Below are 115,343 nucleotides of genomic sequence, written 5' to 3'. Positions count from 1 at the left end.
AGCAAAACTAAAAATACTACTATTAGCCCAGCACTTAGGTGTGATGAATGTCCTAAAGAACCAAAGTGGCCTAATGTGCCGATAATACCGATCGCCAATAACAATAATACTAGACTCACCATACTAATGCCCATTGTATAGTGGAGCGATCGCACTCCCCCACGACTCACAGGGAATCCTGGAAAGCTAGGCAAAGTCTGGGAAGTTCGAGATTGCCACATCCATATACCAGTAAAAGCTAACATGACATACGCTAACAGCGATAATCCCATCGACCAAGCGGCGATTTTCCATAGCCAGATAAAAGAGGGTAGGTGCATAAAGTATGAAGTGTGAAATTTGAAATTAAATCCTTTTGACAAAGGACAAATGACTGATGACAACCCTCCATAACAATAGAAAAGGTTGCTGATATCAGCAACCTTAAATTTTTTTTGATCAAATTTTTTATTTTAATCAAGCAATGATTAACCAGCAATTGTTAAAGGTTTTGTGGTATCTCCCCTTTTGGTATTAATTGATTGGACTATGGGTTTTCTACTGATAGGGTCGAGAGTAACTGAGTCGGTATTAAAGTCACTACTGCTTGGTTCATGAATCGCCAGGCGATCGCACGGAATTGTATCCGATAAAATTGCACTGGCCATCATCCCCGTATGAATCTCCATATGAGCTTCTAGTGGGGCTTCAAAAACGAGGCGCTGCCCAGGAAATACAACCCTTTCAAAGTACCAGTTAGAGATGTTAGAAATGCGCGCTACCTGGATTTTGCTTGTGGCATTAATGTAGCAGCAGAGAATTTTCCCCGATTGCTCAGGTGGTAGAGAATCTAGTATTTGAGCCATAACTGCCGAGGAGCTTTACGCCAAACATTGTATATTACACCAGCCCAGACTAACATCGGCTGATCCCCAGTTGCTGTAACTCCGACTACCAACTGAAAATTTCTACGTTATTTCTATCTAAAGATATGTTCAAGTTATGAAAAATTTATAAAATAAATCCATTTTAAAAAAAATTATACACTATTAAGTAAAATTTTTAATTGTTTTCTTTGGTAACAAATTTGTCTCAGATGTTAATTAGCTATCAATAGAGGATGGGACATCTTCCTCTAGCGTGTATTTTTATTGTCATGAGTTTGTGTTCGCTTCTATGCCCTATGAGATAGCAAGGGATCATCGCTTAATGATTAAACTCAATGTTATGGTAAAGATATATGAACTATTTATTCATAAAACAATCTCTCCTGCTTGATGTCTAGCAAATTTAGCTATTTCCGTCATTCCCAACCGGAAAAAATTCAAATCACAAAATTGCTTAAATGTCAAACTGGATTTTCATAAATGATAAGACTAGCCAAAACCAGATTTCTCTGTTAACAGTATGTCTCGCTTTCTTTAAAGAATGGCAAGATGGAGGTTAAAACACCGATGATCGAAAATCGCATTCTCTACGTTCGCCTTCCTTGTAACCCCATCTTTCCCATTGGGGTAGTTTATCTTTGTGATCATGTCCACAAGCTCTTCCCGAATATCGAACAGCGGATTTTCGATTTGGGAACAGTCCCACCTTTAGACTATGCTGCGGCTTTAGATAGCTGTATCGATGAATTTAAACCCACACTACTAGTATTCTCTTGGCGGGATATTCAGATTTATGCGCCAGTCGGTGGACGTGGCGGAAACCCACTGCAAAACGCCTTTGAATTTTATTACGCCAAAAATCCGCTGATTAAACTACGTGGTGCATTGGGTGGTTTACGCATCTTTATTGCCTACTATGTAGAATTGTGGCGTAATTTGGGATTAATCAAACGCGGTTTAAAACGCGCCCAAAGATACAACACTGATGCGCGTGCAGTTGTTGGGGGTGGTGCAGTTAGCGTATTTTACGAACAGTTGGGTAAAAGCTTACCTTCAGGAACAGTTATTTCTGTAGGTGAAGGCGAAACTCTACTAGAAAAACTACTAAGTGGAAGAGAAATTAGTGATGAACGCTGCTATGTGGTGGGAGAAAGTAAACCACGCCAACGCCTGATTCACGAACAACCTACCCCACTGCAAAAAACCGCTTGTAACTACGACTATATTGAGAGTGTCTGGCCAGAGTTTAACTATTATCTGCAAGACCAAGACTTTTATATAGGCGTACAAACCAAGCGTGGTTGTCCCCATAATTGCTGCTACTGTGTTTACACCGTTGTTGAAGGTAAACAAGTACGGATAAATCCCGCCGAGGAAGTTGTAGCGGAAATTCGGCAATTATATAATCGCGGCGTGCGGAACTTTTGGTTTACCGATGCTCAATTTATTCCAGCCCGGAAATTTATTAATGATGCCATAGAACTATTACAGGCGATCGTTGATTCTGGGATGACAGATATTCATTGGGCAGCATACATCAGAGCCGACAATTTAACACCCGAATTGTGCGACTTGATGGCAAAAACCGGGATGAACTACTTTGAAATCGGTATTACCAGTGGTTCTCAAGAACTTGTACGCAAAATGCGGATGGGGTATAACTTGCGGACTGTTTTGCAAAACTGTCGTGATTTGAAAGCAGCCGGGTTTAATGATTTAGTTTCTGTCAATTACTCCTTTAATGTCATTGACGAACGTCCAGAAACTATTCGCCAAACCATCGCCTACCACCGCGAACTAGAAAAAATATTTGGTGCGGATAAAGTCGAACCCGCTATCTTCTTTATTGGACTGCAACCCCATACCCATTTAGAAGAATATGCCTTTCAAGAAGGTATTCTCAAACCAGGGTACAATCCTATGAGCTTGATGCCGTGGACAGCTAAAAAACTGCTGTGGAACCCCGAACCTCTGGGTTCTTTCTTTGGCGAAGTCTGCTTACAAGCTTGGCGACAAAATCCCAATGACTTCGGACGAGAAGTTATGAAGATTTTAGAAGAAAGGTTAGGTTGTGCCGATTTAGAAGCTGCACTCTCTGCACCAATCGATATCAAGGAAAAACAATTAACAGGCGTATCATAGAAGACACCGTAATAGAAGAGGTTAGGAACTGAGAAATTAACATTGCTGAATAATTCTTTACTCTTAAGTTCTAGTCCCTAGCCTCTAGCCTCTAGCCTCTTATAAAACTCCAAGCCCATGTTAGAAGGTTCAATTTTACAACAGCTGGAAACAGCCCATCGTCATAGCACCAGACCAATTCGGTTTGGGGTGTATTATAAAAACACTTTAGTTGCTTTGTGTCATGCTCTAGAAGACCACATTTTGTCCGATCAAGGTCAGCCTCTTGTAATTACAGCTTTCCAGCGTGGTAAATGGTATTTACAAGAAGCCGAAAGATATGCAGACATAGCTAAATGCAGCCGGGAAATTGCCATTATGGCATCACCAGATGCGGGCTTTGCGGAACATCCTACCAGCCAATTGCCTAATGTAGATTTAGTAGCATTAGATTCATCTGACCCAGTGGCGCAGGAATGGCATTTAATTATTCTGTCGCCTGATTACACAGCAATGGTACTTTGTCAAGAACTATCGGAAGCTGATTATGGTGTAGGTGGGCTACCAGATTCCGACTTAGAACGGAAATTCTATGGTTTGTGGACATTTGAACCGGAGTTAGTTAAAGAAACAGCCCAATTAGCGATCGCTCATATTCAACAATACAACCCAGAACTAGCGGCAAAACTCACAGATCATCAACAATCAATCCAGTCTCGTCTGGCTGCACCAGAAGACTTAAGTACAGTTGTCTCTCGTGTAGTCGATTACCTGCAAACAGGTCAAGAAAACTTATCTATTCCTACAGCACTGCGTCAACAAGCTTTAGATCGTAACTTGGTTTCTAACGAAATCCAAGCATTTTTGCGGATGGCGCAGTTGATAGATTTTGCCGATATCAAAAACCCAATGGCAGCTGCGGAAGTCGTCGCCCTTTCCGAAGCAATGGCACAGTTGGTAGAACTACCGGCTTGGCAAATAAAAAGATTGCGGCTGGCAGCTTTATTACACCGCATAGATCCGCTACAAAAAGCCGAAAGCGTTCTTACTCCGGGGACATCCGCCCGTTACACAGAACAAGCCCCTAGTTGTCCTTTAACTTGTCCTTTAGTACCAGGCGCACAGGTATTGCGAACTATGCCCAGGCTACGGGCAGTGGCTCAACTTATCACTCACCAAACCGAGTGGTGGGATGGGACAGGAGAACCAGCAGGTTTAGCTGGAGATGAAATTCCCTTAGAATCGAGAATCTTAGCCTTGGTTGCGGAATTTCAATGGCGAGTTAATCAAATTCAATCATCTAATCAAAGTCGAGAAGAAATATTTGCTCAAGCTTTAGAACAATGCCGGCAGCAACAATCAACCCGCTTTGACCCTAAACTAATAGATGCCTTAACTTTGTTAGTTATGGGTTTGCAACAAGGACTCGATTTGCCTGTGATGACAACCAAAGCCAGCAACGGTATGTGGTTACTAGATACTCGCTGGGATAGCCATAGCAAAAGTAGTGAGGAGATTGGTAGTTACCCCCAATGAATATAGAAGCCATTAAATCAGGAACCCTTAAACAACTACCAGGGGTAAATTTAGAAGACGAGGAACTTTGTAAACTCGATTTAAGCCGGATTAATTTTGCAGGTGCAACCCTTGTTGGTACTAATTTTAGTGGTTCCAAGCTGGAAGGTGGGCATTTAGAAGGAGCCAATTTAATGGGGGCGAACCTGCAAGAAACTGACTTGCGGGCGAACCTCATGGGAGCTAATTTGATGCAAGCCGACTTAACCAGTGCTGATTTGCGTGGTAGCAATCTACGTGGCGCAAATTTGATGGGCGCAACCCTAAGTGATGTATCTTTAGCCGGTGCTTTTTTGAGTGGTGCGAATTTGATGAACGTTAACTTACAAGGCGTTGACTTGCGTGGTGCTGACTTACGTGGTGCTAACTTGAGTGGCGCAAATCTCAAAGGCGCAGACTTAAGCCGTGCTGATTTGCAAGGAACGCTGTTGAGTGAGGCGAATCTTGAAGAAGCTGACTTACGGGGGGCGAATTTAGCGGGGTCAAATTTGACAGGCGCTAACTTACTGTGTGCCGAGTTAGAAGGAGCAAATTTAAGCGGAGTTAAATTAGATAAAGCTTGTTTGGTGGGTACTGTAATTGAGAAGGGTTTGTAATGGCTAAAAGTTCGATTCTGAAGTTCTAGAAGAATCCTTATACTTTCTGTCTTGATTGTTCCAGCAGCTTTAGAGGAACTATTCAGGTTCTGTGAATTTATGAGTAGGCTTCTATGGTAAACAACTACCAACAGGAGCATTCAATGCAACCTCTTATCTTCCAAATTGAACAACTTGCCGTAAGGGAGCAAATAGCTGTTAAATGTTTTATTCCTCTAAACGCGCATTTTATATTTAAAGCAGAAATAATAGAAGTAAACAGTCAAAAACAAGCTACAAAAATAAAAATAATTGAAGCATCAGCAGAAAAATTTGCAGATGATAGCTTCAATGTAAGCCAAATAGTTGATGTATTAAGGCTAAACAGGATGAGTACAGTAGAAATGTCTTACCTGACGCTTTCTTAAAAAATTAGAGTTTACTGAGAGAGGCTTCTTCTATATGTCTTCTGCAAAAGAAGCCTCTTTGTATGTTTATGTAAATTTTTAAAATTACTGTGCTTTTTTATACGAATTTTTCCGGTAACTAATCAGTAATCTTAATTTTTTACTGTTCGCATGCTCATCCATACCGCCAAAATACTCATCAAAAATAATCCCATCAAACCCATCAAAGGATTTTGATATACTCCCGTAATCCAATCAGGCACTACACCAGTATATTGAACCAATCCACCAACATTAATAATGTAGTAGCCGCCAACTAAACCACCATGTAAACCAATTGGTAAACCTAAACGTCCCCTACGCCAACGCTTTGCCCATACCTGCGTTAACCCTAAAACTACTAAAGCTGGGAACTGCGGCAGAGTTTGAATAATTGCCTCTAATGGTTTAATAAAATGTAAGGTAGCAAAGACAACAGCATCAGTCCATAGTGCAACATGCTTGTTATAGTCGCGTTCTAGTTCATCAAGCAACCAACCGCGAAATAATAACTCCTCGGCAAATCCTACAGCCAAGCCAACAACTAAACCTTCTATAACTATTTTTAATAAGAAAACTTTCGGCTGTTGCCATACCAACCAACCTAAAAGACTTTCTATGCCAAAAAGTATCCAAATATTAGTTAAGCCTATAGCCAAGCCCCGCAGCAAATCTATCCTGTTGTGTCGCGTGGTGTCTAAGCCATAATGCTGCAATATCTTTGGTTGCTGGTAGACATACTTACCCCACAACTTCAAAAGTAAAATAAATTCTGCATACAGCAAAACCATTGTCAAAATACTTACTAAGTTAGCATCACGTACTAGTAAGTAAATTGGGGCAGCAAAAGGCAACCATAGCAGCAACAGCATTAAAATAAAACAACTCAACCGAATAGGGGCAGGGCGTTGAGCTAAACGAACAAGGTTGTTTTTCATACTAATTAGTTAAAATACCAAGCTGGGCGATTAGAAATCGCGGCTATACAAACAAAATCCGCCTGCGCGGACTCATTTTAAATCTAATCTTTTTAACCTGCGGAGACGGGCTTTGTTTTTGTAGCCAGTTTTAGTGTTAGGCACAATACAAATGACCAATGACAAATGACAAATGACTATTCATCAGGTTCAATACTGCTGGATAAACCGTGAGTTTTCAATGTTTCACAGTAAAATTCAGCGTGTTCTAGAGCGCAGGTAATGACTAAAGCTAACCCGTTAGTATGGGCTTCCATCATGATGCTCACAGCTTGGGGCTGAGTAAGACTCGGCACGGTGGTTAATAGCGTCTGCACCACGTACTCCATCGAGTTGTAGTCGTCGTTGTGGAGCAAAACGCGATATCGAGGGGCGAGCTTGCGGGATGTGGAACTCTTCTCAATGGTTTCGACTGACACGGCTCTTTGCTCTTGTTTCGATAATTTACTACAACGGAATGCCTATTGGCGATCGCTTAACAGCTTAACAGTTATTCACTTATTTTATAACATTAAATTCTAAACTCTCTCTTCGCTAAAGGTTTGTTCTCAAGACAGCCCACATAGCGTCTATGTGAATGATAGAGTATTCTCGCAATTAAAATGAGAAAAGGTACACAATTATCTTCGCCACGGCTTTAGCTACATAATTATGGATACACGCCCAGAATTTCAACCAGGACAAATTGTGTCTTTAGAGTATGGGGACAAAAATTTGTATGCGGAAGTGATTGAAGTTGTCGTGTCTCGTCAGTTGTGTTGGGTACGTCCTTTACTGCTGGCAAACCATACTCAAGAACCACCATTAATTACAGACTTGCGAGACGCATCTGATTTGCTTTGGCCTATCCAATTATTTCGCCCTGCTTTAGACACAGAAGTAATTACTCTGTTGAGTCAGGTTTTAGTCAAAGAACCAAAAGGCGAACCAGACTTAATTGCTAAACAGCAACTCCATCAGTTTATTCAGCAGATGTGGCAAGGTAGAAAGTCCGAAGTCTGAAATTTGATAGTTCCGTGTTGAATAATTTTGAGATGATTTTACCTCACAGAGGAGGACACTTGCGTGGGCGGCTCTGCCGACTTGAGCAAAGTGTCCGTCGCGCAAAGGCGCAGAGAGGTTAATGAGTTAGTTTGAGATTTAAATTCATTTAGTCTCATCCTGGTTATTCAGCAACGCTGATATTTCATACTTCATAATTTTTTAGTAGCAAATACCAGCATCTTTCATTCGCTCAATAGCTTGTTGCATTCGTTCTTCTGGGATAGTTAAAGCAATGCGGAAGAAGCCTTCACCAGATGCACCGTAACCGCTACCGGGAGCTACCATAATGCCGCATTTGTCAAGCAGCAAATTTACAAATTCCGCAGAAGTATAACCGGAAGGAACAGGAACCCAAACGTAAAGGGTAGCTTTTGGCGGCTGAATCGGCCATCCTAAAGATTGCAATCCTTTAACAATGGTGTCGCGGCGATGTTGATAAACAGACATCAAAGTTTGCAGTTCGGCTTCTGTGGTATTGTAAGCTGCGATCGCAGCTTTTTGAATTGCCTTAAACACACCCGAATCAACGTTAGTTTTAACCTGTCTTAAACCTTGAATCCCCAGTGCATTCCCAGCTACAAAACCAACCCGCCAGCCTGTCATATTGTAAGATTTTGACAAACTGTGAAACTCAATGGCGATATCTTTTGCGCCAGGAACTTGTAACACACTCGGCGGTTTGTAGCTGTTGTATGCCATTTCTGAGTAAGCATTGTCATGACACAGCAAGATATTGTACTGCTTACAGAAATCTACCAATTCTGTAAAAAACTCTAGCGTTGCCACTCCCCCAGTCGGGTTATTTGGGTAGTTAATCCACAAAAGCTTGGCTTTTTGGGCAATTTCTTCGGGAATCGCGTTTAAATCTGGCAAAAACTGGTTTTCTGGCTTCAGTGGCATTGTAAAAGGCACACCATCAGCAAAAATTGTAGAAGTGCGATACACCGGATAACCTGGATCAGGGATAAGTGTATAGTCTCCCGCCTCCACAAAAGCTAAAAAAGTATTATGGATTGCCTCTTTAGAACCAATAGACGCTACAACCTCTGTATCTGGGTTTAAATCCGTTACCCCAAACCGACGTTCCATCCACTTAGCCGCCGCCTGCCGAAATTCTTGCATACCTTCGTAGGGCGGGTAGTTATGGGTAGCAGCGTCATCAATTGCTTCGTGCATTACCTGGAGAATGTGTGCAGGAGTCGGTTTATCGGGGTCGCCAACTGCCATATTAATGATGTCAACTCCCTCAGCGACGAGTTTTTCTCGTTTACGGTTAATTTCAGCAAAGAGGTAGGGAGGAATTTTTTCTAGGCGTTTAGCAAGGTGCATGGCGACTTAATATTAATGCAAACATTAATGCTGACTAGCACAGTTTACGCCACACCAAGTAACTAAACAGTAAATCTCACAGAAAAATATAGGTCATTATCAATTAACCATTGACCATTGACTAATGACAAAAATTAATATCCCCAGCTAGGAACCAACTTGACTCTACCAGCATCCATTTCTGCCATTAATAATTCCAAAGCTTCATAGTCCACATCCGAGATATAACCCATTTGAGTTAATTCAGAATTGATTTCATTTTCTATCTCTGGAGTTAATTTTTTAATATCAAGAGCTTTTTCTACCAGTTGGCGAATAGCGTACTTCCTCGTTTTCATATTTATTAACCCATTTTAGGTAATACTAAATTATCTGGGATAGAGCTAAGTATAAATTGTGATCTAAAAACTTAAATTTAGTGATTTAGATCACATATATTTTGCCAAATAATTTACCTTGAACTCTATCTTATTCTCTCCAAATGAGCATCTTTAATCTCATACTTAGCTATAACTGAAGAGGCTTAAGTATATATAAATTAAGCATTCCCAGCAAAGTTACGGATGAGCAATTTATCCTGTGGCTGTCTATGTTGATTGTTTTAGAACCGATATTAAAAAAAAGTATATATAAACACATTTTACCCTGTATTTATGACAATCTTTAAAGATATACCCTTTACCCATAAAGATTCAGCAAAGAGATGTAAGACGTATGGTCGATGTTTAAAAAAAGAGATTATGTTCAAATAAATCTCAGGTTAAAGATTTAATAACTCTAATTTAGGATGTCAATATGCAAGCAGTGCTGGAATGCCCAAAAATTACAGTTATTCGGCCACAGGGCAAACTCAATGCCGTTAACGCATTGGAATTTGAACGAGATCTGACAGCAGCATTAACACCAAATGATGTCTCAATCTTGCTTGTGGATTTGGCAGCAGTAGAATCATTAGACAGTGCAGGCTTAATGGCATTGGTGTCTGCACTAAAGCTGGCTCAAAACTTGGGGCAAAGTTTAAAGCTATGTTCTGTTTCTCCCGCCTTGAAAATTATCTTTGAATTAACCCAACTTGATGGGGTGTTTGAGTTTGAAGATACAATTGATTTAGCTATTGTTAACCCTTAACTATAACATAGATTTTATCTTTGTAGCAAAAATATTAAAGGATGTTTTCAGTTGCAAAGATAAACCTATGGTTATACTCAATCAATGCTAAGGTTGGAGGTGATTATCTGTAAATACTAAAAGTAGCTAGAAGATAGCGCAGTGGCTGTTGCAGTTGAAAAATTAATTACACCGGATATTTTAAAACCCGCGCGTTACCTTGGTAACGAACGCCTAGCAGTACATAAGCCTTGGGATAAGGCAGTAATCAGGTGGGTGTTAACCTACCCAGAAGTATATGAAGTTGGCTCGTCTAATTTAGGGCATATCATTCTCTATAACATTTTGAATGCCCAACCGCGCCAATTGTGCGATCGCGCTTACCTCCCAGGTACAGACTTAGCAGCCAAACTCAGGGAAACAAACACACCCTTGTTTGCTGTAGAGTCAAAGCGATCGCTAAAAGAATTTGACATCTTAGGTTTTAGTCTTAGTTATGAATTAGGTGCAACCAACATCTTAGAAATGTTGGATTTGGCAGAAATTCCTCTGACATGGCAAGAAAGAGCAACAGGGAATTATCCACTAATTTTTGCTGGTGGACAAACCGCTACCTCAAACCCTGAACCATACTCCGACTTTTTCGACTTCTTCGCGTTAGGTGATGGTGAAGAACTCTTACCAGAAATCGGTTTGGTATTAGAGGAAGGAAAAAACGCTGGCTTAAGTCGCCAAGATTTGCTCCTCGACTTAGCACAGGTACCAGGGGTATACGTCCCGCAGTTTTATGACATGGCTGCTGATGGTTCAGTCCATCCCAACCATCCAGATGTACCAAAACGTATTCTCAGGCGAGTCGCTACTCCCATACCCGCCTACTCCATTGGGTTGGTTCCCTACGTAGAAACAGTACACGATCGCCTAATAATTGAAATTCGCCGTGGCTGTACCCGTGGGTGTCGCTTTTGTCAACCAGGAATGCTCACCCGACCGGCTAGGGATGTAGAACCAGAAAAAGTTGTCGAAGCCATCGAACAGGGAATGCGGGCGACTGGTTACAATGAATTTTCCTTACTATCTCTGAGTTGTTCCGATTATTTAGCCCTACCAGCGGTAGGGATGGAAATCAAAAATCGGTTAAAAAATGAAAACATTTCCCTGACTTTACCCAGTCAGCGCGTAGATAGATTTGATGAGAACATTGCCAACATCCTTGGTGGTACACGGCAAGGTGGATTAACATTTGCACCAGAAGCCGGCACCCAACGGATGCGGGACATTGTTAACAAAGGTTTGACGAATGAAGAATTGCTGAGAGGTGTAAAAACAGCTTGGGAACAAGGCTGGGATAAAATCAAACTCTACTTTATGATTGGCTTGCCGGGTGAGACAGATGCAGATGTTGTCGGCATTGCTGAAACGGTACGTTGGTTACAGCGAGAATGTCGGGGTCAGGGCAGAAGACCGCTAAACTTTAACCTGACAATTTCTAACTTTACGCCCAAACCGCATACACCATTTCAATGGCATTCAGTTGCTACCGCTGAATTTAAACGCAAGCAAAGCCTACTACGGCAAGAATTCCGCCCGATTCGGGGAATCAAGGTGAATTTCACCGATGTCCGCATTTCGGCAATGGAAGACTTTGTGGGTAGAGGCGATCGCACTTTGGGCAAAGTTCTGCGTCGCGCCTGGGAACTAGGTGCAGGCATGGATTCTTGGTATGATGGTTTAGATAAAGCCTTCACGGCTTGGGGTCAGGCGATCGCCGAAGCCGGACTAGACTGGAAATACCGCCAAATCGAAAACGGCGAATGGAATTTGTTTCATCCACAAGAAAAAGATTCCTCTAGTCACCACTCCCTAGATCTTCCCCTCCCTTGGGATCATATTGATACTGGAATTGACAAAAAATGGCTGCAAGAAGACTTACAACGCGCCTTAGAAGCAGCAATTGTCCCCGATTGTTCTTTTGAAGGTTGTTCGCATTGTGGTGTCTGCGGCACAGATTTTGGCCATAATATTGTGATTGAGCCACCTACTATCCCAGAATTTGCAGGTGAGTTTGTTCCCAACACCACCAAAGCCCAAAGATTGCGTGTCTGGTTTGGGAAACAAGGTGATATGGCTTTATTAGGTCATCTGGATTTATTGCGCTTGTTTGACAGAGTTATCCGCCGAGCAAGTTTGCCAATTGCCTTTACAGGTGGATTTCACCCCAACCCACGCATTATGATTGCCAGTGCTTTACCTTTAGGTGCTACGAGCAATGGCGAAATCGTGGATTTTGAGTTAACGACCCCTGTAGATATCCAGGCTTTCCAAGCTAAGTTAGCCCAGGAACTGCCGACCGATATACCTATATATGGCGTAGCAGAGATAGATTTAAAATCTCCCGCCGCTACCCAAATCTTAGCCGCAGCCGAGTACCAGATTACAGTAGCCATGCTGGATGCAGGCACACCTGCACAATGGCAAGATTGGATTGATGCCATCTTAGCGAAGGACGAAATAAACGTAGAGCAAACAACCAAATCAGGCAAAACTCAAATAGTAAATCTGCGCGATCGCCTGTTTGAATTAGCATTAGTAAATGTTAACAACAGCACCGCTGAACCTACCTCGATTCTGCGTTATCTAGGTAGTTGTCGCAACGACGGTGTTTCCTTGCGTCCTGAGCAAATCCTATCTATGCTGGCAGTAGTGGCAAACCGAGAATTTCAACTTCTGCAAATTCACCGCAATCAGTTAGTTTTAGGAGTATAATCCCTAAAGGGCAACTTGCTAGTAGTTGCCCTGATGTAGCACATCGTGGGAATTGATTTTTAGCAAGGTTGCGTTAGAATGAGGTGAAGAGAAATTTTCTGACGCTGCATTGAATTCACTAGTTCACTACCCTTATACTCAGGGAGCGAAAGCAAAGATACTAGAGAGAAAATTCTAGGGTTTTATCCCAGATAAGCTGAAGCGGATTAAAAAGCAACCTCTCTTTATAGCTACCTTGCGAACTAGTAACTTAACAGCAGGCTCCGTCGGCAACTCTTACTCTATATTTTTTTAAACAACTGCTAAATGCCTAAACCCTAGGTGGTGCGGGTATCGCATCAAAAATCAACCACGGACGGTTGATTTATTTACTTAAAAAATATGCAGCCGTTCTGGAATAAACAGGCGTGTCAACGCAATTACTCAGACATTTGCTCTTTAACTTTGAAGCTCGGCTTCACAAATTTTATTATCAGCAGTACCCTTAGTAGCTGGTAGGGGCGAGGGACATAACAAACCTCCAGAACTACACTCGTGCTGCCAATTTTTGAGGAAATTGAATGCCAAAACAAATTATCATCGCAGAGCAGCATCAAATCGCTGCCGTATTTTCGGAAGATCAAATACAAGAACTCGTTGTAGCCACAGGCCATCACCAAATTGGTGATATCTACTTAGGTGTAGTAGAAAATGTATTACCCGGAATTGACGCAGCTTTTGTAAATATTGGTGATCCAGAACGTAATGGCTTTATTCATGTAACGGACTTAGGCCCATTAAGGTTAAAGCGAACAGCCGCCGCCATTACAGAACTATTAGCACCGCAACAAAAAGTGCTGGTGCAAGTCATGAAAGAGCCAACCGGTACGAAAGGGCCGCGGCTAACAGGTAACATTACTTTACCTGGACGCTATGTGGTACTCATGCCCTATGGTCGGGGTGTAAATTTATCTCGCCGGATTAAAAGTGAAAATGAACGTAATCGCCTCCGGGCGTTAGCAATTTTAATCAAACCGGCAGGGATGGGTTTGTTGGTGCGAACAGAAGCCGAAGGCAAACCCGAAGAAGCCATTATGGAAGATTTGGAATTGCTGCAAAAGCAATGGGAAGCCATTCAGCAAGAAGCACAATCGACCCGTGCGCCAGCACTACTGAACCGGGATGATGACTTTATCCAGCGGGTATTAAGGGATATGTACGGTGCAGATGTCAACCGAATTGTGGTTGATTCCAGTACTGGGCTAAAGCGGGTGAAACAGTACTTGCAGAACTGGAGTGGCGGACAGACACCACAAGGATTGTTAATTGATCATCACCGCGATCGCTCACCCATATTAGAATACTTCCGCATCAATGCCGCCATTAGGGAAGCTCTCAAACCAAGAGTAGATTTACCTTCTGGCGGCTACATCATTATTGAGCCAACAGAAGCCCTGACAGTAATTGATGTTAACTCTGGTTCGTTCACGCGATCGGCAACAGCCAGAGAAACAGTGTTGTGGACAAACTGCGAAGCCGCCACAGAAATTGCCCGCCAATTGCGACTGCGAAATATCGCCGGAGTCATTGTTGTAGACTTCATCGATATGGAATCACGGCGCGATCAACTGCATGTTCTGGAGCATTTCAACAAAGCACTCAAAGCAGACAAAGCTCGCCCCCAAATCGCTCAACTTACAGAACTTGGCTTAGTAGAACTGACTCGTAAACGCCAAGGTCAAAATATTTACGAATTATTTGGTGGAACTTGTCAAACCTGTGGTGGTTTAGGACACATAGTCCATTTACCCGGAGAAAACGAAAACCGCTTACCAACACCAGCAGAAGTGCCTGAGCGTTTCGTATCCTTGCCCCAAAGAGAACCTCGTTTGCCAGTAGCGCGGATCACAGAACCAAGAGAAAGCTTTGATAGCTTTGGTGACAATTTTGATGGTGACACCGATTTAAGCTCCTTGAATTTAGTCAATCATCCCAGCTATCACGAATTGGGTGATAACAATAAGCGTGGTGGTCGCACTAACCGTCGTAGACGCATTGGCATCAATGGCGCAAATGGTAAAGATGAAACAAGGCTGGCTCCTAATTCGTTAGGTTTTGAGAACGATACCGAGCTAGATCTGGATAATGACGTTGACTTAAGCCCAACACCAGAAATTCCAGCACCTAGCTTAGGTAAATCAGGTTGGACAGAAAGAGTCGAACGCAATAAAGTCATCAAAACAGAACCAGTCAAACCAGTGGTTGAACCACCGGAGATTAGAACCGTAGAAATGACTTTAGAAGAACAAGATGTTTTTGCTTTGATGGGAATATCTCCCTTAGTGAAATTGGATCGGGAAGTCAAAAATCCCAAGTCGGTGATTATTAACGTTGTTCAGCCTGGACAAGGAGCAAGTACAGCCCCAGAAACGCCCTCCGCTACAACTATTACCGAAACTCCCAATAAAGAAGTAAACATCTCACCGCCAGTAGAGTTAGAGCAACAATCTCCACCACCAGAAAAAGTTGAGTTAGATGGATTTGCTACTAATGCTGAAGAATCTGAAGCAAATCTAACTGCCACAGGTAGCCGTCGCCGCCGTCGTCGTTCCTCTGCTGTAGATTCTAATTCTGAGGACAGTTAATATCTCCTATGGAGATAGAAATTAAACAAACTGCTGTTGTACCAGCAGGCTTGGCTGAACTCCCTTGGTTGGAGTTCACACCTGATTTATTCGGTATCCCAGGATTAATTGCGGGTGTCGATGAAGTCGGGCGTGGTGCTTTATTTGGGCCTGTTGTTGCAGCAGCAGTCATCTTACCTGACAGCGCTTTTCCGGAACTCATCGCCTCTGGCATTAACGATAGTAAAAAGCTGTCTAGTTCTCGCAGAACTAAGTTAGCAGCACAAATTTATCAGCTGGCAACAGACTGGAGAATTGGTTTTGCTGCAACTGCTGAAATTGATCAAATAAATATTTTGCAGGCGACACTATTAGCTATGAAACGGGCTGTACTTAAATTGAAAGTGCAGCCTGTAATATGCTTGGTTGACGGTAATCAAGCAATTAAAGATTTGCAAATACCACAGCAAACAATAGTCAAAGGAGATGAGCGATCGCTTTCTATCGCAGCTGCTAGTATTGTGGCTAAAGTCTGGCGTGACGACTTGATACTGCGTTTAGCATCAAAGTATCCGCAGTATGACTTGGCAAAGAATAAAGGATACGGTAGCCCAAAACATTTACAGGCGCTACGAGAATACGGCGCTTCATCTCTACATCGTAAATCTTTCAGCCCTTGCCAAATTCAGCAGTAATTTGCATAATTTGGGGTATTGCTTGGTAGGTGCGATCAGGTTTTGGTGTGCTAATTTTTCTTTCACACAGATGTAGTGATAGCTATTTTTCCCAAACTTTAACCAATTAATGGCTACTTTAAAGTAGCCATTAATTCTTAATTTAATAATTAGATAAAACTAATCTAAATTCAAAATTGGTAAGTCACCACTATTATCTTCTATTGCTTTCTCTGTCATTTGAGATGTCACCCAATGACGATAATCTATTAATAGCTGATGTAATAATCTTTGCTTAACAGTTAATAGCACACTTTTCAGCAAACCATTACCAGTAGCTTCTAAAATTGACTTTGGCGTAAAAGAAAGTGGTGGCGGGAGTTCTACTTGTACTTCTAAATCGGCTTTTCCTTCCAGGCGAGTACCACTACTAGATTGATAGGGTGACAAATGACCTTGTAAATTAAGAGAAAAACGTTGGTTAATATATTCAAATCCGAGGATTTCACAACTTAGCGATCGCAAATAAATTACGCCATTTGATTCTGCCCAAACTCTCATGTCTACCGTCGGCTGAATGCTTAATGTCATAAATGATAGAGGACGCATTTTTAACCGAAATACTTCCTCAGAAAGCTGTTGAAAACGACTATTATCAACTAGAGCATTCACCAATCTTTGAGGCTGCCGCAAATAATGTTGAATAGGAATAGGCTGTTGCGGTACAGCAATTTTTACCGATTGAGAAGCAGTAAATCTGGTAGGCATGATTTGCAGACAGCAATTATTTAATACTTTTATATATTAATAAATTTAGTGTAGTTATTATTTTAATTAAATAAAAAAGTGAGGATAAGTCATACTTATGTTAAACCTCAAATCTGAATAATAGATTTACACAATAATACGAATTTTTTTAAAATTATTACTATTTATATAATTATAAATCAAATCACAGCTATTTTATGAAAATACTTTTTTTAAGTATAAATATCAAAAAAAGCAAAAATTATACCAGTGTTAAAACAGAAGATGATCATGAAGAGAAAAACGTTAATCTCTCGGCTCCGTTGTATCCATTCCCGCTATCGTTGGCATTGGTTCTCTAGCCTTTCGTTCTAAGTTAGTCAGACAAAAGCTGCAATCATGGCAGTTTTTCCCTAGGTTACTTTCCTTGCTGGTAGAGATTCAGATAATCAAAGGTACATCCAATCTATGCAAGTATTACAAGATAAAATCGCTACTATACTGATGTCTCTAAATTTATGGTTAGTTGGATTCCATACACCAGTAAATTCGGCACCCTAACATTGTTTTCGTACTACAAAACCCAGTAAATGTGCTGATGAATATAATTAAAAGCTGTATCATTCTTCAATAGAAAACAAGAGTATGAAGTCAAACAAAGCAATTTAAATCAATATTTTGTTTCTTTAAGAGTGGATTTGCCTGCGGTATAGTCTATGAATCTCACAGTAATTCCCATTTAAATGCTATGTCTTTATCTATTGCTCATCTAGGGCCACCAGGCACTTATGCAGAACAAGCAGCAGTTTTATATGTCAATTGGTTGAGCAAAACTACAGGAATTGCAGCTACTTTATGCCCATACCCCAGCATAGCTCAATCGCTCCAAGCGGTGGCAGATGGAGAAACTGAGTTAGCGGTTGTACCAGTAGAAAATTCCATTGAAGGTAGTGTCACTATGACAATGGATGCACTATGGCAATTGGATAGTTTGCGAATTCAATTGGCATTAGTTATGCCTATTGTCCATACTTTAATTTCTTGCGCTCCCAGTTTAGATCACATTCAGAAGGTGTATTCCCACCCCCAGGCTTTAGCACAATGTCAAAATTGGTTAGGTAAAATCCTGCCAACTGTACAAATCATACCGAACAATTCCACAACAGAAGCTCTACAATTACTACAACAAGATGTAACAGCAGCTGCGATCGCTTCTTCTAGAGCTGCCCAACTCTATAATTTGCCGATTCTTGCTCAAGGAATTAATGACTATCCAGAAAACTGTACTCGCTTTTGGGTAGTGAGTCAAAATCAGCTAACATCTGAATATCAGATAAATACATTAAATCCTACTCATAGCTCTCTAGCTTTTAGCGTCCCTGCAAACATTCCTGGTGCGTTAATCAAGCCTTTGCAAGTATTTGCTGAACTAGGCATTAATCTTAGCAGAATTGAATCTCGCCCTACCAAGCGATCGCTAGGAGAATATGTATTTTTTATCGACCTAGAGACAGATATTACAAAACCCAAAATGCAATCTGCTATAGCCGATTTAATGGCTTACATAGAAATTTTAAAAATCTTTGGTAGCTATGGGGTTTTATCTGTCAACGTTGTGGAAGCATAATCCCAGAACGAAAAACTTCATATCAAGTAAGTTTGTTTTTGCAGAGTTAGCGACTACTCTTGCAAGAACACATATATAGTGAACTCACAGGGTAGAACGCCAAGAAACTTTAGACTCTGCATAATTTTTCATCGATCTTCGCTTAAGATTTCTGATTAAAAGTATCTTTTAGTACAGAACGAGCAGCTAAATGATTACGAGTAGAAGTTAAAATTTCTGCTTCTCGTTCTAAGCGAGCAGCTGTATCTTGCATCTCTAGCAATGACTGTTGTTCAGCCGCCACACCGTAAAGATTACTGGCTACCCAATAAGATAGCTCTATTGGCAAGTCTGGTAATTCTTCTGGCAATTCAATGTTTTGTTCTGTTAATTTGGCAGAGAGACGCACTACATCTTTAAGCAGTTGTTCAACTTCTGCACCTAAAGGACGTAAGTCTTTGGCTGGTGGTTCATCTTCTATCCACTGTACCAAACCGACGCGATAAGGCTTTTCCCGTACATACTCTAAGACCCGAAACCTTTGTTGTCCCAAAGTCAGCATCTTCATCCGGTCATCTGGTAGGCGCTGGTAATGGATGATTTCTGCACAACAGCCAACATTTGCAATCGTGCCTTTTACTGGATCGACCATTAGTACTCCGAACCTGCGATCGCTTTCCAAAATCGTATTCATCATGATTCGGTAGCGGAATTCAAAGATATGTAATGGTAATGGTCTGGTCGGAAAAAGAACTACTTCGGGTAACGGGAACAGAGGTAGTTCACGAACAGCAATTCTAGAAGAAGATGTCATTGTTACCTTATAATAAATTTAATTTTAAAAATTTATTGTTCTCTGCTTTCCCGTACTTTATTTACATTCTATCACTAAATAAAAAGCCCTGAGATCAATTTTCTCAGGGCTAGTTCCGTGTTCGTACTATAGTCAATTGTCAATAATAATTTTTTTATAACTATTGACTCTTGACTGATTACAACTTGACTTCAATATCCACACCTGATGGCAAATCTAACTTCATTAACGCATCAATAGTTTTAGAGGAAGGCTGGTAGATATCAATAATGCGACGATGAGTACGGGTTTCAAAATGTTCGCGCGAATCTTTATCTACGTGAGGCGATCTCAACACGCAATAGATTTTCCGTTTTGTCGGTAAGGGAATTGGGCCTATAGCTGTAGCGTTAGTCCGATTAGCTGTGTCTACAATCTTCTCGCAAGATGTATCTAATAATCGACGGTCAAAAGCTTTTAAACGAATTCTAATCTTCTGCTGTTGTAGAGTTGCCATCTTTAATTTTCCAGGTTCTGATTTATTAGGAGAGTCGAGATTGAGGAATTGGGAGTAGTTAATTTTGTGTTTTTTTACTCTCTATTTTTGATTCCTCATTTTTGCCAGTAATTTCAGATAAAAGAGCAGAGAGGCATCTTAGCATCTCTGCTCTTTGTTATTCGGGTAAAAATGTACTACTTGACGATTTTAGCGACGACACCAGCACCGATAGTGCGGCCACCTTCACGAATCGCAAAGCGCATACCTGTTTCAATTGCGATCGCATTAATCAATTCCACAGTAACTTTGATGCGATCGCCAGGCATCACCATTTCTACGTCTGCCCCTTCATCAGAGGTAAAAGCTTTAATGGTGCCGGTTACATCAGTTGTCCGCACATAGAACTGAGGACGGTATCCAGCGAAGAATGGTGTTTTCCGACCACCTTCTTTTTCTGTTAAGACGTATACTTCACCTTCAAACTGGGTGTGAGGAGTGATAGAACCGGGTTTAGCAATTACCATACCCCGTTCAATATCTTCTTTTTTCAGACCACGGAGCAGTACACCAGCGTTGTCCCCTGCCAAGCCTTCATCAAGGCTCTTCTTGAACATTTCAATCCCGGTAACGGCGGTGCTACGAGTTTCTTTCAGACCCACTAGTTCTACGGTATCGCCCACTTTAACTTTGCCGCGTTCGATACGTCCGGTAGCAACTGTACCACGACCTGTGATTGTAAACACATCTTCTACAGCCATCAGGAAGGCTTTATCAATGTCACGCTCAGGATCGGGGATGTAGGAATCTACAGCGTCCATCAATTCGTAGATTTTGTCTACCCAAGGATTTTCTCCACGCTGAGTTTTGGGGTTTTTGGTCATTGCTTCTAGAGCTTGCAGACCAGAACCTCGAATAACAGGAATATTGTCCCCATCAAACTCATAGCTAGAAAGTAGTTCCCTAACTTCTAGTTCTACCAACTCTAGCAATTCTTCGTCGTCTACCATATCTTCTTTGTTCAAGAAGACCACTAGTTTAGGAACCCCTACCTGACGAGCTAACAAAATGTGTTCGCGGGTTTGAGGCATAGGGCCGTCAGTCGCAGCTACTACAAGAATAGCGCCGTCCATTTGTGCTGCACCAGTGATCATGTTTTTCACATAGTCAGCGTGTCCAGGACAGTCTACGTGAGCATAGTGGCGGTTTTTAGTTTCATACTCAACGTGAGCGGTGTTAATCGTAATACCCCGCGCTTTCTCTTCGGGTGCGTTATCGATTTGGTCATAGCCTTTAGCTTCCGCTTGACCGAGAGCAGCCAAAGTCATGGTGATAGCTGCTGTTAAAGTGGTCTTACCGTGGTCAACGTGGCCAACAGTACCGATGTTAACGTGGGGTTTATTTCTTTCAAACTTTGCGCGTGCCATGAATGCTCGTTTCCTTTTTTAATTAAGCGTTCCCTTTACTTTTTGCAATGATAGTTTCCGCTACGCTGCGAGGCACCTCTTCGTAGTGGCTGAACTCCATCGTAAAGATACCTCGACCTTGGGTCTTCGACCGGATATCGGTAGCGTAGCCAAACATGGTAGCCAGTGGAACTTTAGATGCCACTTTAGCCAGTCCCTGTTCAGTACTTTGGCTTTCAATCTGCCCTCGGCGGGAGATGAGGTCTCCAATGACGTTCCCAATATAATCTTCAGGAACTTCCACCTCAACTTTCATCATAGGCTCTAATAGTACTGGTGAAGCTTTTAGCACAGCTTCTTTCAGTGCCATCGATCCAGCGATTTTAAAAGCCATTTCCGAAGAGTCTACATCGTGGTAAGAGCCATGAACTAGCGTCGCTTTCACGTCAATCAATGGATATCCGGCTAAAATACCAGATTCACAGCTTTCTTTCATCCCTTGCTCTGCGGGGCCAATGTACTCTTTTGGTACTACACCACCAACAATTTTCGAGACAAATTCAAAGCCAGTACCGGGTTCCCCTGGTTCCAAATTGATGACAACGTGACCGTATTGACCTTTACCACCACTTTGCCGGATGAACTTACCTTCTACGTTGGTAACTGTTTTACGAATCGTTTCGCGGTAAGCTACCTGTGGCGCACCCACGTTCGCTTCCACTTTAAATTCGCGCAACATCCGATCCACTAGAATTTCTAGGTGGAGTTCTCCCATCCCTGCAATCACAGTTTGGTTTGTTTCCGGGTCAACATTAACGCGGAAGGTTGGGTCTTCCTCAGACAGAGATTGCAGAGCCTTGGATAGCTTATCCATGTCATTCTTGGTTTTGGGTTCAACCGCCACCGAGATCACTGGCTCTGGAATAAATAGGGATTCCAGAATTACTGGTGCGCCTTCATCAGTGATAGTATCACCCGTTAAGGTGTCTTTTAACCCTAGCGCAGCACCTAAATCCCCAGCCCGTAGTTCTTCTACGTCTTGGCGATCATCTGCCTTCATCAGAACTAAACGGGAAATTCGTTCTTTTTTGTTCTTCGTAGCATTTAATACATAGCTACCTTTTTTCAGAACACCAGAATAAACTCTAACAAAGGTGAGGCGACCGTAAGGGTCAGCCATAATCTTAAATGCCAAAGCTGCTAGAGGTTCATTGTCATCAGCTCGGCGCTCGACTGTATCACCATTGGGGAGTGTGCCTTGAATGGGAGGAACTTCTGTTGGTGCGGGTAGGTAATCTACAACTGCATCCAACATTAACTGCACGCCTTTGTTTTTAAAGGCTGAACCACAAAGTACAGGCACGATTGTGCCAGCAATTGTCCCTTTCCGCAGGGCCGCCCGGATTTCTTCTTCTGTCAGCGCTTCCCCGTCAAAGTATTTGGTCATCAAAGCATCATCGGTTTCAGCAACTGCTTCTACCAGCTTGGTGTAATACTCTTCAGTTTGCTCCTGCATATCTGACGGAATATCCGTTTCTTGAATATCCGTACCTTGGTCGTTATTGTAGATGTATGCACGTTTCCGTACTAAGTCTACGATGCCTTTGAAGTCATTTTCGCTACCAATGGGCAGTTGAATGGCAATGGCATTCGCCCGTAGGCGATCGCGCATTTGTTCATGAACTCTATAGAAGTTCGCGCCTGTGCGATCCATTTTGTTAATAAAGGCGATCCGAGGTACCGCGTAGCGATCTGCTTGCCGCCATACTGTTTCAGATTGTGGTTGTACTCCACCTACTGAACAAAATACAGCAATTACACCATCCAACACGCGCATGGAGCGTTCTACTTCGATTGTGAAGTCTACGTGGCCAGGAGTATCGATAATGTTAATTTGATAATCTTTCCAACTGGTGCTAATGGCCGCAGCAGTGATTGTGATTCCCCGCTCCCGCTCTTGCTCCATCCAGTCAGTTACAGCAGTTCCTTCGTGAACTTCACCAATTTTATGAATTATCCCAGAGTAAAATAATATTCTCTCTGTTGTCGTTGTTTTTCCCGCATCTATATGCGCCGCAATCCCGATATTGCGTACTTTCTCCAGCGGGTTTGTACGTGCCACAGTAGCCTCCTATAGTTTTTGCCTCATGATATCTTGTATATTACTCTTTGTTAAGATTCTATACTTTTACGGATAACCGTCTGGATTTTTATCTGTTGGCGATATACCGCTTATTGAGGCTGGATATATCGCTGTTTTGTTTAGTAACGATAGTGGGCAAAGGCTTTGTTTGCTTCTGCCATCCGGTGCGTTTCTTCCCGCTTACGGATCGCATTACCACTTTCGTTGGCTGCATCCATTAATTCATTGGCTAATTTGCCAGCCATTGTGCGCCCTGGCCTTGACCGAGAAAATTGCACTAGCCAACGTAGTGCTAGGGTGGTACCGCGTTCTGAGCGTACTTCCATTGGGACTTGGTAAGTTGCACCACCAACACGACGAGCTTTCACTTCTACCAATGGTGTGGCATTACGCACTGCTCTTTCAAAGGTTTCTAACGCAGCATTACCAGTGCGTTCTTCAATAGTTTTTAAAGCTTCATAAACTATACGTGCAGCTAGTGATTTTTTTCCGTGACGCATGATCCGGCGAATCATCATGCTCACCAGACGACTATTATAAACTGAGTCAGGCGGAACTGGCCGCCTTTGAACTACACCACGACGAGACATACTGTACCCTTAATTCGGAATTTGGCAACGAAATTATATGCTATCAGACAGCGCAGTATCGGAGTGGTGGAAGCTGCCACTCAGACTGCCGCAATTTTTTTACACTACAGTTGCAGCGACCCTGAATTGCTGATTTGTTATCCTGAATCGGACACACAAAGCGACAACATCGCAGGTATGAATTTCCCAGATGAAAATGCTGCTGTCGCTTACAGCAATTTCCATAAAACCTACACTTGCTCGCTGAGTGCAGGCTGGCAGTGGTAACTTAACTAATTTAACTTTTGAAAACAGATACTTTTATCTATTTTCACAACTGTTTGAGAGCGATCGCTAACTTTTTATATTTTTTTAGCGCTTCCAGACAAAGCGACTAATCGCCATGAGACACGACTAATCGCCTCTGCCTTATTTTTTGGCTGCTTTCGGGCGCTTGGTTCCATACTTGGAACGTCCTTGTTTGCGGTCTTTAACGCCCGCTGTATCTAAGGTGCCACGGATGATATGGTATCTTACCCCTGGCAAATCCTTAACCCGACCGCCACGAATCATGACTACGGAGTGTTCTTGTAAGTTATGACCAATCCCTGGAATGTAGGCTGTCACCTCAAACCCGGATGTCAGCCTTACCCTTGCTACCTTGCGTAGGGCTGAGTTAGGCTTTTTAGGTGTGGTTGTGTAGACTCTGGTACAAACGCCGCGGCGTTGCGGGCATTGCTTGAGAGCTGGAGACTTGGTTTTCTGACGCGCTTTTTCGCGTTCGCTACGTATTAGTTGCTGTATGGTTGGCATGAGTCACAGCGCGTTAAGCTGCTTAGGGGTCTAAGTTTTTACAAATCCTGATTATATCTTTTTTCGTGCTTTTATGTCAAACTACTTTGACTAAGCCCTTCGGTTAGGCAATTAACCTACGCCCAGAGTAATTAATGTTTAACTATGGACGATGAAATCTTGTGTAATCGAGAATGAATTACCACAACTACAGGTGGTAACTGCTTGAGGGTTGTGGAAACGAAAGCCTCCACCCATTAAATCTTCAGAATAATCTAATACTAACCCATTAACATATTGTAGGCTTTGGTTATCTATAAGAATTTGCAGACCACTCACTTCAAAAGTGCGATCGCCTTCTTGGAGAATCTCATCAAACGACATATCGTAAAATAAATCAGAGCATCCCCCTGGTTTAACAGCTAACCTGACCAAGACATTGGGCTGTTGCTTTGACTTTAATCGTTCAATTTCGATTTTTGCTGCTTGACTCAGTTGAATCATTGAATTTGTTTTGGCAATTGCAAGCCCACCTTAAGGAAAGATGGCGTGACGAGAAACCTAAAAAACTGGTTTTTGCTTTTTTATTGTAAATGAAGAGGTTGATTTGCAAAACCCAGCGTGAGATTTATCTGGTTGCCTAATAATGTCAAACAAACTGAGTACAGAGGTATTTAAATCTCAATGATTTAGCTTTTTGCTTTAAAAATACGAGTTAAGCATCTAGCCTAAGTAAATTAGCGATCGCGGCTCCGCAAATTTCTGTATGCTTCAGTCAGAAATTTACGGAGTGCAATTTCTTTTGCTAGTTTCCTAGATCCCAGTTCAACTAGTTTTCTGTCCGCGCATAATCATCTTGGTAGCGAATAATATCATCTTCACCTAAATATTCGCCATTTTGTACCTCAATTAGTACTAAAGGAATCACTCCAGGATTTTCGAGACGATGGGATGTACATTGAGGTACATAAGTTGACTGATTATTACCCAATAATATTTCTTGATCGCCACAAGTTACTCTGGCTGTACCAGAGACAACAATCCAATGTTCACTGCGATGATGGTGCATTTGCAGGCTGAGGCGGTGTCCAGGCTTCACTTCAATGCGTTTAATTTTATATCCACGCCCTTCTTCCAAAATAGTAAAAGAACCCCAAGGGCGCAATTCAGTTGCTGCAACACCGCGATTCGCGATCGCCGCAGGTAGGGGTAAAGTCTTAGTTGGTGCGGTTTCTTGATATTGAGCCATAGTTACCTCGTTTGGAGACATAACAAGCTGTCCTTACTCTTAACCATTGATGGAAAAATCTGGCGCAATCTTGCAACCGTGAAAATGAGCAATTCAATTACACCTTGCTAACCATAACAAAATCAAACTTTAGGGTGTAAAGAGTCACGACTAAACTATGGTGAATACACAAACTCTTTATCTAGTGCCATTCCAGCTTATTCCAATCTTTAAAATTTGTTGCGAACTTGAAGGATAAAGGTTGAAATGAATATTTTATGATTCATTTATCTTTGTTGCCAAAAAATCCCAATACCGTTATGCACACGAGCCGCAGTATTAGGAGAACGGTCAAGTAATTGTCCGCCTAAATAAAGACTAGTTGAACTGCCACCATCTAAATTGAGAGCATTCACACAACCAAGCTGTTTCATCAATTGAGCGTGTTCTGCTAGTGTCGGCCCTGCACCACCAGCACGGTTATGCACAGCAGCAATCATCAGCGTACCCGTGGCTGTGGTGCAAATGCCACTACGAATGGCCTTTTCTGCAATAAAAGCATTACTGAATTTTTCAGCTTTCGCATCAATAACAATTTGACCATTTTGAATTAATAATGGCCCGGCTCCTACAATGTTGGGGTAACGGCTAAAATCAGCGGGGGTAGTGGCACTAGTAAGGGTAACTTTTGTACCTGTAGGGAGTTGCATAGCAGTAGTTGCAGCAGTTCCGCGCAAAGTTAACAAGTAGCCATCTTGGGGGATAGGGAAAGGGGTTTGTCCGGCTTTTCCACCCGCTAACTGACTACTAACTTCGTCTTTTTGAACTAGGAGGATAGTTTCGTTATCTGTAAGGGGAGTGTAAGTTGTTCCCCAGCTGGGGGTGTAACGAGCAATGCCACTCTGCACGTAACCACTATTGAGAAATAAAATTGGTAAGCGGAGATTGTTAGGCGCAATTAAAGTTTCTTGTAATGTCAGGCGACCTACGTAAAATTGCCCAGAGTTATTCCAAGCGATCGCACCTCGATTAAGAATTGGCCCGGATATCCACTGATTATCTCGACGAATCGCACCTAAAGGTAATCGATTGTTGCGGTTAAAATAGCCACCATTAATTGCCGCTAAAGCTAAGTATTTTTGCGCTGTTTGAATTAAGGGAGCAGTACCAATTAAAGTCTCAGGAGTTGCCCAAATTGGTTTAAAACTGACTGCACGGGGGTTAGCTTCTAACCACACCACAGGAAAACGTTCTTTCCCTAAATTAATAAATTGCTGTCGCCAACGCAACCCATTTGCCCAGGCTATATTCCTTTCTACCATTGCATCGGGGCGAATCTCGACCATGAGACGATGCGGATTATCTATTGTAGTTACACGAGGAGACCAACCAAAGGGAACGCTGAGACTCACAATAGTTTGGTTATTCACCACCTCAACTTTTTGAATCAATTTCTCAGGCGTTGGTTGTGTTTCTGGTAATATTTGTTTGATTAAACTTGGTAGTGATGGCGGCTGTGGGGCAGGAGTATAACGTTGGATTAATGCAGGATCAGCTATAGCATCCAGTGTAATTGTCCATTCCCGATTAGGCAGGGTAGCTGGTTTAGGTGCGATCGCATCTGGATCATCTGCTGGCGGCGTTTGCACTTGCTTAATAGGTAATCCTTGCCTGACTATCCAAGGTGTGGCACGGTCTAAATCGACTACAATGCGGTTTTCCCGGATAGTATTAATACCAGGAGGATTGAGAGGTTGCTGACCAGTAATAATATTTTTAATTTGAGCTTGGGGCGTGACAATTACCAAAGTGTTACCATTAGTTTGTAACTGCCAATTTGCTTGTTGAACAAATTTAGTAATATCTAAATAACGGTATCCACCTTGTAGCTGAGTGACTAAAACCAGTGGACTGGTAGCAGAGGAGAACCACTGGATTGGTTGTCTGGCTGGATTATTGCTGTTTAAGAAATCAACTCCAATGGCCTGGCGAAATACTCCATCACTGAGATAAATTATTGGCTGATCATACGTGCCTGATTTTACTAACCAAGCGCCAGGTATTGTCCGACCATTAAGGGAAATTTGATTACCAGAAGATGATGCTTTTCGCATAGACGATGCTGGCGATCGCGGCGTTATCTGTGGTACAGGTTGAGCTAGGGCAACCCAAATAGGAGATAAACTTAGTATTGTGGCAATGATGGGTGATGCAGTGGCCCGAAAGAATTGATATGCGACAGGCTTGGTCACAACAGGATAAGATTTTTTGCGATACCAATTTGGCATTTTTAACATATTTTATGCAGTAATTTTGTCAGTTCTCACCTCAGAGACAGGCTGAACTAATTGTCTCCAACTCTTAAAATAAGGTGATTTAACTTTTCAAGAAACGTGATAACCTATAAATTGGCTAGTTATCTCTTATGAGAAGCACAAGCCCTTTTTCCGCTAAAACCACTGTAACTGACTGTTTTAACTGGCACTAGTTCCAGCCAAACTATAAATATATAGTTTTGGTCATCAAATGTATATTTAAAATACTCTTTCCTCACTCATAGTTGCTATTTTGTTACTTAGAGGCGAGGCATAGTTGTTAGTAACAAGAGTTGCAACGGGTGAGCAGCCAATATACACAACAATAAAAATATTTAGGAATTGTCAAATGGGTATATAGTGTAATACGCTGATTTCGTTGCTGAATCAGGAATCTTACAGCTTTTATAATAGTAAGTTTTTCAGTTGAAATTTTGTATTAGGTAAGCTGAGGCTGTCTACCTGACAGACATCTGTCATCTGAAGAAAACTGAGAAAATACTTGGTTTAGAACCAAAATAGATAAAATTAGAACAAGATGGAATTTGTCTAACCCAGCATAAACACATAAGAATGAACGCAATAATTTTAACACGGTTAAATTCATAAATAACCGCAGTTAAAATTTTTTTTCCCTAAATTTCAGTGATTTATGTATTGCTGCGATGCGAAATTGCGAAACTTCCCTCCTAAGCAGTGGCAAAATTTGTGACTTAACTCTCAGGAATAGGCTATGAACGATCAAAGGGTGAATCAATTGCAAACAATAAAATTTTCGGATAAAGACTCTAGAGATACCTACCAAGGACAAAGGTGGTTAGTAGAGGAGCGAGATGCCTGTGGTGTAGGTTTTATTGCACATCGCCAGAATATTGCCAGCCATGAAATCGTCACCAAAGCCTTAGCCGCCTTGACCTGCTTGGAACATCGTGGTGGTTGTAGCGCTGACCATGACTCTGGCGATGGTGCAGGTATATTAACGGCTATTCCTTGGGAGTTGTTGCAAAAAGAATATTTCTCAGGCAGGATGGAAATTTCTTCTACCAGCAATATTGCTGTGGGGATGATATTTTTACCGCAAGAGCCAGAAGTTGCACAAAAAGCGAAAGCACAAGTTGAGAAAGTTGCCACTGAGGAAAAATTTACAGTATTGGGCTGGCGAGAAGTACCAGTACATCCCCATTTATTAGGAATACAAGCCAAAGAAAATCAGCCTCACATAGAACAAGTTTTTCTCGCAGCCGATCAAACTGGTGATGAATTAGAAAGACAATTGTACATTACCCGCAAGCGAATTTTTAAAGCTGCAAAAACTGTCTCGGAAGATTTTTATATTTGCTCCTTGTCTAGCCGCACAATTGTCTACAAAGGTATGGTGCGTTCTGCTGTCCTGGGAGACTTTTATGCGGATTTAAAAAATCCAGAATACAAGAGTGCCTTTGCCGTTTATCATCGGCGCTTTAGCACCAACACTATGCCTAAATGGCCTTTAGCGCAACCAATGCGGTTGTTAGGACATAACGGAGAAATTAATACTCTGTTGGGTAATATCAACTGGATGATGGCCAGAGAAGCCAGCATTAGCCATCCAGTATGGGGCGATCGCAATGATGAACTCAAGCCTTTAGTGATTTTAGATAGCAGCGACTCTGCCACCTTAGATAATGTCCTAGAATTACTAGTGCGTTCGGGACGTAGCCCCTTAGAAGCCTTGATGATTATGGTGCCAGAGGCTTACCAAAATCAACCATCATTGCAGAATTATCCCGAAATTACTGATTTCTATGAATATTACAGTGGTTTGCAAGAAGCTTGGGATGGCCCAGCACTGTTAGTCTTTGGTGATGGTAAGAAAGTTGGCGCAACCCTCGACCGCAACGGCTTAAGACCAGCACGCTATGTCATTACTAAAGATGATTACATTGTTGTGGCATCAGAAGCAGGTGTGGTTGACTTCCCTGAAGACAATATTGTGGAGAAAGGTAGACTGGGGCCAGGGCAAATGATCGCCGTGGACTTAGAAACCCAGGAAATTTTGAAAAACTGGGAAATTAAACAAAGAATTGCCCAGCAGCATCCTTATGGAGAATGGTTGCAAAACTATCGCCAAGACTTAAAGTCATTAGTCAATAGTCATGGGACAAACGGTAATGGCAACGGTAACGGTAATGGCAATGGTAACGGTAAAGGACAATTCACCGTTGATAAACAAACCTTACTCCGCCAGCAAACAGCCTTTGGTTACACCAGCGAAGATGTGGAAATGGTGATTGAACAAATGGCGGGGAATGGTGCAGAACCAACGTTCTGTATGGGTGATGATATTCCTCTCGCTGTGCTGTCAGGCAAACCCCACCTGTTGTATGACTATTTCAAACAGCGTTTTGCTCAAGTAACCAACCCACCAATTGACCCACTGCGAGAAAAGCTGGTGATGTCTTTGAAGGTGGAATTGGGTGAACGGGGTAATTTATTAGAACCGAAACCAGAATATGCTAAGAGGCTGAAGTTGGATTCGCCTGTGTTGACAGAAACAGAATTAGATGCAATCAAAGCCTCTGGTTTTGCAACAGCAGAGTTGTCCACTGTATTTCCTATTGCCAACGGCCCAGAAGGGTTAAAAACCGCAGTCAAAGCTTTACAAGCACAAGCAGCTGAATCAGTGCGGGCTGGTGCGAAGATATTAATCTTGAGCGATCGCGCTGGTGGTGGTATTAGCTCAGAATCCAGCTATATTCCGCCTTTATTGGCTGTGGGTGCAGTCCATCACCACCTGATCCGCGAAGGCTTACGGATGAAAACATCCCTAATTGTAGATACAGCACAGTGTTGGAGTACCCATCACTTTGCTTGTTTGATTGGCTATGGTGCGGGTGCTGTTTGCCCTTACATGGCTTTAGACACAGTTCGAGATTGGTGGTTTGACCCAAAAATACAGCAGTTCATGGAACGGGGTAAATTGACTAGCATCAGCTTAGAACAAGCTATTGGCAATTACCGTAAAGCTGTCGAGTCAGGATTGCTGAAAATCCTCTCCAAGATGGGGATATCCTTACTGTCTAGTTATCAAGCCGCGCAAATCTTTGAAGCAATTGGGATTGGTGGCGATTTACTAGAACTGGGCTTCCAAGGTACGGCTTCTCGCATCGGCGGTTTAAGCGTGAGTGAACTGGCACAAGAAGTGCTTTCCATCCACAGCAAAGCCTTCCCAGAACTAAACGCCAAGAAGTTGGAGAACTTAGGGTTTGTCAACTACCGTCCTGGTGGCGAGTACCACATGAACAGCCCAGAAATGTCCAAAGCATTGCATGAGGCTGTCAAAACCAAGCAATACGACCATTATGAAGTTTACAAACAGTATCTCCAAGGCAGACCAATCACTGCATTGCGAGACTTGTTAGACTTCCACAGCGATCGCCCTTCAATTCCTCTAGAAGAAGTGGAATCAGCAGAATCAATTCTCAAACGCTTCTGTACTGGTGGGATGTCATTAGGCGCATTGTCACGGGAAGCCCATGAAGTTCTGGCGATCGCTATGAACCGGATTGGAGGTAAATCCAACTCTGGGGAAGGTGGCGAAGATCCGGTACGTTACAACGTTTTGGATGATGTAGACGCGTCCGGCTACTCGCCCACCCTACCCCACCTGAAGGGCTTGCGAAATGGTGATACTGCTTCTAGTGCCATCAAGCAAGTTGCATCAGGACGCTTTGGTGTCACACCAGGGTATTTAGCTAGTGCAAAACAAATAGAAATCAAAATTGCCCAAGGTGCAAAACCAGGGGAAGGCGGACAACTACCAGGAGCAAAAGTCAGCCCTTACATTGCGATGTTGCGGCGTTCTAAGCCCGGTGTAACCTTGATTTCGCCACCACCGCACCACGATATCTATTCCATTGAAGACTTAGCGCAGCTAATTTTTGACCTGCATCAAATCAACCCGAAGGCGCAGGTATCAGTCAAGTTAGTAGCAGAAATCGGGATTGGCACAATTGCGGCGGGTGTAGCGAAAGCCAACGCTGATATCATTCAAATTTCTGGGCATGATGGCGGTACAGGTGCATCACCTCTGAGTTCGATTAAACACGCTGGTTCCCCGTGGGAACTCGGACTAAGTGAAGTGCATCGTGTCTTGATGCAGAATAGTTTGCGCGATCGCGTCATTTTGCGGGTAGACGGTGGACTCAAGACTGGTTGGGATGTTTTGATGGCTGCGTTGATGGGTGGCGAAGAATTCGGCTTCGGTTCCATTGCCATGATTGCCGAAGGTTGCCAAATGGCGAGAGTATGCCATAAAAATACCTGTCCTGTAGGTGTAGCAACTCAAGACGAAAAACTGCGCTTGCGGTTCAAAGGTATACCCGAACACGTCGTCAACTTCTTCTACTTCGTCGCAGAAGAAGTGCGGAGTTTGTTAGCCAAACTAGGATATCGTTCCTTGACAGAAATTATCGGTCGTGCAGACTTGTTAACAGCACGTCCCGAAGCGACATTGGCCAAAACCCAAGCATTGAATCTCAATTGCTTACTGCAACTACCAGATACTAAAACAAACCGTAGCTGGTTAGTACATGAAGAAGTTCATAGCAATGGTGCTGTCTTAGATGACCAATTGCTAGCTGATGGAGAAATTCAAGCCGCCATTCGCAACCAATCTACGGTGACGAAGACCTTAAAGATAGTCAACACCGATAGAACAGTAGGTGCAAGATTAGCAGGTGCGATCGCATCACAATACGGTGACGGTGGTTTTGAAGGACAAATTAATCTCAACTTCCAAGGTAGTGTAGGGCAAAGCTTTGGTGCATTTAACCTCCCTGGTATCACTTTGAATCTAGTCGGAGAAGCCAACGACTACGTAGGCAAAGGGATGCACGGTGGTGAAATCATCATTAAACCTCCAACAGCAGCTACCTACGACCCATCCCAGAACGTGATCGTTGGTAATACCTGCCTCTACGGTGCGACTGGTGGCTTCTTATTTGCCAACGGTTTAGCAGGTGAACGCTTTGCTGTTCGCAACTCCAAAGCCACAGCTGTAGTCGAAGGTGCAGGTGATCACTGCTGCGAATATATGACTGGTGGTGTCATCGTTGTTCTCGGCAAAGTCGGACGTAACGTTGCAGCCGGGATGACTGGCGGTTTGGCATACTTCCTCGATGAAGACGGTTCATTCCCTGAATTAGTCAATCGAGAAAATGTCAAAATTCAGCGAGTCCTCACAGAAGCAGGACAAAAGCAACTGCAAGATTTAATTAGAACTCATGCAGAACGCACTGATTCACCCAAAGCACAAGCAATTCTGCAAAATTGGCAAGAATTTGTGTCTAAGTTCTGGCAATTAGTCCCACCGTCAGAAGCTGATAGTCCAGAGGCTAATCCTCAAGCGGTGGTAGAAAAACATCTGAGTTCAGTGTAGTTAAAAGCTGAATTATTAATTAATAAAAAGGGGACGTTACTAATGTCCCTTTTTTTATAGCTATAGCAGTCAAAGTATAGATTAAGACTGTTGTGATTACTGAAACTCCTGAAAAGAAAAAACTGGTTTGTACTCAGAACTCAGAAATTTTTTCTTTGTGTCTGTGGTGATAAAGACGAGACATAATAATATAAATAAAACATAAAAACTAACTGATAAACTTTGATAATTATGATTACAAACAAATTTTATCTAGAGAATAAAATTTTCTCAACCTAGTATTATCAGGAAACATCAACTAAATTTATTTAGTCTAGATATTTAATATTTGGGAACCAAAATTAAGTTCTTCAAATAGTTGTATATCCATTAATTGATATGGGGAAAGTTTTACTGAGACGCGAAAACTCGCGTCTCAAAAACTTTTTTACAAAAATTTACCTAAAACAAAAGCAAATGAGCTTCTTAGAAGGGTTGTATTACCGATTAAGGGTTAAGCAAAAATTACCAATTCGTAATTCAAAGGGTACAAGCCCCTGCTAAATTGAAAATTTAACAATTTAACATTAGTGGTGGTTTAAGCCGCAACTAATTGTAATTACGAATTATGAATTATCAATTACTACTTCTGTTGAGCAATATGCTTTTCCAAAGTACTAGCTAATGTAGTTTTGGGTACGGCTCCAACAACCATATCAACTTTTTGCCCATCTTTAAAAATCATTAATGTGGGAATGCTGCGAATGCCATACTGACTTGCCACTTGAGGATTCTCATCAGTATTAACTTTTACAACTTTGAGTTGACCTTCGTACTGAACGGCAATTTCTTCGACAACAGGAGCTACCATGCGGCAAGGGCCACACCAGGGAGCCCAAAAATCAACTAAAACAGGTACACTGCTGTCGAGAACTTCTTGCTTAAAAGTAGAATCTGTAACTTGTGCGGCTGCTGACATGCCTAAAAACCTTTGCCAATTACATTTCTGAGTTTCGTGAAAATTCTACCATAGCAAAAACATCTGCTCTGAAGACTAAGGATGTACATTTGCAACGAAACTAGATTATAAACATAAGGAACCGCCCGAACAGTAGTCCGGGCGGAGTGTGGTGTGAGGAGTGAACGGAAACATGCGTCTCCGCTTTCTCTATTGTAGGCGACATACGGGATTTTTCCAGTTGAATGTTTGAGAGTCTGGAAAAATTTCCTGAATAATTTCAACTGGATATATCTAAAGGATTAGGAAAAATGAAAGTATGAAGTCTGAAGTGTGTAGACGCTTTTAGCAGCTTACCGCAGACTAGGATGAAATATGTTTCTTCAGCTTTTAAGCTTCATAATTTCTTTATTTACCCATACCTAATTGTTGAGCTTTTTGGTAAACTTTACCCTCAGTTAACAAGGAAGGCGCAATGACAACTTCAACTTGCTGCATTTCTTTGATATCTTTGGCTCCTAATGTCCCCATACTAGTTTTTAACGCTCCCAACAAATTATGGGTACCATCATCTAAGCCTGCGGGGCCAATGAGGATTTGCTCTAGAGTGCCAGTTGTCCCAACTTTGATCCGAGTTCCGCGAGGTAGCACTGGGCTAGGGGTGGCCATTCCCCAATGAAAACCGCGTCCGGGGGCTTCGGCGGCTCTAGCAAAGGGTGAACCAATCATCACACCATCAGCACCACAAGCAATACATTTACAAATGTCTCCACCAGTGATTAAACCACCATCAGCGATGACAGGGACATATTTACCAGTTTCCTGATAGTAATCATCGCGGGCTGCGGCACAATCTGCGATCGCAGTTGCTTGGGGTACACCCACGCCCAACACGCCACGAGAGGTACAAGCTGCACCAGGCCCAATACCCACTAATACCGCCGCTGCACCAGCCTTCATTAAGTCCAAAGTGACCTCGTAGGTGACACAGTTACCCAACACCACCGGGATGGGCATAGAACGGCAAAATTCCGCCAAATCGAGCGTAACTATCGACTCTGGTGAAAGGTGTGCTGTGGAGACGACTGTAGCTTGGATGAAAAATAAATCTGCCCCAGCTTTCGCCACTACCTGACCATATTTGCTGGCTCCTGCTGGTGTAGCACTCACAGCCGCAATCCCGCCTTGTTGTTTAATTTCCTGAATACGTTTTTCAATTAACTCCGGCTTGATGGGTTCGGCATAAAGTTCTTGCATTAAGGAGACAAATTCATCCTTGCCGACAGAAGCAATCCGATCGAGGATGGGATTTGGGTCAGCATAGCGGGTTTGGATACCCTCTAAGTTGAGAACACCTAATGCACCTAACTGTGATAAACGCACAGCCATCTCTACATCAACTACACCATCCATTGCACTAGCAATTATGGGGATATTTCGCTCTATATTGCCAATCCGCCAGCTAGTATCCGCCAAACTAGGATCTAAAGTTCTTTTACCGGGGACTAGTGCTATTTCATCAATTCCGTAAGCCCTACGAGCTATTTTTCCCCGCCCAAGTTGAATGTCCACGCTGTTAACTTTTCTCAAAACTGTTCTAGCTAGGGTATCAAATTGTGAGGTGATTTGCAGCGGTTTTTTGGCAAGTAACTACAAAGATGTTTCAGTTTATCGTTAGAGAAAAATACGATATAGAAAAGCGCGAACAGAGAAAGAAAGATTTTCTTGTGAATAACTGACTAGTTACGGCTGAGATAATCCAGCAGAAAGATAATTTTGAGGTGATATTCTGTAGGCGATCGCTATTTCTACTTTCACAATCTCTACTAGCAGAAATTTCCGAAAAAATAGCAAGAATATCCAAATTTCCTGATACTTTTTGACAGCTTTAGCCAAGCATTTAAGATTGTCAAAGTTGATATAAGTTAGCGATCGCAATTGCTTTTACACAATTTTTAGCTAATCTGAATCGAGCTAAATGTGAGCAATGGTCACGCCACTGCCCCCATCAGCTTGTTCGGCTGGTTCATAACTGCTGACTCGCGGATGTTGCTGCAAAAAGGCGTGAACACCTTGACGCAGTTTCCCTGTACCGTGTCCGTGAATAATCCAGATGGGGCCATTAGCTTCGGAAATGGCTTTGTCTAATTCAATTTCGGCATCGGCTACCCGCTTACCTCGTAAATCTACTGTATTTTTCGAGGTACGAATGGCTGGTGCGGCTTGGGGTGGTGGAGTGGTTGGTGCTGGTGTTTGTTTTTGTTTGACAATGGGTTCAGCTTTTTGCCCATCGAGAGATTCGATGTCTTGCAATTTCACTGTCATTTTCATGATGCCGAAGCGCACATTTAACTCTCCATCCTCATCGGGGGCGGTTAAGACTTCGGCAGTTTGCCCAAATTGGGAAATACGGATGCGATCGCCTACTTTCGGCATAAAGCCAACTTTCGGTTTAGGTGCGGCGGCTGGCTGGTATTTCTGGGTAATTTGATTTAAAGCATTGGTGGCTTGTTGAGCATCTTGGGCTGTGGGTGTGCCTTGTTGCAAACGGCGAATAACTTGGGCTATCTCTCCTTTGGCTTGGGCGATCGCCTGTTGGACTGCAACTTCTTGAGAAACCCGCAATGATTTTTCCCGTTCCTCTAAGGATGCGGCTTTGTCAGAAACTTCTTTATATAAACGTTCCGCTTGCTGCAAGAGTTTTTGGGCTTCTGCTGCTTTGGTTTCTTGACGGCGGCGTTGGGCTTCTAACCCGGCAATTACTTGGTTAACTTCGTCAGATGCTTCGCCAACTTGGGTTTTGGCATTTTCCACTACTTCTGGTTTTAAACCTAAACGTAAAGCGATCGCCAAAGCATTAGAACGTCCAGGAATCCCCCACAATAAACGATATGTGGGTGATAAAGTAGCTTCATCAAATTCTACTGAGGCATTTTCAAACCGCGCATCTTCGTATTTTAGGGCTTTGAGTTCCCCAAAGTGAGTTGTAGCAATTGTTAACTGGGCGTGTTCCGCTAAGTGTTGCAAAAGGGCGATCGCTAAGGCACTGCCTTCAGCTGGATCTGTGCCTGCACCTACTTCGTCGAGGAGGACAAGTGCTGAGTGCTGAGTGCTGAGTGCTGAGTCGTTTTCTAAAGCATTCAAAATTCGGCTGATACGGCGGATATGCCCAGAAAATGTTGATAAACTTTGCTGGAGAGATTGTTCATCACCGATATCTGCCAAAACTTGGTCAAACCAAGGCATTTCCACGGGTTCGCGGGCGGGGATGAATAAACCCACTTTCGCCATTAATGCCGCTAAACCAAGGGTTTTCAATGTGACAGTTTTACCCCCAGTATTCGGCCCGGTAATTGTTACTACCTTGATATGGGGACTAATCAATAAATCTACGGGAATAACCGAGTGTCCTTGCTCGTGCTGTTGCTGCCAAATTAACAACGGGTGACGCAACTGGCGTAAAGTCACAATTTCTTGTTCTTCACGGTTAATAAATCTGGGGGGATTTGCTTTTAGCCAGTAACCATAACGCGATCGCGCTGCTGCTAAATCTAGGGTAGTCACAATTGCTAATAGCCTTTCTAAATCTGGAGTAACCGCGGCAACTTGCTCAGTTAAAACGCGACGAACCGCTTCTTCTTCTGCTTGTTCTCGTTTTAGCGTTTGCCGCAATTGATTACCCATCGGCACGATAGAACTAGGTTCCACGTACAGAGTCACGCCACTAGTTGAAGTATCGTGAACAATACCGGGGATAACATCTTTGTGGCTGGCTTTGACTGGAATAACAAAGCGATCGCCCCGTTGGGTGATTAGCTGTTCTTGAACGGCATTTGATTTTGCTTGTAAAATATTATGCAGTTTTTGGTTAATCTGACTGCGTAATCTTCGCAAATCATCACGGATTTCGCCTAATTTTTGGCTGGCCCGATCAGCTACAATCCCTCTTTCATCAATACAACGGTGAATTTCCTGTTCTAATTCTGGGTAAGTGCGTAAATCTGCAACTAAATCAGTTAATACTGGTGTATCTTCTTGGTTATCGATTACACGCCGTAAATTTCTCGCCCCGGCTAGAGTGGTGGCGATCGCCAGTAACTCATCCCCAGCTAAAATCCCCCGGAGTTCAGCGCGTTCTATAGAATCACCAATATCTTGAATACCATCAAAAGATAAACTTGTAGTCAGCCGACTTTCTAGTTGGTAAACTTCTTTAGTCTGGGCTAATAACTGCTCACTGACTGACTGTGATGTAGGAATTTGTAAATTAGTTGATGCGATCGCCCCTAGCTTTGTTGCCGCAAATGTCGCCAAATGCTGGCAGAGACGATGCCATTCTAGTAGTTCTAAAGTTTCCGCTTGGATCAAGGCTGCAACATCTAAGAAATCTTATATGAAATTATCGTAACAACAGAGTCGCCTTTACAGCCAATATCAGAAGATGCAGTTGCTTGGCTTGGGATGGAATAGAGGCGATCGGCTTTACATCATAGCTGAATAAGCATTTATACTTGTGTACTACTAAATTTTGTAGCATTGATATGTGCTTACCTATTTCTGCTAAAAGTTTAGTTGTCAAGCGATCGCCCCAATCTGTTCAACAATTAGATATATCGGTTGTGGTAAAACTTCTGCGATCGCAAAACTCTCATCGCCCTATTTATAATTAGGCTAATGTTACCTGAGTAAATAAATCTTATGGTTGTGCAGACTCCCCCCCGTCAATACTCCGCTGAGGAATACTTGGCACACGAAGAGGCTGCTGAGTGCCGCAGTGAATACCGTGATGGAGAAATTATACCAATGACTGGAGGATCGCTTAATCATAACCAAATTATTATCAACTTAGTATTAGCTCTTTCACCCAAACTAAAACAACAAAATCATCATGTTTATGCTAATGACCTGCGTCTCTGGATTCCGCGTTACCAAGCATACACATATCCTGATGTTCTGATCATCAAAGATGAACCAGTCTTTCAAGAAGCAAGAAAAGACACGGTACTAAATCCCTGCATTATTTTTGAGGTGCTTTCTAAATCTACTAGTAGTAGAGATAGAGGTGATAAATTTACTTATTATCGCTCCATTCCCGAATTTCAAGAATATATTTTGATAGACCAATATCAACTACACATTGAGCAATTGAGTAAAACTTCTGATGGCAATTGGCTATTTAAAGAAACTGACGATGAAGATAGAGTTTTAAATTTAGTTGCTGCTAACTGCCAAATTCCCCATCGCCAGATTTACGAACGAGTTAACTTTGAAACTCAACCAGAGTAGTTATTTTGCCTTTTGCCTTTTGCCTTTTGCCTTTTGCCTTTTTTAAGGTGTTCCCACCGCACCAGAGTAAATTAGACCTCGTTGCACATCAAGAGTTAAAATTGCCCCATCACGAATGACTTGGGTGGCTTTCTTCACACCAACAATTACAGGTACGCCGAGACGTAAGCCAATAACAGCGGCGTGACAGGTCAAGCTTTCTTCTTCAGTGATAATACCTGATGCTTTGCGAATGGCATCGACAAAATCAGCACCAGTGCGAGGCGCTACTAAAATATCGCCTGGGTTAAAATTGCTGACATCTATACCAGTATGAGCAACTCTAGCACGACCACTCACGGAACCTTGTCCCAATCCAATTCCTTGACCCAAGACGGCTGTAACTACTTCAACTTTAATTAAATCTGTTGAGCCAGAAACGCCTTGCAATGTACCCGCAGTCATCACCACCAAATCGCCTTCAAAAAGTAATTTATGCTCTTGGGCGACGTTGATGGCGGCTTGGAATGTCTGACCAGTTGAAGGTAAACCTAAGACTAATAACGGTTTTACCCCCCATACCAGTTGTAATTGTCGCGCTACGTTGACATGGGGTGTTACTGCCAAAATAGGTGTGTGGGGACGGAATTTGGATACGTTACGCGCAGTCGCCCCAGTTTGAGTTAAGGTCATGATTGCGGCTGCTCCCAGGTTTTCGGCAATTTGACCTACGGCTTGGCTGATAGCGTTGGGAATGGAACGTCTACTGTCTCGTAGTTGGCGTGTGACTGAGTTGCGTTCTTCTTGTTCTATACGTTCAGCAATTCTGGCCATTGTTGCAACTGCTTCGACTGGGTAGTTACCCACAGCAGTTTCGTTAGATAGCATGACTGCATCAGTACCATCTAATATCGCATTGGCTACGTCTGATACTTCCGCACGGGTGGGGCGGGGATTGCTCACCATGCTATCTAACATTTGGGTAGCGGTGATAATTGGAATCCCTAAACGGTTGGCGGTGGAAATTAGCCGCTTTTGCAATATGGGAACATCTTCGGCTGGTAGTTCTACCCCTAAGTCACCTCTCGCCACCATCACGCCATCACACAAAGCCAGAACGGCTTCCATTTGTTCAATGGCTTCGTGCTTTTCAATTTTGGCAATGACTGGGACTTGCTTCCCGGTGCTGGAAATCAGTTCTTTGATTTCGATCACATCTTGGGGGTTACGGACAAAAGAAAGTGCTACCCAGTCTACGCCTTGGTCTAGACCGAACATTAAATCTTCACGGTCTTTGTCGGTCATGGCTTTAATAGACAGGTAAACCCCAGGAAAGTTTACGCCTTTGTTGTTGGATAACTTACCACCAACTGTCACACGGCAACATAAATCACCTTTTTCCCGATTAATTTCTTCCACCACCATTTCAACTCGCCCATCATCGAGGAGAATTTTTGCTCCGGTGGGGACTTCTTCGGCCAAATATTCGTAAGTAACGCAGCTAATATCTTGTGTGCCTACAACTTGGCGATTAGTTAAGATAAAGCGATCGCCCTTTGCTAAAACTATAGACCCATTTTCAAACCGCCCTAAGCGAATTTTTGGCCCTTGCAAGTCTTGCAAAATTGCCACTGGCTGATTAAGTTCAAAAGCAGTTTGCCTAATTAAGCGAATATTACGCTGATGGTCAGCATGAGTACCGTGAGAGAAGTTAAGGCGCAGCGTTGTTGCTCCTGCTTCGATAATCGCTTTGAGCATTTCTGGGCTGCTGGTAGCGGGGCCAATTGTAGCGACAATTTTTGTCCGACGTAGAGAATCTCGTAATTGCATAAGGGCTGATTTTAGGGAGCTTGTTAAGCAGTCATAGTAAATCAATGGACATGCGGTTTCAGTTACTGCCACATCAATAAATTTAAGCAGTTAGCGAGGGGCAGATAAAGAGTAAATTTGAGGAAAGGTTTTTGAATGATTGCTGAGTTTTCCCTTGAGATTATTCCTAGGGATTCAAGAACAGAATAGCTATCGTACACTAAACTTGATGCCCTCTTTCCCTAGGATGATTTTTTTCTCTCTACTCTTAAATAACTGAGGTGACACACCCTAGCGATCAGCAAATACTTGGGTTTCGTCTGGAATCATAGCGCTATTCATCTGCTGCGAAGCAGATGTTTACATAAAAATTGCTATACAAAACTTCATCAAACTTTATTTTTTACTAATATTTATCGTATATTCGTAATGTTTGATAAAGAAGGAGTCAGAAATGCTCGCGTTGGAGGCACAACAAAAAGTATTGAAAATCCCGCCCAAGGAATTCTTAGAGCCTCCTGGTAATTTCAGCCCAACAATGCTGATTTTTTTGTCTGCTATCACCATGCTAGTGTTATCAAATTTTGGTTACTGGCTGTGGCAATGGCCACACTGGTTATGCTTTTGTATTAACACCTTAGCCTTGCATGGTTCTGGCTCAGTCATTCACGATGCTTGTCATCAGTCTGCACACCGTAACCGGATTATCAACGCGATGCTAGGTCATGGTAGTGCGTTAATATTGGCTTTTGCTTTTCCGGTATTTACCCGCGTACATTTACAACATCACGCTCATGTGAATCATCCCAAAGATGACCCAGATCATTATGTCTCTACAGGCGGGCCTTTGTGGTTGATTGCAGTGCGGTTTTTATACCATGAAGTGTTTTTCTTTCAGCGGCAACTTTGGCGTAAATATGAGCTATTGGAGTGGTTTGTTAGCCGCTTGATTGTTGTCAGTATTGTGTATATTTCAGTGCAGTATCACTTTTTAGGCTACATCCTCAATTTTTGGTTTATTCCCGCCTTTATAGTTGGGATAGCACTGGGGCTATTTTTTGATTATCTGCCACATAGACCTTTTGTTGAGCGCGATCGCTGGAAAAATGCTCGTGTTTACCCTAATCCAATTCTGAATCTCCTAATTATGGGGCAGAATTATCACCTAATTCATCATCTTTGGCCTTCCATTCCTTGGTACAATTATCAACCAGCCTATTATGTGATGAAACCTCTTTTAGATGAAAAAGGCTGTTATCAAACTTCAGGATTATTACAAAAGAAAGATTTTTTTGAATTTGTTTACGACATTTTTTTAGGAATTCGGTTTCATCATCACAAGCCAACTGATAACTAATAATTCGGAGGCTGAAATGAAAATTTGGGTATGGAGCGCCATTGGCATTTTAGCGATTAATTTAACTGTACTGGCAATTGTGGCATTTTTAATTCATCGAGACAGTACTCAGCCAAACTATAACCAATCACAAATAATACAAAACTCTGGCTCTTAAAGTACTTGAATTATTGTGTGTTTAATCCAATCAACTTAATGATTGATGCCTTTTGGTGTGGGTAATGAATTTTGAGTGTTAGGTTCGGGTGAAATTATCTGCAAAGACCAATAACTCACAACCATCAAAATTAACCCAGAAACCACACCAATTACTAATCCAACTAATAAAGGAGACTTCTTCGGAATAATAGAAGTTTCAGGAATACTTGTTTGTTTTTCTAAAAGCGGTGCTGAGATTGTACTGTGAAATGCCGCATTAGAGTGATATGCAGACAATATATTGTGAGACGAAAAAGTTGATAGCAGCGTAACATCTTGATGATTTATATGAGGTAACAGCGCTGCTAGTACTTCCTGTGCGGATTTATATCTATCTTGAAAGTGATAACACACCATTTTATTAATCACCGCAGCTAACTCAACATTCACATTAGCTAAATGTTGCCAAACAATTTCACCTGTTTTACGGTTTTCTGGTAATTGTGTGGGATGTAGCCCTGTAAGTGCTTGAATGGCAATCATCCCTAAAGCATAAATATCACTATTAGGTCGTGGTCTGCCACGTTGTTGTTCACTAGGCATATATCCTGGTGTACCGATCGCAATTGTAGATTGTTCAATCGGCACTATATTTTTTTTATATTTGACTAATTGCGTCAAAATTGGTTTAACCGCACCAAAATCAATCAAAACTAAGCGATTGTCTGGTATTCGGCGCATAATATTGCTGGGTTTGACATCTCGATGTATCAACCCATGACTGTGAACAAAATGGAGAATTTCTAAAACTTCTTGTAGAAGTTGAATAACTTTGCTCTGTGACCAACAGTAACCAGGCTGAAGTTCGGTACTTAAAGTATGTCCTTCAATAAATTGTTGCACCAAGTAGAATTCTTGGTCATCTTCAAAATAAGTCAATAAATGGGGAACTAAATCATAGTCGCCGAGTTTTTGCAGCGCTTGTGTTTCTCTATTAAATAGCCGTCGGCGAATTTCTCCAGGAATAGGAACTTCGCTACTTGGTAAAAAATGTTTGACGACGCAGGTGGGACGGTTCGGAAGATGCGTATCTTCAGCTATGTAGGTTTTACAAAACATTCCTTGACTTAAAATTTGCACAACCTGGTAACGTTCACTTAGTAACTTAATTAACATGTTACGATGTACCTGACGGTTGTTACCCGTAATATTACGTAAATGTATTTACTTATAGTTTTAATATATATTCTTTATTAAAGACACTTAATAAAATTACATCTAATGAGCAACAGTAATAGAAAAGCTGTCTCACTCAGCACAGACGCAATCCAGATGATCAGGGGGCTGATCATTGGCGAAGTAATTACAATTGTACTCATTGGCGGGCTGTGGTTATGGCTAAGACCACGCTTGTTTGTCAATAATCGTCAGGATTCTGTCTCTAGTCAGAATTCTGAAGCTGTAAGTAATCTTACTGGTTCAACCTTTGCCCAGGTTAATGATATGCCAATTGGTGCATTCAATTACGGTGGTAGTACAGCTTGGGCATCGATTAGGCAATTAGTAGATTCACAGATTCAAAATACTCGTCCAGAATTTCAATTGCTCTATGTCAATCCTACAGATAGCAGTCCTGGTTCGGGCGCAGGAATTAGAATGTTGCTGGCGGGTAAATTAGACTTTACTCAATCATCTCGTCCGCTGACAGATGCAGAACAAGCTCAGGCGAAAAAACAAGGTTTAACAATTGAACAACGTCAAGTAGGGATGGATGGAGTTGCAATAGTAGTTAACCCAGAACTTGAAGTTCCCGGCTTAACCGTTGAACAATTACAAAAAATTTATCTGGGACAGATTACTAACTGGAAGCAAGTAGGCGGAAAAGATTTAGCAATCGTTCCTTTGTCCCAATCTCCCGAAAATGCAGACACGCTGTTATTCCCAAACCAGCCAGCAGATAAGCAAAATTTGAGTTCTCAAGTTGAGTATGTTTACTCAACAACAGAAGCATTACGCCGAATCAAAACCACTCCTGGCAGTGTATATTATGCTTCTGCTAGAGGGGTGATAAATCAATGTGGTGTAAAGCTATTACCTTTAGGGGTAACTTCAGAACAGTTAGTTTCTCTCTACCGAGAACCAGTTGTGCAGTCAAATCAGTGTCCGCGACAACGCAATCAATTGAATACGGCAGTGATCAAGAATGGGACTTACCCACTAACTGCTAAATTATTTGTCATGATTCCACAAAACCAAGGTCAAGAACAACAAGTTGGGGAAACATACGCCAAACTGTTGTTGACTGAACAAGGACAAAGAGCGATCGCCCAAGCTGGATTTGTACCTGTTAATATACAAGAAATAGCGGCTAATTAACATGTCCAAATAGGTTTTACGCCCAACAATTGCAACTTTTTGTATGTGTTCCCTAGCTTATTTTCTACATCAATTTTTGATGTAAATTGATCTAACAATTAATTTGTTAATCATAATATGATATTTTATGGGGCTAAATTAATATATTGATTTTTAGCTCTAAGATTGTACTCTTTGGCAAAAATTTTATTTAAATAATTGCCAAGATTGAGAAAGCAGAAGATTAGCGATCGCAAATAATTATTACCAGCCTAGTATGATCTATGCTACTTGCTGCGTACTTGGCATTTTATACCAGTTGCGCGATCGCTCAACCCATTCAAAACCTAACTCAAACAGTCAAACGTTCCATCCAAGAATCTGATTTTGATGTGCAAGTAGCAGTTACATCTGGAGATGAAGTAGGTGTGTTGGGTACATCGTTTAATCAGTTAATTCAATCTATCAAACACCTGTTGGCAGAACAGCAACAAGCCAATCAACATTGAGAAAATCAAGTAGCTAAACGGACTCAAGAGTTAAAAGCAAATAATCAGTATCTGCAAAAAACTTTAGAAGACTTGCACCGGACTCAATCTCAAATGGTGCAAAGCGAAAAAATTTCGGCTTTAGGACAAATGGTGGCTGGTGTAGCTCACGAAATCAACAATCCGGTGGGCTTTATTTATGGAAATCTCGCTCATATTAAAGAATATACTCAAGACTTAGTCAGATTAATCCACTCTTATCAAGCGCATTATCCAAATCCACCGCAATCATTAAAAGCGGAAGTGGATGAAGTTGAACTGGAATTTTTGTATGAGAATTCTAAACTTTCGACTCAATTGCTGGCTGTGATGTGTGTAAAGACTGGGGTAAACTCCAGTCGGGACGTAAATTAGAAGCGTGACGCAAATATATATGATGAATTGGGGTAGAAACTGGCAGATAAACGTGAATTAAGAAGCGGATGCAACGTTGTAAACTACCCTCGACGTGCATTTGCTGCACATCCAACATAGGTACATTATCCCAACCAGAACGTGTACGAGCGATTGCCGCCGGAAAAATCGCATCTAAATCGCGGGTGACGGAGAAAGTCACGCTAATCATATCCTGCGGTTGAATTTTATTGCGTTGTTCTAGTTCATCTAGCAGTTCTATAACTGCTTCTCGCATTGCTTCAATTGTATTTTCTGCAACTGTTGTTGCTCCACGAATTGCTCGCATTTGCCACTCCACGCCAAAAATCCTCCTTAATAATTTGGTCAAAAGTCAAAAGTCAAAAGTCATTAACAAAGGACAAATGACCATTGACAAATGACAAATGAAATTTATGGTCGATATAACCACAATGGCAGACCACTGGTAGACATTTCAAATTCTAACCAGTCAACACCTGCACCTAATCTTGATGAAACTTGTCGACTCCCAGGTAGAATGCGACTTAACAAAGGTTTTGGTTCTTCAAGGGTAAAACATTGTGTTTTTTCGGGGTCAAATCCACCAGTTCGGCTGTCCAGCGACGAGCATCTTCTTCTGTTCCCAGGCGGTCTACAACTCCCAATTCTAGAGCCTGTTGCCCAGTAAAAATCCGGCCATCGGCGAAACTTTTCACAGTTTCTACGGCTAAAGAACGACCATCGGCTACGGTTTGCACAAACTGCTGGTAACTGGTGTCAATCAATTCTTGCAGAATGTGTTGTTCTGGTTCTGTTAGTTCTCGATCAAATGCCAATATGTCTTTGTATGGGCCGGACTTAATGACTTTGAAGGAAACACCAATTTTTTCCAGCAAGCGTTCTAAGTTATTTCCCCGCAGAATCACACCGATGCTTCCGGTGATGGTTCCGGGGTTAGCCATGATGTGTTCAGCTCCCATACCGATGTAAACACCACCGGAGGCAGAAATATTCCCAAAACTAGCGACAATTTTGATTTTTTCGCGCAAACGCTTGAGAGCGCTGTAAATTTCTTGGGAATCTCCCACGGTTCCCCCAGGACTATCGATGCGTAAAAGTAAAGCTGGAAATTTCTTTTCTTCTACGGTTTTGAGGGCTTCTAATACACGTTTGCGAGTAGCACTTGCGATCGCACCAGTAATTTCAATTCGCGCAATTTGTTTACGAAACTTGGATCTAAACGGCCAAACCATGAGCAGTCAAAAAACCTCGTATATAATCTCACTATAAAATGCCCAGAGATGAAAATGAATGGGCATTCTGCTATTCAAGCATTTTATAGCAGACACTGATTAGACTGCTGGCAATTACCTGGCGCTGTATTTAGGCTATCTTAAATTTTTGAGCTAAATTCTTCTGTCAAAGTTACTAAACTTTGGCTATCTGTGGTTGTGGCTATTAATAATTAGGTATTTAATTTAACAATACTAATCTAGAATCTCAACTCCAAATGAGATTTGACTTAAATTCTATAATGCTTACTATAGTTGTGTTTTAAACTTTTTATTAGCCGACGCTAACCTGACGAACACATAATTTACTCAAGAATCTATGCGTAGAATTTGACATCTGTAATACGCATAAGTGTCAAACAATGCGCCGACAAAACTCCAAGTCAAACCAATAATTAGCATTCCGCGCAAGGGCGTACCACTGCCAAAAATTGCAAGAAAATGTAATATACCTGTAGCGCTGGTCTCTGTTACTGTTTGCAATCCGGGCATATAACCGAGTACAGATAACAGCAGCAATATGCCACCAACTAAAAATATAGGCGCAACAAAGCTGAAAACAACCGTGACTAATAGGGAACGGAGAAAGTTCAGCAAAAAAGTCATGAAAGATAACCTCCAGGAAGACAACGCACAATAGCCAACTAACTATCTTTCATCTTCTACAATACGTGCGATCGCCACCTAGAGGCCAATATGTCAAAAATCTTAAGTTTTCATTAAAAAAACAGACAATAACTACACAACCTGTATCACGGAACAATTAGCCTGTGGAGAGACAGAACCTTTACTGATTCAGGCTTTGAGCTTATATCTATTAAATAGCACACATCACAAGATATGTAGGTAAAGGTTTATTTTATGAGAGTAACTTTAAATTAAGTTAACGTGAACCTGATTTCATGAAGAGGCAAAGGGGCAGGGTGCAGGGTGCAGAAGAGAAGAATAACTATTGACTATTGACCATGAACTTTCGCTATTCTTAAGGCAATTACCGAGTTAGCTACAGAACATTGAGCCAGATTACATCTAATTCCAGTTTAGCAGCATGGGGTCAGCGCTTGCTGGCAGCGATTTTTCTGGGGGGACAAGTGATAGTTCACCTGCTGCGGGGCAAAATTCATTGGCGGAATACTTTAGAACAAATGGCCGCCGTAGGGCCAGACTCGTTGTTTATTGCTTTGTTAACGGCAATTTTTGTTGGTGCGGTGTTTACCATTCAGGTAGCGCGAGAGTTTATTAACTTTGGTGCGGGTAATCTCGTCGGTGGCGTGCTGGCGGTGGCTTTAACAAGAGAACTTTCACCCGTACTTACAGCAGTTATTTTAGCAGGGCGCGTGGGGTCTGCCTTTGCCGCAGAAATCGGGACTATGCGAGTTACAGAACAAATTGATGCGCTGTTAATTTTAAAAACAGACCCAATTGATTATCTCGTGATTCCCCGAATGATTGCTTGTTGCTTAATGCTGCCCATTTTAACTCTCTTGTCATTAGTAACAGGTATGTTTGGTGGATTATTAATTGCTACTCATGTATACGGACTAGCCGATACGGTATTTCTCGACTCCGCCCGCAACCTGCTGGACACTTGGGATATTTGTAGTGCTTTGTTTAAAGCCGTGTGTTTTGGGTTGTTAATTGCTGTCGTTGGTTGCAGTTGGGGTTTGACAACCACTGGTGGTGCTAAAGGTGTAGGACAATCAACCACAACAGCCGTAGTGACTGCTTTGCTGCTGATATTTATTAGCAATTTCTTTTTGTCGTGGTTGATGTTTCAAGGTGCGGGTAGTGCATTCGTCAAAGGGTTTTAATAGGGGGCTGAGTGTTGAGTGCCTGCTCTTTGTTCAGAGAAAACTGTTAACCCCTAAAATAGGAAAGATGTCTACTCATGAAACAGGATTTGAAACAGTGACTAGTTCATTTGCGCCTAATTCCGTAGCAACAGTGGAACTCAAACCTAGTTACAATATCCCTGTTGTGTTAGTGATTGCAGCGATTCCCATTGTGATTGTGCAACCTTTACTTGGAGGAGCGATCGCATTTTTTGGTTTGTTTCTTTTGTTTCAAACTGTAACATTACGCTTGCAATTTACTGCCACCGACTTAGATATTTACAGAGGTGAAAAGTTAATTCGGCGTTTTCCCTACCGAGAATGGCAAAACTGGCGAATATTCTGGAATAGGTTTCCAGTTCTGTTTTATTTTAAAGAAATTAACAGTATTCACTTTTTACCAATTTTGTTCGATCCCAACACCCTCAAAGCTTGTTTGGCAGAACGTTGTCCACGTATTTAGTGCTTAGTCAATGGTCAATAGTCAATGGTCAATAGTTGAGAGCAATAATACAAAAATGACAAATGACAAATGACAAATGACAAGTAACCAAAAATTTATTCGCCTTTAGAAATTACACTATCGTTTATGAACCCTGAGTCATCTCAAACTCCAGAACCAATAGATGAGTGGTTGGAGCAAATACAACCAGAAAACCCAGAAATAGAAAACCCAGAAAACTCATCTGTAGAGTCAGTTCTGGAACCAGAAGCATCCGCTTCAGCAGTTGACACAGAAACGAGCGATGTAAATACAGAATTGCTTAGTTTAATAGATGAACCAGCCGCTGAGGTTCCATTAGCAACTGACACAACTGCATTAGGGTTAAAAACAGAATCAGTATCACAAAATAATTCCTTATACGCCGAAGCCGAGCAAAGGTTAACTCAGTTACAAGAAACTGAAGCCGCACTCAAAGCCGAAATTGCCACATTGCAAGTAACTTACAACACGCTGCAAACACAACTGAGCGACACGCAAACAGCAATGGGGCGAATTGTACAAGAATCACTCGGACAATTAGAACAACGCAAACAAGCACTACAAATTTCTATAGAACAGTTAGAACGTCGTCAAGAACGCATCCGCAATGAAATGCGAACGACTTTTGCTGGCGCATCGCAAGATTTAGCAATTCGTGTCCAAGGTTTTAAAGATTATCTCACTGGGAGCTTACAAGATTTAGCCGCCGCCGCCGAGCAGTTACAACTAGTCCCAGAAGTTAGAGAACGAGAAAGGCCAAGTGTTAAAGAAGCTAAACCCGCAGAACCAGAAGCAATTACACCACAATTTGCCCAACAGCAGTTTCAAGAGACTACCAAGCAAGTTCGCCGCCTAATTGATCAATATCGTAACAAACCAGATTATTATGGCCCGGCTTGGCAATTACGGCGCACCTTTGAACCAGTTCATGCAGAGCGAGTCTCGAATTGGTTTTTTGGCCAAGGGGGACGGGGTGCGTTGCGGACAATGGGTAGCCGTTTGCAAAATACTTTGATTGCTTCGGCGATTATTTCGATACTACACAAATTGTATGGCGATCGCGTCCGTACTCTGGTTTTAGCCAATACACCAGAACGCTTGGGTGAATGGCGGCGCGGTTTGCAAGATTGTTTAGGTATTGGTCGCCCAGATTTTGGCCCTGACCGAGGAGTAGTCTTATTTGAAGCGCCAGATGCTTTAGCACAAAAAGCCGAACGTTTGGTCAAAGCTAATCAACTACCTTTAATCATCATTGACGATTCTGAAGAGCAAATCAGTTTAGGAATACTGCAATTTCCTTTGTGGTTAGCCTTTGCGCCTGACCCTAAAGCAATGAGAAATTATGATGATGATTTTTAAGTGCAATTTGTTTGTTCTGTTTTGAGAACACATCAGATTTCAACTTGGTGAGGTACAGATAACTGTAAGGGCGAACGGCCGTTCGCCCTTACTACTTCATTTACCTGAGAAATGACGACACCGAATATCGCTGATGATTGCAGACTACAAGTTGCTAGAATCTGACTGGTAGAGAATCGTACCCCTTGAACACTAGGCTGGTATGTCTGGGAATAGCTTGCTTATCGGGATCGAATTTGAGATTCGGCATTCTTTTAAGTAATGTGGTGAAACAAATATTCAACTCCATCCGAGCTAAAACGACTCCGAGACAAAAGTGAATACCCGGAGCAAACCCAAGGTGTTCGTTAGGCGATCGCGTAATATTGAAAACTTCGGGTGAGTCAAACTTTTCTGGGTCATAATTCGCCGCTCCCAATCCCAAAGCGATAACGCTACCCGCAGGGATATCCTTACCGCCAATTGTCAGGTCTTGTTTGGCAATCCGAAAGATAAAAGGCGCGGGGGTATCAAACCGAATCATTTCTTCCACGGCGGAATTGATGAGAGCCGGATTTTCTAGGAGCTTTTGCAGTTGATCTGGATGACGCAGCAGTGCATTTACTCCATTGGGAATTAGATCGGCGGTAGTTAGGTGTGCGGCATTTAGGATAGTAATACATTGTGAGGGGAGTTCCTCAAGATTCATTCCCTGCTCTTCGTAGGCAATAGTCAGCAGGCTGATCATGTCAGTTCCGGGTTGCTTACGTCGTTCTTCAATCAGTTGCTTGATGAGTGCGCTAAATTGTGCGTCTGCTAAGTCTGCCTTACGTGCATATTCCTCAATATTTGAACTGCCCGGCGCACCCCAAAATGTACCAGTATCGATTGCCCATTCGATCAGTTTGGCTCTGTAGGTTTCTGGTACATCAAATATCTCAGCGATAATGAGTCCTGGTAATGGCACGGACAAATCGGAGACAATATCCATGTAACCTTGATTCTCAACCTTATCCAATAAGCGATCAGTAGTTTCCTGAATAATGGAGCGCCAGCTTTCTATAGCTCGTGTTGTAAATCCTTGATTGGCTAACTTCCGCAGTCTGGTATGTTCAGGTGGATCTTTCTCAATGAGTGATTTAGAAGTCACATCAATGAAATTTTGAATCAAATTAACATCCAAATTTCCCAACTGATTAATAAACAAAGCTGTGCGGTCTGAACTTAAACGCTCATCCCGTAGCGCCGCTTCAACATCTTTGTAGCGTGTCAAAACCCAGTATCCTAATTCACTATAATGAACAGGGTCTTCTTCACGCATCCGTTTGTAAAGTGGATAGGGATTGAGCAGAGCTTCTGGTGCAAACAGATCATACTTTTGCTGATTTGCGACTTGTTGTGTGTTCATTTGCTTAACTTTATTTAGAAGTGAGCTAAAAAATTAATGAATTATACAGAAGAACTCCATTGATCAAGTTAAATCTACAAAGTTAGGCGATCGCTTTCCACTTACGCTGCTATAACTTTACAAAAAGCAAATCTAATTCCTTCAGGGTTTACTCAGTAACTCAACACCAAAAATATCGGGTTTTGTTAGGTTCCTTTCCTTCAGCCAATCCACAAATATTTTTATTTTTCCGATTTATAAAAATGTTTTAATTAGTATTTAATATTCGTGAATGAGTCTTTAATACTCGTGAATGAGTCTTTGAGCTTCATTAATTAGTATCTTAGCTTCGTGAATGAGCCTTTGAGCTTTATGAATGAGCCTTTGAGCTTTGTGAATGAGCCTTTGAGCTTCATTAATGAGTCTTTGATGGTCGCGGGCGAGTCTTTGATACTCGCGGATGAGTCTTGAATACTCGTGAACGAGTCTTTGATACTCGCGGATGAGTCTTTGAGCTTCATTAATCAAAAAATCCCCTGCAAGCCAGCAGGGGATAGAGTCAAGTGCTTACTCTGGTAAGCCGTTCACTTGCAGTAAATCTAATTCGCGCTCAAATATTTCATCGATGGGTAACATTTGACCATCGGTAGTCATAAATTTATGGTCTTTTGTGGCGCGAATAACTGAACCGTCTTCTAAACCATACTCGAATACTTCTTGTTGTCCTCGATTATGCCATTGAGCGATCGCCTGTGTATAGACATGACCATGACTATCAATGGTGAATACGCTACATTCAAGTTCTTTTTCGACAATTTGCCCAATTGGTATCAAGCCATATTCTACCGTCAACACTTTTGTCTCATAGCTGAGGCAATATTCAGCGAACTTCAACATATCATCAAATAGCTTTTCTGCTACTTGTTTTTTCACACCATTTTTTGTGGAACCATCAATAAATTTTTCCTGCTGCTTCTGCATTTCGGAAACTTTCTTTTTTCCCATTGCGCGGCGCAGTAAGTCAGCTTGTCCTAATGAATAACCAGCCATATCTTGAGCAATTTTCATGATTTGCTCTTGATAGACCATGATGCCGTATGTTTCATTTAATATTGGTTCGAGAACCTGGCTTTCATAGTCTATATTTTCCCTTCCATGTTTGCGGTTAATAAATTTAGGAATTAAGCCTGCATCTAAAGGGCCTGGTCTGTATAATGCCAGAATTGAAGAGATATCCTCTATATTAGAAGGTTTCAAATCTCGTACTATCTGCTTCATCCCCGATGATTCTAATTGAAATATACCTTCTAATTCTCCAGATTCTAGTAGTTCATAAGTTTTCTGCACATCTTTAGGGAGAGTTTTATGTTCACCCTTGGCTAAAATCTTTTGCGCTTTTCTTTCTTGACTAGTTATTTCGTAAGGGTCAACTCGATAACCTTTACTTTTTTCAATTAAATCAATGGTTTTTTGAATCATCGTCAGGTTTCTTAAACCCAAGAAGTCCATTTTTAACAGCCCCATTGATTCCAAATCTTCCATGAAATATTGGGTAATAACTGAACCGTCATTATTTCTTTGTAGAGGGACAATTTCATCAAGAGGATCGGCAGAAATTACTACCCCAGCAGCATGAACACCAAAGGTTTTGTTAGTGCCTTCAATCCGCATTGCCATGTCAAGCCAACGGCGAACTGTCGGATCATTATCATATTTTTCTTTAAATTCTGGTTCAGGGGTGTCATCAGAAATCATCACTTTGAGTTTCGTTGGTTTTCCCCGTACCACAGGAATTAATTTCGCCATTTTGTCTGATTCCCCATAAGGAATATTCAACACTCTGGCGACATCTTTTAACACAGCTTTCGAGGTTAAACGGTTAAAGGTAATAATTTGGGCAACTCTATCTGTGCCGTATTTTTGTGTAACATAATCAATAACTTTATCCCGTTGTTCAATACAAAAATCTGTATCAATATCAGGCATGGATTTACGTTCTGGGTTCAAGAAACGCTCAAATAGTAATCCATGATGTACGGGGTCAATGTTGGTAATACCCATTGTATAAGCTACCAAAGAACCTGCGGCTGAACCACGACCAGGCCCCACAGGAATATTATTATCTCTAGCAAATTTGATGTAATCCCACACAACTAAAAAGTAGGTAGAAAAACCCATTTGCTGGAGCATTTTTAATTCATATTCCAATCTTTCTTTATAGACTGGCTCAACTTCGGCGCGAGATTTTCTATTTAATTTTTCTAAAAGTCCGTTCCATGCAACTTCTTCGACGAAGGTATCAGCAGTATGACCCGAAGGGATAGGATAATTAGGAATGCGCGGCTCACCCATAATTTGGTAAGACTCGACTTTATCGGCGACTTCTTCTGTAGTGGCGATCGCTTCTTCAATCACATCATCGGGTAAATGGTCACGAAATAGCATTCTCATCTCATCAGCAGATTTGAGATATTCTGTGCCGCTATAACGCATCCGATTTTCTTCCACAATTAGCTTGCCGGTTTGAATACACAGCAAAGCATCGTGGGCTTCAACATCAAAACAAGAAACAAAATGAGAGTCGTTAGTAGCAACAAATTTAATGCCTAATTCCCGCGCAATTTTAATAATTTCAACGTTAACAATGCGGTCTTCTTGAGAGCCGTGGTCTTGAATTTCTAAATAAAAATCATCACCAAATACATCTTTATACCACTGAGCAACTTTCCGCGCTGCGTCAGGTCTATTACTAAGAATTGCTTGAGGAATTTCGCCACCTAAACATGCACTGGTGACAATTAAACCTTCATGATATTGTTTGAGTAATTCTTTATTAATACAGGGACGGGAAAAAATACCTTTACCTTGTACACCTTTGAGGTGAGAAAGTGTAGTTAATTTAACTAAATGTTTATATCCTTGATTATTTTTTGCTAAAACAACTTGATGATATTTAGGACGACGTTCTTGTTTTTCAATATCGCCGTTAATAATATACATTTCATTGCCAATAATTGGCTTAACATTTTTGCTACGGCAAATTTTCAGCAGTTCCACAGCACCATACATGACACCATGATCGGTAACTGCGATCGCTTTTATCCCCAATTCTATGGCACTATCAATCAAATCTGGTAGCTGGCTTGCCCCATCCAGCAAACTGTAATCACTATGAATGTGTAAAGGTACGAAAGACATAATATTTAGTCAATAGTCAATGGTCAATAGTCATTTGTCATTGGTCATTTGTTATTCTCCCTTGCCCCCTGCACCCTGCCCCCTGCCTCTTTTCTACTCCCTAGATTGATTAGATTATCCTGTTTAAGTAAATTTCACTTCCGCAATTATTGTTGTAATAGTTACCTTAGTTCCGTTACTTAGCATTACCAATGAGTCAAACAGAGAGTCAAAATTCGCCCGATACCTCATCCCGTCCTTGGTGGCGGCGTATTCCTCTGACGTTACAAATTGTTATCGCCCTAGTGCTGGCAGTAATTTTGGGAATTGCGCTGGGTGCGGGGAACCCTAGCCCTAGCAATGCTGCTTTAATCACCAATTTAGCAATTCCGGCGGAACTGGTACTTAAGGCACTCCGCGCTTTGGCTACACCGTTGATTTTGGTAGCAGTGCTGCATACTTTTATGACTGCGACTATCCCCGGTACAGCCGGACGGCGGTTAGCGTTATTACTGGTGACTAATACCACTGTAGCGATTTTGATTGGGTTGTTGGTGGCTAATGTTCTCCGTCCGGGAACTTGGGGAAGTTTACCCAAACCACAGACAACAATTGCTAACGCCAATATTGATCCTTGGGGATTACTTAAAGACGCTGTACCCGAAGCCGTGCTTGCGCCGTTGGTGAGCAATAATGTTATTCAATTAATTGTCGTTGCCCTTTGTTTTGGCATTGTTTTGCGAGGCTTAAAATCAGAACAAATTGCCCAAAACAAAACTGGATTTCAACCCATTGAAGATGTGATTGGCATTTTGTTTGAGGCGGTAATTCGCATTCTTAACTGGGTAATTGCGTTAGTTCCCTTTGCTGTGTTTGGCATTGTAGCTAAAACCGTGGCGGAAAAAGGTTTTGCCCCTTTTGTCTCTTTGGCAGCTTTTATTGTGGCGGTGTTGGTAGCCTTAATATTGCAAGCTTGCTACTATCTCACCAGGGTTAAATTTAATTCTTGGGTAAACCCGTGGAAGTTTTTGGCTGGTGGTTCGGATGCTTTTATCACGGCGTTCTCGACTTCTTCTTCCACTGTGACAATGCCCATTACCTGGGAGGTTTTGCAAACCAAAGTCGGTTTAAGGGAATCTTCGGCATCTTTGGGGGCGCTAGTCGGGGCAAACTTTAACAATGATGGGACTGCTCTTTATGAAGCGATGTCTGCGTTATATATTTCTCAAGTTATTGGACAGCATTTAAATTTGGGACAGCAGTTAATTGTGGTGCTGACATCGATTTTTGCATCGGTGGGGGCGGCGGGTATTCCCAATGCGGGGTTAGTGACAATGACTTTGGTGTTTACTTCCGTGCGCTTACCGACAGAGTATATCGCCTTGTTGGTAACTGTTGATTGGTTTTTAGACCGTTGTCGCACAGCGATTAATGTCATGGGAGATATGACTGTGAGTGCGGTGCTGGATGGGAAGAAGCCGCGTTATGAGGAGGAGGATTAAAGTTATGGATGCTCAACTAACTAGTAATGAAATTAATGTAGCACGGGAGTTATTAAGCAATTACGCCCCAGCAAATCACGCATTGGATATTTTAGAGAAACACAACGGTAATTGTGATACTTCTTTTGATGAACTGTGGGTAGAGCAAAATGGTGTACAAATAATGCCAGAGGGTAAATCGCTTTGGCAGACAACGCTGAAAGTATTGCGTCAGGAACTTTGCGGTGATGATGGCTTTCGCGGTCAACTCAAAGAATACACTAAAAATCCGGGCAGTACACCTTTGCTGACAGGGTTGATTGTTTCCCTAGTGGGTGTAGCAGCAGCACATGGTTTACCTCTTGATCCTGCGATCGCTACTGTTGTTGTTTTGTATATTCTGAAAATCGGACTCAATATATTTTGCGACTACACCGAACCACCTGCTGGTAATTCTGGCACTCTCCCGCCAGGAAATTAATGTGCTTGATATAGGCATTGCCAAATCTCCCTGATACTTTGATTGGGAGTTTCTATCGCCAGAGGTTTCTTAGGAGACATCGCCTGATATAGTTCCCTCAGCAATGTCTCTTGAGTATCAAAAAGATATATGAGTTCACCGATTCGTGAGTTGAGCCTAAAATATAAAAAAGTAAGTTATCTGTAATTTCTATGGAAAAACTCAATACTCAAACGAGAACTGCCATACACATTTATATTAAATTATGAGTATCTATGAAATATTGGCAGCCAAACGGGAAGAAATTTTGCAAATTGCGGCAAAATACGGTGCATATAATATTAGAATTTTTGGCTCAGTAGCCCGTCGTGAAGCCGATATTAACAGCGATGTTGATTTTTTAGTTGAAATGGAGCCAGGACGTAGCCTTTTTGATTTGGGTGGATTATTGATGGAGTTACAAGAAATACTTGGTTGTCAAGTTGATGTTGTCACAGAAAAAGGATTGCGATCGCGTATTCGAGAGCGAGTATTAAGTGAAGCAGTTCCTTTGTGAGGGATAATAGTGAAAAATTGCGCGATATTTTAGAAGCAATCGAACGTATCGATAAATATGCAGTTCAAGGTCGGGAAGCTTTTGAAGAAAACGAACTAATTCAAACTTGGTTTATTCAACACCTACAAATTATTGGAGAAGCATCGCGTGTATTATCTGCCGATATTCGTGAGGAAAATCCAGGTGTTCCTTGGTCACAAATGATTGGGATGCGAAACATTTTAACTCATAATTATTTTGAAATCGATTTAGATGTTGTTTGGTTGGTTGTTGAACGGGAATTACCTAACCTTAAGCCTCAAATTGAAGCAATTTTACAAACATTATCTTGAATCTTAAATAGAAGAAGGATAACGGGAGAGCGATCGCTACTGTGATTGTTTTGTATATTCTAAAAATCGGACTCAATATATTTTGCGACTACACTGAACCACCTACTGGTAATTCTGGAACTCTCCTGCCAGGAAATTAATGTGCTGATATACCTATTGCAATCGCAAAATCTATAGTTGTTGTCACTGAAATAGATTTTGCGTTGGCGTAGCCCGTCGCAGGCATCGCCAAAATAGCAAATGCGTATGCGAAATCTATAATTGCTGTCGCTTGGGCGACCTAAATTTCCACCAAAGAGCGAACGCTGAAAATTTCATGATTTCGCAGCGGTTTAATATCAGATATGGGAACAATCACAACAGCTATTGATTCACCAATTGCATTGAATACTTCTAGAACACATCCTTGTTCGCCATTGCTGGGATGAGGAACAAAATCGATTAAAGTTGCTACATCACCTTTTTTTAATTGATATTCATCCAAGTCGCGATTTAAAGCAACACGCTGGTATAGTTCAAAGTTCATTTGCAGACTCCTTGTTAGGTTTGAGGGTGATAAATTGAAACTTGCCGTCAACAGTCCTTTGTAGCCAAACTGTAATCACTGCTAAGTTTCGCCCCTTTAAGCCAATTAATTCACCAGTGACGCGATAGAACACTCCATACTCATTATCTCTATCTTGTATTGCTTCTGTTGAATCTGCCAGTTGCCTAATTGCTGCTTTCAATAGTTCTGGGTTGTCTTGTGTAAATCCAGCTTGGGCGAGGAACTTTGATTTATCGTCTTGCTCTCTTGATACTAATAAGTAGCGTGTAATTTTTGCGTCTGCAATAATCGCATCAGGGGGAATTTTCATTTCTCAAAAAGCTGCCGCACTTCCTCCACCGACACGCCAAAAATCTCAGACACGGCTGCTAATAAACTCTCATCCTGAGTAACTTGGTAGAACCGGGCAAGATTACGAAGAGAAATTCCTAAACCATGCTCATCATTAAACTCAGCCATAATCTGTAAATCTTGCAGGTAATTCGCTTTTGCTGACTCCAGTTCCCCTAATTCTTCTGCAAGTTTACCAAGGTGAAAATAGGTGCTGGCACAATTATAGCGATCGCCATATTCGATTTTAATATCCAAAGCCTGTTGGTAATTGCGCCTAGCTTCTTCAAATTCCCGCAACTCTTGGGCAACTATTCCCAATTGGTGGTAAGTGCTGGCACAATTATAGCGATCGCCATATTCGATCTTAATTTCCAAAGCCTGTTGATAATTGCGCCTAGCTTCTTCAAATTCCCGCAATTCTTGTGCAACTACTCCCAAATTGTGGTGCGTGACAGCACAACTATAGCGATCGCCAAATTCGATGTTAATATTCAAAGCCTGTTGATAATTGCGCCTTGCCTGTTCAAATTCCCGCAACTCTTGGGCAACAATTCCCAACTGGTGGTAGGTTTTGGCACAACTATAGCGATCGCCAAATTCGATTTTAATATCCAAAGCTTGTTGATAATTGCGCCTTGCCTCTTCAAATTCCCGCAACTCTTGGGCAACATTTCCCAACTGATGGTAGATTTTGGCACAAGAAAAGCGATCGCCATATTCGATAAAAATATCCAAAGCCTGTTGATAATTGCGCCTAGCTTCTTCAAATTCCCGCAAATCTTGGGCAACAATTCCCAACTGTCCGTAGGTGCTGGCACAGCTATAGCGATCGCCATATTCGATAAAAATATCCAAAGCTTGTTGATAATTGCGCCTTGCCTCTTCAAATTCCCGCAACTCTTGGGCAACATTTCCCAACTGGTGGTAGGTGCTGGCTAATCCTAATTGATTTTCTCTCTCTGATACACCACTAAGTTTTAGGCTGATTGCTACACTTTTTTGATAAGTTACTCTAGCTTGATGGTTCTTTTTACTAGCCTGATAACAGTAAGCTAGTCTGTCTAATACCATTGTCATTTTGTAACCTATGTCGCCTGTTTTCTTTTCCGCTGGATAAGCTTCTTGTGCCTGACAGACAAATTCAGATAAAATCAATGCGTTTTGTATATCTTGCTGCAAATATAAATATTGAAATAAGCAAAAGAAAATTTCCATACTCTCTTGCTTATCTAAACAAATCTGCAACCCATTGTAGAGATTCTCATATTCCAGCCTACAGAAAACTATCCCCAATTGTCGTTTTTGAGCATCTTTAGAATCCATCAAATGTTGATAGAACGCTGCTAAATTTTGATAGTAATTTTTAAATCCCTCACGTACAGCTGTACGAGTTGGTTCATCAAGAGTATCTAACTTAGTCTTCAAAAAATAGGGAAAAACAGGTTGAATCGTCAACACACTCGACTCTTCATCAATTGGTGACAGCAAACCCCAGTTCATCGACTCTTGAATTGCATCGGTGAATTTATCAAAAGGATAATTTTTTAATGGCTCAAGACTTTGCAATTGCTTGATATATTCAGGAAGACCAGGAGTGACAATAAACTTACTAAACTCAGGCAAACACAACAGCAATTTTTGCGCTTCTGGCGATAAATTACTGTGAGAATATTCTACACACTTTAAAATACTTTTAGTTTTATCTTCACTCCCCGTATCTAAATCCACATCCCCAGCTTGTAATCCCTGCAAAATCTCCTGTGGTGATTGCTTTTGCAAATTTGCTAACACAACTTGCATCGCTAAGGGATATCCTGCTAACAAATTCATCAATTTCTGAAAATCGCCATCTTGGCGAATACCAGCAATCTTGTTTTGAGGTAAATTCCGTTCTAAAATTTTCTCTGCTAATTCCGTCCGCGCTTCTTTATCTAAGCCGCGCAACTCATAAATATTTTGTTTAAATGTGGTAGCTTGCAACCAATCTTCACGGCTGCGAGAACCTAAAATAACCTTGGTATTTCCACCTTGCAAACGCTCTAAAAAATCGCGGATTTGATTACGTTCTGTCTCTGGTAATGTATTTTGAATTGCTAATTGCTGCCCTGTGACTGATTCTAAGTTATCTAAAATCAAGGCGTAAGATTCAGACCGCAGTTTTGCGACTAATTTTTGTACCTGCGCCGCCTGACTCATCGCTTGAAAATTAGCTTGTTCAAATCTGCCATATACCTGCTTACCAATTTCAAACAAAATTTGTGTGAGTGTCCACGCTTTTTCGTCATAGCCAAAATAAAAGACATTCTTCACAAAGTTTGTGCGTTGCCACCATTCCCGCAGATAATTTAACAGAGTAGTTTTACCTGTTCCCCCCATTCCCTGCAACAGTAAAATGTTATGTCTGAGGACAGCCTTCTCAATTTTGAGAATCTCTAAATCCCGCCCGACAAAACCATATTCTGGTAACGGAAACCGATACTGACTGCCAAAAGTTTCCCAATATTTTTCTTCTTCCTCTGGTGTAAACTGGCGTAAGTTAAAATTCACTGTTTGATTGCAATACACCACAGGTAGCAACCAATCTTCTAAATCAATCGACTTAATATAAGCTTTGCGTGATTTATTATTAAACAATTCCCGCCTACCCAAGCGAATCGCTTCAGTGATGGGTTGATTATTAAATAAATGGCGATAAAGCTGTTCCATCATCAACTTCGCCGCCGACACGGTGACAGAATAGCCCATCGCCACTACCATCTGCATTCCCGCCGTCATTAACCGACTTCCTAAGCTGGTTTCCCGAATATCTTCATTGGTATTCATAGCCCCCTCTTCGCCTTCGGGGAGGGGGTTGGGGGTGGGGTTTGCTTTCACCTGCTTCCCGGACTGACAAGCATTGAGAATACAAACGGGAATTCCCTTTCCTGTCAGCAAATCTGCTAATTCCTGCGCCTCGACTAAATCAACTTTTCCCTGAGTCTCGCCCTCAAAGGCTAAAAACGCCATCACGCCATCAAATTTCTGCCAATCATTCCGCCCATAGCGCCCTTGATATAAATAACGTCCGGGTTTGCTTGGTTGTTGTATCTGTTCATAAGTCATCAGCGCGCCATGACAATCTAAATGGATGACATGGTAATATCCCGCGCCTTTGGCTTCTAAATGATCTGATAAAGCTTGGTAAGTCCCTGGACGCAGTAATTCTACATTCACCCGCAAGTGGCTATTTTCAATCAACTCCAGCAACGGGCGAGAAATTGTCCGATAACCTGCGTCCTGTTCTTCATCGGGACGCGCCACCACTACCAACAAATTAATCACTGGGGAAGTTTGCACATCTGCGTAGATGGGTGCTGGTTGGTTACTCTTGCGCACCATCACACAATCTATTGCTAACGGACGGGGTAAATCAGGATCTCGCAAGGCTTCCCAATGCAAAGCTTGAAATTCTGGTGTTTTACCAACAATTTCTATTTGTAATTGACTTAAATTCCCCCGCAGGCGTTGATATTCGCCATAAGCATTAAAATCAAACCGAAAAACTTGCTTAAATAACTCTTCGCCGTAAGTTTTAATACTAGCTGCTGCTGCTTCTGCCTTGACAGTATCCAACAGGGGAAACATCAACCAGTCTTCAAAATACCACTCTAGTTGTTTTTCTACCTTGGGTGTAAAGGGGTCAGTAATTTTTACTAGATACTCTCCTCTACCATCAAAACTGAGAACGGCATTAAATCCGCTTTCTGTTGCAGATTCTTCCCGAATAGTGATAATTGGCATGGTGTAGTCTGCTTGATGCTAATTGCGGCATATAGTCACATAATACACAACCGATTTGCAGTTTGCCTTTGGGTGCTGTGTAAAATGTGGTTTGATCCCCCTAAATCCCCCTTAAAAAGGGGGACTTTGATTCTTATTCCCCCGTAGGGTTAGCTTACCTTTTTTGTCGTCAGTTATCCCCTTAAAAAGGGGGACTTTGATTCTTATTCCCCCCTTCTTAAGGGGGGATCTGAATTTAAGATGATCTAGACTTAATCGCAATTGCTATTTTGGCGATCGCATTTATAGCTTTTGCATACGCAATTGTTATTTCGGCATACACATTTATAGCTTTTGTGTACGCAATTGCTATTTTGGCATACACATTTATAGCTTTTGCATACGCAATTGTTATTTCGGCATACACATTTATAGCTTTTGTGTATGCAATTATAGATTTTGCGAACTTATTTGTTATTTCGGCATACGCATTTATAGCTTTTGCGATGACGTTTGCTGCTTATACTTATGCCAAAATTATAAATCGGCATCAGAAATTAGTAAAAATACAGGTTTTATAAATAATTTATGAAACTTTTAAATAAATAAATCCACAAACCTACTCATCTCAGGCAAAAGGTTACTCAACTATTTTGAAAAAAGATTATTCAAAAAGGATGCTTCATGGCTTTAAAAACTCGTCGTTCTGCTGCTATTGAAAAGGCTCAACTTCGTCTTGCTTTGCTGAAATCTATTGGTGAAAATTTAGATTTAGGACATGGGTTAACAATAGAAGCTTACAACAATCTCATCAATAATACCCGTGCCATTCTAGAATCTCATAATACGCTGGTGTCCAATCTTGAAGAATCACGTAAAACATTAACTCAAATGGACAAAGCTCTCTCGGAAATGTCGGAACGAATGCTAAGTGGAGTTGCAACTGTCTATGGCAGAGGTAGTATAGAGTATTCTAAGGCTGGCGGTTCTAATCGAAGACGCAGTAGACAATCTAGTTCTAAAGTTACTCCAGTTGTGGCTATTCTTGCCAATCAACCTACTCAAGCTGTGATTGAAAATTCATCAACTAACGGCAAGGGTACAACTCCTTTGCTGGGATAAGGCAAGGGGGCAGGGAGCAGGGAGCAGGGAGCAGAGGAGCAGGGGAGACATAATTTCATACTTCATACTTCATACTTCATACTTCACACTTCACACTTCATACGTTCCAACCGAGGGCTGTAGCAACTTCATGAGCTAATTCTAGAGGGTTGAAGGGTTTAGCGATCGCTGTGACTATACCCATTTGAGCATAACGACGGCGATCGCTGGACTGAACTTTAGCAGTTAATAATATTACAGGGATTTCTTTGGTTGTGGCGTTTGCTTGGAGTTTCTCAAAGGTAGTTATCCCATCCATTTCTGGCATCATTACATCTAATAAAATTGCATCTGGTTGGTAAGTTTCGGCTTGCTTAATGCCTTCTTTACCGGAACCCGCCGTGACTACTTCCCAACCTGCAACGGTTTCTAAACAAATTTTGGCAACTTCTTGAATGTACTGTTCGTTATCGACTACGAGAATCCGTTTTACTGCCATAACTCATACCAATATATAATTCGTTATTAAGTAACGCCGTCTGCCAATTTCTCTTAAACCTAACCCCCAACCCCTTCCCTACAAGGGAAGGGGAGCAAGAATTAAAGCCTCTCTCCGCTTCGGGGAGAGGTTTGGAGAGGGGTTGAAAACTAAGTGGCACATCGCAATATAACTCTCTTTTACTCATCACTCTGCACTGAATGATGAGTTATTCGCTGAAGTAATTCCATCACTTTTTGTTCAAATTCTTGGGTTGTGACACGTCCTTTAGTTAAAAATTCTGTATATCCTAATTTGAGTCGCTGGCGTTCAGATTCATCTAAATCTTTAGCAGAGTAAACCACCACTGGCATAGCATATAAATGATTGTGCTGTCGTAACCAATCAATTACCACAAAGCCATCGCTTTCTGGCAAAATCAAGTCAAGAATTAATAAGTCAGGATTCAGTTCTTGGCTGAGGTGAATCGCTTCTCGTCCAGTTTTAGCCAAGTAGGTTTCGATATCATGGCGCTCAAATAAAGTAATTAGCAATTGTGCTAAATCGTTGTCATCTTCCACAATTAAAATTCGGGCGCGTTTAGGAGGTTTGGCAACAACTTGTTTGAGCGATTGTAAAAGATAACTTTCTTGTACTGGTTTACTTACCCAATCAGCAAAATCTGTAATTGGTTTGTGATTAGTATCTGACTGATAAACACTACAAATCACAATGGGAATGTGTTTAGTATCGGCACGTTCTTTTAATATTGCCATTGTTTGCCAGCCGTTCATTTCTGGCATGAGTAAATCGAGTAAAATCACGTCTGGCTGTTGAGCCGATGCAGTGGCGATCGCTTGTTCTCCTGTAGCAACTGCTACTACTCTATATCCGCCTTGTTGTAATAGTTTTTGTAGTTCGGTGCTGATTGCTTGGTCATCATCACAAATTAAAACTAAGGGAGAATAGGGTTTAGGTAATGGACAATGGGGAGTCGGAAGTGCTGATTCAACAGTTTGGGGAGCTTGATAGATGGGCAAAGTAAAGTGAAATTTACTACCTTCACCCACAGTACTTTCTGCCCAGATACGTCCGCCGTGCTGTTGCACAATACTTTTGCAAATTGCTAAACCTAAACCTGTGCCATCATGGTTGCGTGAATCGGATGAATCAACTTGTTGAAAACGCTCAAAGATGCTTTCTAATTTATCGGCTGGGATACCACGTCCAGTATCTTTAACTGTGAGTAAAACATCATGTTCTTGTTGCTGAATTTCTAACCATACTGTCTCGCCTTTCATCGAAAACTTAATAGCATTACTCAGCAAGTTAGTTAAAGTTTGCACAATTCGGTCAGGGTCAGCCCATAACATAATAGATAAGCTAGAAATAGCTAATGTGATGCCTTGTTTATTTGCCAAAGGTTGAATCACATTCACGGCTGACTGAATTAAATCAGCAAGGTTGCAGATTTCCCGCGCCATCTTGACTTTGCCTGATTCAATGCGTTCGATATCTAAAATATCATTAATTAACCGGACTAAGCGATCGGTGCTATCTGTGGCAATTTGTAATAACCGTTTTCCTTGGTCGGAATCTGCTGTTAATAAACCACTAGTTAGCATTCCCAAAGAGCCATGAATTGATGTTAGAGGTGTGCGGAGTTCGTGACTAACAATAGACACAAATTCATCTTTCATGCGCTCAATTTGTTTGCGTTCTGTCACATCACGCAAAATGACTGTATAGTAAACTTCCTCACCCATATTTAATTTAGAAATTGAAGCCTCAGCCGGAAATTCACTCCCATCTTGGCGTTGACCAAATAATTCCCTACGTTCTCCCATTCTCCGGGCTAAATTTGCCGATTGACCAAAGTCAGAAACATGTTGACGATGAGCTTGGGTAAATCGCAGCGGTAAAAGTATATCTAACTTCTGCCCCATGACTTCCTGAGCCGAATAACCAAAGATTTTCTCGGCTCCTTGATTAAATAAGGTAATACATTGTCTGCTGTCGATAGAAATAATGGCATCATCAGCAATATCTAAAATTCGGGCTAGTTTTACTTGAGAAACGCGCAGTTCTTCTTCTATGCGTTGGCGTTCATCTAGTTCTGATTGTAATTGGCGGTTGACGGTGATTAATTCGGCGGTGCGTTCGGCAACTCGTAATTCTAATTCATTATTTGCTTTTTTTAAGGCGGCTTGACTTTGTTGTAATGCGGCTTGGGCTATAGTGCGATCGCGTTGATTGCGTAATGCGACAATACCATAAGTTAAATCTTCTGCCAGTTTTTTTAATAGTTGTACTTCATCATCATCAAAGGCGTTTGCTTCAGCCGCATAAATATTCAACACCCCAAAAGCTCGTTCTTCTATCTTTAAGGGTAAAGCGATCGCCGCAGCATATCCCCGTTCTTGTGCTTGACACCGCCAAACCTCATATTTGGGGTCAGTGAAAATGTTCTGAATAATGGAGATTTTAGCTGTACGAATCGCTGTACCTGTCGGCCCTTGACCTCGTATAGTATCCGCCCAAGTCAGGTTGAGGGTTTGTAAATAGCCATTATCATAGCCAGCTTGGGCAACTGGGCGAATATTTTTGTCCGCATCATCTTCAGCAAAACCAACCCACGCCAGCCGATAACCGCCAACTTCCACAATGATTTGGCAAATTTTCTGGAGTAAATCTTGTTCATCGTGAGTACGAACAATAATTTGATTACAACTACTCGATGTCTGGAGTGTGCGATTAATCCGGTGAATTTCTGTTTCTACTTGTTTGTAGTGGGTGATATCGCGGGAAAATGCCAAATGCACAAATTTGCCATCAATTTTATTTTGCAGCGGGACAGCATGAATTTCTATCCAGCGACGATTACCTTGATAGGTGATGATCTCAAACTGCAAAGTGCCTTGATTACCTTGACAAACACTTTCGTGGAGTTGGCGAAATGCTTGGTGATATTCTGGCGCAATCAAAGCATAAACTGATTTGCCAATTACTTGAGCTTTGCTTGTCGCTGCGATAATTGCCACTCCGGCAGGATTTATTTCTAATACTGTGCCATCAGTCGCAACCACCATAACCCATTCTGGTTCACCTTCAAAGATAGTACGCCAATCAACAGAGACAGCAGAAGTGGCAGATGAGAGAGTAACTTTATCTGTGACTGGCTGTTGCTGAGTTTGCACCATCCGCCTGAGCAATTTGATCCGTTCTAGGCGATTCACAATGCGAGTTACCAATTCTGGCCCGACAATTGGTTTGCTGACAAAATCATCCGCACCAACGCTATACACCTGATTTACAATGTCGGCATCGCTATGAACTGTGAGAAATAAAATTGGTAACTCACTCCAATTCGGGTCATTTCTCACAACTTGGCAAAGTTCAATGCCATTAGTGTGGGGCATTTCTACATCCAGAATCAACATATCTGGCTTGACAGCTTCCAAGGTTTCCCAAAAATGCCGCGGATCATCTAAGGAAATTATTTGTAATCCCCAAGGCGTGAGTAAAGTTTGTAACAAAGCGAGAATCTGCGGATCATCATCTACAGCGAGGATTTTCGCTTCGCCTGGGGGTGATTGTTGGAGTAATTGCGCGATCGCCTCTGCCATTTTTTCGGCTGTCATTGGCTTTTGTAAAAATGTATGTCCCCCTTGACGCGCCAGTTGTAAACGATTGCCTAAATCTGTTTGCTCGGTAAAAACTAACACTGGCACAGGCGGTTTCCGCTGCGCCAGTTCGGCTAAAAAACTCCAACTATCTTGTTGATTTTGAGAAAAACTAGGGTCAAGTAATACTACACTGGGATGCTCTCGGTAAAGCAGCGTTCTCGCTGAATCAAGATTGGTGGCAATGCTAACTTGAAATTCTGGGTCAGATTTGGTTTGTGCGAGTTGTTCCCCTACGGTATGGTCTCGATCAATTACCAAAACTAAAGGTAATCTACTGTTACCAGATGATGAGCCTGCTGCGTCATCTTGAGTTTGAATTTCTTGACGCAATAATTTTACCCAAGCTTGCACCTTGGCTGTGTCTTCTGACGTTAACCCTTGACTAGATTTGAGTAATTGCTCAATTTTTCGCGCCAATTTTGAGCCTGTAGGAAAGCCAAAAGTCCCCAACGAGCCGGCTAAGGTATGGGCTTCTTTCTGTGCTTGGTTGAGCAATTCGGGATTGACAACTGCTTGTTCTAGCACTTTGATTTGCTCATCAACTCGTCCCTGAAATCTTTGCCAAACTCCAGCGATCGCTTGGAGTGTTTGCTGCTGAGATGATGGTTCTTCTTGGGGTTTGAAGTTTTGAGATTGGGAATTAGATGATTTTGCGGTGACTTTCTCTTCTTCTTGCGGTTTGAGGCGATAGCCAATTCCATATACAGTTTCAATTAAATCACTGGGCGCTCCCACAGCTTTTAATCTCTGCCGTAATCCTTTAATATGAGTCCGAACAGCTTCTTCTCCAGGTGTATCTTCGTAAGACCAAAGATGTTCTAAAATCATGCCACAGCTAAATACTCGGCGGCTGTTGCGTAAAAATAGCTCCAAAAGCGCATATTCTTTGGGAGTTAATGATAGTAAATATTCTCTATATCTAACTTCACAACTACTAGGGTCAAGGCGCAAATTTCCCCATTCTAAAACTGGTTGTGCTGATGTACCACCGCGACGTAACAAAGCTCTAACACGGGCGACTAATTCTTCTTGTTCAAATGGTTTAACTACATAATCGTCTGCGCCTGCATCTAATCCAATCGCTTTCTCATGACTGCTATCACGGCCTGTTAATAATAGAATTGGCATTTGTCCGCCACTAGAGCGAATTTGCCGACACAAACTAATGCCATCTAAATTTGGTAAAATTACATCTAATAAAATTAAATCATAATTATAGGTTTGAATTAAATCCCAGGCAGTTTCACCATCACTGGCAACTTCAACTGCATAGTTTTGGTTGGTGAGAACAGCGGTTAGTGCATAAGCATTTAGCTCGTCATCCTCGACAACTAAAATTTTCATATCCAAACATTTCCTAATATTAATATTATTGAATAATCAGGCTAAAAAATTAAATTAAAAACACAATAATATTTTATATTTGCGCTTTAGAGCATAGTAAAATATCTCCTGCTCCAATGTTAAGTTTAATTCACAATTGTCAACATTTATCAATCTTTAGAAATAGTTGTCAGAAGAATCAAGCACTAAAGTTAACAACACCCGTCAAAGCTTTTCCCTGGAAATTTAAATTCTGAAATATTTATTACTATCCTCACAAGTTCCTCAAATTCTTCATCTATAAAAAAGATAGATGTCATACCATTTCACGAAAAAAATGAGACAAATTTATGGGTTTTTCATTCTTTCCCCCTGCTCCCTGCCCCCTGCCCCCTGCGGTCTATTTGTATCAAACTTAAAGTGAAACGGTATTACTCAATGGGTTGCCAAATTATCACAGCTAATTAAACAGAATAATTGCCAAAAACAGACGCAGATCATCAATTGCGGCAGTTCTGCATCTCCAGCCCAAAAACTTCAATCATTCATCAGTCATGAGCAATTACAGTCAGAGGTCGATATGCTGAAAAAGATTTTAGTGGCCTTGGATCGGTCAGAGATGAGACAAGAGGTTTTTACGCAAGCATTGTCTTTAGCAAAAGTCATGTCAGCCGAACTATTATTGCTGCATGTTCTATCTCCAGAAGAAGACGGTAGCCCTTACATTCCCATGTTATATAATGTTGACTACTATCCAGGTTTGAGTGGTCAAAGTTTAGATTTATACCAAAAACAGTGGGATAGCTTTAAAGATGAAGGCGTGCGGATGTTGCAGTCTTTTTGCGCTCAAGCAAACTTGGCAGATGTTAAAGCTGAGTTTAGCCAAATTTTGGGCAACCCTGGCAATACTATTTGTAAACTGGCTACTCAATGGAATGCAGACTTAATTGTCATGGGACATCGGGGGCGTTCTGGTTTAGCAGAATTTTTCTTGGGTAGTGTGAGTAACTATGTGCTGCATCATGCTAACTATTCAGTTTATATCGTGCATTATCCTCGCAATTTAACCAGCCCAGAAACAACTGTTGAGAAAACTGCGGAAAATGCCAGCGTCTCTTAAATTTTAGAGTGCGATCGCCCAATAAAATCATCAGTCTCTATCAGTACAATGACAACCGCTTCTCCTGTAGTTCTGCCCCATCCCAGTGGTGATAAACGCCTAAAGATGCTAGACGCAACTATGAAGCGTCACCAGTATCAACAAGATGCCTTAATTGAAATTCTCCACAAAGCTCAAGAACTGTATGGTTATTTAGAAACCGATTTATTACTGTATATTGCCCGTAATTTAAAACTTCCCCCCAGTCAAGTTTATGGGGTAGCTACCTTTTACCATTTATTTTCTCTAGCACCCCAAGGTGTTCATAGTTGTGTAGTTTGTACAGGGACGGCTTGTTATGTCAAAGGCGCTCAGGCAATTTTGGCCAATGTAGAAAAAATCACTCATATTCAAGCGGGTAAAACTACAGCCAACGGTCAATTATCACTACTAACAGCAAGATGTTTAGGCGCTTGCGGGATTGCGCCTGCTGTGGTGTTTGACGGCACAGTTTTAGGTAATCAAACCCCAGAATCAGTTGGAGATTGCATCCAAGGATGGCTGGAAAATGGAACTAAATGAATTATTAGAAATTGCTAAACAAGAACGTTCTCAAGCTAAACCAGTTCAGATTCGCTGCTGCACAGCGGCTGGTTGTTTATCTGGTAACTCTCAAAGCATTAAACAAGCACTCGACGCTGGTATCAAAGCTGAAGGTTTAGAAAAAGACGTGCAAGTTTCTGGTGTTGGCTGTATGCGTTTATGCTGTCAAGGGCCATTAGTCCAAGTTGACACCCCAGCGGGAAGCAAACTTTACGAAAAAGTTACCACTCAGAACGCATTTGCCATTATTGAAGCGTTAGACGGTGGGAAAACCTGTGTCTCAGAAATAGATTTATCCCAGCCATTCTTTAGTTATCAAAAGCCAATTGTTTTAGAAAATAGCGGCAAAATTGACCCAGAAAAAATTCAATCTTATATTGCAGCTGAGGGTTATCAAGCTCTTTATCATGTGTTGCGTGAGATGACCTCTAACGAGGTTGTAGAGACAGTGACGCGCAGTGGTTTGCGTGGACGGGGAGGTGCAGGTTATCCCACAGGAATTAAATGGGCGACTGTTGCTAAAGCAAAAAGCGATCGCAAATTTGTCATCTGTAACGCTGATGAAGGTGATCCCGGCGCATTTATGGATCGCAGTGTCCTAGAAAGCGATCCCCATCGCGTATTAGAAGGAATGGCGATCGCAGGCTATGCTGTCGGAGCCAGCCAAGGTTATATTTATGTTCGAGCAGAATATCCCATTGCTATTCATCGTCTGCAAACTGCAATTCATCAAGCCCAACGCCTTGGTTTATTAGGTAGCCAAATCTTTGACTCTCCCTTTGACTTCAAAATCGATATTCGCATTGGTGCAGGGGCTTATGTGTGCGGCGAAGAAACAGCCTTAATGGCGAGCATCGAAGGCAAACGCGGCCTCCCTCATCCTCGTCCACCCTATCCGGCAGAATCTGGTTTATGGGGTCATCCCACATTAATTAATAACGTCGAAACCTTTGCCAATATTGCACCAATTATTCGTAAAGGTGCTGATTGGTTTGCCAGTATCGGTACAGACAAAAGCAAAGGAACAAAAGTTTTTGCCCTAGCTGGCAAAATTCGCAACACAGGTTTAATCGAAGTGCCAATGGGAACTTCTTTGCGGCAAATTGTCGAAGAAATGGGGGGTGGTATTCCTGATGGCGATACTGCTAAAGCCGTACAAACAGGTGGCCCTTCCGGGGGATGTATCCCTGCTTCAGCATTTGATACACCTGTAGATTACGAATCCTTGACAAACCTTGGTTCCATGATGGGTTCTGGCGGCATGATTGTCATGGATCAAACTACCAACATGGTGGATGTTGCAAGATTCTTCATGGAATTTTGTATGGATGAATCCTGCGGTAAGTGCATTCCTTGTCGCGTGGGAACTGTGCAGTTACATGGATTATTAACCAAACTGATGCAAGGCAAAGCAACATCAGATGATTTGGCACTACTGGAAGAACTGTGCGACATGGTGAAAAACACCAGCTTGTGCGGTTTAGGCCAGTCTGCACCAAATCCAGTATTTAGTACATTGCGCTACTTCCGGGAAGAGTATTTGGAGTTGATTAAAAGTGCTGAGTGCTGAGTGCTGAATTTAAACCTAGTTTTTTCAAGGCTTTAAGGAGTTAACTAACGTGGTGTGCAACTTTTTTTCTCAAACCTAACCCCCAACCCCTTCCCTCGTAGGGAAGGGGAGGAAGATTTAAAGCCTCTCTCCGCTTCGGGGAGAGGTTTGGAGAGGGGTTTTAAAAATAGTCGTACATCACATTAACAATGTGACTCATCGCAATAACAATGTAGACCGATGCAATAACAATATCACTTGTCACATTAACAATGTAGATCAACGCATTAAGTAATCCGACAAAAAATTACACCTGTCCCCTATCTCCTATTCTTATGGCAGTTAAAACGTTAACAATCAATGACCAACTTATTAGCGCTCACGAAGAAGAAACTGTCCTAGAAGCGGCGCAAGCAGCAGGAATTCATATTCCGACATTGTGCCATTTAGAAGGCGTAGGGGATGTGGGTGCTTGTCGGTTGTGTTTAGTAGAGATTGCTGGAAGTAATAAATTACAACCTGCTTGCGTGACAAAAATTAACGAAGGAATGGAGGTTTACACACATAGCGCTCGCCTACAAAAATACCGCCGCACAATTGTCGAAATGCTGTTTGCAGAAGGTAATCACATTTGCTCAGTTTGTGTCGCCAATGGTAATTGTGAATTACAAGACTTAGCGATTGAAATGGGGATGGATCATGTACGTTTAGAGTATCACTTCCCCAATCGCAAAGTAGATGTTTCCCACGATCGCTTCGGTATTGACCATAACCGATGTGTGCTGTGTACTCGTTGTGTCCGCGTTTGTGACGAAATCGAAGGCGCTCACACTTGGGATATGGCAGGTAGGGGTACAAACTCCCACGTTATTACTGACTTGAGTCAGCCCTGGGGAACATCGCCAACTTGTACCTCCTGCGGTAAATGTGTCAACGCTTGCCCCACAGGTGCGATTTTCTACCAAGCTTCTAGCGTTGGGGAAATGAAACATGATCGGGACAAACTTGATTTTTTAGTTACCGCAAGGAAAAAACAGCAATGGAATCTTTAGCCACGCCAAGAGGTAAATATGAAACTCCGTCGCCTTCGACAAACATTTTGGTGGTTGCTATTGGGAAGTATTTTGACAATATGTATGTTCCTGGCTTTAGGAAACCCCACATCACAAACAGCGATCGCTGCTGTCATACGTTTAGAAGCAGCACCAGGCGAAATACTTTATCGCTCACAAACAAAATTAGATGATCAATCAGGACACGTTTGGCAAGCGGTTCTGTTTAAACAAACTTACCCTAATCAAGAGATCAGTTTAAATCTGCGACTTGTCGGTTTCCCCAACTCAGCCGAATTAATTCATCCCCAACCGCTAAAAATTACCACAGCTGACGGCAAAGTTTTGACTGCTGCTGACGTTTTCTTAGATGAAGCCCCAGCACCAACTATCGGTCAATACAACTTTAAAGATATCTTGCCCCAATTACCCAACGAACCCCTACAACTAGCGATACCTTTACCCAAAAAGCAATTTATTCACATCTCAGTTCCTCAATCTGTCGTGCAAGAGTGGCATCAGGTATTAACAAGTAAAAAGTAAAAAGTAAAAAGTAAAAAATTTTCTCTTTTTACATTTGCTTTTTGCCTTTTAACTTCTCAATTGACTATTGACCATTGAAAAATTAATATGAATCGCTTACGACTAGCAACAGTATGGTTAGGCGGCTGTTCTGGCTGTCACATGTCCTTTCTCGACTTAGACGAATGGCTGATTGATTTAGCCGGACAAGTTGATTTTGTTTACAGTCCCTTCGCGGATATTAAAGAATATCCCCACGATGTCGATGTAGTGTTAGTTGAAGGTGCGATCGCTAACGAAGAACACCTCACCACAATCCGCACTGTTCGAGAACGTTCCAAAATCTTAATCTCCTTTGGTGATTGTGCTGTGACTGGCAACGTCACCGCCTTACGCAATCCTTTAGGTAGCGCCGAACCAGTACTTCAGCGATGTTATGTCGAATTAGTTGATCTTCACCCTCAAATACCCTATGAACCAGGCATTATCCCCCCATTACTAGATAAAGTCACACCTGTACATTATGTCGTTCCCGTTGATATTTATTTACCCGGTTGTCCACCCTCAGCAACTCGCATCCGTGCCGCATTAGAGCCGCTGTTACAAGGTAAAAAACCGCAACTCGAAGGTCGCGAATTCATCAAATTTGGTTGAACAGAAGGCAAAGTAATTTTAGATTTTAGATTGCCGTTAGCGCAGCGTTAGCGAGTCCGCGAGCGTCTTTTAGATTGAAAGATTGTCCTAATCCAAAATCCAAAATTTAAAATCCAAAATTGATTCACTCAGCACTTTTAAATATTAGGAGATTCATTATGTTAAAAGCCGCAGACATTATGACAAAAGATGTCGCCACCATTCGTAGTTCCGCCACAGTTGCAGAAGCCGTGACTCTAATGCGGGCGAGAGATTGGCGAGCATTAATTGTTGACCGTCGCCACGAACAAGATGCTTACGGCATTATTAGCGAGAGCGATATTGTCTATAAAGTTATTGCTTATGGTAAAGACCCTCATAAAATACGAGTTTACGAGGTGATGACAAAACCTTGCATCGCCATTAACCCCGACTTGGGTTTAGAATACGTCGCGCGGTTATTTGCCCAACATCATTTGCACAGAGCGCCAATTATCCAAGGTGAACTAGTCGGAATCATCTCCCTTACCGATATTTTGGCTTTGAGTGACTTTATAGAACAACCCCGGTCAATTCTTTTAGAGCAACAGCTACAAGATGAAATTAAAAAAGCTCGCGCTACTTGCATAGAAAAAGGTATCCACTCAGAAGAATGCGCCGCCGCTTGGGATGCAGTAAACGAAATGCAATCAGAAATGGCACATCAAACAGCCGAAACAATCGATATAACAGCTTTTGAAGATTACTCAGAAAGTCTGAAGTATGAAGTGTGAAATTTCATTTCTTATCCTCCTGCCTTTTGCCTTCTGCCTTCTGCCTTTTGACCATTGACCAATGAAAAAAATAGTTATCGATCCCGTTACCCGCATTGAAGGACATGCCAAGATTAGTATTTTTTTAGATGATGCTGGTCAAGTGAGTGATGCTCACTTTCATGTCACCGAATTTCGCGGGTTTGAAAAGTTTTGCGAAGGTCGGCCGCTGTGGGAAATGCCGGGAATTACTGCTAGAGTTTGTGGTATTTGTCCGGTAAGCCATTTGTTAGCTTCTGCGAAAGCAGGCGATCGCATTTTAGCTGTTACTATTCCACCAACAGCTGTTAAACTGCGACGGTTGATGAATTTAGGACAAATTCTCCAATCCCATGCACTGAGTTTCTTTCATCTCAGCGCCCCCGATTTTTTATTGGGAATGGATAGCGACCCCCAAACACGCAATGTCTTTGGTTTAATTGCCGCAGAACCAGAATTTGCCCGTGGTGGAATTCGCTTACGCCAGTTTGGCCAAGAAATTATCGAGTTATTGGGAGGGCAAAAGATTCACCCAGCTTGGGCTGTTCCTGGTGGAGTGCGAGAACCATTAACTTCAGAAAAACGCAGCCACATCCAAAATCGGATTCCCGAAGCACGCACCACAATTTTGGGCGCTTTAGCGAGATTTAAAAACTTGCTTGATGATTATGCCGCAGAAGTCCAAACCTTTGGTAATTTCCCTAGTTTATTTATGGGGTTAGTTACTGCCAAAGGTTTGTGGGAAACTTACGACGGAAATATCCGCTTTGTTGATAGTGGAGGTAATATCATTGCTGATAAACTCGACCCCACGCGCTATCAACAGTTTATTGGGGAAGCAGTTCAACCAGACTCTTATTTAAAATCTCCCTACTATCGACCCTTGGGTTATCCTAACCAAAATGACCATTGTCGGATAGATAGTGGGATGTATCGAGTAGGGCCGTTGGCAAGGTTAAATATTTGTAACCGCATTGGCACACCTTTAGCTGATCAAGAATTACAAGAATTCCGCGATCGCGGTCAAGGTACAGTCAAGTCATCTTTCTTTTATCACTATGCCCGCTTAATCGAAATTGTCGCCTGTATTGAGCATACTGAAATCTTACTTGATGACCCAGATATCCTATCAACAAGACTCCGTGCCGAAGCTGGCATTAACCAACTCGAAGGAGTCGGTGTCAGTGAAGCACCGCGCGGCACTTTATTCCATCATTATCGTGTTGATGAAAATGGGTTACTGCAAAAAGTCAATTTCATCATTGCTACTGGACAAAATAACTTAGCAATGAATCGCACAGTTGCTCAAATTGCCCGGCATTTTATCCAAGGCACAGAAATTCCTGAAGGAATGTTAAATCGCGTTGAGGCAGGTATTCGAGCTTTCGATCCCTGTTTAAGTTGTTCAACCCACGCCGCCGGACAAATGCCTTTACAAGTTCAATTAATCACAGCCAATGGCAATATTATTCATCAAGTTTGGCGGCATTAAATTGTGCTAATAATGTTTCCACACTAGCATTGTGATCTAAAAAAGAAAACAAATGTGTATATAGTAATTTGCCATCTTTATCTAAGACAAACTGTGCTGGTAAAGGCGCTCCCAATGCTTGCCCTACTCTATATCTCCGAAACACTTGGCAACTAGGGTCACTCAATAAGGGCATTTTTAAGCCTAAATCTTGCACAACTATTTGACTTTGCCTTTCATCGGTACTAGTAATCATCAAAACTTCTATACCGCGTTTTGTAAATTCCTCATAGTTTTCATTCAAAGCTTTAATATGCGGATAGCAAAACGGGCAGTATTGCTTGTCAGTAAAAATTCTTGTAAAAGCAAGTAATACTGGTTGCTTGCCTCGATAATCTGACAATTTAACTACAGTACTGTTAGTAATATCGGGTAATTGGAAATCTGGTGTGCCTATTTCTTGGCGAAAGTAACTAGTTGCGGGTATTGGCAAAAAGTTACGGAAAAATCGCTCATTAAATAAGCCTGTGAAATCAGTTGAAGTTAGCATATTGTTATCCTTGAATTAAATATTAAAAATTTTACCTCCTGCCTCCTGCCTTCTGCCTCCTGCCATAAAACAAAACCACAGATTAACACTCAAATTAACACTGATTTTAATCAGTGTTGATCTGTGGTTCATCTGTGGTGCGGATGAATTTTGCCTTTAATGCCAAAAAATATTATTGGAATTAAAAGCGAGAAAATTCTAGACGGAAGCGAAGTAAACTTTAGACTTCACAGGATCAGGATTCATTGTCTGATCACCAGGTTGCCAACCTGCGGGGCAAACTTCGTCTGGATGTGATTGAACGTGCTGAATCGCTTGTAATGTCCGCAGGGTTTCATCAACGCTACGACCAAAAGCTAGGTTGTTAATGGTAGCGTGTTGGATGATACCATCTTTGTCAATCAAGAACAGACCACGCAAGGCAACGCCAGCTGCTGGGTCAAGAACGTTGTAAGCTGCGCTAATTTCTTTCTTGATGTCGGAAACTAGGGGATAATTGAGGTCGCCTACGCCACCAGATTTGCGATCGGTTTGAATCCAAGCGAGGTGCGAGAACTCACTATCAACGGAAACACCGAGAACTTCAGTGTTAAGTTTTTTGAATTCTTCGTAGCGATCGCTAAATGCTGTGATCTCAGTAGGACAAACAAAGGTAAAGTCTAGGGGGTAGAAAAATAAGACAACATACTTACCGCGATAGTCGGAAAGTTTAACTGTCTTGAATTCCTGATCTACTACAGCGGTTGCTGTAAAATCGGGAGCTTGTTGACCAACGCGGAGGCTTCCTTCTGTTCCGTAAGTGAGGGACATTAACCTAATTCTCCTTCAACTTATATCAGTTTTAGTAGCGTTAGAATTCGGGTCAGATAAAACTTACCCATCCACGCTGTCTCACCCTTTCGGGTACTTGTCGAGAACCCCTTCGAGGAACACAGTCCCCCAATTGGGCTGACTCACAGTTCAATTACGATCTGTTACGACTATATCATAGTCATAACGATTCTGAGTAGCAAATGGCCAATTTAGATCCAAGAGAATGGTTACTCACCAATGGCTTAGGCAGTTTTGCCAGTGGTACAGTTTCTGATGTCCGTACACGCACTTATCACGGTTGGTTGTTTGCTGCGACAAGTCCACCGTCTGGGCGTACTCTGCTGTTATCGCATTTAGAAGCAAGCTTAGAAATATCAAAAGGAGTTGTGGCGTTAGGTACAAATATCTGGGGTAGTGGTGAAATTAAGCCTACAGGTTATGAACTTCTGCGATCTTTCGACATAAACCCAGTTCCCAAATGGATATGGGGCGAAGATAACTGGCAGTTAACTAGGCAACTGCTAATGCCTTATGGGTGGGAAGGGAGTAGAGAAAATAGAGTCACGCCGGTGCATCTGAGTCATCGGATTTTAATTCACTATCGTTATGATGGTGTAGAGACAGCTATTCTTAAACTGCGACTACTGATTTGCGATCGCGACTTTCATCATCAGCAAAAGGCCGCAGGCTTACAATTTTCCCAATTACTAGGACAACAACAAGTTTGCTTGCAAGCGATCGCCTCTGGCAACTTTGGTAAACCCTGGTATTTACGCTGGACGCAGGGCAAATATCAAGCAGACGCATTTTGGTATTGGAATTACATCCTCCCCGAAGAGACACGTCGGGGATTAAGTGATTATGAAGACCTTTATAGCCCTGGCTATTTAACAGTCACTCTCCAGCCAGGAGATGCTGTAACTTTAGAAGCACGCTTAGGTTTTCCTGAACCACAACAAAGCCTGTTAGTACCAGAAAGCTTTGCAGAAGCGGTAGAAGCAGAGCAAGAAAGACTCTGCCAGATTTTTGGATGCAGTAAAACCGCAAATAGAGACTGGGGGTTATTAAGGAGCAAGAAAGCAGGAGAGCAGAAAGAAAAGGAAAATCTCATCCTCCCTGTATCTTCCCAATCTCTCATTTGGCAGCACCTACTCAAAGCCAGTGATCAGTTTATTGTTTATCGGGCTGACATTGCTGGCCCGACACTCATTGCTGGTTATCACTGGTTTAATGACAGAGGACGTGATGCTTTAATTGCCTTACCAGGTCTAGCATTAGTAACGCAGCGCTACGAATTAGCCAAAGGGCTATTACAAACTTTTGGGCGTTACTGTCGCCACGGTTTAATTCCGAATAATTTTCCTGATGTTGACAGTGAGCCATATTACAACAGTATTGATGCAGCCCTATGGTGGATTGAAACATTAGGACTTTACTTAGAAGCCACTCAAGACTGGGAATTTTTAACAGAGCAATTTCCTGTAGTGCAGCAAATCCACAAAGCCTTTGTAGGTGGCACACGTTATAACATCCAGGTTGATGCTACTGATGGGTTAGTAGGCTGGTATGCTCGCGGTGTCGCCTTAACTTGGATGGATGCAGTAGTTAACGGTCAGCCTGTTACACCCCGTCATGGTAAGCCAGTAGAAATTAATGCCTTGTGGTATTCTGCTTTGTGTTGGATGAGTCAATGGGCAAAACGCTTAAGTCAAATGCCAGTAGATGATGCAGCCCGTCTAGCAAAACAGGCGCAGCGTTATGAGCAGCAAGCACAACAGGTAAAAGTTTCCCTGCAAAAATTCTGGAACCCCATGTTGGGTTATTTGTACGACACTATTGAGCCAGACGATCGCCGCAATTCCCAAATTCGTCCCAATGCGGTTCTCGCATTATCTCTCTACCATTGTGGATTTTCTCAACAGCAAGGTCATCAGGTACTTGACTTAGCCACCTATCGCTTGCTGACTCCCTATGGACTTCGCAGTCTTGATCTTATTGATCCCGAATACGTTGGTAAATATATAGGTATGCCCCACGATCGCGATCGCGCCTATCACCAAGGTACAGTTTGGAGTTGGTTAATTGGGCCATTTACTCGCGCTTGGCAGCGCTTTTACCCTAAAGAACCACTACCTTTTAGTTGGCAACCTCTCCTAGACCATTTTCTCGCAAATGCTTGTCTTGGCTCCATATCCGAAATTTTTGATGGCGACCCACCACACACACCCAGAGGTGCGATCGCCCAAGCTTGGTCAGTGGCTGAAGTGATGCGTCATATCCATGAATTTTGATTACACCCCACATCATCTGTGCATTAGTCCTACCATTAAGATAAAAAGCATCTGCTTATTGAATACTAACCACCGCTACCCATGCCTTTATCGCGCATAGTAACGCTAATTGTTGGTCTCATCGTCATTTTGGCCATGAGCCTGTGGCTGATAGATTCCCTATCGCGCCTTTATTGGCAATTGTCTTATTCGCCATTGCTGGGCAATTTGCTGCTGTTGCTGTTGGTTGTGTTAATTGGCGGCTTAGTTGCGGCTTTTGTTTATTACGTGTTGGTGCTTCAGACAGGAGAAAAACGTTCCCGCCAAGGACGCAGGCGCGTTACACCAGCCCAAATCCCCGCAGCTAAATCTGATGCAGCTTCTTCCACAATCCAAGCTGTGCGCCAACAAGTATCGCAAATTCAAGACGAAGTCACACGACAAGCTTTATTAAGTCGATCGCGGGAAATTGAAGCTAATTTAGCACGGGGTGAAATTCAAGTCGTGGTATTCGGCACAGGGAGCGCAGGTAAAACTTCTCTTGTCAATGCCATTATGGGGCGGATGGTGGGGCAAGTAAATGCGCCAATGGGAACAACCACAGTAGGCGAAACTTATTGTCTGCGGTTAAAGGGATTGGAGCGCAAAATTTTAATTACCGACACCCCCGGAATTTTAGAAGCAGGAGTCGCTGGAACTGAACGGGAACAGTTAGCGAGAGAATTAGCCACAGCAGCAGATTTATTATTGTTTGTAGTAGATAATGACCTGCGACGCTCAGAATATGAACCATTGCGGGGTTTGGCAGAAATTGGCAAGCGATCGCTATTAATACTCAATAAAACTGACCTTTATACAGATGAAAATAAAGAACTCATTTTGGCGCGGTTGCGAGAAAGAGTCCGGGGCTTTATTGCAACTAACGATGTTGTAGCGATTTCCGCTAATCCTCAATCGGCGCAACTAGAAACTGGTGAACTCTACGAACCAGAACCAGATATTGTCCCCTTGTTACGGCGGATGGCGGCTGTGTTGCGGGCGGAGGGGGAAGATTTAGTCGCAGATAACATTTTGCTGCAATCTTTACGCTTAGGAGAAGAAGCACGTAAACTCATTGATGCCCAGCGTCGCCGTCAAGCCGATAAAATTGTTGAGCGATTTCAATGGATTGGGGCTGGTGTTGTCTCCGTGACACCCTTACCAGTAGTAGATTTATTGGCGACCGCCGCTGTGAATGCCCAAATGGTTGTGGAAATTGGCAGAGTCTACGGCTGTGAATTGAACATGGAACGGGGAAGAGAGTTAGCTTTATCTTTAGCAAAAACCATTGCCAGTTTAGGGATAGTCAAGGGCGCGATTCAATTAGTGTCTACAGCTTTGCAACTGAATGTCGCCACATTCGTTATTGGTAGAGCCATTCAAGGGGTGACAGCTGCATATTTAACCCGAATTGCGGGGAAAAGTTTTATTGAGTATTTTCGCCATGATCAAGATTGGGGCGACGGCGGAATGACCGAGGTAGTACAGCGCCAGTTTCAAATGAACCGCCGAGACGAGTTTATTAAAGCTTTTATTCAAGAAGCGATCGCGAAAGTTGTCAAACCATTACAAGACAGAGTAGAAGCCGTTGAACAAGATGAAGAAGTTCCGTAGTGCTGAGATGTAAATTGAGTTTACTTCCTCAACCAAACTGCTTTTTTGCTGTATCAAAGCGATCGCCACTAAAAAAATTGCCCTGATTGTAAACTTTCCGCCAAGAGAATTATATGTAGTGACTGTGACATCTTCTGATATCAGTACTGACAAATCCTTACAGAATCAAATACTGAAGTAATTTTCACTTAGATACTACTGAAACTTGAATTTAATCTTTTCGTAAAATAACCCCATTTTTATTGCCGTTTTTTTTGTCTACTGACAGTATAGAGATGTGCAGAGGCAACAATGACAATCGAGCTTAATTGAACTAGGGAGTTAATTAGAGATGTAAAATGCAGCAAAGTGAATACCGTACTATTGAGCAAATTAATGAAGTGCGTAGCCACAAAAATATTGCTGACATCGAAAAAAAGTTGCTCGAATTCATCATTTGATTTCCGTAAATTTGTGTAAGTACAGCTTTTATAAAGTTGGTATCATGCTAACCAAGCATTATGCAGATATATAGAAGTCACTTAGAAAAAAACTACTGAAGTTACTCAGCTTGCTGATGTAAAAGCTTTTCACTAATGCAATTAAGTGATGTTTAACTTCTTGATAGCTAGAGATTTTTTCTCTGGTGCAGAAATCACTTTGCCAAAATTTTGTCAGCACTCCCCCAATTTATGAAACCTACTTTTGGAGAAACTCAACTCATGCTTACAACATCCTACAAAAAACTATCTCAAGCTACTGCCGGTATTGCTCTTGGTGCTGCTATGTTAGCGGCTGTGGCTAATGCTCCCGCCCAAGCTGCAACTTTAACCACATATAATTTTTCTGGTCAATTTGAATCCCTAGCGCTTCCCGGTTCTAGCGGTGTATCTGTAGCTTTGCAAAATGGTTCTTTTGATGGAAGTTACACAGTAGATGTAGATCAACTACCAACTGCAACACAAGTTAATTTAAGCAGTTGGCTGGTAAATGTACGAGATGCTTCTAACAATATTTTAAAAACCTTTTCTAGTGCGATCGTTGGTAACACTGGTATAGCAGTGAATGATGGTGTTCGCTTTACCAATTTTGTCGCCGCATCAACAGGTGCAGAAACAGCAAGTTTAGGAGTAGTATTTAATCCTGGATTTACAGGTTCACCCGGAAATGGCCCAACTGACGGACTGTTCAGTAGTGTAATATTCTCCAACACTATAGTTGCTGGACAAATCCCCATCAAATCTACACCTGTACCTGAGCCTGTTTCTACTGCTGGTATTGCTGTTGCTGGTGCTATGGGTTTATGGATGAAGCGTAAACAAAAAGCTCCTGTAGCATAGTTGCATTCCTGAAAGACGGGGATAATTCATAAACTGGATTAGCTTGATTGCAGAGTTCTTTTCTACGCAAATACGCACAAGGGTTCCTTCTCTCCTCGCAAGGAACCCTTTTCTTTAGGTTTGCGAATGTTGCTCGTAAAAACACGGCATTGATCGCTATTTTCTCGATACTATAGTCAATGACTCGCTAATTTAGATTTATATGTAGTGCAAATAGCAAAGTAACTTTATTTTTTTGATAAAAATACGTAAAAATTAACAAGCTAAGAAGACCGTAATTAAAGCTCAAGTGATTTATTTTTCAGGACATCCGGAAACAATCAGGTGATGTCCGAAAAGTTATATGAGGACTTACTAAGTAACCAGCTTATGAGCCACTACATGATCGGTAAAGTACTACAATCACGGTACCAAATCGTTGAAAGTCTGGGTGCAGGGGTATTTGGACAGACATATACTGCTATAGACATAGATTACCCAGAAGACCCTAAATATGTCGTTAAGCAGTTGAAAACCAGCAATTGCCAAACTAGCTATTTAGAAACATTAAGACTGCATTTTCTCACGGAAACAGAAACACTCAAACGTCTGGGTAGCCATCCGCAAATTCCCGAACTCATTGCTTGCTTTGAAGAACATGAGCGGCTATATCTCGTACAAGAGTTTGTCGAAGGACATGATTTAACAGCAGAACTACCAATTCATCAACAGTGGGGATGTCTGTGGACTGAAAGCGAAATTGTGGAATTTTTAGAAGATGTCTTACAAATTTTAGAATTTGTGCATTCTCAAGGCGTGATTCATTGTGATATTAAACCAGAAAATTTAATTAGGCGTTGTATTGATGGCAAACTAGTTTTAATTGACTTTGGTTCTATCCAGTCTGTTAAGTTTTCTCTAGATACGGAATTACCAATTGATTGGATTCCTGTAACATCATTGGGTTACATTCCACCAGAGCAATTTATTGGTCAAACACGCCCTAATAGTGATATTTATGCTTTGGGTATGATTGCTATCCAGGCGCTCACAGGTTTAGAACCGCTACAGTTTAAAGTTGATCCGCAAACAAATGAAATTATCTGGCGTTTACCCAACACTCCAGTTGGTGATTATTTAGCTGCTATTCTCAGCCAAATGATCCGCTATGATTTTCTAGAACGTTTTCAGTCAGCGGGTGAAGTACTGCGTGTACTCAAACAAATGCGGCGAGAAACTCAGCCATCTCCAGTTTTAGCAACACGATATAGTGAGCCATCACCTCTGGTACGTATTAGTGATGATAATCAGCAAAATTCTCATTCTGACAAGTTATCGCCATTACTCACAGGGATGAAAATCGGACTGGCGGCTAATTCTTTGTTGATGGGATTTGGTGTTTATTCTTTACTAAATAATTCTCCTGCTTATTCAGAAAGCGAAACTTTATATAAAGCCACAGAGAACTATCAAGCTGGGGATTTGCAAGGTGCGATCGCACTGGCTAAATCAATTCCATCCTACAGCAATGTTTACCCAGAAGTACAAGCCACTATCGAAACCTGGCAAAAAGAATGGCTTCAGGCTGCGGAACAATATTTATTAGCAGAACAAGCCTTGAATGAAGGTAGATGGTCAGATGTTCTCAAAACAGCTTATCAAGTCCCAGATATTTTATATTGGCAATCAAAAACAGACCAACTTGTTCAACAAGCACGAGTTAATATCGAAACACAAGCACAAAGTTTACTCACTAAAGCTTATGCAAAAGCTGAAGCTAGAGATTTTTCGACTGCTTTAGCATATCTGAGCCAAATTCCCCAGGAAAGTTCGGCTGGCGCTATAGTGCAGAAAAAATTGGCTGAATATAATCAAAAACGGCAAGTTAGAGCCACTTACTTTTTACAAAATGCTTATAAAAAAGCAGCTTTTGGCGACTTTGATGGAGCAGTTAGGTTTCTGCGGCAAATTCCTAAAGATACAAAAGTGTATGCTCAAGCTCAAACTAAACTGCAAGAGTATACTCAAAAGCAACGTTGGCAAACTCGCAGTCAAGATTTAGCTTTCGGTATAGTTGCTCCTAAAGAAAATACAAATAAACTGCTCAATTCGCATTTAGAAAATCAACTACAAGAAGTAAATATTCGCTAGTTGATAGTGCATATATAAGACTCTAGTTTGATTACTGAAAATACTTATGTAGAGAGGGAACAGGTAACAGGAAAGAAGACAGATAGAAATGTGCTGATTTTTTGCAAAAATCAAGGATGAGTCTTATATAAAAATTCTCAATTTTTTGATCAATTATTTTAATTAACCTTAGCTTTACAGAATCTTACTCTCAGTATAGATTTTTCTTTTTGATGTTTTTGTTACTATTATTGAAATTTTCTAAATAAACTACTATGGCTTTACACGCTGAATTACATAGGCATTTAGGCGGTTCAGTTGTACCGCGCGTTTTATGGCGGTATTTTGAACGACATTCTGCGGAATTTATTTCTCGCTTTCCTAACTACGGAGAGTTTGAAGATTTTTATACCAAGCCCCGCAATACCTTAGATGAATATTTAGAACTGCATACCTTAGTTGAGAGTGTGCAAACTGTAGAAACTTTGCCTTACTTTATTTATCGCTTGGTACGGGGTGCTTATATATTTGAAAATTTGGCTTATCTTGAATTGCGCTATACCCCATACCTACGGACACCAGAACATTTAAGTCAATCGCAAAGAATTGACAAAATGGCAGAAATTGTGGACGTAGTGGGCAAAGCCAGTCATATTCAAGAATGCCCTATTGTGACTAGCCAAATTTTGTGTATGCACACGCGCCTACCATTTGAGGTAAATAAGGCAATTATTGATTTGGCGGTGCAGAACAGACAGTATGTTTGTGGAATAGATGTTGCAGGGGGTGATAGCTACTATGCCGATCGCCTGCAAGAATGGATTAGTCTGTATGATTATGCGCGATCGCAAGGCATCAATACCACTGGACATCTTTACGAAACTACCGCTGGTTGTTACCCAGAACTGCTACCCTATCTGATGCGGATTGGTCACGGTATCCAAATTCCTTTGTTATATCCAGAATTACTTCCAGATATCGCCAGACGAGGGCAGTGTTTGGAAGTCTGCCCGACAACATACATCAAAACAGGCACCTTACAGGATATCCGTCAACTCAAATTAGTCTTTGACCGTTGTTTTGAGGCTGGGGTAGATATCGCCATTTGTACTGACAATGCTGGCTTACATAATGTCCGTTTACCATTTGAATACGAAAATCTCTTGACTTACGACATTATTAGCTTTGCTCAGTTACAAGCTTGCCAAGACGCGGCTTTTCGCCATGCTTTTGCTTGGCCTTATAGTCACCGTCCAGCATCGCTGTTAAATGGTTTACTACAGCCAGAAACTCCGAAAGTGATTATGATGAAAGATTAGAGAGAGGGGGTTAGGGGTGAAAGTTTACTCCCTACTCCCCATTCTCCAGTTGATCTTACACAGCAAGACCCTCCATCGCACCGCCGACTATTTTCCAAGCGATGAAACCACCTTTGATTTCAGCTACCTCAGTAAATCCAGCATCGCGTAATATTTGTGCTGCTGTGGCGGTTTGTTGTTCATTTTCGCCATATACATAGATATGACGTTGTTTGTGTAAAGAAAATGTAGCGCGTTTTTCCAAGTCATCGATCGGGATTTGCATTGCCCCAGAGATATGCACGTAATTGTAACTGTGGCGATCGCGCACATCAATAATTGTAAAAGCTGGTTGACCCCATTCCAAACGAGACTTTAATTCGTGAGCATCGGTGGCTAAGTTACTACTCATAAGCATTTTCCGCTTTCAACCTCACAAGCAATCTATCAACAATCGTCTTTTAATTGAGGTTTCTTTATAATTAATCCAAAATTATATTTGGGCAGAGAAAAATACTCATTCTATTCAAGAGTTGCTTGCTGCCCTAAACTGTAATTTATGGCATCTACTATTCAAGCTTTACCCACAGAAGTTGTATATCTCATTACGGCTGGCGAGGTGATTGACTCCTTAGCATCTGTAGTGAGGGAATTGGCGGAAAATTCTCTAGATGCAGGTGCAACCAGAATTGTCATTTACCTCTGGCCACAACACTGGCGCATCCGCGTTGCTGACAATGGTTGTGGGATGAACCTAGAAGACCTGCAACAAGCCGCCACAGCCCATAGTACTAGTAAGATTCGCTCTAGTGATGATTTATGGAAAATTAATAGCTTGGGATTTCGTGGTGAAGCTTTGCACAGCCTGACAACTTTGGCAGATTTAGAAATTCTGAGTCGTCCAGCCGATGGCAATTTGGGGTGGCGGGTTGTTTATGGTAATGATGGCAAGGCGTTAAAAGTAGAAGCAACAGCGATCGCACCTGGTACAGTAGTCACAGTCTCCAATCTTTTTGGTAATTGCTTATCTCGCCGTCAGGGTTTGCCCAGTGCGACACAGCAAATGAAAGCTGTACAAGCAACAATTCATCAAATTGCCCTGTGTCATCCGCAAGTCACATGGCAACTTTGGCAAAATGACCGAGTATGGTTCACCATTTCTCCCGCAGCCACCACCGGAAAACTACTGCCGCAGATTTTACCGCAAGTCCGCCAAGGTGATTTACAAGAACTAAAACTTCAACTTCCCCACCCAGCACTCAGTACTCACACTTCGGCTGCGCTCAGTGAACAGCGCTCAGTTAACAGCACTCAGCACTCAGCACTTAATTTAGTAGTAGGATTACCAGACCGTTGTCATCGCCATCGCCCAGATTGGGTAAGAATAGCGATTAATGGCAGGATGGTGAAATCACCAGAAATTGAGCAAACGATTTTATCAGCGTTTCATCGGACATTACCACGCGATCGCTATCCCATTTGTTTATTACATCTAGAAATTTCTCCCGACCAAATTAACTGGAATCGCAATCCTGCAAAAACTGAAATATATCTCAATGAACTCAACTATTGGCAAGAACAAATAACTCAAGCTATTGACCAAGCACTCCGCATTGATGCTGCTAATTTTCCAGAAGCTGTCCACACCACCAGAGTGAGTAAATTACTCAAAGCCGCAGAAGAAAAAGGTGGTTATAACTTTAATCCCAAACCAGAAACTACTCAGCACTCTTTAAAAGCTGTCGCCCAAGTTAGCAACACTTATATTGTGGCTGAACATTCTGGTGGTATGTGGCTAGTAGAACAGCATATCGCCCACGAACGAGTTTTGTACGAACAAATCTGTGATAACTGGCAACTTGTGCGTGTCGAACCGTCAATTATTCTTTATCAATTATCATCAGCACAAGTTTCTCAACTGCAACGCATTGGTTTAGAGATAGAAACCTTTGGTGAACAACTTTGGGCAGTTCGTAATATACCCGCCCTTTTACAGCAACGAGAAGACTGTGCAGAAGCAATTTTAGAACTCAGTTGGGGTGGGGACTTACAAGCGGCTCAAGTTGCCGTTGCTTGCCGGAGTGCGATTCGTAACGGCACGCCACTAAATCTCCAAGAAATGCAAACACTGTTAGACCAATGGCAACGCACTCGTAACCCCCGTACCTGTCCCCACGGCAGACCTATCTATTTATCACTAGAAGAATCTGCCTTAGCCCGATTTTTCCGCAGGCATTGGGTAATTGGCAAAAGCCACGGAATATGAATTTTACTCAATAGTCAAGGGTCAAGGGTCAATGGTCAATAGCAACAATTGACGATGTGATTTTCACTATTATTCTGTCTAAAAAACTCAGGATAAATCACCTAACATTTCAAATTATTTAACTAAACACATTAAGTCTCAAAAGTAGCGGTAGAAAGTTTTTCAATGATGAATTCTCCTCTAATAAAAATCAGGATTTTTTTTGCAGGCGAATTAATGTATTGTAAATCTGCCTTTTTAAGTTATTGTCATTTTGAATTTCTACAGTAATCTTATTGAAACGCTCAATGCTTAAACCATTTTCTTCAACTATTTTTTGAGAGCGATTACAGTAGTTAACAGCAATATCTCTGGCTTTGCGTGGTAGGCTATCAATGCTTTGAGGGTTATTACAAACAATCTGGGGAATTTCTCCACCACCGATTAATTTTTTAATTTCTCCAAAGGCTTGTTGGCGCGATGGCTCCATTGCTAAAACCGCTTGGGCATAGCTGACAATTTCGTTGTTGTTCACAGATGGAGTTTGAGCATCAGCTTTGGCTGTAAATGTTAAAGTGCCGGCTAACAAACTAGCACTAGCCATAACTCCAAAAAATAAATTTCTCGGTAATAAATTTTTCAGAGTATCTCGGAAAAACAAACTAGTAACGTTGTTCATAATGTCTGTGACACAGGACTCAATCTTAGGGGTGCGTTATTGATTGTGAATTATTTTTGGAGTGAGAAGTTCCAACGAAATTTCAGTGTACCGAAATTTTATATGTATTTTCAGTTGCCTTTACATATTTGACAAAGTTCAATTACTTTTGTCTGGAGTGTGGATATTTCCGCAGATCCTTGCTTAAGGCTGACTTCTAACTCCAACAGTAACGGTAAACACGAAATTAGTTGCTGCACAGACAGAAATTTGACTTCTTGTTGTAAAAAGTAGATACGTTTAGGGTTGCTAACATCGGCGGCTTGAGCGATCGCCTGTGGGTTCCTCTCACCGTTATCTGTGGCAATTTTGACCCACAACCAAGTGCGAAATTGACCAATTAATGTTGCCACTATCCGCAATCCTGGTTCTGCCGCATTTAGCAAGTCAGTCAACACAGTTAAAGCTTTGCCTGTATCGCCTGTTCTAATTGCTGCTGCTAATTGTAAACTATTTTGCGTAGTATTCCTGACTAATTTGCTAATAGTATCTACATCTAAAGGCTTTTTGCTTTCCAGATGATACAGCCGTAATTTCTCTAACTCATTGTAAAGTAACCTTGTATCATTACCCACTGCTTCGGCTAACAGTTCAGTCGTTTGAGGTGCAAGTTGAACTCCCACAGTTTGAGCCGCTTGCTGAACAGCTTGCACAATTAATTCAGTTTTCCACGGTGGTATGAGGGCAAATTCCCGAAACTCCGTGGCGAATTGTTTGAGCAATTTTGTAGATTTCAGCCGTTCATCTGGTTTACTGCGGCTGGTGAGTAATAAAAAGGAATTTTCGGGAATTACTGGTAAAGTGCGCGTCAATTCTGCCAAAACGTGATCAGGACATTGTTGACAGAGGTTTGTATTCATCAGCCAAACCAAACGCCCACCAGCGCCAAAAGCGGGAGTCATCACTTGATTTAAAGCCGCGATCGCTGTATCAGGTTGATCAGGCGCAAAATAAGAATAGTTAAAATCTGTCCACAGGGGATCTAAAATGCGATCGCGCAACGAATTAACCGCTTTTTCCATAGCAAAGTCATCTTCACCCCAGTAAACCAAAACTGGCATATATCAACCTCATAGCATCTCATACCGTTTCACTTTAAGTTTGATACAAATAGACCGCAGGGGGCAGGGAGCAGGGAGCAGGGGGAAAGAATGAAAAACCCATAAATCTGTATCATTTTTTTTCGTGAAATGGTATCAGGGACTAACAACGGTGAAATATTCAGACTTCAAACTTCATACTTTTTCCTACTCCCCTTCCCAAATGCTAAATACTTTTTAAGTCAACTTAGTCACAATTGGATAATTTTCCCTAAAATCTATCAAGTAAGAACGCGAGGCTATTAAAGATTGGACGACAATTACCAAACTTACCTAAACCGGGTAGCAAGAATGATGCTACCAGAAGCATATAAGTCCCAAGTTCAGCATATCCAGGAGTCTTCAAAGTTCCAACCCCATTCGGGAACGAGACAAGCAACACCTTTTCCTGGCTATACATTGATTACTCCCACCGCCGATGAAGCAGTCGAAAACTCTGCTTTTTACGAAAAATTAGCAACTTATCAAGAGCAACTGTTGCAGCTGCCTGTCAACCATGATTTGATTGTCCCAGTACCACCTGCGAGCTTTCATTTAACTTTGGCAGACTTGATTTGGGATCATGCTTATCTTGATGCTTGTGAGAAAAATCCCAAATTTGAGGAAGAATTACGCCATTACTGTGCGGAAATCTTTCAACAATATCAACAATCCATAACATCGGGAACTAACCCTATTTACTGGCAAATGTTGGGATTGGTTTTGATGCCAAGAGCATTGGGTGTTTGTTTAGTACCCAAAGATGAAAGTTCCTATGAACAAGTTATTCAATTTCGTCGGCAAATTTATCAAAACCCCAAGTTGATTGCATTAGGGATTGAACAACATTATCACCTAACAGCCCATATTACATTAGGCTACTTCGGTGATATTTCACCTAATTTAGACCGAAATAAACTCAGTGATATGCTTTGTGAATTAAATCAACAATGGTTAGGAGATTTTCCAGAAATTCTCGTTAACCGCGTTGAATTGCGGAAATTTGATGATATGACACGCTATTACCGTGAACCAGACTGGCCAAGTTTAGATTTTTAAGTTTGTACCTGGCAAGGTAGGGTAAAACTGGATATGGAGACAAATAAAATTAACTTTTGTCTCCATATCTTCTAATTTAGATTATGTAGAATTTACTCAAGAAAACGAAAAATTAAGGTTTTAGAGAAGGGTGTAGCTCTTCAACACTATTGCACTTCTACACCCAGTCTCAATAGACAATATTTGTGCCTAAGCCATTCTCGATTAACGCTCAGATGATTCTTCCCCAAAAAAGAGATCATTGACACTAATTACCCAAGGAACACCTTGGTTCACAGGAGAACTAATACTAATTTTAGCTTGGTTGGCAAACTTTTTTAATTTGTCTGCTAAATGAGGAACAGTCATCATAATGTTCTGATAGCTTTCGATATCATGGCAAACCATGATTAATATGAGAATACCGCTATTAATTTTGAAATACCAATGACAACCAGAGAGTAAAAGACGTACAGTGCGATCGCAAGTAGAAAAAAAGCGTTGTTTAACCGTTTCTTCTAGTTGACTAAGTAATAATTCACTAATTAGTGTTGTTTTATGAGAAGGTAAATCATCGGGAGATAGATATGGTTGATTCATAGAAATTCGCCCTAGTTTCAAAGGGTTAATAACTGATATAAACTGAATAATCTTTTTATGCTTGCTGACTTGAAGAGATTCCCTTTATTCAGATACATCAGCTTGTAAAACAGGCTAATGAGACATCTATTCGCTCCTAGTACAACCTTTATATAATCTACATTGCCTGTGGTTGATTTTTCCTCATATTTCTTTAGCAATTGCTCTACAAAAATATATACTTTGTCTTTTTTCTTCAAAAAATCATAAATTACAGATAACTCATCTGTGCTGAGAATAAAGCATATACAAATAATATAGCAGTTATAAATAATTTATGAAAAATCAGATGCCCGACTTCTTCCAAAAGTCGAGTATCTAGTTTTTAATTGTTTACTTTTTGAAACAATTAAGCAGATTTTTATTTCTTACTCAATTTCTTCTTGTTCTCCGCGTTATTTAGGAAAAACATTTAAATTATGAACACCACTATAATTACTTATCTGCCACTATGTTAATTAATCAACTTGTGGATATTAGCTTCCCAATTCATCCCATCAAAAGGTACAATTTCAAAATTTGATATGACATCACCATCTAAACAGCGCACATTGACATCGATACAATCTGGATGGCTACGGGGAATATAAAAAGAATGTATCCCACAAATGCTACAGAATTTATGTTGAGCAACTCCTGTATTGAATTGGTAAGTTGTTAACTTATTTTCGCCTTGTAATAAAGTAAATTGTTCCTTGGGAATGATTAAGTGTAAAAACCCTTTCTTCCGGCAAATAGAACAGTTACAATCATCGACTTTGTGTTGCTTGACTACAACTCGAAAACGTACAGCACTACAATGACAGCCACCTTCATATATCATTGGTTTTGAAATATTAATTGCCATATTAATTAACGAGATTCTAACTTAGCAATGCGTTTTTCTAACGTATTCACTTGTTGTTTTAATTCAACCACTAAAGTCGCTAATCGGTCAAACATTTTATCCCGCTCTGTTTGTGACAAATTTCTTCTGCTTGATTGTGGTACGGTAATTGTTGTTCTGGAGTTAGGCGACTGGCGGGTGTTTCCGAGTTGAGATTCTATTTGATTCAAACGCAACTCCATACGATTAAAATCAGCCTGTAAATTATTCAGACGAGATTCGGTTTGCTGTGATAATACGGTGTTAGAAAATAACCCAGCCCAAAGTATGATAGCTAAAGCCACCGTAATTCCTAATACTTGAATTCTCTTCATTGTCCGAACTGCAAAGAAAGAAGATAAAATGTATGGGACTTTACTGACGTAAGCGTAGGAATTTGTTTTAACCAAAGGCGCAGAGAGTTCACCAAGTAAATATTAATTAGGGTGTGTTACGGCTATGCAATGCTAATTTAGCCGTAACATACCATATTTGTGAGTGTATTAAGCATCGCTATAATACCCACTACAATTTAAGCTGACTCTTGGCTCCTGAATTCTATTTTGATAAATCAGTAGTTAATTTATCTATCAGGTTGCAAATCAGAAAATAGTGTCTCCCATTTGAGAGAGTTAACTTTATTTTCTGTTGCTTTTACCTCAAAAGTGACATGATGTACTTTACTTTGTTTTAACGCTTGTACACAAATTTCTGCCACATCCTCTCGGCTGATTTTACCGCGAATATTATCACCTTGTTCAAAGATTACTTCCTGTCCACCTGGTTCTTCTGTTAAAGCACAAGGTCTAATGATTGTGTAAGGAATACCACTAGCTCTTAAACTATCTTCGCCCTTTAACTTCCAGGTTAAAATACCACCCAATTGATCATTTAATCTGACTGCGGGTGGTTCTTCATCTAAATTAATTCCTGGTCTACCGGGACGGGTGACACCTGCGGAACTGACAAGCACAAATTGGGGTGCAGTTTTGCCGTTATATGCTTTGATAGATTCTATCTGCAAGCTAAAACCACCAGGTGTAAATTTGGGATTTAACGCACCATCATATTCAAATTTGCTCAACATAAGTTGAAATGAGCTAATGCGACTTGCATCTAATGGTGGAGCATCTTTAACAGTTTTGGCTCGAAATACAGGTGTTAATTCCGCAAAAGGAATGCGAACATTTATCCAAGTATTAGCGACCGTATCAAAAGAATAGCTATAACCTAAACCATCCCAAGTTACATCGGGTCGGAGGAAGATTTTATAACGTTGACCATCACCTTTAACGCGTAATTCTACGCCTGCGTAACCCGATAAATTAAACGGTGGGTCAAAATTCTTAGTTCTCACAGATGCAAATCCTCCTGAGTTGGCGGTGGAAACATTACCAGCAAACACAGCGGTATTTTCTGTTAATTGAATATTACTAGAACTAACACCACCCATGACGACATCATCTAGCGCACCCCAAATATTTTTTAATTCGGCTGAGGGATGAGTAAAATCAAATATAAGTTTTTCGTTGGCTGCGGGGAGGTGGTTAGCGGCGGCGACTAAGTTTTTCACACCTTGATATTCGACATTTTCGGGAGTGTCGCCAACAATTTCAGGTTGGTAGAATTTCACACCTTGATAATATTTTTCTCTATTAGCTGTGTCTCCTTCCACTGGTTGGACACGCACGGCTGTACAACAAATCACGGCTTGAATATTAGCCATGACTAAACTATTTAAAGTTTCTGGTTTAGTAATGTCTGCAACTACTAAATCAACATCGTTACCTAAAATTGACCTTGCTTTGTCAATATCACGCACCAGACAGCGCACTTGATAACCTCGTTTTACAAGTCGTCCTACGACTCGTTTACCAAGACCACCTGTTGCACCGGCTACTAATATTACACGCACGCTTTTTTCTCCATTAGGTCTAGATTTTGTGTCTTGGGGACGACCTTGGATGAGTTTTTGTATACAGTTGAGAAAGGGAATAACCTCAAAGTAAGACAGGGTTTTGATAAACCTGCCTAAGTCCCATTGAGAACGATTTTTGTCACTCACAATTGCGTCCTCATTACTTGTTGTTTGTTACATGATATCGGTTTTGTTCTCAAATATGAGGAAGTAGGTACAATAAATTGGTGTTTTGGCGATCGCCCAAAAACGCTAAAATACTTACTTAAATGTTGCTAAAAATACAAAAAAACACTTATGAGCCAACTAGAACAAGCTCAAGCTGAATATGCAAGTTTTCTGCAAGAGTTTCAGAGTGTCATTATTAGCACAGTCAGTCAGGATGGCATACCTAATAGTAGTTATGCGCCTTTCGTGATTGATGAAGGCAAAAATATTTATATTTATATCAGTGACTTGGCAATTCACACACAAAATATTTATGCTAACCCTCGGTTGAGTATTTTATTTATTGAAGATGAAGCGAAAAGTAATAATATTTTTGCTCGTCGTCGTTTAAGTTTTGATTGTACGGCTACGTTAATAGAAAGGGATACAGATACTTGGAGTAAAATTGTTGACCAACTTCAAGAACGCTTTGGGGAAATGATTGAAGTCTTAAAAAGCTTGGGTGACTTTCGGATTTTTCAACTGATTCCTAGTTCAGGTCGTTTTATTCTTGGTTTTGGAAACGCTTATAAAATTAGTGGTGATAACTTAAATCAGCTAACTCATATTACTAGAGATAATCGCTAAATAAAGGGAGTGGGGAGTAGTAAATAAAAAGCTTTAACTCTTTTGTCTCATTTATTTCATACTTCATATTTTACTTCATACTTTTTATGCTTCAGTTTCAACCTCCTGGCTTTGGGCATAAAGTGATTCATACTTCCTTGGGAGCGATGGTGTACTATACTCAAACATCTGCACCTTGGTTGAATGCTGATACTGAAGATTTAACCCCACTAATATTTCTGCATAATTTTGGGGGTGGAGCTTCTGCTTATGAATGGTCGAAAGTGTACCCAGCTTTTGCCGCAAAATATCGCATTTTAGCGCCTGATTTAATTGGTTGGGGTGATTCTGCACACCCAGTGCGCGATTATCAAATTAAAGATTATCTAAATGCGATCGCCGAATTTATTACTCAAACTTGTCACCAGCCTGTAACAGTTATTGCCTCATCGTTAACTGCTGCTTTGACTATCCGTTTAGCTATTAGTCAACCACAATTATTTCAATCATTATATTTAGTTTCTCCTTCGGGTTTTGATGATTTTGGTCAAGGTGCTGGACGTAGATTACCACTTTCAGTAATTAATACACCCCTGGTAGATAGTTTAATTTATGCGTTGGGTGCGGAAAATGAATTAGCAGTGCGGAATTTTTTACAAAGTTTTCTTTTTGCCAACCCGGATCGTGTTTCATCAGAAATGGTAGCAGCTTATTTAACTTCAGCACAACAACCAAATGCGAGGTTTGCTGCTTTGGCATTTTTACGAGGTGATTTGTATTTTGATTTGAGTTTATATCTGCAACAGTTAACAATTCCAACTGTGTTTTTTTGGGGCGAAAAAGCGCAATTTACTAATATCAAATTAGGGCGGAGGTTGGCTAATTTAAATACTAATGCTATTCAAGAATTTTATGCGATCGCAGATGCTGGAGTGCTGCCTCATTTAGAATTACCAGAAGTAATTATTGGTCTATTACAGCAGCACTTAAATTAGCCTGAATTCGACATACCCCAAAAACTTCTCTCCTCTGTACCTTAATTATCAGTCTTTCACCAGACATAATAATCAGATAGGTAATTCAATAATGAACTCTAGACCTTTACCTAGATGCGATTGGTAATATAGTTTGCCATGATGATTATTAACCACAATTTGGTAAGCAATCGATAAACCTAACCCAGTTCCTTTCCCGATAGGTTTAGTTGTATAGAAAGCATCGAAAATTTTTGTTTGCTCTGTTTCACTAATTCCTGAGCCATTATCGGCAAATTTGATAATTACTTTCTCTCCTCTTACCTCTGTTGTAATACGAATCACACCTGGGTTATTGCTTGTCTCGTGAAAATTTTGATTTTTTTGTGATTCTTCAATAGCATCTATGGCATTACAAATCAAATTCATAAAAACCTGGTTTATTTCACCTGGGTAGCACTCAACAAGTGGTAAATCTCCATATTCTTTAATTATTTTAATAGCATCCCGATGAGCATTAGCTTTGAGTCGATGACCGATAATTAATAGGGTGTTTTCTATACCTTCATGTAGGTCAGCGATTTTTTTACCTGCTTCACTGTGTCGAGAAAACTTATTTAACGATGAGACAATTTCTGTAACGCGATTAGTCCCAAGTTGCATAGATTGAATAATTTTAGATATATCATTTAACAAAAAACTCAAATTACTTTTTTCAAGGGCATTTTTAATTTCGTTAGGTGGTTCGGATAGATGCTTTTGATAAAGTTCGATTAAACCTATTATTTCCTGAACATACTGTTCTAAAAAATTTAAATTGCCAGCGATAAAATTGATGGGATTATTCACCTCATGAGCAATTCCGGCGGCTAGTTGACCTAAAGTTGCTACCTTTTCGGCTTGGATGAGTTGGGTTTGAGTTTTTTGGAGTTCGGTGTTTTTAGCAATTAAAGTTTTGGTCAAATTTCTTAGCTTCAAATGATGTTCTATCCTTACTAAGACTTCTTCATGCTGAAAAGGTTTGGTAATGTAGTCTACAGCACCTAATCGCAATCCTTTGACTTTATCGGCAGTTTCCGAGAGAGCAGTCATAAAAATGACAGGAATATCCTCAGAACGAGGATCTTTTTTGAGATGTTGGCAGGTTTCAAACCCATCCATACCTGGCATCATCACATCAAGCAAAATTAAATCTGGTAAGTTGTCGTTGTTTAATTTCTGAAGAGCTTTTTCACCACTGCGAACTGCCCAAACTTCAAAGTTAGACTCATCTAAAAAGCTGGATAAAACTTGTAAATTAGCAGGGTTATCATCAACGACTAAAACAATTCCTCGTGGGTGGCGATCGCAAACATACTTTTGCTCAGATATTGTTGCTGTCATTTTGTTTCTACCTAATTTTGATGCAAAAAACTGATCAAGATATCTTCATCAAATTGCCTTGCTAGTTGTCTTAGTTGATTAGCAAAGTTAGCGAAATTTGGATCTAAAGCCTCCAGTTGATCAGCCCACTTGAGGATGGCATTGAAGTTACCTTTTTTCGCTAATGTGATGAGTTCTCCCAATACTTCGGGACTAGGAGAAATCAAGGAATCTGATGGAATATTGGCTGTAGCTAATTTATTGGTTACTTGTCTCTCAGACTGAGACTGCTGATAAATCCATGTCAAGTTTAAATGCTGTTCTAATTGATTGAGTAATTCATCTACTTGTACAGGTTTGCTGAGAAAATCGTTACCACCTGCTTGGAGACTGCGATTTTGGTCAGTTTCAAAGACACTAGCGGAAGAAACGATAATTTTGACATCTTGAATTTCTGGGGTGTGACGCAGACTGTGAATCAATTCAAACCCATCCATTTCTGGCATGAGTAGGTCTGTAATCACCAAATCTGGTTTGATGGCGATCGCTTTTGCTAAACCTTCCTGACCGTTGTTAGCTTCAACTACATGAAAGCCTAGTGGTTGTAACAAGTTTGTAATGACTGTGCGATTTTCCCAGCGATCGTCCACCATCAAAATTGTGCGCGGACTACCCTCAAAGCCAATAATTTGTTTTGTTGATGCAGCCATCGCTGATTGTACCCATTCGCTGGCTGCTGGCATTTCTAATTCAAACCAGAAAGTGCTACCCTCACCAACTTGGCTTTTGACATAGATATCACTACCCATCATCTGTACTAACTGGCGAGTAATGGCTAAACCCAAACCTGTACCTTCGGTCTGACGCTTTTTTTCACCTACTTGCTCAAATGGTAAAAAAATCTTACTCAGTTCTGCTGGTGCTATACCAATTCCTGTATCTTCGATAGAACAGTGAATAAAGTATTTCTGTGTTTGTCCATGAGAGTCAAGTTGCGCGATCGCCTCAATTTTAAAAGTAACTTGACCTTCATCGGTAAATTTAATGGCGTTTCCCAACAGGTTCAATAATACCTGACGCAACCTTTTAACATCGATATGAACTGCTGTGGGTAATTCATTCACGGTTTCATAAACAAACAAAATCCCCTTTTGTTCTGCCCGAATCTGAGCAATTTCGGCAATTCCTTGGAGAAACGACGGAAAATGCACATCATGGGGATGTAGTTCCAGTTTTCTGGCTTCAATTTTCGAGAGATCTAAGATGTCATTAATCAAAGTCAGTAAATGAGAACCACATTGTTCAATGATGTTGACGTGATATTGCTCTTTTTCTGGTAAACCTTGGGAACGCAGCAAAATTTGAGCGCAACCCAAAATGCCATTTAAGGGTGTTCGCAGTTCATGACTCATGTTGGCTAAAAATTCGCTTTTGGCGAGGTTTGCTGTCTCAGCCGCCGTTTGAGATTTTTTTAGTTGCGCTTGTTCAAATGCTTGCACTCGCCACAAAACAGTAATCATGGTGATTGTTAGTCCTGCGACAATCAGCGCAATCAAATCCAGGAATTGCAAGCGAGATTCAATATTTTCGCGGGGAATTACCAAAGCCAAAGACCAATTAGCTTCTTGTAAGGGAATATAAGCAACATATTTTTTAGTCCCGTCAATTTCCAACAACTGAATTCCCTGTTGTTTGTTTACCATCTGCTGGGCGATCGCATTTAAATTACGATCTGCAATTTTTAGCAGGCTGGGCGCAGGTTTTTCTACAGTTGACATTAAGGCCGCGTTAGGGTGAACAATCGCCTGTCCTTGGGAATTCAGGGCGAAAGCATAGCTGTTATTGCCGTAGCGCAGGGAATTAACAACCTGATCAATCCGATCAACTTTTACATTGCCGTGAAATACCCCAATTGGTAAACCATTACCCTGAGAATTGCCATAGATTGGCGTGGCGATCGCAATTAAAGGAATTCCTGTAGAACGGCTGATCAAGGGATCGGAAATGTTACTTTGTCCTGCTAGTGCTTTTTGAAAGAAGTCTCGATCCTTAATATTCTTTGTTGACCTACCAACCTGAGTATTAGAAAACGAACCATCCGGGGTAACTATTTGGAAAAAGAAAAATTCATTGATCCGCTTGACTTCTGCCTGTAAATATGGGTCTGCTACAGACCAATCTAAAGTACGTACCGTTGCAGTATTTGCCAGGGTTTGTACTTCTACCTTGCGGACGTGTAACCACTCTTCTATTTCATCAACTCCTCTTTGCACCTGTTGAAACGCACTTTGTTGCAAATCTGCTAACGCCAGGCTGCGAGCTGCTAGATAGGTGCAATAAGCTGCAATACTGACAGCAATTGTAGTGCTGCCAACAACAAATCTCAGCAGTAAATTTCGTGAGTAGCTGTTTTTAATATCACATTTTAATGGACTTGGTTCAGACCTTCTCCAAAGCTTCATATATTAAAAAATGTATTAATAATCACTAGAAACCTATTGTTAAATTGCCCAATCAATCATTGAGAATCACAGCTTTACATGACTTTCAACAAAATATTTGGATGACTTTAAAAATGGCTAGAGGCAAGATACTTTTTAAAAATATGTGTAATTTATAACATTTAACTTCAAAGAAAGAATACTGAGTTAAAAAATTATTCTCTTTACCGCCTTCTGGCATTTTTTCTAGGGTATGTAGTTCATCACGACTATTTACTGATGAAACCAAACCCACCATCTAAAAGACGAATTTTCGTCCGCGTTGATAATTACTACAATAAAATAGTCACACCCAACCCTGGAGTTCTGGCAGTGGGCTTATTTGATGATTTGAGTCGGTTTTTAGAAAACCGTTTAGAAGAATTCTTGCGTAATAATCCACATTTGGAGTTAGAGGCGCTGTTAGAGCAACTACGTCAGCAAGAAGAAGATACTTTAAAGTTGATAGCAGATTTACAAGTCCAAGAAAAGCGATCGCAAGACGACATTCTCTCCACCGCCCAAGAAATTCAGCGTTGGCACATTCGTGTACAAAAAGCTAAAGATGGTGGTAGACAAGATTTAGTCGCCGCCGCCCAAGAACGAGAAGCAGCCTTACTGCGGGAAGGAAACCAGAAATGGGGACACATGCAAGGCTTGAAAGAACGCCTAACCCAATCTCAAGAACTATTGGGGAAAATTCAAGTACGGCGACAGGAAGTTCAAGCAAAAGCCGCACAAGCACAATCAGCACGCGCTCAAGCTCAAGCCCAGCAACAGCGCATAGAAACTAATGGTTGGTCGAATTCACCTCAAAATTCTTCTCGTAGTTTTGATGACTTAGAAGAAAAGTTTCGCCGCTGGGAAACAGAAGACGAGTTAGAAGCCATGAAGCGGAATCTGGGGAAAAAGTGAGTATAGTCCAGTAAGGTGTGTTAGGCGCATATTTTTAGATGATTTCACGAACAAAATTACTTCAGCGCCTAACGACCTTGTGATGTTACGGTAAGTTAACCTAACACCTTAAACATACCCACAGCTGACTTCTACATCCTTTCTTAAAGTCACAATAGTTAAAGTAAATCTATATTTTATTTTTCAAAAATGTCTGCTCAACATACGGATAAAAGCCGCATTCGGATTCAATCTGGTGACTGGCCGATTGAACAGTTACCAGGATTGAGTCAAGAAGAACAATCTCAACTCCAAACTTGCGGAATTAAAACTACCCGGAGTCTATTTAATCAAGGTAAAACTCTAGAAGCTAGGGTAGCGTTGGCTAGTAAATTACAAGTTCATCTTCAGTATGTCAATAAATGGTTAGCTTTAGCTGATTTATCTCGCATTCCTACTGTTGGTACACAATACTGTGGTTTGTTGCTTCATGCAGGTATTGGTTCCGTCGCACAATTAGCCGAAACTCCCAGCCACAGACTGCACAGACAAATCATGCGTTTGCAAGTCGCAACTTTGCAACGACGAGATTTGTGTCCATCAATTGAGTTAGTCCAGCAATGGAATCAGCAAGCTAAGACAGTGCTGAGTGCTGAGTAATGAGTACAGCACCTCGGCTTTATTCTTTTACCAGTACTCCATTGAGAAAAATATCAGCGAGTCCTTCAGCCATGTGTTGCATTTCTTGAGGAGAAGCGTCAGGTTCCATAAGGGTGTTGTTAGAAAACCCGGCGATCGCAAACATTCCCAAGAACACCTTAGCCACAAGTTTGGCATCGGTTTGGCGATAGATACCTTTATCCATTGCTGTTTGAAAGAATGCTTCAGCCACATCGGTCATTTTATTAATGACTTCTATTTGAATGCGATCGCGTAAATCAGGATGAAACTGCACCTCCATAAAACACACCCGCATCAAATCAGCGTTTTTCTGGAAATTCCACATCCGACGGCGCATCACCTGAGCAACAGCCTTATAGCTGCCCATTTCGCTCAATTCCGTCAGCAAATCTGTTAAAATTTCTACCCAGCCACTCGTGGCAACCTCCACTAAAATTGCCTTTTTATTGGGAAAGTGTCGAAATAGTGTACCTTCAGCGACTCCCGCTGATTGTGCTAAGTCACGGGTGGTAGTGCCATCAAATCCTTGAGAAGCAAAAAGCCGCCTGGCCGCTTGTAAAATGCGGGTACGTGTTTGTGCTTCTGAGGGGGGGGGAGAATTAAAAACTCGCATAACAGTTACGGTGTGATTTCCCGAACGCGACTGGTAGCATTTATTGTCTAACGTTGAGTACAAAAAGCACGGAAAGCTTAATACAAGATTAACGCCCTGCCCAATTATTTACCTGTTTCTCCAGTAGGGAAATTTGACAACACAAGTCTGAAGTGTCAAAGATGAAGGATAAAATTTATTTTTCAGACTTCATACTTCAACCAAATTATTGCTTATGAATCATTTTCGTAGCCTTCGAGCAGTTTTCAATTGGTCAAACCAACGATCGCTAAAACTGTTGCGGCTGTTTATTACATATTTTGCGATCGCCATCTTAGTTTCTGGTTCTCTACCAGAAATAGCTTTGGCACAAACTCAAACTGCACCACCTCCCCCACGCACACTACAACCCAGCAAAACACCCGCTAAAAGTTCGATTCAGCCTTATTTAGATCGGGTGGTTAAGCAGTTGACAAAGTTTCAGCTAGACAATGGGATGAAGTTCATTGTTTTAGAACGCCATCAAGCGCCTGTAGTATCATTCCTGACCTACGCTGATGTTGGTGGCGTGGATGAGCCAGACAAAAAAACAGGTGTGGCACACTTTCTAGAACATTTAGCTTTTAAAGGTACGCAACGTATTGGTACAACAGATTACAAAGCTGAAAAACCGCTACTAGAACGCTTAGAACAGTTAGATAGTCAAATTAGAACTGCTAAGGCGGATGGTAAAAAAGACGAAGTAGCGCGGTTGCAAGCCGAATTTAAGCAAGTAGAAGCCCAAGCCGGTAAGCTAGTCAAGCAAAACGAGATGGGGCAAATTGTGGAACAAGCGGGAGGGGTAGGTTTAAATGCCAATACTTCCACAGAAGCCACCCGCTATTTTTACAGTTTTCCATCCAATAAACTAGAACTTTGGATGTCCCTGGAATCAGAGCGATTTCTAGAACCTGTACTCAGTCGGGAGTTTTATAAAGAAAAAGATGTCATTTTGGAAGAACGGCGCTTAAGGGTAGAGAACTCACCTATTGGTTTGATGATCGAGAAATTCATTGATGCAGCGTACAAAGTTCACCCATATAGAAGGCCTGTGATTGGTTATGACGAAGATATCCGCAACCTCACGCCAACAGATGTGCAGAAATTCTTTGATACTTACTATGCACCAAATAATTTAGCGATCGCAATTGTCGGTGATGTTAACCCCAACGAAGTTAAACGACTGGCACAAATTTACTTTGGACGATTCCAAGCCAAAGCCAAACCCCAATCTAAAATTTCTGTAGAACCCAAGCAAACCGAAACACGCCAAGTAACTTTAGAACTAGCTTCCCAACCTTGGTATTTAGAAGGTTATCACCGTCCGGCAATTAAGCATCCAGATAACGCCGTCTATGAAATTATCGGTAGGCTACTGAGTGAAGGGCGCACTTCCAGGTTATATAAATCGCTGGTAGAAAAACAACAATTAGCCCTTACGGCTCAAGGACAAAGTGGATTTCCTGGCGATAAGTATCCCAACCTCATGCTATTTTATGCCCTGACGGCTCCCGGCCACACGGTTGATGAGTTAGCCACAGGTTTACGCCAAGAAATTGATAACTTAAAAACTCAACCAGTCACAGCAGTTGAATTACAGCGCGTCAAAACCCAAGCTAGGGCTGATTTATTACGCAGCCTGGATTCTAATACAGGTATGGCACAGCTATTACTGGAATATGAAGTGAAAACAGGCGATTGGCAAAACTTGTTCAAGCAATTGGATGAAATTGCGGCGGTAACTCCGGCAGATATTCAACGAGTGGCAAAAGCAGCATTTACACCCGAAAATCGCACCATTGGTAAGCTGTTGTCGAAACAAGGATGAACATGAACCGCATAGGGCGCGTAGACGTGATAGCGGCTTTCCGTAGGGTAGGAAGAGAAGAGATATGCACAGATATAGGGGTAAGAGGTCGATGAAATTCAAAATATCAAATGCTAGAAGGTTAATTTATGTTGTCATGTTTGCCTTCGTCTTTTTACTTTTGACTTTTGACTTTTCTTTAGCGGCGACAACAGCTGCCAAACATTACACAGAGTTAAAACTACCAGCGTTACCTGCGGTCAAATTACCCAAATATGAGCGATTTGTTTTACAAAACGGTCTAGTTGTGTATTTAGTAGAAGATCATGAACTGCCGTTAGTCAGTGGTTCAGCCTTGGTGCGTACAGGTAGCCGTTGGGAAGCAGCCGAGAAAGTCGGGTTAGCTGGTTTAACAGGTGCAGTTATGCGGACTGGCGGAACTAAAAAGCATTCACCCGATGAACTCAATGAAATATTAGAACAACGGGCAGCATCGGTAGAAACTAGTATTGGGGAAGGTTCCGGTAGTGCCAGTTTTGACGCACTGAGTGAAGATATGGAAACAGTATTGGGACTGTTTGCTGAAGTACTACGGGAACCAGTATTTGCCCAAGATCAGCTAGATTTAGCCAAAACACAGGCAAAAGGCGGAATTGCACGACGCAATGATGATCCTAATGGAATTGCTAGTCGAGAATTCAAAAAATTGGTTTATGGCAAAGCCAGCCCTTATGCACGGACTGTAGAATATGCCACATTAGATCAAATTAAGCGTGACGATTTAGTCCAGTTCTATCAGCAATACTTTCACCCCAATAACATGATTTTGGGCATTGTAGGAGATTTTGATAGTAAAAAAATGCGATCGCTCATTCAAGCTAAATTAGGTGATTGGCAACGCAACCCAAAAATCACCCAACCCAAGTTACCAGAAGTATCAGTCGCCAATCAAGGCGGAGTCTTTTTTGTTAATCAGCCACAGTTAACTCAAAGTAGCGTACTCATTGGGCATTTAGGTGGTAGATTCGACAGCCCAGACTATGCACCACTCGATGTATTAAATGGCGTGTTAAATGGATTTGGGGGAAGGTTATTTAACGAAGTGCGATCGCGCCAAGGTTTAGCTTACTCTGTATATGGTTACTGGAGTCCTCGCTTTGATTACCCTGGTATGTTCTTAGCCGGCGGACAAACCCGTTCTGATGCTACAGTCCAATTTGTCAAATCCTTACAAACAGAAATTAAACGCATCCAAGCTCAACCTGTAAGTTCCAAAGAATTGGCTTTTGCCAAAGAATCTACCCTCAACTCCTTTGTGTTTAACTTTCAAGACCCCGGTCAAACCTTATCGCGGTTGATGCGATATGAATATTATGGCTACCCATCCGACTTTTTGTTTCGTTATCAAAAAGCCGTCGCCGCCACCACAGCCGCCGATGTGCAACGGGTAGCCAAGCAATACCTCAAACCCGAAAACTTAGTAACTCTAGTTGTCGGAAATCAAACCACTATTAAACCGCCATTAACAGGTTTAGCCAAACAAGTCACACCCATAGATGTAACCATTCCCGGTTCGCCTTCACAAACGAAAAATTAATCGCAATATAATACCTAGATACCCGACTTTTCCAAAAATTCGGGTATCTGACAGCAGGAAATAAAATTCCTCAAAATTCGCGGATGGGTAGGTGTACAAAATCTCTTTTGAAAAACAATGGCTGGATTTCTGTCACTGCAAGCTTTTGCAGAAAAAATAAATAAAAATCCTCCGCGCATCCTATCCAGTCTATATTTCAGCTATTTTGTATAAATCCACTGACATTTACTCGTGTTAAAATCAACCCATCCGCGAAATTGAACCTTGAAAACCAAATACAGAACGCCTTTCCGGCTCCCGCAGTTTAAACTTCACCTAATCCCTATTAGGGATTGAAACAACTAATCGGCGAGAAACACAACACATCCCAGACTTTGGAGTTTAAACTTCACCTAATCCCTATTAGGGATTGAAACTTTATGCTTTTAACTTCAAAACTTACAACTTCCACGTTTAAACTTCACCTAATCCCTATTAGGGATTGAAACCCTTTTTAGAAGCTATGGGCGATCCTCCCAACTTAGTTTAAACTTCACCTAATCCCTATTAGGGATTGAAACAGAACTAAAATTGCGCCAATTGCTATTAACCTTGGTTTAAACTTCACCTAATCCCTATTAGGGATTGAAACAAATTGCATTGGTGGTAGTTCTGTAGTTGCAGGTTTAAACTTCACCTAATCCCTATTAGGGATTGAAACACACAATTGATGTGATAGGCGATATACTCGCTGATGAGTTTAAACTTCACCTAATCCCTATTAGGGATTGAAACGCGAGTAGTTCACCTGTAGTTGTTTTTGATAACTGTTTAAACTTCACCTAATCCCTATTAGGGATTGAAACTATGGGGTACGCACCTTGCCCGCGCAGGAGTAGAAGTGTTTAAACTTCACCTAATCCCTATTAGGGATTGAAACAAGACGCGAGTTTTAACAGGCGATATCCGCTTTTTGTTTAAACTTCACCTAATCCCTATTAGGGATTGAAACTAAAATATTTGCGGGGATAGCCAATATCACCGCATCCCAAGTTTAAACTTCACCTAATCCCTATTAGGGATTGAAACATGTGATTACTCAGCTTTGGCAAGTTCCCCAAGATTCTGAAGGTTTAAACTTCACCTAATCCCTATTAGGGATTGAAACTTACACGGCAATGTAGGCTTTTTTTTATGAGAAATGCAACGACGTTTAAACTTCACCTAATCCCTATTAGGGATTGAAACACTGGCTTGGTGAAAGTTCAGTATGGCTGGTCTTTTGTTTAAACTTCACCTAATCCCTATTAGGGATTGAAACGGCAAGAAAGAACATTACGACTACCGAATACATTGTTTAAACTTCACCTAATCCCTATTAGGGATTGAAACTAATGGCAAGGCTAGAGAGATAGAAATGAATAACTGTTTAAACTTCACCTAATCCCTATTAGGGATTGAAACGCAATAAAAACTGATAGCTCGATAGCTGCTACCATTGTTTAAACTTCACCTAATCCCTATTAGGGATTGAAACTGGAAACTTGTACGGGCTTCCAGCACAACCATTTAGTTTAAACTTCACCTAATCCCTATTAGGGATTGAAACTTCAAAATGGTGCAAGCACCATTCAAATGGTGACGCAGTTTAAACTTCACCTAATCCCTATTAGGGATTGAAACTTCTTTAGAAATACCAGAAATAAACGATTTACCCGGTTTAAACTTCACCTAATCCCTATTAGGGATTGAAACTAATTGATTTTAGAATGTCAGCTACTTCATCCGGGTTCCCGTGTTTAAACTTCACCTAATCCCTATTAGGGATTGAAACATTTATCTGCCTCTGGGATAGCGTTGGCTACCATATTCCAAGTTTAAACTTCACCTAATCCCTATTAGGGATTGAAACCGCACATTGGCACATATCCGCCGGATGGGAACCAACCCAAGTTTAAACTTCACCTAATCCCTATTAGGGATTGAAACTCAACATGTGAGGGTGAACGGGGAAATCAAAACCGCGTTTAAACTTCACCTAATCCCTATTAGGGATTGAAACGCTAACTGGAACTCGCTCAAGCTCTAGAAAACACAAGGTTTAAACTTCACCTAATCCCTATTAGGGATTGAAACTCTGTGTCTTTGGTTTTCAGTGTATGTGTACGTTTAAACTTCACCTAATCCCTATTAGGGATTGAAACGTCTAGCGGACGTATTGAGGTCTTAAATCAGATAAGTTTAAACTTCACCTAATCCCTATTAGGGATTGAAACTGCATTCGCGCCAGTGACAGACGACACAGGGAAAGTTTAAACTTCACCTAATCCCTATTAGGGATTGAAACGTATTCTAAACAAAAGACAACACTTGGTTCTGAGATGTTTAAACTTCACCTAATCCCTATTAGGGATTGAAACATCCCACTGACAGAGGTAAACTGTGTACTCACCTGTTTAAACTTCACCTAATCCCTATTAGGGATTGAAACATTTCAAAAGTGGGGATATTGATACAGATATAAAAGTTTAAACTTCACCTAATCCCTATTAGGGATTGAAACGAAACTACGACAGCAACTCATTTCAGGGCAAGCACGCCGAGAGTTTAAACTTCACCTAATCCCTATTAGGGATTGAAACTATTCAGTCCTAAAGATATCGCCCAAGGGATATTTGGGTTTAAACTTCACCTAATCCCTATTAGGGATTGAAACGGACTTAGCCGCAATCCATACTTTTCTATTGTTGGTTTAAACTTCACCTAATCCCTATTAGGGATTGAAACTGAATCATTTGTGTTAACTTTTCCAGTGTGATGTGTTTAAACTTCACCTAATCCCTATTAGGGATTGAAACACCTGGAATGCGCGATCGCTCCTTGTTGATTCGTTTAAACTTCACCTAATCCCTATTAGGGATTGAAACGACCTGACCAAAACGCCAGGAGCAACAGCGACAAAATCAGGTTTAAACTTCACCTAATCCCTATTAGGGATTGAAACATTCTATTTACGAATTTGATACCCAAACGGACAATGTTTAAACTTCACCTAATCCCTATTAGGGATTGAAACATTCTATTTACGAATTTGATACCCAAACGGACAATGTTTAAACTTCACCTAATCCCTATTAGGGATTGAAACGTACCTACCGATTCGGCAGACATTAGTTTCTCTTTGGAGTTTAAACTTCACCTAATCCCTATTAGGGATTGAAACACAAGAAGTAGAAGCAACCACAATCACCGAAATCAGAGTTTAAACTTCACCTAATCCCTATTAGGGATTGAAACATGTGGCTAGGCCGATCGGAATCTGTGAGAGAGGAGTTTAAACTTCACCTAATCCCTATTAGGGATTGAAACACGAAATTGAGTCTGCGGCGATCGCCACTACCGCAGGTTTAAACTTCACCTAATCCCTATTAGGGATTGAAACACAAAGTATATTGAAGGGCGTATTGAAGTTATTAAGTTTAAACTTCACCTAATCCCTATTAGGGATTGAAACCTAACCATACTAATTAGTACACCATTAGCTTGTTGGTTTAAACTTCACCTAATCCCTATTAGGGATTGAAACCGTGAATGGACGGCTAAGGAATGCTATAGAAAATGTGGGAGGTTTAAACTTCACCTAATCCCTATTAGGGATTGAAACGTATTGGTTGTAGCCATGATAATTCTAGCTGTACAGCCAGTGTTTAAACTTCACCTAATCCCTATTAGGGATTGAAACATCGGGTAACGGATAAAGGTAGATGCACTTCAACCGTATTGGTTCAAGTTTAAACTTCACCTAATCCCTATTAGGGATTGAAACCTTCTCTAATGCGAGAGTACAAATAAGATTTCGAGTGTTTAAACTTCACCTAATCCCTATTAGGGATTGAAACATAATTCATGACTAACGTAGTGAACTAGTAATTGATTATTTTGGTTTAAACTTCACCTAATCCCTATTAGGGATTGAAACACTCAGACTACCCCTCAAGGGGAATTAGTAAAAATATTTAAAGTTTAAACTTCACCTAATCCCTATTAGGGATTGAAACATAAGCGATTAATATCCAACTTCTTAACTCAAATATTGTTTAAACTTCACCTAATCCCTATTAGGGATTGAAACCAGTTGTTTCTCTCTCTCAACGCGACCTAGACCGAGAAGGGTTTAAACTTCACCTAATCCCTATTAGGGATTGAAACTTACTGGCTGCATCGATAACATCCTTGGTAACGAGGTTTAAACTTCACCTAATCCCTATTAGGGATTGAAACTGATTAGCGCCCCCCAACGTTCACCCGTGTACCGTTTAAACTTCACCTAATCCCTATTAGGGATTGAAACCAAAATCCAGAAGCTTAATGCCTCGCGCTCCTTTGTTTAAACTTCACCTAATCCCTATTAGGGATTGAAACCTGGGACAAGAAAGGGCGATCGCCTCTACCCAAGGGCAAGTTTAAACTTCACCTAATCCCTATTAGGGATTGAAACAATTGCTTGTTTGATGCGATCGCTGCTTCGACAATTCCAAAAGTTTAAACTTCACCTAATCCCTATTAGGGATTGAAACCGGTTGCAGGACGACCACGTTTTTTCTTTTCGCGATCGCGTTTAAACTTCACCTAATCCCTATTAGGGATTGAAACAGAATTTACCCATATTTTCAATTAACAAATACAAGGTTTAAACTTCACCTAATCCCTATTAGGGATTGAAACACATTACTATCACGGGTACATCCCAGTTTTTATCTAACAATTAGAGAGAATAAATATCATTGCCAAGAGGAACGACGTAGGTGATACCATTTCACTAAATAAATGATACGAATAATTTCTCCTCCGCCCCTCTGCTCCTCTGCCCCCTTGCGATCTATTTGTATCAAACTTCAAGTGAAACGGTATGAAACCTTCCCTTATGGTAGCGATCGCATATTTTTGTTCCTAAGTTCGAGGCTTTGCGATTGCTTCACTTCACTTCGTTACATACCCTTTGGGAAGGCTAACGCCTACGCAATGAAATTCCAAAAAGTGGGATGATCCCAATTCCAAAACCCTGGACTTAAAAACTTACATTACGATGAAAATTTTGCTTTTATAGACGAAACTCCTTTAATTGTGTCTAATAAATGAATTAAAAAACCTTGAATTTTTTGAATGTGTATACAAAATATAAGAGAGACATTTTAAATGTTGTGTAGCTAGGTTTTAGTTATAGCTACACTAATTAGAATCACCGTATTTGCGGAGGTAAAATCAATGGCAAGAATAACAATCTCAGACCTTTATCTTAATAATGATGAACAGCATATTACTGAACTAACTGCTTGGGAAGCTAGAACTATAGAAGCAGGTGCAAGTACAGTCACCATCGACACCAGTGATTTATTAAAGCTGCAACAAAATATCAATGACATTCTTCAGGGTGTGTCGAATCAACTACAGCAGCAGCGACAACAACAACAACAACAACCTAATAATCGTTATGGTAGACGACAACCATACGACGATTATTACGCTTATTATTAATTCTGGGCTATATGCTGTTGCTCAGAAAGTTAGTAGCCAAAATAAAAGAGTCAGGAGAAACTGATAATTCTATCTCCTGACTCATGGGATTTCTGTGTATTTTATGTTGCTGCTCATCAATATCAATTCATTTACAGGCAGCTTTTTTCAGCCAAGTTATTTTATTAATAGTCGTACGTTTTCAATTTAAGTAGTATGAGAACGTACGATTTTTTATGTAAATACATGTAATTCTCATTTTTATAGCATAAGGCAGGAGGAACAGTCTTACTATTCCTGGCATTCAGGCTTTCAACTTGTCCTAACATATCTGACTGCCACTATACATACATTTATCGAAAGAGCGCATATTTGTGCGCTCCTAGTAAATTATTTACCCCGTTATTCAAGTAAATAGTATTATCCATACACCACCCTCTATAAACATCAAGGTATGTACTTGGTTAACCTTAATTATTGATATTAATACAAACTTACAATAATTGGGCAGGCAAAATATGAAATTCCAAAAAGACATAAGACATTTATTTGAGTCTTTATAAAGGTGCTTATAGCGTTGACTTTTGGAGTTTGCATAAATAAAAATTGCATTAACGGTTAAGCAAAACACAGCTTAATCGACCACAAAAACAACTTAATGACAAGCAATTGTATTAGGAGTAAATCATGGCAAATATCATTCTTTCAGAATTAAATGCTGCTGGTTCTCAATTGTTCCAAGGTTCTGAAAGCTTCTTAAATGACCTGAGCGATGTTGATGCGATCGCTGGTGGTTCTGGCTATGGCGGCTATGGCTACGACGGCTTTGGATTAAATAAGTTGATTGAAGGATTTGTTGATGTTTATGCTATCCAACATGTCTATGGCATAGCTAAATCCTTCAGCCACGGCGGCTACGGTATTTCTGCCGCCTAGTAATAGCTTTGTAATTTACTACTAAGCTATCTTTCTGTAATTTACTACTGAGCTATCTTTCGCTTAAATATAATGCGAAAGATAGCTCAAATCCCGGCACAAATTATCAATTTTCAGCAATTTTTTGAGGATAAAATCATGGCAAATATCACTCTTTCAGAATTAAATGCTGCTGGTTCTCAATTTTTCCAAGATTCTGAAAGCTTCTTAAATGACCTGAGCGATGTTGATGCGATCGCTGCACATGGTGCTGATAGTAACTCCAATAGTTATATTAGCGACTTTTACGGATTCAATAAGTTGATTGAAGGATTTGTTGATGTTTATGCTATCCAACATGTCTATGGCATAGCTAAATCCTTCAGCAACGGCGGCTACAGCAACTCCCGCTACTAATAGCGTTGTAATTTACTACTAAGCTATCTTTCGCATCATAATTAAGCGAAAGATAGCTTAATTCCCGGTATAAATTACCAATTGTCAGCAATTATTTGGGGATAAAATCATGGCAAATATCACTCTTTCAGAATTAAATGCTGCTGGTTCTCAATTTTTCCAAGATTCTGAAAGCTTCTTAAATGACTTGAGCGATGTTGATGCGATCGCTGCACATGGTGCTGATAGTAACTCTAATAGTTATGTTAGCGACTTTTACGGATTCAATAAGTTGATTGAAGGATTTGTTGATGTTTATGCTATCCAACATATCTATGGCATAGCTAAGTCCTTCAGCAAAGGCGGCTACGGTATCTCTGCCGCCTAGTAATAGCGTTGTAATTTACGACTAAGCTATCTTTTGCTTAACTATAATGCGAAAGATAGCTTAAATCCCGGCGCAAATTATCAAATGTCAGCAAGTCTTTGAGGATAAAATCGTGGCAAATATTACTCTTTCAGAATTAAATGCTGCTGGTTCTCAATTTTTCCAAGATTCTGAAAGTTTCTTAAATGACTTGAGCGATGTTGATGCGATCGCTACACATGGTGCTAATGGTAATTCTGTGAGCGACTTTTACGGATTTAACAAATTGATTGAAGGATTTCTTGATGTCTATGCTATCCAGCATATTTTCGGTATAGCTAATTCCTTCAGTTCTAAAGGTGGCTATGGTTACTAATAGCTTTCTAATTTAATACTAATTCTCTGTCAATATGCAATAAATCAGCCTGTATTTGATATTTTGTAGAGTATGCAGGCTGTATTTCTCCAGCTTTAATTAGAGAATTCGTATGGGTCAGCATCTTAATAATAAAGCTGAATTTTGCTTTATTATCCGCAAATAAACCTGATTACAACCAAGTCTTAGAGGACAGAATTATGGCTAACATTACCCTTTCGGAACTAAATGTTGCTGGCTCTCAATTATTCCAAGATTCTGAAAGTTTTCTCAATGATCTGAGTGATGTTGATCTGAGTGCTGCACATGGCGGTAAGAATGCCAATTATGCCGACTACGGGTATGGCTCAGACTCATACATCAGTGTATTTAATAAGCTGATAGAAGGATTTGTTGGTGTCTATGCTATCCAGCATATTTTTAGCCTAGCCAAATC

99 protein-coding genes, 1 pseudogene and 1 CRISPR repeat array (2 of these 101 only partly in view) are annotated in these 115,343 nt (G+C 41.3%); of the genes and pseudogenes, 54 read left to right on the top strand and 46 right to left on the bottom strand.

The window, feature by feature from the left end; all coding sequences use genetic code 11:
* Both AC504W_RS08480 and AC504W_RS08475 read right to left on the bottom strand, forming a co-directional pair.
* A protein-coding gene (locus tag AC504W_RS08480; protein WP_494877332.1) for a DUF4079 domain-containing protein crosses the window boundary here: on the bottom strand, nucleotides 1-320 show its 5' portion. 142 nt of this gene lie to the left of the window's left edge; only the first 320 of its 462 coding nucleotides appear in the window; its start codon is at nucleotides 318-320; its stop codon lies off the left edge, out of view.
* 147 nt (nucleotides 321-467) lie between these two features.
* A complete protein-coding gene (locus AC504W_RS08475) occupies nucleotides 468-845 on the bottom strand; it encodes a DUF1830 domain-containing protein (RefSeq protein WP_494877331.1) in 378 nt (125 codons plus the stop codon).
* Between the two features lie 570 nt (nucleotides 846-1,415).
* On the opposite strand from AC504W_RS08475, the gene AC504W_RS08470 reads away from it, so the two are divergent.
* The 4 genes from AC504W_RS08470 (at nucleotide 1,416) to AC504W_RS08455 (ending at nucleotide 5,565) form a co-directional block, all read left to right on the top strand.
* On the top strand, nucleotides 1,416-3,008 hold the full coding sequence (locus tag AC504W_RS08470; RefSeq protein ID WP_494877330.1) for a photosystem II high light acclimation radical SAM protein: 1,593 nt from the start codon (nucleotides 1,416-1,418) through the stop codon (nucleotides 3,006-3,008).
* A gap of 117 nt (nucleotides 3,009-3,125) precedes the next feature.
* Nucleotides 3,126-4,523, top strand: coding sequence for a DICT sensory domain-containing protein (locus AC504W_RS08465; RefSeq protein WP_494877329.1), 1,398 nt, complete (start codon nucleotides 3,126-3,128; stop codon nucleotides 4,521-4,523).
* On the top strand, nucleotides 4,520-5,158 hold the full coding sequence (locus AC504W_RS08460) for a pentapeptide repeat-containing protein (protein WP_494877328.1): 639 nt from the start codon (nucleotides 4,520-4,522) through the stop codon (nucleotides 5,156-5,158). The genes AC504W_RS08465 and AC504W_RS08460 overlap by 4 nt, the downstream gene beginning before the upstream one ends.
* A gap of 113 nt (nucleotides 5,159-5,271) precedes the next feature.
* On the top strand, nucleotides 5,272-5,565 hold the full coding sequence (locus tag AC504W_RS08455; RefSeq protein ID WP_494877327.1) for a hypothetical protein: 294 nt from the start codon (nucleotides 5,272-5,274) through the stop codon (nucleotides 5,563-5,565).
* Between the two features lie 131 nt (nucleotides 5,566-5,696).
* Here AC504W_RS08455 and AC504W_RS08450 read toward each other — a convergent pair whose 3' ends face one another.
* Complete coding sequence (locus tag AC504W_RS08450) at nucleotides 5,697-6,521, bottom strand: CPBP family intramembrane glutamic endopeptidase (RefSeq protein ID WP_494877326.1); 825 nt, start codon at nucleotides 6,519-6,521, stop codon at nucleotides 5,697-5,699.
* A 176-nt stretch (nucleotides 6,522-6,697) separates the two neighbouring features.
* The gene (gene clpS / locus AC504W_RS08445) at nucleotides 6,698-6,979 is read right to left on the bottom strand and encodes an ATP-dependent Clp protease adapter ClpS (RefSeq protein WP_096575181.1); all 282 of its coding nucleotides are present in this window, start codon (nucleotides 6,977-6,979) and stop codon (nucleotides 6,698-6,700) included.
* Between the two features lie 232 nt (nucleotides 6,980-7,211).
* On the opposite strand from clpS, the gene AC504W_RS08440 reads away from it, so the two are divergent.
* On the top strand, nucleotides 7,212-7,562 hold the full coding sequence (locus tag AC504W_RS08440; RefSeq protein WP_096575179.1) for a hypothetical protein: 351 nt from the start codon (nucleotides 7,212-7,214) through the stop codon (nucleotides 7,560-7,562).
* Nucleotides 7,563-7,763: 201 nt separating this feature from the next.
* Here AC504W_RS08440 and AC504W_RS08435 read toward each other — a convergent pair whose 3' ends face one another.
* Nucleotides 7,764-8,933: a pyridoxal phosphate-dependent aminotransferase gene (locus AC504W_RS08435; RefSeq protein WP_494877325.1), complete on the bottom strand. Its 1,170-nt coding sequence runs from the start codon at nucleotides 8,931-8,933 to the stop codon at nucleotides 7,764-7,766.
* Nucleotides 8,934-9,067: 134 nt separating this feature from the next.
* A complete protein-coding gene (locus tag AC504W_RS08430; protein ID WP_096575175.1) occupies nucleotides 9,068-9,271 on the bottom strand; it encodes a hypothetical protein in 204 nt (67 codons plus the stop codon).
* Nucleotides 9,272-9,728: 457 nt separating this feature from the next.
* Here AC504W_RS08430 and AC504W_RS08425 point away from each other — a divergent pair, with 457 nt between their 5' ends.
* The 4 genes from AC504W_RS08425 to AC504W_RS08410 all read left to right on the top strand — a co-directional run bounded on the left by AC504W_RS08425 (nucleotide 9,729) and on the right by AC504W_RS08410 (nucleotide 16,104).
* Nucleotides 9,729-10,061, top strand: a complete 333-nt coding sequence (locus AC504W_RS08425) for an STAS domain-containing protein (protein WP_494877323.1) — start codon at nucleotides 9,729-9,731, stop codon at nucleotides 10,059-10,061.
* A 141-nt stretch (nucleotides 10,062-10,202) separates the two neighbouring features.
* A complete protein-coding gene (locus tag AC504W_RS08420) occupies nucleotides 10,203-12,806 on the top strand; it encodes a TIGR03960 family B12-binding radical SAM protein (protein WP_494877322.1) in 2,604 nt (867 codons plus the stop codon).
* 560 nt (nucleotides 12,807-13,366) lie between these two features.
* Complete coding sequence (rne, locus tag AC504W_RS08415; RefSeq protein WP_494877320.1) at nucleotides 13,367-15,430, top strand: ribonuclease E; 2,064 nt, start codon at nucleotides 13,367-13,369, stop codon at nucleotides 15,428-15,430.
* Between the two features lie 8 nt (nucleotides 15,431-15,438).
* Nucleotides 15,439-16,104: a ribonuclease HII gene (locus AC504W_RS08410; RefSeq protein WP_494877318.1), complete on the top strand. Its 666-nt coding sequence runs from the start codon at nucleotides 15,439-15,441 to the stop codon at nucleotides 16,102-16,104.
* Between the two features lie 159 nt (nucleotides 16,105-16,263).
* On the opposite strand, the gene AC504W_RS08405 is transcribed toward AC504W_RS08410, so the two are convergent.
* A complete protein-coding gene (locus AC504W_RS08405; RefSeq protein ID WP_494877316.1) occupies nucleotides 16,264-16,851 on the bottom strand; it encodes a DUF1997 domain-containing protein in 588 nt (195 codons plus the stop codon).
* A 727-nt stretch (nucleotides 16,852-17,578) separates the two neighbouring features.
* On the opposite strand from AC504W_RS08405, the gene pheA reads away from it, so the two are divergent.
* Nucleotides 17,579-18,457 carry a prephenate dehydratase gene (pheA, locus tag AC504W_RS08400; RefSeq protein ID WP_494877314.1) on the top strand — a complete coding sequence of 293 codons (879 nt, stop codon included), beginning with the start codon at nucleotides 17,579-17,581 and terminating at the stop codon, nucleotides 18,455-18,457.
* 142 nt (nucleotides 18,458-18,599) lie between these two features.
* On the opposite strand, the gene AC504W_RS08395 is transcribed toward pheA, so the two are convergent.
* The 5 genes from AC504W_RS08395 to rpsG form a co-directional block, all read right to left on the bottom strand.
* Nucleotides 18,600-19,250, bottom strand: a complete 651-nt coding sequence (locus AC504W_RS08395; RefSeq protein WP_015113499.1) for an LON peptidase substrate-binding domain-containing protein — start codon at nucleotides 19,248-19,250, stop codon at nucleotides 18,600-18,602.
* Nucleotides 19,251-19,428: 178 nt separating this feature from the next.
* Nucleotides 19,429-19,746 carry a 30S ribosomal protein S10 gene (rpsJ, locus tag AC504W_RS08390; protein WP_015113498.1) on the bottom strand — a complete coding sequence of 106 codons (318 nt, stop codon included), beginning with the start codon at nucleotides 19,744-19,746 and terminating at the stop codon, nucleotides 19,429-19,431.
* Between the two features lie 176 nt (nucleotides 19,747-19,922).
* Entirely contained in the window at nucleotides 19,923-21,152 is a 1,230-nt protein-coding gene (tuf, locus tag AC504W_RS08385; RefSeq protein ID WP_494877312.1) for an elongation factor Tu, read from the bottom strand.
* A gap of 22 nt (nucleotides 21,153-21,174) precedes the next feature.
* Nucleotides 21,175-23,253 carry an elongation factor G gene (gene fusA, locus AC504W_RS08380; protein ID WP_096575159.1) on the bottom strand — a complete coding sequence of 693 codons (2,079 nt, stop codon included), beginning with the start codon at nucleotides 23,251-23,253 and terminating at the stop codon, nucleotides 21,175-21,177.
* A 140-nt stretch (nucleotides 23,254-23,393) separates the two neighbouring features.
* Nucleotides 23,394-23,864, bottom strand: a complete 471-nt coding sequence (rpsG, locus tag AC504W_RS08375; RefSeq protein ID WP_015113495.1) for a 30S ribosomal protein S7 — start codon at nucleotides 23,862-23,864, stop codon at nucleotides 23,394-23,396.
* A 21-nt stretch (nucleotides 23,865-23,885) separates the two neighbouring features.
* Here rpsG and AC504W_RS08370 point away from each other — a divergent pair, with 21 nt between their 5' ends.
* Entirely contained in the window at nucleotides 23,886-24,131 is a 246-nt protein-coding gene (locus AC504W_RS08370) for a hypothetical protein (RefSeq protein ID WP_494877310.1), read from the top strand.
* Between the two features lie 141 nt (nucleotides 24,132-24,272).
* Here AC504W_RS08370 and rpsL read toward each other — a convergent pair whose 3' ends face one another.
* The 4 genes from rpsL to AC504W_RS08350 form a co-directional block, all read right to left on the bottom strand.
* Nucleotides 24,273-24,656: a 30S ribosomal protein S12 gene (rpsL, locus tag AC504W_RS08365; protein ID WP_015113494.1), complete on the bottom strand. Its 384-nt coding sequence runs from the start codon at nucleotides 24,654-24,656 to the stop codon at nucleotides 24,273-24,275.
* Between the two features lie 138 nt (nucleotides 24,657-24,794).
* Entirely contained in the window at nucleotides 24,795-25,139 is a 345-nt protein-coding gene (locus AC504W_RS08360; RefSeq protein WP_494877308.1) for a HesB/IscA family protein, read from the bottom strand.
* A 325-nt stretch (nucleotides 25,140-25,464) separates the two neighbouring features.
* Nucleotides 25,465-25,884 (bottom strand): phosphomannose isomerase type II C-terminal cupin domain, encoded by a 420-nt coding sequence (locus tag AC504W_RS08355; RefSeq protein ID WP_096575153.1) that lies wholly within the window; start codon nucleotides 25,882-25,884, stop codon nucleotides 25,465-25,467.
* 266 nt (nucleotides 25,885-26,150) lie between these two features.
* Nucleotides 26,151-28,160 (bottom strand): phosphodiester glycosidase family protein, encoded by a 2,010-nt coding sequence (locus AC504W_RS08350; protein ID WP_494877307.1) that lies wholly within the window; start codon nucleotides 28,158-28,160, stop codon nucleotides 26,151-26,153.
* Between the two features lie 751 nt (nucleotides 28,161-28,911).
* Between AC504W_RS08350 and AC504W_RS08345 the strand changes: the two genes are divergently transcribed.
* The gene (locus AC504W_RS08345; protein ID WP_494877305.1) at nucleotides 28,912-33,597 is read left to right on the top strand and encodes a glutamate synthase-related protein; all 4,686 of its coding nucleotides are present in this window, start codon (nucleotides 28,912-28,914) and stop codon (nucleotides 33,595-33,597) included.
* Nucleotides 33,598-34,219: 622 nt separating this feature from the next.
* Here the strand turns inward: AC504W_RS08345 and trxA are convergent.
* From trxA to AC504W_RS08320, 5 genes are all read right to left on the bottom strand, one after another.
* The gene (trxA, locus tag AC504W_RS08340; protein WP_096575147.1) at nucleotides 34,220-34,555 is read right to left on the bottom strand and encodes a thioredoxin; all 336 of its coding nucleotides are present in this window, start codon (nucleotides 34,553-34,555) and stop codon (nucleotides 34,220-34,222) included.
* Nucleotides 34,556-34,942: 387 nt separating this feature from the next.
* Nucleotides 34,943-36,106 carry a GuaB3 family IMP dehydrogenase-related protein gene (locus AC504W_RS08335; protein ID WP_494877303.1) on the bottom strand — a complete coding sequence of 388 codons (1,164 nt, stop codon included), beginning with the start codon at nucleotides 36,104-36,106 and terminating at the stop codon, nucleotides 34,943-34,945.
* A gap of 171 nt (nucleotides 36,107-36,277) precedes the next feature.
* The gene (locus AC504W_RS08330; protein WP_494877301.1) at nucleotides 36,278-36,472 is read right to left on the bottom strand and encodes a hypothetical protein; all 195 of its coding nucleotides are present in this window, start codon (nucleotides 36,470-36,472) and stop codon (nucleotides 36,278-36,280) included.
* A gap of 36 nt (nucleotides 36,473-36,508) precedes the next feature.
* Complete coding sequence (locus AC504W_RS08325) at nucleotides 36,509-38,902, bottom strand: endonuclease MutS2 (protein WP_494877299.1); 2,394 nt, start codon at nucleotides 38,900-38,902, stop codon at nucleotides 36,509-36,511.
* A gap of 31 nt (nucleotides 38,903-38,933) precedes the next feature.
* Entirely contained in the window at nucleotides 38,934-39,071 is a 138-nt protein-coding gene (locus AC504W_RS08320; protein ID WP_494879591.1) for a hypothetical protein, read from the bottom strand.
* Between the two features lie 4 nt (nucleotides 39,072-39,075).
* On the opposite strand from AC504W_RS08320, the gene AC504W_RS08315 reads away from it, so the two are divergent.
* Together AC504W_RS08315 and AC504W_RS08310 are read left to right on the top strand one after the other, a co-directional pair.
* Nucleotides 39,076-39,204: a hypothetical protein gene (locus AC504W_RS08315; protein WP_494877297.1), complete on the top strand. Its 129-nt coding sequence runs from the start codon at nucleotides 39,076-39,078 to the stop codon at nucleotides 39,202-39,204.
* 28 nt (nucleotides 39,205-39,232) lie between these two features.
* Complete coding sequence (locus AC504W_RS08310; RefSeq protein WP_494877295.1) at nucleotides 39,233-39,820, top strand: Uma2 family endonuclease; 588 nt, start codon at nucleotides 39,233-39,235, stop codon at nucleotides 39,818-39,820.
* Nucleotides 39,821-39,862: 42 nt separating this feature from the next.
* Here the strand turns inward: AC504W_RS08310 and pyk are convergent, their stop codons facing one another.
* A complete protein-coding gene (pyk, locus tag AC504W_RS08305) occupies nucleotides 39,863-41,629 on the bottom strand; it encodes a pyruvate kinase (protein ID WP_096575133.1) in 1,767 nt (588 codons plus the stop codon).
* A 433-nt stretch (nucleotides 41,630-42,062) separates the two neighbouring features.
* On the opposite strand from pyk, the gene crtR reads away from it, so the two are divergent.
* Together crtR and AC504W_RS08295 are read left to right on the top strand one after the other, a co-directional pair.
* Nucleotides 42,063-42,965 (top strand): beta-carotene hydroxylase, encoded by a 903-nt coding sequence (crtR, locus tag AC504W_RS08300; RefSeq protein WP_494877293.1) that lies wholly within the window; start codon nucleotides 42,063-42,065, stop codon nucleotides 42,963-42,965.
* Between the two features lie 16 nt (nucleotides 42,966-42,981).
* Complete coding sequence (locus AC504W_RS08295) at nucleotides 42,982-43,122, top strand: hypothetical protein (protein WP_494877291.1); 141 nt, start codon at nucleotides 42,982-42,984, stop codon at nucleotides 43,120-43,122.
* A gap of 35 nt (nucleotides 43,123-43,157) precedes the next feature.
* On the opposite strand, the gene AC504W_RS08290 is transcribed toward AC504W_RS08295, so the two are convergent.
* On the bottom strand, nucleotides 43,158-44,279 hold the full coding sequence (locus tag AC504W_RS08290) for a protein kinase domain-containing protein (RefSeq protein WP_494877289.1): 1,122 nt from the start codon (nucleotides 44,277-44,279) through the stop codon (nucleotides 43,158-43,160).
* A 105-nt stretch (nucleotides 44,280-44,384) separates the two neighbouring features.
* Here AC504W_RS08290 and AC504W_RS08285 point away from each other — a divergent pair, with 105 nt between their 5' ends.
* The 3 genes from AC504W_RS08285 (at nucleotide 44,385) to AC504W_RS08275 (ending at nucleotide 46,360) form a co-directional block, all read left to right on the top strand.
* Complete coding sequence (locus tag AC504W_RS08285; RefSeq protein ID WP_494877287.1) at nucleotides 44,385-45,479, top strand: PstS family phosphate ABC transporter substrate-binding protein; 1,095 nt, start codon at nucleotides 44,385-44,387, stop codon at nucleotides 45,477-45,479.
* Between the two features lie 263 nt (nucleotides 45,480-45,742).
* Nucleotides 45,743-45,967: a HAMP domain-containing protein gene (locus tag AC504W_RS08280; RefSeq protein WP_494877286.1), complete on the top strand. Its 225-nt coding sequence runs from the start codon at nucleotides 45,743-45,745 to the stop codon at nucleotides 45,965-45,967.
* Between the two features lie 93 nt (nucleotides 45,968-46,060).
* On the top strand, nucleotides 46,061-46,360 hold the full coding sequence (locus tag AC504W_RS08275) for a hypothetical protein (RefSeq protein WP_494877285.1): 300 nt from the start codon (nucleotides 46,061-46,063) through the stop codon (nucleotides 46,358-46,360).
* On the opposite strand, the gene aroH is transcribed toward AC504W_RS08275, so the two are convergent.
* The 3 genes and pseudogenes from aroH to AC504W_RS08260 all read right to left on the bottom strand — a co-directional run bounded on the left by aroH (nucleotide 46,287) and on the right by AC504W_RS08260 (nucleotide 48,258).
* The gene (gene aroH, locus AC504W_RS08270; RefSeq protein ID WP_494877284.1) at nucleotides 46,287-46,700 is read right to left on the bottom strand and encodes a chorismate mutase; all 414 of its coding nucleotides are present in this window, start codon (nucleotides 46,698-46,700) and stop codon (nucleotides 46,287-46,289) included. The genes AC504W_RS08275 and aroH overlap by 74 nt on opposite strands.
* A 92-nt stretch (nucleotides 46,701-46,792) precedes the next feature.
* Nucleotides 46,793-47,613: pseudogene (gene sppA, locus AC504W_RS08265) on the bottom strand (signal peptide peptidase SppA).
* Between the two features lie 348 nt (nucleotides 47,614-47,961).
* A complete protein-coding gene (locus AC504W_RS08260; protein WP_096575121.1) occupies nucleotides 47,962-48,258 on the bottom strand; it encodes a hypothetical protein in 297 nt (98 codons plus the stop codon).
* 407 nt (nucleotides 48,259-48,665) lie between these two features.
* Here AC504W_RS08260 and AC504W_RS08255 point away from each other — a divergent pair, with 407 nt between their 5' ends.
* The 3 genes from AC504W_RS08255 to AC504W_RS08245 all read left to right on the top strand — a co-directional run bounded on the left by AC504W_RS08255 (nucleotide 48,666) and on the right by AC504W_RS08245 (nucleotide 51,327).
* Entirely contained in the window at nucleotides 48,666-49,463 is a 798-nt protein-coding gene (locus AC504W_RS08255) for an MlaE family lipid ABC transporter permease subunit (RefSeq protein WP_103124581.1), read from the top strand.
* Between the two features lie 67 nt (nucleotides 49,464-49,530).
* Nucleotides 49,531-49,947: a DUF3119 family protein gene (locus AC504W_RS08250; protein ID WP_494877282.1), complete on the top strand. Its 417-nt coding sequence runs from the start codon at nucleotides 49,531-49,533 to the stop codon at nucleotides 49,945-49,947.
* Between the two features lie 126 nt (nucleotides 49,948-50,073).
* A complete protein-coding gene (locus AC504W_RS08245; RefSeq protein WP_494877281.1) occupies nucleotides 50,074-51,327 on the top strand; it encodes a DUF3086 domain-containing protein in 1,254 nt (417 codons plus the stop codon).
* A gap of 154 nt (nucleotides 51,328-51,481) precedes the next feature.
* On the opposite strand, the gene AC504W_RS08240 is transcribed toward AC504W_RS08245, so the two are convergent.
* The 3 genes from AC504W_RS08240 to AC504W_RS08230 form a co-directional block, all read right to left on the bottom strand.
* Complete coding sequence (locus AC504W_RS08240) at nucleotides 51,482-52,714, bottom strand: cytochrome P450 (RefSeq protein ID WP_494877280.1); 1,233 nt, start codon at nucleotides 52,712-52,714, stop codon at nucleotides 51,482-51,484.
* Nucleotides 52,715-52,993: 279 nt separating this feature from the next.
* On the bottom strand, nucleotides 52,994-53,221 hold the full coding sequence (locus AC504W_RS08235) for a hypothetical protein (RefSeq protein WP_494877279.1): 228 nt from the start codon (nucleotides 53,219-53,221) through the stop codon (nucleotides 52,994-52,996).
* A 39-nt stretch (nucleotides 53,222-53,260) separates the two neighbouring features.
* Nucleotides 53,261-55,891 carry a DNA polymerase III subunit alpha gene (locus AC504W_RS08230; RefSeq protein ID WP_494877278.1) on the bottom strand — a complete coding sequence of 877 codons (2,631 nt, stop codon included), beginning with the start codon at nucleotides 55,889-55,891 and terminating at the stop codon, nucleotides 53,261-53,263.
* 191 nt (nucleotides 55,892-56,082) lie between these two features.
* On the opposite strand from AC504W_RS08230, the gene AC504W_RS08225 reads away from it, so the two are divergent.
* From AC504W_RS08225 to AC504W_RS08210, 4 genes are all read left to right on the top strand, one after another.
* Nucleotides 56,083-57,372 (top strand): dicarboxylate/amino acid:cation symporter, encoded by a 1,290-nt coding sequence (locus tag AC504W_RS08225; protein WP_494877276.1) that lies wholly within the window; start codon nucleotides 56,083-56,085, stop codon nucleotides 57,370-57,372.
* A gap of 4 nt (nucleotides 57,373-57,376) precedes the next feature.
* The gene (locus AC504W_RS08220) at nucleotides 57,377-57,832 is read left to right on the top strand and encodes a hypothetical protein (protein ID WP_494877274.1); all 456 of its coding nucleotides are present in this window, start codon (nucleotides 57,377-57,379) and stop codon (nucleotides 57,830-57,832) included.
* A gap of 244 nt (nucleotides 57,833-58,076) precedes the next feature.
* Entirely contained in the window at nucleotides 58,077-58,367 is a 291-nt protein-coding gene (locus AC504W_RS08215) for a nucleotidyltransferase family protein (protein ID WP_494877273.1), read from the top strand.
* Nucleotides 58,364-58,699 (top strand): HepT-like ribonuclease domain-containing protein, encoded by a 336-nt coding sequence (locus AC504W_RS08210; RefSeq protein WP_015113464.1) that lies wholly within the window; start codon nucleotides 58,364-58,366, stop codon nucleotides 58,697-58,699. The genes AC504W_RS08215 and AC504W_RS08210 overlap by 4 nt, the downstream gene beginning before the upstream one ends.
* A 280-nt stretch (nucleotides 58,700-58,979) precedes the next feature.
* Here AC504W_RS08210 and AC504W_RS08205 read toward each other — a convergent pair whose 3' ends face one another.
* Genes AC504W_RS08205 through AC504W_RS08195 form a run of 3 tightly spaced genes read right to left on the bottom strand, consistent with a single transcriptional unit; the run spans nucleotide 58,980 to nucleotide 63,359 of the window.
* The gene (locus AC504W_RS08205; protein WP_494877272.1) at nucleotides 58,980-59,225 is read right to left on the bottom strand and encodes a DUF4926 domain-containing protein; all 246 of its coding nucleotides are present in this window, start codon (nucleotides 59,223-59,225) and stop codon (nucleotides 58,980-58,982) included.
* Nucleotides 59,215-59,556 carry a DUF6883 domain-containing protein gene (locus AC504W_RS08200; RefSeq protein ID WP_494877271.1) on the bottom strand — a complete coding sequence of 114 codons (342 nt, stop codon included), beginning with the start codon at nucleotides 59,554-59,556 and terminating at the stop codon, nucleotides 59,215-59,217. The genes AC504W_RS08205 and AC504W_RS08200 overlap by 11 nt, the downstream gene beginning before the upstream one ends.
* Nucleotides 59,553-63,359 carry a CHAT domain-containing tetratricopeptide repeat protein gene (locus AC504W_RS08195; RefSeq protein ID WP_494877270.1) on the bottom strand — a complete coding sequence of 1,269 codons (3,807 nt, stop codon included), beginning with the start codon at nucleotides 63,357-63,359 and terminating at the stop codon, nucleotides 59,553-59,555. Before AC504W_RS08195 ends, AC504W_RS08200 begins: the two co-directional genes overlap by 4 nt.
* Before the next feature lie 663 nt (nucleotides 63,360-64,022).
* On the opposite strand from AC504W_RS08195, the gene AC504W_RS08190 reads away from it, so the two are divergent.
* Complete coding sequence (locus AC504W_RS08190) at nucleotides 64,023-64,460, top strand: hypothetical protein (protein WP_494877267.1); 438 nt, start codon at nucleotides 64,023-64,025, stop codon at nucleotides 64,458-64,460.
* Between the two features lie 97 nt (nucleotides 64,461-64,557).
* Here AC504W_RS08190 and AC504W_RS08185 read toward each other — a convergent pair whose 3' ends face one another.
* Entirely contained in the window at nucleotides 64,558-64,938 is a 381-nt protein-coding gene (locus AC504W_RS08185) for a response regulator (protein ID WP_494877266.1), read from the bottom strand.
* A gap of 179 nt (nucleotides 64,939-65,117) precedes the next feature.
* On the bottom strand, nucleotides 65,118-69,947 hold the full coding sequence (locus AC504W_RS08180; protein WP_494877265.1) for a response regulator: 4,830 nt from the start codon (nucleotides 69,945-69,947) through the stop codon (nucleotides 65,118-65,120).
* Between the two features lie 559 nt (nucleotides 69,948-70,506).
* Here AC504W_RS08180 and AC504W_RS08175 point away from each other — a divergent pair.
* From AC504W_RS08175 to AC504W_RS08140, 8 genes are all read left to right on the top strand, one after another.
* Nucleotides 70,507-71,046, top strand: coding sequence for a universal stress protein (locus AC504W_RS08175; RefSeq protein WP_494877264.1), 540 nt, complete (start codon nucleotides 70,507-70,509; stop codon nucleotides 71,044-71,046).
* A 48-nt stretch (nucleotides 71,047-71,094) separates the two neighbouring features.
* Nucleotides 71,095-71,607, top strand: a complete 513-nt coding sequence (hoxE, locus tag AC504W_RS08170) for a bidirectional hydrogenase complex protein HoxE (protein ID WP_494877263.1) — start codon at nucleotides 71,095-71,097, stop codon at nucleotides 71,605-71,607.
* Nucleotides 71,594-73,198: an NADH-quinone oxidoreductase subunit NuoF gene (gene nuoF / locus AC504W_RS08165; RefSeq protein WP_494877262.1), complete on the top strand. Its 1,605-nt coding sequence runs from the start codon at nucleotides 71,594-71,596 to the stop codon at nucleotides 73,196-73,198. Before hoxE ends, nuoF begins: the two co-directional genes overlap by 14 nt.
* 314 nt (nucleotides 73,199-73,512) lie before the next feature.
* A complete protein-coding gene (gene hoxU / locus AC504W_RS08160; RefSeq protein WP_494877260.1) occupies nucleotides 73,513-74,229 on the top strand; it encodes a bidirectional hydrogenase complex protein HoxU in 717 nt (238 codons plus the stop codon).
* Nucleotides 74,230-74,247: 18 nt separating this feature from the next.
* On the top strand, nucleotides 74,248-74,772 hold the full coding sequence (locus AC504W_RS08155) for a DUF3122 domain-containing protein (protein WP_494877258.1): 525 nt from the start codon (nucleotides 74,248-74,250) through the stop codon (nucleotides 74,770-74,772).
* Between the two features lie 87 nt (nucleotides 74,773-74,859).
* Nucleotides 74,860-75,405, top strand: coding sequence for an NADH-quinone oxidoreductase subunit B family protein (locus AC504W_RS08150; RefSeq protein ID WP_494877256.1), 546 nt, complete (start codon nucleotides 74,860-74,862; stop codon nucleotides 75,403-75,405).
* Nucleotides 75,406-75,563: 158 nt separating this feature from the next.
* Nucleotides 75,564-76,157 (top strand): CBS domain-containing protein, encoded by a 594-nt coding sequence (locus tag AC504W_RS08145; protein WP_494877254.1) that lies wholly within the window; start codon nucleotides 75,564-75,566, stop codon nucleotides 76,155-76,157.
* Nucleotides 76,158-76,218: 61 nt separating this feature from the next.
* Complete coding sequence (locus AC504W_RS08140; RefSeq protein WP_494877252.1) at nucleotides 76,219-77,667, top strand: Ni/Fe hydrogenase subunit alpha; 1,449 nt, start codon at nucleotides 76,219-76,221, stop codon at nucleotides 77,665-77,667.
* Here the strand turns inward: AC504W_RS08140 and AC504W_RS08135 are convergent.
* Nucleotides 77,642-78,196, bottom strand: coding sequence for a peroxiredoxin family protein (locus tag AC504W_RS08135; RefSeq protein ID WP_494877251.1), 555 nt, complete (start codon nucleotides 78,194-78,196; stop codon nucleotides 77,642-77,644). The two genes, AC504W_RS08140 and AC504W_RS08135, sit on opposite strands and share 26 nt — an antisense overlap.
* A 198-nt stretch (nucleotides 78,197-78,394) precedes the next feature.
* Complete coding sequence (locus AC504W_RS08130) at nucleotides 78,395-79,006, bottom strand: peroxiredoxin (RefSeq protein WP_193893221.1); 612 nt, start codon at nucleotides 79,004-79,006, stop codon at nucleotides 78,395-78,397.
* Between the two features lie 203 nt (nucleotides 79,007-79,209).
* Between AC504W_RS08130 and AC504W_RS08125 the strand changes: the two genes are divergently transcribed.
* The 5 genes from AC504W_RS08125 (at nucleotide 79,210) to AC504W_RS08105 (ending at nucleotide 87,679) form a co-directional block, all read left to right on the top strand.
* Nucleotides 79,210-81,300, top strand: a complete 2,091-nt coding sequence (locus AC504W_RS08125; protein WP_494877249.1) for an amylo-alpha-1,6-glucosidase — start codon at nucleotides 79,210-79,212, stop codon at nucleotides 81,298-81,300.
* An 81-nt stretch (nucleotides 81,301-81,381) separates the two neighbouring features.
* Complete coding sequence (locus tag AC504W_RS08120) at nucleotides 81,382-82,932, top strand: YcjF family protein (RefSeq protein WP_494877247.1); 1,551 nt, start codon at nucleotides 81,382-81,384, stop codon at nucleotides 82,930-82,932.
* Between the two features lie 671 nt (nucleotides 82,933-83,603).
* A complete protein-coding gene (locus AC504W_RS08115; RefSeq protein ID WP_494877246.1) occupies nucleotides 83,604-84,251 on the top strand; it encodes a PEP-CTERM sorting domain-containing protein in 648 nt (215 codons plus the stop codon).
* A 369-nt stretch (nucleotides 84,252-84,620) separates the two neighbouring features.
* On the top strand, nucleotides 84,621-86,381 hold the full coding sequence (locus AC504W_RS08110) for a protein kinase domain-containing protein (RefSeq protein WP_494877245.1): 1,761 nt from the start codon (nucleotides 84,621-84,623) through the stop codon (nucleotides 86,379-86,381).
* Between the two features lie 254 nt (nucleotides 86,382-86,635).
* Nucleotides 86,636-87,679: an adenosine deaminase gene (locus AC504W_RS08105; RefSeq protein WP_494877243.1), complete on the top strand. Its 1,044-nt coding sequence runs from the start codon at nucleotides 86,636-86,638 to the stop codon at nucleotides 87,677-87,679.
* Between the two features lie 55 nt (nucleotides 87,680-87,734).
* Here the strand turns inward: AC504W_RS08105 and AC504W_RS08100 are convergent, their stop codons facing one another.
* Nucleotides 87,735-88,070, bottom strand: coding sequence for a rhodanese-like domain-containing protein (locus AC504W_RS08100; protein ID WP_494877242.1), 336 nt, complete (start codon nucleotides 88,068-88,070; stop codon nucleotides 87,735-87,737).
* Nucleotides 88,071-88,217: 147 nt separating this feature from the next.
* Between AC504W_RS08100 and mutL the strand changes: the two genes are divergently transcribed.
* Complete coding sequence (gene mutL / locus AC504W_RS08095) at nucleotides 88,218-89,924, top strand: DNA mismatch repair endonuclease MutL (protein ID WP_494877241.1); 1,707 nt, start codon at nucleotides 88,218-88,220, stop codon at nucleotides 89,922-89,924.
* Nucleotides 89,925-90,114: 190 nt separating this feature from the next.
* On the opposite strand, the gene AC504W_RS08090 is transcribed toward mutL, so the two are convergent.
* Together AC504W_RS08090 and holA are read right to left on the bottom strand one after the other, a co-directional pair.
* On the bottom strand, nucleotides 90,115-90,582 hold the full coding sequence (locus AC504W_RS08090; RefSeq protein WP_494877240.1) for a DUF4168 domain-containing protein: 468 nt from the start codon (nucleotides 90,580-90,582) through the stop codon (nucleotides 90,115-90,117).
* A 110-nt stretch (nucleotides 90,583-90,692) separates the two neighbouring features.
* The gene (gene holA / locus AC504W_RS08085) at nucleotides 90,693-91,682 is read right to left on the bottom strand and encodes a DNA polymerase III subunit delta (protein WP_494877239.1); all 990 of its coding nucleotides are present in this window, start codon (nucleotides 91,680-91,682) and stop codon (nucleotides 90,693-90,695) included.
* Between the two features lie 288 nt (nucleotides 91,683-91,970).
* Here holA and AC504W_RS08080 point away from each other — a divergent pair, with 288 nt between their 5' ends.
* Nucleotides 91,971-92,759, top strand: coding sequence for a DUF1868 domain-containing protein (locus AC504W_RS08080; RefSeq protein WP_494877237.1), 789 nt, complete (start codon nucleotides 91,971-91,973; stop codon nucleotides 92,757-92,759).
* 204 nt (nucleotides 92,760-92,963) lie between these two features.
* On the opposite strand, the gene AC504W_RS08075 is transcribed toward AC504W_RS08080, so the two are convergent.
* The 4 genes from AC504W_RS08075 to AC504W_RS08060 all read right to left on the bottom strand — a co-directional run bounded on the left by AC504W_RS08075 (nucleotide 92,964) and on the right by AC504W_RS08060 (nucleotide 96,307).
* Nucleotides 92,964-93,338, bottom strand: a complete 375-nt coding sequence (locus tag AC504W_RS08075; protein WP_096575052.1) for a hypothetical protein — start codon at nucleotides 93,336-93,338, stop codon at nucleotides 92,964-92,966.
* A 493-nt stretch (nucleotides 93,339-93,831) separates the two neighbouring features.
* Nucleotides 93,832-94,224: a GFA family protein gene (locus AC504W_RS08070; RefSeq protein WP_494877236.1), complete on the bottom strand. Its 393-nt coding sequence runs from the start codon at nucleotides 94,222-94,224 to the stop codon at nucleotides 93,832-93,834.
* A 5-nt stretch (nucleotides 94,225-94,229) separates the two neighbouring features.
* Nucleotides 94,230-94,577 carry a hypothetical protein gene (locus AC504W_RS08065; RefSeq protein WP_494877235.1) on the bottom strand — a complete coding sequence of 116 codons (348 nt, stop codon included), beginning with the start codon at nucleotides 94,575-94,577 and terminating at the stop codon, nucleotides 94,230-94,232.
* Nucleotides 94,578-94,825: 248 nt separating this feature from the next.
* Nucleotides 94,826-96,307, bottom strand: coding sequence for a CIA30 family protein (locus tag AC504W_RS08060; protein ID WP_494877233.1), 1,482 nt, complete (start codon nucleotides 96,305-96,307; stop codon nucleotides 94,826-94,828).
* A 150-nt stretch (nucleotides 96,308-96,457) separates the two neighbouring features.
* Here AC504W_RS08060 and AC504W_RS08055 point away from each other — a divergent pair, with 150 nt between their 5' ends.
* Both AC504W_RS08055 and AC504W_RS08050 read left to right on the top strand, forming a co-directional pair.
* The gene (locus AC504W_RS08055) at nucleotides 96,458-96,955 is read left to right on the top strand and encodes a HugZ family pyridoxamine 5'-phosphate oxidase (protein ID WP_494877231.1); all 498 of its coding nucleotides are present in this window, start codon (nucleotides 96,458-96,460) and stop codon (nucleotides 96,953-96,955) included.
* Between the two features lie 86 nt (nucleotides 96,956-97,041).
* The gene (locus AC504W_RS08050; protein ID WP_494877230.1) at nucleotides 97,042-97,929 is read left to right on the top strand and encodes an alpha/beta fold hydrolase; all 888 of its coding nucleotides are present in this window, start codon (nucleotides 97,042-97,044) and stop codon (nucleotides 97,927-97,929) included.
* Between the two features lie 72 nt (nucleotides 97,930-98,001).
* Here the strand turns inward: AC504W_RS08050 and AC504W_RS08045 are convergent, their stop codons facing one another.
* Nucleotides 98,002-99,291 carry a hybrid sensor histidine kinase/response regulator gene (locus AC504W_RS08045; protein ID WP_494877229.1) on the bottom strand — a complete coding sequence of 430 codons (1,290 nt, stop codon included), beginning with the start codon at nucleotides 99,289-99,291 and terminating at the stop codon, nucleotides 98,002-98,004.
* An 11-nt stretch (nucleotides 99,292-99,302) separates the two neighbouring features.
* Nucleotides 99,303-101,732: a hybrid sensor histidine kinase/response regulator gene (locus tag AC504W_RS08040; RefSeq protein ID WP_494877227.1), complete on the bottom strand. Its 2,430-nt coding sequence runs from the start codon at nucleotides 101,730-101,732 to the stop codon at nucleotides 99,303-99,305.
* Between the two features lie 351 nt (nucleotides 101,733-102,083).
* Between AC504W_RS08040 and AC504W_RS08035 the strand changes: the two genes are divergently transcribed.
* Both AC504W_RS08035 and AC504W_RS08030 read left to right on the top strand, forming a co-directional pair.
* Nucleotides 102,084-102,665, top strand: coding sequence for a TIGR04376 family protein (locus AC504W_RS08035; RefSeq protein WP_494878605.1), 582 nt, complete (start codon nucleotides 102,084-102,086; stop codon nucleotides 102,663-102,665).
* Nucleotides 102,666-102,854: 189 nt separating this feature from the next.
* Nucleotides 102,855-103,304, top strand: a complete 450-nt coding sequence (locus AC504W_RS08030) for a DUF4332 domain-containing protein (RefSeq protein ID WP_494877226.1) — start codon at nucleotides 102,855-102,857, stop codon at nucleotides 103,302-103,304.
* Nucleotides 103,305-103,323: 19 nt separating this feature from the next.
* Here AC504W_RS08030 and AC504W_RS08025 read toward each other — a convergent pair whose 3' ends face one another.
* Complete coding sequence (locus AC504W_RS08025) at nucleotides 103,324-103,938, bottom strand: TetR/AcrR family transcriptional regulator (RefSeq protein WP_494877225.1); 615 nt, start codon at nucleotides 103,936-103,938, stop codon at nucleotides 103,324-103,326.
* Nucleotides 103,939-104,152: 214 nt separating this feature from the next.
* Here AC504W_RS08025 and AC504W_RS08020 point away from each other — a divergent pair, with 214 nt between their 5' ends.
* The 8 genes from AC504W_RS08020 to AC504W_RS07985 all read left to right on the top strand — a co-directional run.
* On the top strand, nucleotides 104,153-105,784 hold the full coding sequence (locus tag AC504W_RS08020) for a M16 family metallopeptidase (RefSeq protein WP_494877224.1): 1,632 nt from the start codon (nucleotides 104,153-104,155) through the stop codon (nucleotides 105,782-105,784).
* 91 nt (nucleotides 105,785-105,875) lie between these two features.
* Nucleotides 105,876-107,360 carry a M16 family metallopeptidase gene (locus AC504W_RS08015; protein WP_494877223.1) on the top strand — a complete coding sequence of 495 codons (1,485 nt, stop codon included), beginning with the start codon at nucleotides 105,876-105,878 and terminating at the stop codon, nucleotides 107,358-107,360.
* Nucleotides 107,361-107,662: 302 nt separating this feature from the next.
* A CRISPR array of direct repeats spans nucleotides 107,663-112,064; the repeat unit is 37 nt; unit sequence GTTTAAACTTCACCTAATCCCTATTAGGGATTGAAAC.
* Nucleotides 112,065-112,604: 540 nt separating this feature from the next.
* Nucleotides 112,605-112,874, top strand: a complete 270-nt coding sequence (locus AC504W_RS08010) for a hypothetical protein (RefSeq protein WP_103126576.1) — start codon at nucleotides 112,605-112,607, stop codon at nucleotides 112,872-112,874.
* A gap of 666 nt (nucleotides 112,875-113,540) precedes the next feature.
* Nucleotides 113,541-113,789: a hypothetical protein gene (locus AC504W_RS08005; protein ID WP_494877222.1), complete on the top strand. Its 249-nt coding sequence runs from the start codon at nucleotides 113,541-113,543 to the stop codon at nucleotides 113,787-113,789.
* Between the two features lie 138 nt (nucleotides 113,790-113,927).
* On the top strand, nucleotides 113,928-114,185 hold the full coding sequence (locus AC504W_RS08000) for a hypothetical protein (protein WP_494877221.1): 258 nt from the start codon (nucleotides 113,928-113,930) through the stop codon (nucleotides 114,183-114,185).
* Nucleotides 114,186-114,294: 109 nt separating this feature from the next.
* Nucleotides 114,295-114,552 (top strand): hypothetical protein, encoded by a 258-nt coding sequence (locus AC504W_RS07995; protein ID WP_494877220.1) that lies wholly within the window; start codon nucleotides 114,295-114,297, stop codon nucleotides 114,550-114,552.
* Nucleotides 114,553-114,664: 112 nt separating this feature from the next.
* On the top strand, nucleotides 114,665-114,907 hold the full coding sequence (locus AC504W_RS07990) for a hypothetical protein (protein WP_096575020.1): 243 nt from the start codon (nucleotides 114,665-114,667) through the stop codon (nucleotides 114,905-114,907).
* A gap of 200 nt (nucleotides 114,908-115,107) precedes the next feature.
* Nucleotides 115,108-115,343, top strand: the 5' portion of a protein-coding gene (locus AC504W_RS07985; RefSeq protein ID WP_494877219.1) for a hypothetical protein. Its footprint extends 22 nt past the window's final position; the window shows 236 of its 258 coding nt (coding positions 1-236); it begins with the start codon at nucleotides 115,108-115,110; the stop codon falls past the right edge of the window.

It is taken from the genome of Nostoc sp. C96 (genome assembly GCF_059384975.1).
The sequence above is the reverse complement of the archived record's forward strand: the minus strand, read 5'-3'. Positions and strand labels throughout refer to the sequence as shown.

Coding starts and splice junctions, on each gene's coding strand:
- AC504W_RS08475 (WP_494877331.1), bottom strand. CDS start 845: ATGGCTCAAATACTAGATTCTCTACCACCTGAGCAATCGGGGAAAATT.
- AC504W_RS08470 (WP_494877330.1), top strand. CDS start 1,416: ATGGAGGTTAAAACACCGATGATCGAAAATCGCATTCTCTACGTTCGC.
- AC504W_RS08465 (WP_494877329.1), top strand. CDS start 3,126: ATGTTAGAAGGTTCAATTTTACAACAGCTGGAAACAGCCCATCGTCAT.
- AC504W_RS08460 (WP_494877328.1), top strand. CDS start 4,520: ATGAATATAGAAGCCATTAAATCAGGAACCCTTAAACAACTACCAGGG.
- AC504W_RS08455 (WP_494877327.1), top strand. CDS start 5,272: ATGGTAAACAACTACCAACAGGAGCATTCAATGCAACCTCTTATCTTC.
- AC504W_RS08450 (WP_494877326.1), bottom strand. CDS start 6,521: ATGAAAAACAACCTTGTTCGTTTAGCTCAACGCCCTGCCCCTATTCGG.
- AC504W_RS08440 (WP_096575179.1), top strand. CDS start 7,212: ATGGATACACGCCCAGAATTTCAACCAGGACAAATTGTGTCTTTAGAG.
- AC504W_RS08435 (WP_494877325.1), bottom strand. CDS start 8,933: ATGCACCTTGCTAAACGCCTAGAAAAAATTCCTCCCTACCTCTTTGCT.
- AC504W_RS08430 (WP_096575175.1), bottom strand. CDS start 9,271: ATGAAAACGAGGAAGTACGCTATTCGCCAACTGGTAGAAAAAGCTCTT.
- AC504W_RS08425 (WP_494877323.1), top strand. CDS start 9,729: ATGCAAGCAGTGCTGGAATGCCCAAAAATTACAGTTATTCGGCCACAG.
- rne (WP_494877320.1), top strand. CDS start 13,367: ATGCCAAAACAAATTATCATCGCAGAGCAGCATCAAATCGCTGCCGTA.
- AC504W_RS08410 (WP_494877318.1), top strand. CDS start 15,439: ATGGAGATAGAAATTAAACAAACTGCTGTTGTACCAGCAGGCTTGGCT.
- AC504W_RS08405 (WP_494877316.1), bottom strand. CDS start 16,851: ATGCCTACCAGATTTACTGCTTCTCAATCGGTAAAAATTGCTGTACCG.
- pheA (WP_494877314.1), top strand. CDS start 17,579: ATGTCTTTATCTATTGCTCATCTAGGGCCACCAGGCACTTATGCAGAA.
- AC504W_RS08395 (WP_015113499.1), bottom strand. CDS start 19,250: ATGACATCTTCTTCTAGAATTGCTGTTCGTGAACTACCTCTGTTCCCG.
- rpsJ (WP_015113498.1), bottom strand. CDS start 19,746: ATGGCAACTCTACAACAGCAGAAGATTAGAATTCGTTTAAAAGCTTTT.
- tuf (WP_494877312.1), bottom strand. CDS start 21,152: ATGGCACGCGCAAAGTTTGAAAGAAATAAACCCCACGTTAACATCGGT.
- rpsG (WP_015113495.1), bottom strand. CDS start 23,864: ATGTCTCGTCGTGGTGTAGTTCAAAGGCGGCCAGTTCCGCCTGACTCA.
- rpsL (WP_015113494.1), bottom strand. CDS start 24,656: ATGCCAACCATACAGCAACTAATACGTAGCGAACGCGAAAAAGCGCGT.
- AC504W_RS08360 (WP_494877308.1), bottom strand. CDS start 25,139: ATGATTCAACTGAGTCAAGCAGCAAAAATCGAAATTGAACGATTAAAG.
- AC504W_RS08355 (WP_096575153.1), bottom strand. CDS start 25,884: ATGGCTCAATATCAAGAAACCGCACCAACTAAGACTTTACCCCTACCT.
- AC504W_RS08350 (WP_494877307.1), bottom strand. CDS start 28,160: ATGTTAAAAATGCCAAATTGGTATCGCAAAAAATCTTATCCTGTTGTG.
- AC504W_RS08345 (WP_494877305.1), top strand. CDS start 28,912: ATGAACGATCAAAGGGTGAATCAATTGCAAACAATAAAATTTTCGGAT.
- trxA (WP_096575147.1), bottom strand. CDS start 34,555: ATGTCAGCAGCCGCACAAGTTACAGATTCTACTTTTAAGCAAGAAGTT.
- AC504W_RS08320 (WP_494879591.1), bottom strand. CDS start 39,071: ATGCTACAAAATTTAGTAGTACACAAGTATAAATGCTTATTCAGCTAT.
- AC504W_RS08315 (WP_494877297.1), top strand. CDS start 39,076: ATGTGCTTACCTATTTCTGCTAAAAGTTTAGTTGTCAAGCGATCGCCC.
- AC504W_RS08310 (WP_494877295.1), top strand. CDS start 39,233: ATGGTTGTGCAGACTCCCCCCCGTCAATACTCCGCTGAGGAATACTTG.
- pyk (WP_096575133.1), bottom strand. CDS start 41,629: ATGCAATTACGAGATTCTCTACGTCGGACAAAAATTGTCGCTACAATT.
- crtR (WP_494877293.1), top strand. CDS start 42,063: ATGCTCGCGTTGGAGGCACAACAAAAAGTATTGAAAATCCCGCCCAAG.
- AC504W_RS08295 (WP_494877291.1), top strand. CDS start 42,982: ATGAAAATTTGGGTATGGAGCGCCATTGGCATTTTAGCGATTAATTTA.
- AC504W_RS08290 (WP_494877289.1), bottom strand. CDS start 44,279: ATGTTAATTAAGTTACTAAGTGAACGTTACCAGGTTGTGCAAATTTTA.
- AC504W_RS08285 (WP_494877287.1), top strand. CDS start 44,385: ATGAGCAACAGTAATAGAAAAGCTGTCTCACTCAGCACAGACGCAATC.
- AC504W_RS08280 (WP_494877286.1), top strand. CDS start 45,743: ATGCTACTTGCTGCGTACTTGGCATTTTATACCAGTTGCGCGATCGCT.
- AC504W_RS08275 (WP_494877285.1), top strand. CDS start 46,061: ATGGTGCAAAGCGAAAAAATTTCGGCTTTAGGACAAATGGTGGCTGGT.
- AC504W_RS08260 (WP_096575121.1), bottom strand. CDS start 48,258: ATGACTTTTTTGCTGAACTTTCTCCGTTCCCTATTAGTCACGGTTGTT.
- AC504W_RS08250 (WP_494877282.1), top strand. CDS start 49,531: ATGTCTACTCATGAAACAGGATTTGAAACAGTGACTAGTTCATTTGCG.
- AC504W_RS08245 (WP_494877281.1), top strand. CDS start 50,074: ATGAACCCTGAGTCATCTCAAACTCCAGAACCAATAGATGAGTGGTTG.
- AC504W_RS08240 (WP_494877280.1), bottom strand. CDS start 52,714: ATGAACACACAACAAGTCGCAAATCAGCAAAAGTATGATCTGTTTGCA.
- AC504W_RS08230 (WP_494877278.1), bottom strand. CDS start 55,891: ATGTCTTTCGTACCTTTACACATTCATAGTGATTACAGTTTGCTGGAT.
- AC504W_RS08225 (WP_494877276.1), top strand. CDS start 56,083: ATGAGTCAAACAGAGAGTCAAAATTCGCCCGATACCTCATCCCGTCCT.
- AC504W_RS08220 (WP_494877274.1), top strand. CDS start 57,377: ATGGATGCTCAACTAACTAGTAATGAAATTAATGTAGCACGGGAGTTA.
- AC504W_RS08215 (WP_494877273.1), top strand. CDS start 58,077: ATGAGTATCTATGAAATATTGGCAGCCAAACGGGAAGAAATTTTGCAA.
- AC504W_RS08205 (WP_494877272.1), bottom strand. CDS start 59,225: ATGAACTTTGAACTATACCAGCGTGTTGCTTTAAATCGCGACTTGGAT.
- AC504W_RS08200 (WP_494877271.1), bottom strand. CDS start 59,556: ATGAAAATTCCCCCTGATGCGATTATTGCAGACGCAAAAATTACACGC.
- AC504W_RS08195 (WP_494877270.1), bottom strand. CDS start 63,359: ATGCCAATTATCACTATTCGGGAAGAATCTGCAACAGAAAGCGGATTT.
- AC504W_RS08190 (WP_494877267.1), top strand. CDS start 64,023: ATGGCTTTAAAAACTCGTCGTTCTGCTGCTATTGAAAAGGCTCAACTT.
- AC504W_RS08185 (WP_494877266.1), bottom strand. CDS start 64,938: ATGGCAGTAAAACGGATTCTCGTAGTCGATAACGAACAGTACATTCAA.
- AC504W_RS08180 (WP_494877265.1), bottom strand. CDS start 69,947: ATGAAAATTTTAGTTGTCGAGGATGACGAGCTAAATGCTTATGCACTA.
- AC504W_RS08175 (WP_494877264.1), top strand. CDS start 70,507: ATGCTGAAAAAGATTTTAGTGGCCTTGGATCGGTCAGAGATGAGACAA.
- hoxE (WP_494877263.1), top strand. CDS start 71,095: ATGACAACCGCTTCTCCTGTAGTTCTGCCCCATCCCAGTGGTGATAAA.
- nuoF (WP_494877262.1), top strand. CDS start 71,594: ATGGAACTAAATGAATTATTAGAAATTGCTAAACAAGAACGTTCTCAA.
- hoxU (WP_494877260.1), top strand. CDS start 73,513: ATGGCAGTTAAAACGTTAACAATCAATGACCAACTTATTAGCGCTCAC.
- AC504W_RS08155 (WP_494877258.1), top strand. CDS start 74,248: ATGAAACTCCGTCGCCTTCGACAAACATTTTGGTGGTTGCTATTGGGA.
- AC504W_RS08150 (WP_494877256.1), top strand. CDS start 74,860: ATGAATCGCTTACGACTAGCAACAGTATGGTTAGGCGGCTGTTCTGGC.
- AC504W_RS08145 (WP_494877254.1), top strand. CDS start 75,564: ATGTTAAAAGCCGCAGACATTATGACAAAAGATGTCGCCACCATTCGT.
- AC504W_RS08140 (WP_494877252.1), top strand. CDS start 76,219: ATGAAAAAAATAGTTATCGATCCCGTTACCCGCATTGAAGGACATGCC.
- AC504W_RS08135 (WP_494877251.1), bottom strand. CDS start 78,196: ATGCTAACTTCAACTGATTTCACAGGCTTATTTAATGAGCGATTTTTC.
- AC504W_RS08130 (WP_193893221.1), bottom strand. CDS start 79,006: ATGTCCCTCACTTACGGAACAGAAGGAAGCCTCCGCGTTGGTCAACAA.
- AC504W_RS08125 (WP_494877249.1), top strand. CDS start 79,210: ATGGCCAATTTAGATCCAAGAGAATGGTTACTCACCAATGGCTTAGGC.
- AC504W_RS08120 (WP_494877247.1), top strand. CDS start 81,382: ATGCCTTTATCGCGCATAGTAACGCTAATTGTTGGTCTCATCGTCATT.
- AC504W_RS08115 (WP_494877246.1), top strand. CDS start 83,604: ATGAAACCTACTTTTGGAGAAACTCAACTCATGCTTACAACATCCTAC.
- AC504W_RS08110 (WP_494877245.1), top strand. CDS start 84,621: ATGAGCCACTACATGATCGGTAAAGTACTACAATCACGGTACCAAATC.
- AC504W_RS08105 (WP_494877243.1), top strand. CDS start 86,636: ATGGCTTTACACGCTGAATTACATAGGCATTTAGGCGGTTCAGTTGTA.
- AC504W_RS08100 (WP_494877242.1), bottom strand. CDS start 88,070: ATGAGTAGTAACTTAGCCACCGATGCTCACGAATTAAAGTCTCGTTTG.
- mutL (WP_494877241.1), top strand. CDS start 88,218: ATGGCATCTACTATTCAAGCTTTACCCACAGAAGTTGTATATCTCATT.
- AC504W_RS08090 (WP_494877240.1), bottom strand. CDS start 90,582: ATGAACAACGTTACTAGTTTGTTTTTCCGAGATACTCTGAAAAATTTA.
- holA (WP_494877239.1), bottom strand. CDS start 91,682: ATGCCAGTTTTGGTTTACTGGGGTGAAGATGACTTTGCTATGGAAAAA.
- AC504W_RS08075 (WP_096575052.1), bottom strand. CDS start 93,338: ATGAATCAACCATATCTATCTCCCGATGATTTACCTTCTCATAAAACA.
- AC504W_RS08070 (WP_494877236.1), bottom strand. CDS start 94,224: ATGGCAATTAATATTTCAAAACCAATGATATATGAAGGTGGCTGTCAT.
- AC504W_RS08065 (WP_494877235.1), bottom strand. CDS start 94,577: ATGAAGAGAATTCAAGTATTAGGAATTACGGTGGCTTTAGCTATCATA.
- AC504W_RS08055 (WP_494877231.1), top strand. CDS start 96,458: ATGAGCCAACTAGAACAAGCTCAAGCTGAATATGCAAGTTTTCTGCAA.
- AC504W_RS08050 (WP_494877230.1), top strand. CDS start 97,042: ATGCTTCAGTTTCAACCTCCTGGCTTTGGGCATAAAGTGATTCATACT.
- AC504W_RS08045 (WP_494877229.1), bottom strand. CDS start 99,291: ATGACAGCAACAATATCTGAGCAAAAGTATGTTTGCGATCGCCACCCA.
- AC504W_RS08040 (WP_494877227.1), bottom strand. CDS start 101,732: ATGAAGCTTTGGAGAAGGTCTGAACCAAGTCCATTAAAATGTGATATT.
- AC504W_RS08030 (WP_494877226.1), top strand. CDS start 102,855: ATGTCTGCTCAACATACGGATAAAAGCCGCATTCGGATTCAATCTGGT.
- AC504W_RS08025 (WP_494877225.1), bottom strand. CDS start 103,938: ATGCGAGTTTTTAATTCTCCCCCCCCCTCAGAAGCACAAACACGTACC.
- AC504W_RS08020 (WP_494877224.1), top strand. CDS start 104,153: ATGAATCATTTTCGTAGCCTTCGAGCAGTTTTCAATTGGTCAAACCAA.
- AC504W_RS08015 (WP_494877223.1), top strand. CDS start 105,876: ATGAAATTCAAAATATCAAATGCTAGAAGGTTAATTTATGTTGTCATG.
- AC504W_RS08010 (WP_103126576.1), top strand. CDS start 112,605: ATGGCAAGAATAACAATCTCAGACCTTTATCTTAATAATGATGAACAG.
- AC504W_RS08005 (WP_494877222.1), top strand. CDS start 113,541: ATGGCAAATATCATTCTTTCAGAATTAAATGCTGCTGGTTCTCAATTG.
- AC504W_RS08000 (WP_494877221.1), top strand. CDS start 113,928: ATGGCAAATATCACTCTTTCAGAATTAAATGCTGCTGGTTCTCAATTT.
- AC504W_RS07995 (WP_494877220.1), top strand. CDS start 114,295: ATGGCAAATATCACTCTTTCAGAATTAAATGCTGCTGGTTCTCAATTT.